The sequence below is a fragment of the Moraxella sp. DOX410 genome (assembly GCF_032248735.1).
Classification (GTDB): domain Bacteria; phylum Pseudomonadota; class Gammaproteobacteria; order Pseudomonadales; family Moraxellaceae; genus Faucicola; species Faucicola tetraodonis.
On sequence record NZ_CP135138.1, the window covers coordinates 747,335 to 862,677 of the forward strand.

The window sequence follows — 115,343 nt, forward strand, 5'->3', positions numbered from 1 at the left end:
TAATATCGGTGAAATTCAGCGTTTAGATATCCGAGCAGGGGACATGGTCAGCGTACACCGTGCCGGTGATGTCATTCCCAAAGTTACGCGCGTTTGGACGGACGAGCGCCCTGCCAATGCCCAAGTGGTGAGCCTGCCGACGCATTGCCCGGTGTGTGATTCACCCGTTATCATGCCAGAAGGTGAAGCGCTGGCACGATGCACCGGCGGGCTATTTTGCCCAGCCCAGCAACAAGAAGCACTGATTCATTTTGTCAGTCGTAAAGCGATGGATATCGATGGGCTCGGTGAACGCTGGTTGATTAACTTTTTTGAGCAAGGTATTGTTAAAAATGTCGCAGATATTTATGCGCTTAACAATCACCGCGATGCGCTCATCAACCTTGAAAAATTGGGGGAAAAATCTGTCGAAAATATGCTGGCTGCCATTGAAAAAAGTAAAGATACGACCTTACCGCGGTTTATCTTTGCCTTGGGTATTGGTGGCGTGGGTGAGAGCACAGCGATGAATTTAGCCATGCAATTTGGCGACTTGCAGCCGCTCATGGCAGCGAGTATCGAAGCCTTACAAAAAACCCCCGATGTCGGTGAAAAAACCGCAGACTCGATTTTTGAGTTTTTTCGTGCCGAGCACAATATCGAAGTCATCAATCGATTATTACAAGCCGGTATTCATTGGCAGCCTGTCAGCCCAGTGCCTGAAGGCAATCAGCCGCTTAAAGGTCAAAGTTGGGTCATTACAGGCACGCTTGAAGGCATGGGACGTGATGAAGCCAAGGCCAAACTGCAATCATTAGGGGCAAAAGTCTCAGGCAGTGTTTCTGCCAAGACCACCGCACTGCTCGCAGGCGAAAAAGCGGGCAGTAAACTTGCCAATGCCGAAAAACTGGGGGTAAAAGTGGTCACTGAAGCGCAATTCACCGATTTATTAAACAGTTATCATGCTTAATATATGCTCGGTATTGTGGAAAAAGTTAACGCAACCTTGAGTAAGCTATTTGTTGTCCAAACTATAGTAAGGTTACTTACAAAATACATATAAATCAGTCTTTATTCATAACAATAGGGTAAAAAATTTACGCTAATATAACTTCCGTAAGTTGCTAAAAGCACCTGACATTTTTGCAAATGGAAACCCTACTGGAGAAAAGTATGAAATCACTTAAAACACTTGCGGTACTTGCGACACTTGTTGGTTCAACAGCATTGACAGCGTGTGCAACCACTGATGCCTATGGCAACCGCGTCACTACCCAAGGCTCTTCTCGCGCGGCGACGCAAGGCGCGGTAGCGGGTGCAGCATTAGGTGCACTGGCAAAATCAGATGGCAACCGTAACGACATCGGTAAAGCTGCGGCAATCGGTGCAGCAGCGGGCGGGGCAACAGGCTATGTATTAAGTACATCACCTAACTACCCATACCAAAAATAAGCTATACTAAAAGTCATAGCCTATCTCGACAGCATCCGACAGCGATGCTGTCAAAAGCCAACCCTTTAATGGTTTGGCTTTTTTCTTTGCTAAACGTTAGGTAAGCTATTTGATACAATCAAAGATAAGTTCAACTAGGTGATTTTTATTTTTCTAACCTAAACTGCTAGCCTAAATCATAGCGTTACAAAATCAAGGGTATAAAAAAGCCCTTATCAATTCGATAAGGGCTTTGGATATGGTGGATCGTCCGCGACTCGAACGCGGGACCAATGGATTAAAAGTCCACTGCTCTACCAACTGAGCTAACGATCCTGAGAAGCGTTAAGAAAACGTCTGGGAGACGTTTTTAGCTTCGCAAGAGCAAATCTATGATTTGCTAAAGCATTAAAAAATTGCAAAGCAATTTTGATTTCACAAGTCAAATTCATAAAATGACATTGTGAAACTTTCAAAATATGGTGGATCGTCCGCGACTCGAACGCGGGACCAATGGATTAAAAGTCCACTGCTCTACCAACTGAGCTAACGATCCAAAACTTTTAAGGCAATACAAAACGATTTTCACGTTTTTATTTTGGCTATTGCCGTTAAGTGAGTGCATATTATACGCATTAAATCTTAGTTTGCAAGCCTTTTTGCACAAATTTTTTAACTAAGGATGTGCATCAAAATACAGGCGTAAATTCATCGATTTATCATACCTTTAACTTATCTAGTCTTGATTAGATAAGTCTAATTAGATAGGTATTGACGAGCTAGATGATGACTAAATAGGTGATAAAAATTTTATTCACCACCTGATTATTCACCACCTGATAAGGCATCAACAGGATTGAGTCTGGCGGCATTGCGCGCCGGAATAAACCCAAAAACCACACCAATGAGAGTGGAACACACCACCGCCGCTACAATAGAGGTGGTTGAATACACCACTTGGAAATTACCCCCAGCAAATTTGTTAATTAAAGCGCCGATGGCAAACGCTAGGCTAATGCCTAGAATCCCGCCTAGAATACACACCAAAATCGCTTCTATCAAAAACTGCTGCATGATATCAGATTGCCTTGCACCCACTGCCATACGCACACCAATTTCACTGGTGCGCTCGGTGACTGAGACGAGCATGATATTCATGACGCCAATCCCCCCCACAATCAAAGAAATAATAGCTATCGACGAAACCAGTAATGTCATCGTGCCTGTGGTGGATTCAATCGTCTGACGGATTGAATCAGAGTTTTGAATACGAAAGTCATCGGTGCCGTGTCGCTGCTCTATCAAATCAGAAACAGCTTGCTCAGCGGCACTCGACGAGATAGTATTTTTTAATAGCACAATAAAACTATCTACATGACTGGTGCCAACCATTCTACGCATCACAGTGGTATAAGGCATATACAGGGTAGGGGTGTCTGAACTTGGACCAAAAGCTTGTTCAGATGGCTGCAATACACCGATGACGCGAGCGGGCACACTACCCACCAACATCACTTCACCAATGGGGTCGCTGACATTGCCAAAAAAGGCGGTTTTTGCATTATTATCAATAATTACATCTTGGGTCATCGAGGTGATACTATTGTCATTAAAGGTTTGCCCAAGCGCCAGTTTTTCGCCTTTCACCGTTAGATAATCTTTGCCCACGCCACTGACATTCACAGAAGCTTCTGTTTCACGGTAACGGGCGGTGGCGGTATTGCTGCTGACTTGTGGACTGACGCTTTGCACATAAGGCTGTTCTGCGACAGCATTGGCATCGGCATCTGTTAAATTATTATCATGGTATTTACGGCGAGGGTCACCAAATTTATAGCCATCTCGTACGGTTAAAGTATTGGTGCCTAAGGAGCTGATATCATTGAGAATTTTTTGTTGAGAGCCTTGCCCTAGACCCACTACCGATACCACAGAGGCAATACCGATAATAATACCTAACATGGTTAACAATGTCCGCATTTTATGCGCTTTCATTGCCAAAACAGACATCTTAAAGGCTTCAGATAAGCGGTCTAAAAACGCGGTCACACCAGATTTTTTGGCAAAATTTAGGTGTTGAACCTCCGTGGTTTTATCAAATCTATTGTCGGTATAATAATCTTTGAGAATCTGTCCGTCTTTGATTTCGATCACGCGTTCGGCTTGGGCAGCGATAGAAGGATCGTGGGTCACCATAATGATGGTATGACCTTGGCTATTTAGATTTCTCAAAATTGCCATCACATCTTTACCCGATTGGCTATCTAATGCCCCAGTCGGTTCATCAGCCAGGATAATGTCGCCACCATTCATTAACGCACGAGCAATAGACACACGCTGTTGCTGACCACCGGAGAGTTGGCTAGGGCGATTTTGGGTTTTTGTCCCAAGCCCTAAGTCGTCTAACAATTGGGTGGCGCGCGCTTCACGTTGCCGCACCGGCATCCCTGCATATACGGCAGGGACGGCGACATTGTCTCGGGCATTGAGGTCACCGAGTAAATGATAGCGCTGAAAAATAAACCCAAAATGTTCACGGCGAAGCTCGGCAAGTTCGTCTGCGCTGAGTTTGTCCACCGCTTTGCCATAGATGTGGTAACTACCTGCGGTCGCCTGATCTAAGCAGCCTAAGATGTTCATTAAGGTGGATTTACCAGAGCCTGATTGACCGATAATTGCGACCATTTCGCCTTCATAAATGGTCAAGTCAATCCCATGTAAAACCCGAATTTTTTCATCACCTGCAGGGAATTCGCGGATTAAATCCTTCACTTCCATAATAGGTTGTTTGGTGTCTTGCGTTATCATCAGCCGTGTATCTCACAGTTAGCATGCGTCATAGGTTACAATCAACGTTTACAATCTAGGGTTCTCATCTACCGATGACTAAATCATCGGTGGACGACCGTTATTTTTAGATGATGAACTTGATTTACTCACCGCTGCTTGACCCACAACCACCTTATCCCCTTGGTTGACGCCGCTAAGAATTTGGGTGGTAATACGATTGGTGACACCTGTTTTGACCGCTTGTTTTTTGGTACTACCATCGGCTTGTACGACTTCAACATAACTGCCTATTCTTGGGTCATTTTTGATTGCTGCAGCCGGTAAGCTAAGCACATTATTGACTTTGTTTTCAACAATATAGACTTGCGCTGTCATATTGATGCGTAGCGCGCCATCGGGATTGGGGACAGTAAAATAACCAATGTAATAAATTGCTGAATCCGTTGACGTCGATGAATCACTGGCGGTAGTGCCATCGGGCGCAGGTCCAATGGTCGACAGTGTGGCTTGGTATTTCTTATCTGGGCGTCCAATGATATTGAAATAAACAGGCAACCCTACTTTAAGGTTGACGACATCGGCTTCTGATATTTTGGCTTTCACGCGCACACTGCTCAAATCTGCCAATGTCACAATGGTGGGGGCTGATTGATTGGCATTTACTGTTTGCCCTTCTTTGGTGGTGATAGAAATCACCGTGCCTGACATCGGGGCAACAATTCGGCTATATCCAAGATTTTTTTCAGCCGTATTGACGTCCGTTTGCGATTTTTTTATGGTTTGTTGTGCACTAACAATATCGGCTTGCGATGAGGCAATATTTGCTTGGGCAGTCGCAATCGCTTCTTTGGCACTGTCTACATTGGCTTGCGCTGTTTTGACAGCGGTACCCGCTTGCTCCAGCTCTTGTTTGGAGATGGCATTCATGGCAAGCAAGGATTTTAGGCGATTGTATTCTGTTTGCGATTGTTGCAAGGTTGCTATTTTACCTTTCAAGTCGGCTCGCGCTGTGGCAAGCGCGGCTTGTTTGGTCTGATAGGCGGACTTGGTACTTTCCAAATTCGCTTTGCTTTGCTGTAAAGTAGCCTGCTGCGTGGTTAAGGTATTTTGCAGGGTAACTGGGTCAATTTGAGCAATAACATCGCCTTTTTTGACCGTATCACCAACCTCGACATACAATTTTGTTACTTCCCCTGACACCTGAGCCCCCACATCCACTTGTTTAATGCCTTCAATTTTGCCCGTCGACATCACACTGTTTTCAATATCGCTACGTTCGACATTGGCGGTGATGTAATTGGGTTTTTGGGGTTTGGGTTTAAAGTACCAATAAGCTAACGCTGCCAGCGAAATAACGATCAAACTTAAGATTGCCCATTTGAGCCATTTTTTTTGGGTAGCGGTCATCGTGCCAAGCCTTATCAAGGGATAAACAATTGAAAAAAATTAAATAAATACAGCTTTTTAACAGGGAGCATTAAAAGCTAAATGAGAATAAATTGCAATAAAAATAGGTAAGTCGCAAGGATTTTTAATTATAACGACATAATCTTACTGGATTATAAAATAAATGTTATGAGTAAGAAAAATGCATTAAAAATTTGGGGATAGTGGATTGTACGGTGACTTGATGGGCGTGCTGTTCGAAAATCTGCAAAGGTTGCGAAGCATTTTTAAAAGCAACTTTAAAAGTAACTTTTAAAGCAACTAATGAAATAATGGTTGACCCGCTAGGCGAAAAGCGAGTTGGTAGAGCAGCTCCCAAGCAGGTTGTTGCACCAGACCTTTGATGGCTTGGTCGGCTTTGTACAGTGCATCCGACCAGTTTCGGGTGGCGTCATGGGAATGACGATGCAGGGCTTTACTATACAGCTGTTGCTTACTTTGCCAAATGCCGAGGCTTTGATAGCTTGCCCCTGATTGCAAGCTTAAAATATTGCGCATGTCTTTGGCTATCATCCATAACACCAAACTCTCTGGTTCTTCACTGGCTTTGAGTTGCTGTAAGATTTTTGCAACCTGCGCGATATCACCTGCCAACATGGCATCCGATAAATCAAAGGTGGTAAACATAGATTGACTCACCAACCCATCAAACAGCTGAGACTCATCGATGGTCACGAAATGGGTAGGAGGATTCGCATCTGTTGTAGCATAAAGATAGGAGAGTCGCCACAGACTTTGGTAAGCTGCCAGCAAATTATGCTGAGTTTGTGCCATCAGCATTTGCCAAGCGGGTTTGGTGAGTTCGAGCCCAAAGTCTTGCGCGTGTTGCTGTAGCAGTTGTTCGCGTTGCTGTTCTTGATAAAGATGACATTCGATGACGTGACCAAATTTATCGCAAAGCGAAAAAAACGCACTGCTTTGGCTTTTCTTATCGTATTTATCACTGATAATGACTAAGCAATTGCTCTGATTACTCGTCGCAAATTGCGCTAATTCTGCTAACGCCTCTTTATCAGGTTTATGATTACTATGAACGACAATGGCTTTGTTGTCGTCAAACAGTGACAGACTGTTCAGCTCTGCCAAAACCGCTTGCCATGATTTGGCGCTGGTAATATCCATGCGCGAAATTGCCATATTATGTTGCCGCCAATTTGGCGACATTTTTTCTATCAGCCACTGTGACAACAACTCTTCATCGCCATGCATTAGCCACACCCCAGTGGCGGGGTCTTGCCTATTTTTGAGATGTTGAAAGGCATTTAAAAAATTGTACTGCATCAGCGTGTTATCAATTAAGTATCAATTAGGTTAGGGGGTGGTGGCGGTCGGCACTTTGGTGATTTTTGGAAGGCTCAGTGCGACATATTGGTCAGCAATACGCTGCGCCAGGTTGTCATACAACCATACTTTAATTTGCTCAGCTTGGGGATTGTCGGTCGCTACCACGCCTTGGTCATACTGATAACTGCGCTGTACTTGAATCGTATTGGTCAGCGTGCGGGGTTGACCATTTTCAATGGCGCGATAGCTCACCTCTGCGCTTAGCACCATGCGAATTTCGGTCAAAATACCGCGTAGCTGGTAGTTTTGCAGGCGAATGTTTTTGACTTCAATACTGGCAGGCAAGGCGTCATTTGATTGGGTGGTTGCATTTTTATCAATCACCCTATCTTGAGTGTTAATGCTTAGTTGGTCGAGTTGTTTTTTTAACGCATTTTTAACCGCATAGGCTTCAGGCGTGTTGTTAAAAATCAGCTCAGTGGTTGGGATATTCTGTGACATAGGCGCATCATACCCGCGTAGATGAAAACCACAGGCAGGTAGCTGCGTCAGTAACACACTGCTTAGGAAGATACGAAGAAATGGCTGATTCATATAGTTACCTGTCTGTTAGTTACCCATCTATGATTGTCGGTATTGCTTGTGATAACACTTTATTATGAAGCTTCAAGTTATTATAAAGCTTCAGGGTAAAAAAGGGCTTAGGTTGCCAATAAGCCCTTATAATCAATTAGGCTTTTACCACAATATTGACCAATTTATTGGGCACCACGATTTCTTTGACGATATCGCCGGTGATAAATTTAGCGACGCTGTCGAGTTGTTTGGCTTCGGCTTTTAACCAATCGCTGTCACTGTTTGGCGCCACCTCCATTTGACCACGGATTTTGCCGTTGACTTGCACCACCATGGTGATAGTGTCTTGTACCAAGGCTGAAGTATCAACGGTTGGATAGGTTAGTGTCATCACATCAATCCCTAAATCCTCAAGTAGGACTTCTGCCATGTGCGGCGCGTACATGGTGAGCAAGGTCAATAATGTTATAAGTGCTTCATTGGCTACCGCCAAATCGCTGTCTGAACGAATGTCAAACGCGGTGAGTTCGTTAGACAGCTCCATTAAAAATGACACAGGCGTATTGAGCGCCAAGTTTTTACCAAAGGCGTCATCTAATTTGCCGATCGTATCATGTGTTTTACGGCGTAGATTTTTAGCGGCTTTACTAAGCGACTGGGCGTCACTCACCGATAGCGTTGCTGCGGTTAAAGATTGTTGTGCCAGTGTGTCACCATGCTCGATGGTATAACGCCATACTTTTTTCAAAAAGTTATACGGACCCTTTAGACCGTCGTCAATCCATTCAAGCGTCTGGTCGACAGGCGCGGTAAACATGGTGTAAAGTCGAACCGTATCTGCGCCATATTGATCAATGGTCGCTTGTGGGTCGACACCATTGTTTTTTGACTTCGACATTTTCTCGATTTTGCCAATTTTGACAGGCTGACCATCGGCTTTTAAGGTCGCTTCGATGGGCTGACCTTTATCGTTGTAGCGGATATCAACTTCTTCTGGAAAGTAATAGGATTTGCTACCATCGGCATTTTCGCGAAGATAAGTACCCGCCAAGACCATGCCTTGGGTGAGTAAATTGGCAAAAGGTTCATCACCTTGCACCAAGCCTTCATCACGCATGAGCTTGTGGAAAAAACGCGCATACAGTAAGTGTAACACGGCGTGCTCAACACCACCTACATATTGATCTACAGGTAGCCATTTATCGGCCGCGACTTTATTAATCATCCCATCGGTATAATTGGGTGATGCAAAACGCGCGTAATACCAGCTTGATTCTACAAAAGTATCAAAGGTATCGGTTTCGCGTTTGGCAGGCTTGCCGCAACATGGGCAGTTGACATCGGTAAATGAAGCAAGATTGTTGAGGGGATTGCCACGCCCATCGGGTACCACATCTAAAGGTAATACCACAGGCAGCTGACTTTCAGGAACAGGTACTGTACCGCAGTCGGCACAGTTGATAACCGGAATTGGGCAACCCCAATAACGCTGACGAGATACTCCCCAATCGCGTAGCCGATAATTGATGGTTTTTTTACCCAAGCCTTTTGGCTCAAGTTGGGTTAAGATTTTGTCAAAGGCTTGTTTAAAATTTAAACCGTCTAACTCACCCGAGTTAATAGCCACGCCATTTTGCTTATCGCCATACCAGTCTTGCCAAGTCGTCGCATCAAACTGTTGACCTTGCTTATGATGTTCGTCTAGGTCAATCACTTGTTTGATAGGTAACTGGTATTTATTGGCAAATTCAAAGTCGCGTTCATCATGCGCAGGGACTGCCATGACAGCGCCAGAACCGTAGCTCATTAATACGTAGTTAGCGACCCAAACAGGCACTTGCTCACCTGTCAACGGATGGGTGACAGTCAGACCCGTATCCATACCCATTTTTTCAGCTTTGGCTAAGTCTGCTTCGGCAACTGAGCCTTTTTTGCAGGCTTCAATAAAGCTTTGTAGGGCAGGATTTGTCGCAGCAGCGTGTTTTGCTAGTGGATGCTCAGCTGCCACCGATACATAAGTCACGCCCATTAAGGTATCTGGGCGGGTAGTAAATACATCTAAGGTTTTTTCTTCACCATTTAAGATATAGGGAAAATGAATTTCCATGCCTTCAGAGCGACCAATCCAGTTGCGCTGCATGGTAATTACTTGCTGCGGCCAATGACCTTCTAGCTTATCCAAATCATTTAACAGCTCGTCTGCATAGGCGGTGATATTAAAGTAGTACATGGGGATTTCGCGTTTTTCAATTAGCGCACCTGAGCGCCAACCGCGACCATCCACCACTTGCTCATTGGCAAGGACGGTATTATCAACAGGGTCCCAATTCACCGTTGAGAGTTTTTTGTAGACCAAGCCTTTTTTGAACAGTTGTACAAATAGCCATTGTTCCCACTTATAGTATTCTGGCGTACAAGTGGCAAATTCACGTGACCAGTCAATCGATAGTCCTAATGATTTAAGCTGCGCGCGCATGTTATCAATGTTTGAAAACGTCCACGCAGCAGGGGCGACAGCGTTGGCAATCGCTGCATTTTCTGCAGGCATACCAAACGCATCCCAGCCCATTGGCTGCAATACTTCATAACCCTTTAACCGATAGTAACGGCTCAACACATCACTAATCGTGTAGTTGCGCACGTGCCCCATATGCAGCTTGCCACTGGGGTAGGGAAACATAGACAGCAAATAACGTGACGGCTTATCAGATGCCGCATTATTTACTTGATAGCGATTTTGCTGTTCCCATTTTTGTTGTTGGGCGGGCTCAATCTCTTGGGGTTGGTATTGACTGGTTAAAGCTGAATTACTCATAATGGTCTGAATTTGCAGTATTTGAATGGGAAGGTATTTTAAGCCCCATAGCATAGCGTAAAACCGTAAAAATTGCGATAAAAAAAGGAGCCAATATGAGCATCACCATCTACGGTATCAAAAATTGTAGCACCATGAAAAAGGCGTTTGATAAATTAACTGCACTGGGTTTGGAGTATGAATTTTTTGACTATAAAAAACAGGCGATAAATAAACCGACATTAGCACATTGGGTCGAAACAGTTGGTATCGACAAAATCATGAATAGCAAAGGCACAACCTACCGCAAACTTAGCGATGCGCAAAAAGCCCAAATAAAGCAAGATGTGGATGCTGCGTTAGATATGATGGTGGCTAAGCCAAGTATGATTAAGCGCCCGATTGTCGTCTCAAACAATGAGTTAATCATTGGTTTTGATGAAACTGCCTTTGAAAAACTAGGCATGTAAAACTAGGCAAGTAAAGAGGGACAAGTCAATCGCCAATAAAAAAGCGAGTAACTAAAACTCGCTTTTTTAAGTGGCGGGTAAAAATTACTTTACCACACTAGCAACCGCAGATTTTACCGCATTTGCAGTTTCAACTGGGGTAGAGGCTGCACCACGTTCCTTATTGACGATAGTTTGTGGCGTCATCACAGAAGCGTCTTGTTTGTGATCGCTTAATGAATAAACATACGCCGCCAATAACATAATACGCTCGTTACCCAATTTGGTATCCCAATGTGGCATCACACCGGCACGGCCGTTACGTAACGTAGTACGAACCGTTTCACGGTCGCCACCATATAACCAAATGTCATCCGTAAGATTCACCGCACCGATATCATGGTTACCTTTACCATCTTTACCGTGACATACCGCACAGTTGGTATCAAAAATAGCCTTACCTTGATTAACCAAAGTTTGGTTCAACTGACCATTTTCTTTTGAACCATGACCGGGTGATAGTGACAAAACGTATTCAGCTGCGGCGCGAACACCATCTTCGCCAATCTGCGCTTTCCAAGCTGGCATACCACCGACGCGACCATGATTAAGGGTTAACAAGATTTTATCGGGTGTACCGCCATAAATCCAGTCATTGTCCGTCAAGTTTGGATAACCGGGTGCACCATGCGCTTGTGAGCCATGACACACTGAACAGTTTTGTAAGAACAAACGCTGACCAATTTTAATCGCTTGAGGATCTTGAGAGAGTTTTAGAACGGCAGGTGCCAGTCCTACAATACCTTTATCAATTTGCGATTTTAATTCGGCATTCGGTTCTGCATTTTTAGCTTGCTGCGCTTGTAATTTAGCAAGGCTGTCAATTTGCGCCGTTACTGCTTTGTCTTTTAAGATTTTATCATTGAACGTGCCAGTAAATACAGCATTATTGCGCTCAAGATCGGATGCTAATTCATTAGCACTGGTCCAAGGAACATCTTGACCATCTACTTTTACCGTAGTAATACCTTTCCATGAGCCTGGCATTACTGATGGGAACAATAGCATGTATAGTAGTGCCCAAGCTAATGAACCCCAAAAGATTACTAACCACCATTTTGGTAATGGACGGTCAAACTCTTGGATACCATCGTATTCATGGCCTGTGGTACCGTCATCCGACATTTTTGGGCGATAACCCAATACACCGACTAACCAGAACAAAATCCAAGCCCAACAAGCGATGGAAAATAGGGTTATCCAAAAACTCCAAAATCCACTCATTTTTTATCCTTATTGCGTTGTGATGCACCTGTTAGGTCTTCGTCATCTAACGCAAGTTTTGCATCTTCTTCAAATCGTTTGCGATTCTTTGGCGAGTAAGCCCACCAAACAATCGCAATAAAAGCGATAAACGCTGCGACCGTTGCGATACTGTGTAATGTGCCCAACATTAACGTTGACCTTTCATTGCAGTGCCCAGTTGTTGTAAATATGCAACAACAGCATCGAGCTCAGTTTTACCTTGTACCGCATCAGGTGCACCTGCAATATCAGCATCGCTATAAGGCACACCAAAATGGTCACGGAATAGACGCATTTTTGCTTGTACTTCTTTAGGGTTAACGTCATTTTTTGCTAACCAAGCAAATGATGGCATCACAGACTCAGGTACCAATGATTGTGGGTTAATCAAGTGTTCACGTTGCCAGTCATCAGAATAGCGTCCGCCCACACGCGCAAGATCAGGTCCAGTACGTTTAGAACCCCATAAGAAGGGATGATCCCAAGCGGATTCAGCTGCGCGCGAGTAAGGTCCATAGCGTTCCACTTCAGCCCGAAGAGGACGAACCATTTGGGTATGACAGACGTGACAGCCTTCACGAATATAAATATCACGACCTTCCATCTCAAGGGCAGTCCATGGCTTCATATTGGGCAAAGGTTGGTTAACTTCTTTGGTATAAATCAATGGCACGATTTCTACCAAAGTCGCAAAACTAATAGCTACAACGATTAGGATAACTAAAAGACCCGTGTTTTTTTCAATAATTTCATGATTGAGTTGCATGAGTCTCTCCTTAAATCTGTTTTACGGTAGCAGTTTCTACTACAGGTGTAGTGGTATCCGCTACTTCAACAGTTTTAGTGCTTGGCATCGTGATAGTTTTGTAGACGTTGTAAGCCATGACGACCATACCTGTGACATACAATAAACCACCAAATGCACGACCAATGTAAGGATAGTGCGAGAACAAGACAGTATCAACGAAACTATATACCAGCGTTCCATCTGGATTTGTAGCACGCCACATCATACCTTGACCAATACCTGAAATCCAAAGCGATACGATGTAGAAAATAGTACCTGCCGTAGCCAGCCAAAAGTGCGTGGTGATTAAATCAGTTGAATACATTTTTTGTTTGTTCCAAATACGTGGAATCAATACATATAATGAACCAACGGTAATCATACCAACCCAGCCTAACGCACCAGAATGCACGTGACCAACGGTCCAGTCAGTATTGTGGGATAACGCATTGACAGTTTTGATTGACATCATCGGACCTTCAAACGTTGACATCGCATAGAAGGACAGTGCAACAATCAAGAAACGAATAATAGGGTCTGTGCGAAGTTTATCCCAGCTGCCAGATAAGGTAAGTACACCATTAATCATACCGCCCCATGAAGGCGCAAATAAAATGATTGAGAATACCATCCCTAAAGACTGTGCCCAGTCAGGGAGTGCTGAATAGTGAAGATGGTGACCACCCGCCCACATATAAGACGCAATTAACGCCCAAAAGTGGATAATAGATAAACGATAAGAGTAAATAGGACGACCGATCTGTACAGGCACAAAGTAATACATCATACCCAAAAACGCGGCTGTTAAGTAAAAACCTACGGCGTTGTGACCATACCACCATTGCACCATAGCGTCAGTTGCACCGCCAAACAAGGAATATGACTTCCAAAAGCTCAGAGGGATTGACATACTATTGACAATATGCAGTAACGCAATGGTCAAAATAAATGCAGCAAAGAACCAGTTAGCAACATAGATATGCGAGGTTTTGCGTTTCAATAACGTACCAAAAAACACAATAGCATAAGATATCCACACCACGGCAATTAAAATATCAATGGGCCATTCAAGCTCAGCATATTCTTTAGTTGAGGTTAAACCCAAGGGTAGGGTAATAATTGCGGCAACAATAACAAGGTTCCATCCCCAAAAGGTGAACCAGGCTAGATAAGGTGCGAATAAACGCGTTTTACACGTTCTTTGAACGATATAATATGAAGTTGCGAATAACGCACAACCACCAAATGCAAAAATCACCGCGTTGGTGTGCAATGGACGCAAGTGGCTAAATGTTAGCCAAGGGATACCAAAATTGAGGGCAGGCCATGCCAATTGTGATGCAATGAACACCCCAATTGCCATACCGATAATACCATATACTACCGCCATGATTGAGAACAACTTAATGATGTCCACTTCATAATCATCGGTAATAGGTATTGCTGTGTTTTGTAAATTCATTCGATGATTTCCTTTACAGCCTATATTATCAACAAGTTTAAGCAGAAATCTCCTTTGTGCCTGTCAATAAAACTATCAGGTCAGATACGTTGGCACTAGTTATTTTTTTATAAGATAGGCTAACTGTTTAGTGGCTAGTTTCACGATGAATTTTAAAGAAATTAGCGGCTAAATCTTGACGCAAAACAGTAAATTTACAAGCAGTAAAATAGGCTCAAACTCACGATTCTCACCAAGTATTGTAACTTAATCTTTGCTAAATATCATCTAATGTAACGTTCATACCGCAAAAAAAAATTACACACCAACTATTATAATATGAAAAATAAAAAAAACCATGTAAATTGTGGGGATTTTTTTTAACATCCCATACACTATCTAGTAACAATGCTAAAAATGGTTAACCGAGCGCCATTATCGTTGTTCTATAAATAGGTTTATTATGGGTTAGAGAATTGTCATTCTTACAAAATCTCGGTAAGATGCACAAGTTCTAATACAACTAACGACAATGAGGATTTAAAATGGCTAAAATTTTAACACAAGAATGGTTTGATAAAGTTGACGAATTAACTAACAAAGCAGGTGACCTAAATCTCCCACCCGCGATTAAAAATATGACGATTAATTTACAAGTCACCGATAGCGACAATCAAGAAGTCAATGCAGCTTTTTACGATGGTACGATTCATCAAGGTTTAAAAGATGGCGCTTTAACCACCTTAAAACTTGATGCCGATACCTTAAAAGCGATATTTTTAGATCGTGATATGAACCGTGCGATGGAAGCCTTTATGTCTGGCAAAATCCGTGTCGAAGGCGATATGGGACAATTAATGTCTATCCAAACTGCAAGCCCAAGCGCTGAGCAAAAACAGCTTTTCAAAGACATCTTAGCCAATACACAAGTGTAATCGGGTTAATAGCATAATAGATGTTATTGCTAGCATCATCCGTGTGTTAAGCGAAATATCACTAACACCCCGAGCACAAAGAAAATCATCGATAATATTCGGTGATTTTTTTTATCGGGCGCTTGGGTAGGATACAGTAGCAAAGCTGTGGTATAAACCATCAGACCATTGACTGGGCTAGTTTGAGTGGCTAAGGTGGTTTGGGGTGCTAAGGTCGTTTGAGTAGATAGTCGGAGTGGGCTGTGATTTACCAATCCAGTCTGGGCTTGGATAGCGTCTGAAGTAGAAACTGCGGATTTAGTCGACTGATTTGGCATGGGTCATCTTCCCAAAATAACTGATAGAACACTCACAAAACGCTAGCGGCTGATATTGGGTAGGCGGTTGAGCCGCTATAGAATTTATGACGTTGATTGATAAAAATTGATTAAAATCAAATTTAAAATAACGATAATATAAAATTATAGTCAATTCAATGAATTAAATAAAATAAAGGGCAAAATTTACATTTATTTACAAAATAATAAAGCCACTGTCATAGTCGGCAGTGGCTTCGAGAAATTTAACCAATGATTTTAGCGGGGAAAGGCTTAAAACGCTCTATAATTGGTGGCTGCTTTTTTCTGATTTTCCATAAAAATAGCGCCCTGTAGCCAGATGTTGGCTTGAATATAGTCATTGACTTGAATGGTTGAGTCGATGTTATCGGCGTTGACCGCTAAACGAATAACAACAGGATTATCAAGGCTTTCACGTAATATCACCACATCAAGCAATACAAATTCAACGCCATTAAAGCTGGCAGTCTGTTTGCCAATAATTTGACCTTGACACCAAGCTTCATCTTGTTGACCGATGGTTTCACCAAATAAATAAGCACACATGTGACCGACGTTGATTTCAATTGGCTCCAGCGGCAAGTCGTTTTCGCTAGGTTGCCAAGCGGCGATTTGGGCTTCAAGGTCTTTTGGCGCAACGTTATTATTTTTGGTCAAAATATCATTAAAAGCGCGGTGATAGCGAATCGCTTCAGGGTCATCAACCACAATGGTTTCTGAGCGGTTACTCAAGCTTACGTTGTAAGCAAATGCACTCAGATTGATTAAGTAGCGGTGATTTTTTTCATAGTTGTGCGCATTGATGGCATAATACTGGTCAAATACATACAGCACGGTATTGTCATCAGTTTTTAAGCGCAAAATTGCCTCTATCTGATTGTCACATTTATAGACACCTTCAATAGTGACCCATTGCCCATAAGGACTATTGACACAAGGAAACGCATTAATCAAACGTTTGGGTGAGCGATTACTATCAATTTCAATCACTTGATTGACATGAATTGGCTGATTACCCGATAGTAAAATATGCGAAGACGTAGCGTTGGTAGTCTTTAGTGGGGTAGGCATGGTGGCAGTATCGATATGCGATTGCAACCAATTTGGGACGTCATCGGGAATATTATTAGTAAAACATGACCAGTGATCTGCATGACCAACCACTTGATCACAGTTTAGACTAATCGTATTGGGGGCATTTGAAGAAGGGGGTTGGTGAGTATTGGTCATAAGACGTCCTTTAAGTAACAACAGGTTTATCAGTAACAACAGGCTTATGTTGCAAACAAACTTAATAAACTAAACAGCTGTCACGATATTTATCAAAATTTTAATGATTACATTATCAGCTATCAATAGGCTAATATGAGCCTTCAAATCATCCCGATTAAATTAACGAGTATCATCTATTAACCTATCTGTTAACAATGGATTAACCCTTGATTAAGCAGGGATGAAATTTAATTCTGCTATGTTAATGGGGACATGCAGAATTTTTTCACCTTATTTTGCTTAAAACATCCACAATTTATTGCGCAGATATGTTTGATTCTGCGAATTTTTAGCAAAATTGCAAAAAAACTTTTGCCAAAATGGTAAAAAAATGTGTCAGACTAACACGCTTTTAGCAGGCTTGAATAATAGTTTTAGACATAAGCTATTTCTTTGCCTGCTTGTATCATCAAAATAGTGATAATTTTTAGGAATGCTATGTTTCGACCGTTGGCTTTGTTTTTAGGATTACGGTATACCCGTGCTGAGCGAAGTAACCGATTTATTTCTTTTATTTCTTTGATTTCAATGGTGGGTTTGACGCTTGGCGTCGCTGTGCTCATTACCGTGTTATCGGTGATGAATGGCTTTGACCGCGAACTCAAGAGTCGTATTTTGGGGATGGTACCGCAAGCCACTGTCACTGCCAGTGAAATTATCCCAAATTGGCAGACGCTAGCGCAAACGATTCAAAAAAACCCCAAAGTTGAAGCCGTCGCACCTTTTATCCAATTACAGGGTATGCTCACCGCAAATGGACAAGTTGCTGGTATCATGGTGACAGGTATTGAGCCAAGCTATGAGAAAAAAGTCTCGATTATTCATCAGCATATGGAAAGTGGTAGTGTCGATAGTCTAAAAGCAGGTCAATTTGACATTGTGATTGGCAAGCAAATGGCGGATTCACTGGGGGTGAAACAAGGCGATATGGTCACTTTGGTGTTGCCAGAAGCTTCGCCATCGCCTGCTGGCGTGATTCCGCGCTTCAAGCGTTTTACCGTCACTGGGGTGTATGACATTAGCCCTGAAGTCAACAATATTATGGCATTCATCCCGATGAATGATGCGGCTACGTTATTGCGTCTGCCTGCGGGGGCGCAAGGTATTCGCATGAAGCTAAAGGATTTGTTTGCCGCACCACAAGTGGCTCAGCAAGCAGCGAGCCTTGCACCCAATATGCTTATGCCTAGTGACTGGACATCGACGCATGGGAATTTATTTGGTGCCATCCAAATGGAAAAAGCCATGGTGGGGTTATTGCTGTTTTTGATTATTTTGGTTGCTGCATTTAACATCGTCTCATCCTTAGTGATGCTGGTGACTGATAAAAAGGCGGACATTGCGATTTTAAAAACCTTTGGTGCGTCGCCTAAGCTCATCACCCAAGTGTTTATGGTGCAAGGATTGTTTATCGGGGTGATTGGTACCGTCGCGGGAACTATTTTGGGCGTGATTTTAGCGTTGACCGTGAGCGATGTGGTAGGCGGTATTAATAGTTTATTTGGGTTACATTTATTTGATGCGTATTTTGTCAACTATTTACCTTCACAACTTGAATGGAAAGACGTAGCCATCATCGTGGCAGCCTCACTGGTAATAAGTTTTGTGGCAACCATTTATCCAGCACGCCGAGCAGCTAGCATCCAACCGGCTCAAACATTGCGTTATGAATAGGAGTGAGCCATGACGGCGATTTTAACAGGAAACAATATTACCAAGACCTATCAAGATGGTAAAACCACCACGAATGTGCTCAATCATTTGGATATCAGTATTAACAGTGGCGAGCGCATTGCCATTGTTGGCACGAGCGGGTCGGGTAAAAGTACCTTGCTACATATCTTGGGTGGCTTAGATGTGCCGACCAGTGGGGAAGTTTGGTTACATGGGCAACGCATCAATGATCTCAATGAAACCCAGCGCGGTGAGCTTCGTAACCAGCATTTGGGCTTTATCTATCAGTTTCACCATTTGTTAGCGGAGTTTACTGCCATTGAAAATGTAGCAATGCCGCTATTGATGCGAAAAGCAGTGCCAATCGCAACGGCGCGTCAACAGTCTATTGAATTATTGGAAAAAGTAGGGTTGGGGCATCGGTTGACGCATCGCCCAGGCGAGCTGTCTGGCGGTGAACGTCAACGGGTGGCGATTGCCAGGGCGCTGGTGACAAAGCCTTCATTGATACTGGCAGATGAACCCACAGGGAACTTAGACTACGCCAATGCGCAGGCGGTGTTTGAAATCCTCTCAGAACTACAAAAAGATTTTAATACCGCGCTGTTGATGGTCACCCATGACCGGCAATTGGCGCAGTTGGCGGATAAGCAATTGGCCTTACAAAATGGCACGTGGGTGGCTTAATACTCATCGAGTAGCCAGCCGCTGATAAAAGCAAAGTATTCGCGAAACCACACATTTGGACGGATATACCAAGGAGTGTCAGACCCGACTACCTGTAAATTGGTATATCCTTGTCGTTTGCCAATAAGGCTTGCGCGCAAGGTGTGAAAATCACTGGTGACTGCGATTATCGGTTGATTTAAGGCAATCCCTTGCTGCGCTAAAATCGTTTTACTATTGACAAAGTTGAGCTCGGTGCTGGTGCTTTGTTCTTCAAGCGCAATATGCGCTAAGCTTATACCATAGGTGTCATGTAAATAGTCCGCCATCGCTTTGGCTTCACTGACATCCTCCCCCGCATCAAAACCACCACTGGTTATCACAACTGCGTTTGCAAAACGCTTGATGACTTCAGATGCTTTATCCAACCGCAGTTTTACCGCATCGGTCGGCTTATTATCTTTTGTTCCGCCACCTAAGACAATAATCGCTTGCGCTGCTTTAGGATGGTTATCGGTATTAAAGTGCTGTTTTAAATAGCTGACAAAGACACAAAAACTTATCAACCATACAAAAAATAATAGCCAAATCAGCTGCCATAGTTTTTTTAATGACGGCTGTGACGCCAAATAAAGTTGGATACGCTCCCAATATACCGCATGGCCTAAAAAAATTAGCCCTATGCCCAATGGCACTAGGGTGCCAATATGAAAAACACGATTGACCAGCAATAGCCCGCAGTCAATAACCAGTATTAATCCTGCAATCCCTAGACTGATTTGAATACTTTTTTTCCCTACGGCTGAGGTATTGTCATTGCCGCTAATCAATTGAGTCAACATCGATTAATAATTTCCAAAAGTTGCTATTTGTTTTACTATATCGTTCATTCGATAATTGTAAGGGAAGTAGCGAGCTATCGCTATCTTTATCAAGGATGAAACATGATTTGGCTCATCACTGTTGCCAGTTTGTTGGGTTTTTTAGTGGTAAATACACTAGCAAATCAACCCTGGATGATAGGTTCTGCGCTAACAAGTTATGAGATAGCCAGTTATGATGCAAAAATTTGGCAGATGTTATCAGTAGCCCTGTTGATAGCGCTGCTAATCAATGTAGGTTTATACCATGGCTGCAACCGTAAACAGCTAAAAAGAGCCTCGCCAAACCCTGCATTCGCCTACCGTTTTGCCTTACCGTTATTATCAAGCTTTATCTTTTTGTTGACGCTCATGTTGAGTGCCAGTTACGGTTTATATCATTACAAGCGGTATGAAAACGCGTTATTGCCCTCAGCGCTCACAGTGAATGCTATCGTTGAATCGCATCAGATCAGCGATACGGTGAGCCAAATAAGCCCATTATCAAATGATAATGCCCTAATTGGCAATGGTTTCATCAAACAAATCCTGCAAGTCCGCGTTGATGAGGGCAGCGATGCTGATGCATCGTCACCAACCCCTCAACCACCATTAACGGCACTCATTAGCGCTAACATCAAAGATAACCCTGATTGGGAATCGACCTTGTCGCAGTTAAGACCTGGCATGCAGCTTAACGTAAAATTACAGCTTGAGCCCATTGCACAGCCTAAGCCTACAAATTTACCCAGCAATGCCAAACCGCTCATGCTAGGGTTTGATGAAGCGCAATGGTTAAGGCAGCGTGGGGTGCAAGCAAAGGGAGTGATCATCAGTATTGAAAAAACGAGCCTACGGGAATTTAACGTAACCCGTGTGAAAGACCGTATGGTTATTGCTATTGAACAATTGCGCTGGCAACTACGCCAAAAAATCCTCGCCAATTTGCATAGAGCCCTGCTGAAACAATCCACCTCTATAGTTAATGCTAAAAATACCGATATTGCCCAACCCGTGCTTAAAAGTTCTGGTCAAAATTCTAGTCAGAGTGCTAGTCAAAGTTCTGGTCAAAGCGCTATCCAAAGCCATGCAATCTTATTGGGGCTGTTAACGGGTGATAAAAGTCTGATGGATAGCGACCTTAAGAACCGCTATCAAGTCACGGGAATTAGCCATTTATTGGCAATTTCAGGCCCGCATGTGCTGATGCTCGCCGCTATCGTATCCATTTTTGTATTATGGCTCGTTAAGTGGCTTGTGCCCCAGCTGTTGGTCAAATTACCGAGTAGTTTATTGGTGCTTTGGGTGAGTGTGGTGATAGCAGGGTTTTATGCGCTGCTGGTGGGTTTTGAAATACCTGCCCAGCGGACATTTTGGATGCTGTTACTGCTTACGCTGTCGAAACAGTTATTGGTTAATTTTTCTGCTTATCGGCTGTTGGCTTGGGTTGCGTTAGGCATGATTTGGCTAGAAACGACGGCAGTCGGGCAAGCAGGGTTTTGGTTGTCCTTTGTGGCGGTGGTTTTACTGTTAAAATTTAGCGAGACAATAGGGACAGTTAGCGCCGTTGAAATTAAGGATGTTAGTCAGTTACTAGCGCCTACTGCACGCAGCGATGTGCTGAGTGGTTTTGTTAAAATCATAAGCCATCAATTCAAGGCGTTATTAAAACTACAAATTTGGCTATTTGTTTGGATGCTGCCCATCGTGGTGTGGTTTTTTGGCAAAGTATCGGTTATTGGCATCTTGGTAAACTTGCTAGCCGTACCATTTTTAGGGTTGGTTGTTGTACCCTTGGATATGTTGGCAGGCGTCGTTAGTTGGCTACCTGTGGTAGGGGATTGGCTGAGCCAAATCATTTGGTCGATGCTAACAACCCTGCTCAATGTATTTCATCTTTTGCTCAACCAACTTATCGACACGGGTATTGCCAAGCAATCATTTTTCGCCTTGTCACAAACCCAGCTTGCACTGTGTTTGTTAATTGCGCTACTGGGATTGTTAAAAGGCTTGTTGCCTAGAATGCTGATGTTGCCACTGGCTATCCTGTTGATATTATTGCCACTACAGCAGCGAAGTTTAAGTAACAACAAACCGACTCTAGCAGTTGGTGATAACCCTAAACTGGTCATCAGTTTATTAAAGAAAGGCGATGATAGCTGGCTTATTTTGTCCGATAACCAAGTCAAAGCCGCGCAGACGGATAAACCCAATTTTTTGAAAACCAAACAAGCTATCAGCAATGTTGCGGCTGATAAAGAAATCAGTTCGCTGTTGAACCGTGATATCTATCCGCTGTTGGCAAATCAGCAGGTTCACCGATTAACTGGGGTGATTAGTCAAACGCCCAGTGTCCGCGTCAATGAGCTGGTGCAACAACTTGCCACCAATCTACCTGTTCAAGCCTACTGGCTGGCAGGGTATGATGTCGAACACAGCAGGCTTGATGTGACAGATAAGGCTGTATCTACAAGTTTTCGCGCGATTACACCTCGCAGTTGCCAAACCGCGCAACGTTGGCAACAAGATGGCTTGGAAGTGACAGCGGTGTCAGGATGGCACTTGGATTTAGCCTTAACCGATGAGCAAAAGCTAGCGACCCAAAGCTGTTATATTCACATCCGTTTTATGCCACCAACTAGAAAGCCCTACGATGTGCTGATGTTGGCAGGTAAGAGCGATATCCCCATGCAAATGACTGAAAAATTATGCACGGTATCGGCGACGCATTTACTCATTCAGCCCTATAATTTATCCATTAAACCATCGTGGCTAGCATTGACGAAACCTTCCTTACTGCATGTGGTGACAGGCGTGTATAAGTCACAAAAACTGGGTGAAGATAGCCAATTATCGCTGACTAGTTGGTCAGTGGATAACCCTGCCGACCACCCGTTCGAAGTCCTGTATGCCGATCAAGTGGGCGCGGTAATGTACGCGCTCGCCCCAGATGATACGGACTGATACTTGACGATTTGGCTACAAGGGAGTGATTGTAATTTTGACCGCTTCCCCCTATCATGGGCGGTAAATTACCTATTGCAAAGGAACTTTTATGTCAGATAATTGGCCACCCGATCCCAACCAACCCTCACAATCAAAGCCACCCGTTCAACCAAACCATGCGCAAAACTTGCCACCCAATGCGCCATACGCAGGCCAAGAATGGCAATTGCTAGAAAAAACCCTGATGGCAAGCCTTGTGGAGCAGCGCCGTGCAAGACGCTGGGGTATTTTCTTTAAGCTCATCACCTTGGGCTATGTGCTACTATTTGGCGCGGCGGTAGCAAAAGGCTGTAGTGGTTCTGCCAAAAGTGGCATGAGTGATATCGATATGAGCAAACCGCATTTAGCCGTCGTCGATGTCAAAGGCGTTATCAGCAGCGACAATGAAGCCAATAGTCAAGCGGTGGGCGAGGCATTGACGGAAGCGTTTAACAACGACCAAGCGCAAGCGGTAGCATTACGCATCAACTCACCGGGTGGCTCGCCTGTACAATCCGATGAAATCTGGCAAACCATGACCGAATTAAGAAAGGCGCATCCTAACAAAAAACTGTATGCCGTTATCGAAGATATGGGTGCTTCAGGCGCGTATTATATCGCATCTGCAGCTGATGAAATTTGGGTCAATCCCTCAAGCTTGGTCGGCTCAATCGGCGTGATTATGCCAAGCTACAATGTCCAAGGTTTGATGGATAAATTTGGCGTGAAAGATGGCACCATGACAGCCGGTGCGCACAAAGATATTTTAAGCATGAGCCGCCCGCTCTCCGAGTTTGAGCGCCAGCATGTACAAGGTGTCCTTGATAACACCCACGCCCATTTTATCAATGCTGTCAAACAAGGTCGTGGCAATCGCCTCAAAAACCCTGACGCCAATCAGCTTTTTTCTGGGTTATTTTGGAGTGGTGAGCAAGCGATTAATCTCGGTTTGGCGGATAAAAAAGGCGGCATCAGCACCCTTGAGTCTCAGCTAAAACTAGATAATGTCGTGGAATATAACCCAGAAGACCCAGTGAAAAAAGTGTTCGGTAAATTTGCTAGCCAAATCGGCTATGGGTTTGGCGAAACGGTCTCCAAAGGCTTTGCTAGCCAATTAACCCACGCGGCTGCAAATGACAAAGGGATGCAATAACCATGTCATCTGAGACGAGCCAGCATCCGTTAGCCAATAGTTTGCCTTCTGCACCAACGCTAGCAACAGGGACAGGGGGCGTAACAGAGATAGGAGAGGCAGGGCAGACAGGAGCGATAGCGCAAAAACCGCTGATACACTTTGCGCATGCCAATGGGATTCCATCACGTAGCTATCAATATCTGTTTGATTTGCTGAGTGATGAATTTGATATTGTCTATATTCCAGCGTTAGGCATTGACCCGCGTTATCCGGTTGATAATCATTGGCAAAAACTGACCCAACAAGTGATTGATAGCATCCAAGCGCACCTAAGCGCGCGCGGGCAAACCAAGGTCATCGGATTAGGGCATTCGCTTGGTGCATTGTGTACGCTGCAAGCCAGCTATCAGGCGCCCGAGCTATTTAGCCAAGTGATTGCCTTAGACCCGCCCCTCATTCATGGCTACTATTCGATGGCACTGCATTGGGCAAAACGCTTTAGCCCACGGTTGGTAGATAGGCTCACACCTGCAGGTCTATCAAGCCATCGCCGTGACACGTGGCCAAGCCGTGAAGTCGCCTACGAGCATCTGCGGCATAAAGCATTCTATCGACACTTCGATGAGCGCTGTTTTAATGATTTTATCCGTGATGGTTTGACTGATACCGCAGATGGACAAGTGACGCTTACCATTCCAAAAGCGGTGGAAGTGGCGGTGTTTCGCACTAATCCCTCGCTTTACTGGCAAAAACCTAATCATCCGCCGGCTGTCCCTGCCAAGCAAATAATTGGTAAAGATAGCCTGTTTCTCAAACGTGGCTTTCCTGCGCTGGTCAAACAGCGTATGGGCATTGATTTTGAAGTGCATGAAGGCGGGCATATGTTTCCGCTAGAATACCCAGCCAGTACGGTTGAACGAATCAAAGCGCTTATTCACTCAGTCAATCATGATATCCAGTAACAACACAAATATCCATTAAAGGGTTTAATGTGCAAAATTTATCGTTACAGCCTAGCACCCCCATCTACGATTTGCCAAAGACCATTGTGCTATCTATGGTGTTATTGGCGGTGTTTTTTGCCAGTCAATTGATTGGCGTGGTGTTATTTGCACCATGGGTGCTACAAGATGCCGCAAATTTGGCTATCGCTGAAAAAGTGTTGCAGGGCAGTGAAAACGGCACCTTAATGAGTCTATCGCTAGGCTTTACCTTAGCCATGGTGCTCGGCTGCGTTTATTTGTTTATTCGATTCAAAAACAGCCGTATCAAAGATTATCTTGCCCTCAAGCCCTTTACTTGGTATCAGTTGTTACAATGTAGCGCGCTACTGATTGTGCTAAATGTTATCATCAATCTAGTTACCGTCTGGCTGGGTCGCGAGCCCATGATGTTTATGGACAATCTTGCCGAGTCCGCGCATCCACGGTGGCTGCTTGTGCTGGCGATGGTGGTATTTGCGCCGATTTATGAAGAAGTGATATTTCGCGGGTTTATGTGGACAGGGCTTGCCAGCTCAAAGCTTGGTATGTGGGGCGCCAGTGTGCTAACCAGTATTGTATTTGCGGTGATTCATATGCAATACGGGGTGGTCGAGTTGTTGGGGATTTTTTGTCTAGCGATGTTATTTAGCTATGGGCGTATCATGTCAGGGTCACTGTTATTGCCTGTGGTGTTGCATATGATGAATAATGGCTTGGCGATGTGGCAGTATTTATACAGTTAGTCTTTTTTAGCTAACTTTTAACCCTCATTTAACGCCAACACCGCCTCACCCGCTTCACGAACTTGGGCGACCGAGAGGGATTTTTGCCCGCTAAGTGCCTGACGCCATTTACGACTGCCTGTCAATCCTTGGAACAAGCCCAAATAATGGCGCATAATGACCGTCAATGGTGTGCCACGCGCGTCACTGGCTGCCAAAAAATCCAGTAATTGATAAAAAATATCCGCTCGGCTAGGTACTGGCTCGTCCCACAGCTGCATGGCTTCGGCTAGAATATAAGGGTTGTGATAAGCTTCACGCCCAATCATCACACCATCGACTTTCGTCAGATGGGTTTTGATTTCATCAATAGTGGTGATACCGCCATTGATTTCCACAAATATATCGGGAAAATCCTGCTTTAAGCGGTACACATCCTCATAGCGAAGGGGCGGAATTTCACGATTTTGTTTAGGGCTTAAGCCTTGTAGCCAAGCGGTGCGCGCATGGACGATGACATGCTGACAACCTGCTTTCACCACATGATCTACAAAATCCGCCATAAACTCATAACTATCAAAATTATCAATGCCAATGCGATGCTTAACAGTGACGGGAATATCCACCGCATCGCGCATTGCAGAGACAATATCTGCCACCAATTTGGGCTCTGCCATCAAGCACGCCCCGATTTTGTAATGTTGTACCCGATCGGACGGGCAGCCGACATTTAGGTTAATTTCATCATAACCGTAGTCTTGCCCGATTTTTGCACAGCGCGCCAATTCGTCAGGATTCGAGCCGCCAAGCTGAAGCACCAAGGGATGTTCATTGGGATAAAATCGCAGCTGATAGTCTGTATCGCCCTGCAATATCGCCGAGGTACTGATCATTTCAGTATAAAGGTAAGTATAAGGATTGAATAATCGAGCAAAGTAACAATAATCGCGGGTACTCCAATCAATCATCGGTGCGGTGGACAATCGTTTATGTTGCATGGTATTCAAAGGCAGGGTCATAGGCAGGGTCATCAGTAAGCATTCAAAAAAAGTGGCTAATCTATAGCTAATCTATCAGCTAATCAATAAAAGCGGGCGCTAAAAAAAGCGATGGTAAAACAACTATCAAGGATGAAAAAGCTTAGGAATTCATCAGCCGCTTATCTTCCATGCGATACAAACCATGCAAATTGGTCAACAACATACCCATGATAATGCCAATCACACAGACAAACACCAGATATAAGGCGCTTGAAAGCATTAATTTACGGGAAAAATAAACCAATAGCACCGGCAATAATGCGCCTGCCAATGCATATGCTAAGTTATAGGTAAAGCTAATAGCACTTAGGCGTACACCAACCGGAAACAGACGCACACAAATACTTGGGACTAAGCCAATCACGCCAGAGAAAAACCCTAAAATCGCATAGTTAATCAGTAGTAACTCACTACTGTTTTTTAGTGAAACAAAGAAAACAACACTGGCAATGCTTAAAAATATACAGCCTAAAGTAAATACACGACCTGGGTTAAAACGATCGGCAAAATAACCATAAGTTAAAGCTCCCAATCCACCAAAGATAATACCTACCCCATTAGATATCATCATCAAACTGGTATCGACATCAAAAAACTGGATACCCAATATCGGCAAAAGCAGATAAATCGTCAAATAAACACTGGCGGTAAACCAGGACAAACCCAGCGTCATCACCGTACCATAACGGTATTTGATAATAGCTCGGCGTATCGGCAGACGTTTAACCAAGCGCTTTTTAGACTTAGCCATCAGCCAAAGCGGGGTTTCTTCAAGCTTGGCTCGTAACAGCACCGCAAATAGCGTACCGATACTGGCGATGACAAAAGGAATACGCCAACCATACGATTGCATCTGGGTGGGGGTAAGCATATTTGATAACGTGGCGCTTAAAATATTGCCCATCAAAGTCGACAAAATCACTCCACTGATGAGGGCGCCACACACTGACCCTAATTGACGACGTGGCATATGCTCAGCAATATAGACCCATGAAGCGGGCACCTCAGCACCATAGCCAAAGCCTTGAATTAAACGCAATAATAGCATGAGAACAATCGCTGCCACACCGATATGATGATAGGTAGGCAAACAGGCAATCATTAAACCAGACGCACCCACCAACAGCAAACTATACAGCAACACATGTTTTCTGCCATAGCGATCGCCGATATCACCCAATATCAAACCGCCTAGCGGTCCTGACATATAACCGGCTAAAATCAGCAGCAAAAAACAAATCGACTTTAACGACTCAGGTATATTTTCTGGGAAAAAAGCTTGATTGATACTATCATTAAAATAAAAATAAATCGTAAAATCAAAGGAAGCAAAAAAAGCCCCAAAAATCGTTAAATACACCACGTTTTTTTCGTAGCGATTTAAATCCCTAATTTCTTCGTTGGCATCATGAAAAAATGGCATAGTTGACAATATTACCTAGAAGCTGGCTAAAGGTTTACAAGCTTTATAATCAATGGACAAATAGGTTACTTAACGCGCTAAAGAATTAAATTCGTCACTATTCACCTGACAAACTAAATCGCTTGACAAATTGAACAATAATTTATCAAAACTGTAATAAATTTAATTATTTAAATAAATATTACAAGCAAACGTCATGATTTAATAGTTGAGATATATTACTTTTTGAAACCGCATACTATAGTGATTTTGGCACTATTTTTACTACCAAAAATGTGTGTTTTTTGTAAGAAGCTGTATTCACAAGCACATATTTCTCAACAATTGAGTGATATGAGCAATTTTAATAAAAGATTCAGCAGATAAAACCGTAATTTCAAAATCTTTAGCGAGACGACGAGCATTATTTAACCAAGCGAAATTACGCTCGACCACCCAACGTTTAGCAATGATTCTCCACTCACCATTGATTTTTGTAGAAATATCAACAGGGATATTATGATTGTTCATAACATCTTGCTCAAAGGTTTTGCGATAACCTGCATCTGCTGAAATAGCTTCAATGGTTGGATAGGTTTTTAATGCCTTATCAACAACCATAATACCCGCTCTAGTGTCATGAATGTTAGCCGCATGAACAACAACGCCTAGTAGATTACCGATAGTATCAACAAGGATATGTCGTTTTCGACCTTTAACCTTTTTACCACCGTCAAAGCCCTTTTGCTCTGATTTACTGGTGGTTTTAACACTTTGAGAGTCAATGATGGCATACGTGGGTGTTGCTTCTTTACCAACGCTCAATCGTTTTTTTTAACCAATGTTTGTAGTATTTCATCCCAAAGCCCTGCTTGATTGGCTCTGCGATAGAAACTCCAGACTGTCGCGTATGGTGGAAAATCATTGGGTAACATTCGCCATTGACAGCCTGTTTTGGTAATATAAAGCACGGCATTGATAAGCTCTCGTTTTTCCCATTTGTAGCGTCTTTGGTTGCTAAAATGTGGTGCGATGAGTTGCCATTGTTCGTCTGTTAGGTCGGTTGGATAGCTCTTATTTGTCATCCGTAGATTTTAACATAACAAGTTAATATATTTAATGAAATATATTATTTTTATTTATGAATACAGGTTCTAATATATCAGCTTACAATAAGCGCTTAAATGGCAAGGCAGAAAAAATCTTTAGCCAAAGTCCATTGACAAACGTCATATGCGGCTCTTTATCCAAAGTGATAAGCTTTTTATTGGTTCTATCATCATGGGTTTGCCACATCAGTTGTTCATTATCCTTAAGATGCACGCGGTAACTGACATTGAGCATGGAGTTATCGAACGTATTATGGAAGGATTTGGCAAGCGCTTTATCTTCAATCAGCACACCAAGCTCGGTATTGATGTTGGCAGAGCGCGGATCCACATTGTAAGAACCGATAAAAGTATATTTGTCATCCACCGCAAAGGCTTTGGTATGCAAACTGGTGCTATACTTACTGCGATATAAGCTACGTTTTTTGCGGCGAAAGTCTGCATCGGCAGAGGATTTTAGCTCATACAGTTCAATTCCCGCTTTGAGCATCGGCACGCGTGCCACGTTATACCCGGAATGCACGATAGGCACATCGGTTGATTCATACGAGTTGGTAAAAATATTGATTTTTACCCCGTTTTCCATGAGTTTGCTTAGTTGCAGCACGCCCAAGTCAGTGGGTACAAAATACGATGAGACAATGGTCAATTGCTGTTTTGGGGTGCCAATACGGGCTCGAAGCTGTGATACCAATCGGCTATCTTTATCATCTTGGTTGAGTAGTTTTTTGACATCATCTGCCAAAAATTCCATTGGTTGCCAACGAAATGGGATTTTTTTGTTATACAGTTGTTTATCGACTATTGCGCCATTTTGTACCCGATAAAGTTGCGAGCTTTTATGCAGATGAGACTGGCTGTTGACCGGTGCAATCGCAGTCAAAGTCCCCAAAAATGGCTCATCGCTTTTATTACGATCGGGGTTTTTTGAGGGTCTGACCAAACGCTCGATATCATACGATAGAGGACTATCCCAATAATCTTCAAAACTATCATTGATTTGGTTGACTACTTTGCCGGCAAGCAAAACATCCAAATCAGCAAACTCAGCAATGCTATCTTTACGCAGATATTCATCGCCAATATTGCGCCCACCAATGATGGATAACTGGCGGTCGAAGGTCATGCTTTTATTGTGCATGCGGCGTTGGTAGCGGGGCAGTGCTACCACAAAATTGGCGGGGGTAAAGCCGCGCACCACTTTGGGGTTAATCAATCGCACTTGGATATTAGCATGCGCAGCAAAGGCAAGCAGCTGTTGGTCAAGTTCCGGATTGGTGTTTAAATCATCGAGTAGTAGTCGTACTTTGACACCACGATTGGCAGCTTGGTACAAGTCTTTGAGCATCAATTGCCCTGCTGCATCGTTGTGCCAAATATAGTATTGGATATCAATGGTTTGCTGAGCCATTTCGGTCAAAATACTGCGTGAGGCGAACGCATCACTGCTATCAATCAGCGGATAATAACCGGAAAATTTGCTCGGTGAAGGGTTTTTGCTAGCACTGATACGGCTGATTAAATACTGGCCTTGTATACGCGATTTTTCGGAAAATTTTTGCGCACCTGTCAGCTGCGTTGACACAGTTGGCGTAGCGGCGATATGAGGGTTGTTCGGCAGCATTTGACAAGCGGTAAGTGGCGTAAGTAGCAGCGTAAATAGCGATGGCAAGCAAAATGTCACAATTTTGGGCGTGAGTTTTTGCGATGCTAGTCTGACAGAGCCAACAGATGATGAATAAAATGCTGCTACCAAAGCCTCAATCCTTTTAAAAAATCACTAATTAACGTGGCACTCACCTAAGAAAAGTTGGTTGTCATGGCGTTTTTGCATAAAATACTGACTTGAAAGCCACTGTCAAATCCAACTTATGCTATCATAATTTATTTGATGCACAAAAGATGTAACATTATGACCCAATTAGACCCCAACTGGCAAAGTGATGCACTTGATTTAAGCCTAGAGTATGCCGACCAAACCATCGCCGTGCGCGGCGGTTACCACCGTACCGATGAAGGCGAACATAACGAAGCGATTTTTACCACTAGCTCCTACGTGTACAAAAATGCCGCCGATGCCGCCGACCATTTTAATGGCAATAAAAAAGGCAATGTTTACTCGCGCCATACCAATCCGACCGTGCGCGCTTTTGAGCGCAGATTGGCAGCTTTAGAGGAAGGCGAGCGCTGCGTGGCAACCGCATCAGGCATGGGCGCGATTTTGACCATGTGTTTGGCGTACCTTCAAGCAGGTGACCATCTGCTAGCAGCCAAGCAATTATTTGGCTCATCCGTCGCCCTGTTTGATACCTACTTTAAAGCGTTTGGGGTTGAGGTGAGTTATGTTGACTGCTTTGACAATGACGCTTGGCAACAGGCGATGCAGCCAAATACCAAGGTGCTGTACTGCGAAAGCCCCTCCAATCCTTTGGCGCAAATTGCCGATTTAAGCTTTTTATCAAGGCTCGCGCATAATCACGATGCGCTATTAATCGTCGATAACTGCTTTGCAACCCCCGCTATTCAAAAACCTTTAATGTTGGGTGCGGATGTGGTATTGCATTCCGCCAGTAAATATATTGACGGTCAAGGTCGTGTGTTAGGCGGTGCGTTGGTCGGTAACAATGACTTGATGGAAAAAGCCTTTGGGGTAGTGCGTACTGGCGGGATTAGTCTATCGCCCTTTAATGCGTGGGTGTTGCTAAAGGGTCTAGAAACCTTGTCACTGCGTATGAAAGCTCACTGTGAAAATGCCAATCAAATCGCTAAATTTTTGCACAATCACCCAAAAGTCAGCAAAGTCCATTTTTCAGGGTTGCCCGATCACCCATCCCATGATATCGCCAAACGCCAACACACCGCGCTCAAAAATGTGCAAGGCGGTGCGTTTGGCGCCATTATTGGCTTTGAGGTGGCTGACCAAGCGGCAGCCTGGCATGTTATCGATAGTACCAACATGATTTCGATTACCAATAACCTAGGCGATGCCAAAAGCACCATTACCCATCCTGCGACGACGACCCATTTTCGCATGACACCTGAGGCAAGAATCGAGGCAGGCGTGAACGAAGGCTTAATTCGTTTCTCAGTGGGGCTTGAAGATGTCGATGATATTATCGCTGATTTAAAACGCGGTTTGGATACACTCGCCTAATATAAAGCCAAAAGTCCCTAGCCAGAACCCAAAAGCTAGTAGCAAAATTTACTGGCTTTTTTATGGCGCTGTTTTATAGCGCTTTTTTATCTGGCTTTTTTATTTCATCGCATTAACCAACAACGGCAATATTTTCCCCGCGTTGTCGGGTAACACGATGTCAACCGCTGCGGTCTGGGTCGGATTGGGATTAATCTCGATGACGGTTGCGCCCTGCTGTTTTGCCAAATCAATCAAGCCCGCCGCAGGATAGACCACGCTTGATGTGCCGATACTCACCAATACATCACAATTGAGCGTTGCCGTTTCTGCCGTTTGCCAAGCGTCCTGGGGTAACATCTCGCCAAACCACACAATATCCGGGCGAATCAAACCGCCGCATTCACAATGCTTTAACTCAGTGTCTGTGATATCAATGGCTTTGGCATACGGCTTGCCGCAATCATGACAGCGATTTTTGGCCAAATCCCCATGCAGTTTTGCCACCGTGGCACCGCCTTGCTCATGCAGATTGTCGACATTTTGACTAAACAGCGTCCAAGTTTTACCTTGCTGCTTTGCCAATGCTTGCCATTCGCCTAAGGCAAAATGGGCAGGATTGGGCTGTTTGTCGGCGATTTGTCCACGCCACCATTGGTGCCATTGCCACACCAAGGCAGGCTCCTTTTCAAACGCTTGAATGCTGACCAAATATTCGGCTTGGTATTGTTGCCACAGTCCGGTAAGTTTATCCCGAAAAGTCGAAATGCCACTTTCAGCCGAGACACCTGCCCCCGTCAGAATGGCAATATTTTGGGCGCATTTAATAACATCAGCGGCTTTAAAGAGAGCGACCTCTAGCGATGCGGGTGTATTTGTTATCATATTCATAGTCATAGTTTTTTGCGGTTAATGGGTTTATGGTAGTGAGGTTATCTTAGCATTTTTATGTGAGTGATTTTAGATTAGTAGTTTTAAGTTAGTAGTTGTATGTTAAAAATTTGGGCTAACGATTAGCAATAGACAGTTTGCGGTCAAATTCGCTACAATGAGCCACCAACATTAGAAACAAACAGGAACACTCATGAACTTACAAGCCCTCATGCAACAAGCGCAAATGATGCAAAAGCAAGTGGAAAAAAACGTTGAAAACGCCAAGAAAAAACTGGCAGAAAAAGAAGTGCATGCCGAAGCGGGTAGTGGCTTGGTCAAAGTCACCATGAATGGTCGCCATGTGGTCAAACGTTTATCAATCGATCCAAGCCTACTGCAAGACGACCCTGATATGATTGAAGATTTGATTGCGGCTGCTATCAATGATGCCGTGCGTCAGGCCGATGAACTACATGAGACTGAAATGGCGAGTGCCACCAACGGCATGGGTTTACCACCAGGGATGAATGGTTTATTTTAAACCCACTAGGGCTATACTAGGCTTATAAAGTAGCGCTATAAAATAGTGGAAAATTGCCTTGCGATTAGGCAGGCAAAACCCCATAAAAAGCTGATAATTGATTGTCAGCTTTTTTTATTTTTTATCATTTTTATAAGAATGCGCCTATGCTTACGCCAAAATTTGATGAACTTGTAAAACAACTCAAAGTACTACCTGGGGTCGGACCCAAATCTGCCCAGCGGATGGCACTGCACTTGCTTAGCTATAAGCGCCCGCAAGGTCAAGCATTGGGCGAAGCCTTGATTGTAGCGATGCATGATATCAAGCAATGCCAAGTATGCCGTGGTTTATCAGATGAAGATATTTGCCCGATATGTAGCGATCCGCGCCGCAATGAGCGCGTGCTTTGTATTGTAGAGACGGCAGCAGACATGATGGCAATCGAGCAAACCGCTGGGTTTAACGGTAAATACTTTGTGCTTGGCGGGCATTTATCACCCATTGATGGTATTGGTGTGGAGCAGCTCGGCATCAATCAGCTAATTGGGCTGTTAAAACAACACCAAGCCGCGCAAACCCCGGTGGAAGAAATTATTTTGGCAACCAGTACTACGGTAGAAGGGCAAACCACCGCGCATTTTATCAGTGAAGCGGTCAAGCCTTACGTTACCCATATCAGCCGGATTGCCCAAGGGATTCCGATGGGCGGCGAGCTTGAATATTTAGATAGTATGACACTGGGTCAAGCCCTGCAAAATCGTGGACGGTTATAAAATCTTTTCATCAGTTTGACAAGACAAAATCCTAGATTCATCATAAAATACGCTTAAATTATCCGTCCACAAGACCCAAGTTATGCTCATCCAAAACCCGTTAAGCCCAGCCCAATTACAACAACTTCATGACTTGCCAATCCATTGGGTGAAAACTCAGGACGCGCTTTTTGCCCTGCTCGATGACCTAGAGCAAGTCGATACCATTGCGTTAGACACTGAGTTTATCAAGCGCGACACCTTTTTTCCCATTCTTGCGCTGATTCAAATCAATACAGGCAAAGCGATTTATTTGATTGACGCGCCAAAGCTGTATTTAGAAGAATTTTGGGAAGTGTTAGCCGATATACCTACCGTGGTGTTACATGCGTGTGGGGAGGATTTGGGGATTTATTACTTACTCTCCAACTTGCCTGCGCTGCGCAATGTGTTTGATACCCAAATTGGGCTAGGTTTTTTAACGGGTGAAAATTCGCTTGGCTATCAAAAATCGCTGCAAGAAACCATTGCTGTGCATGTGGATAAAGGTGAAAGCCAATCAGATTGGTTGCAGCGCCCATTAACGCCTGAGCAAGAAAGCTATGCAGTAGACGATGTGCGTTATTTATTGCCGATGTTTGTTGCCATCAAAACACAGTTGATCGAGCAAGGTTTATGGCAATATGCGGTTGAAGACTGCCAAAGCTATACCCAAGAAATTTTTGCCAACTTTACCACGCCTGATAACGCTTTGTACTTGAGTGTCGCTGATTACCGCGATAATCGCGAGCAACTCGCCATGCTGCAAACTCTGTGCGAATGGCGCGAACAACTTGCCAAATCAATCAATAGACCACGCACTTTTATCCTGCGCCCGCAGGCGCTACGTGAAATCATCGAAAAACCGCCCTTTAGCATGAAGCAGCTAAGTTTTACCAGTATCAAGCCCAATGTGATTCGCATGTATGGGCAAGAGATTTTGACGCTGATTGATAAGGTACGTAAAGAAGATGACGCAGCCTATCCAGCTCTATTGCCTTTACCCTATCGCAGTCTGTCTAGCGATGTGCAAAAACAACTGGATAAAGCCATCAAACAGCATGGGCAAACCTTGTCAATTGATGAGACAGTATTGATGCGAAAAAAATGGCTGTCAGAGCTGTATGCTTATGCTGTCGCAGCAGAAAAACCGGCATTGAGCCCTTGGCTGAGTGGCTGGCGCAAAGCGTGGATTATGGCAGAGATTTTACCCATTTTAGATACGGTGATTGCCAATAACTCGGCATCTAGCGAGCATGAAACGACCACTGAATAAATAAAAAATCCCAACACTGATTGGGATTTTTTACTACTAAATGGCTTAAAAATAAACCGATTAAAAATAAACAGGTTAAAAATAAACCGCTTAAAACGAACCCAGCATGGTACCCAAAGCAATCACCACCGTCACCGCAATCAGCGGAATTGCCATCGTCACTATGGCGACATCTTTATAAGATTGCTTATGGGTCAAATGGCAAATGGCAAATAACGTAATCACCGCACCACTATGGGGTAGCGTGTCTAAGCCACCTGCTGCCATCACCGCGACCCGATGCAATAATTCAGGATCGATGCCATGCGCCACCGCCTGCGCCAAATATTCTTTGCCTAAAATGGGCAGCGCGATACTCAAGCCGCCAGAAGAAGAACCGGTGATGCCCGCTAAGGTGGTCATAGCCACGGCTTCTGAGATTAATGGGTTATTGGGTGATAGATTTAACACGCTATCTCGTAACACCGCAAACCCCGCCAATGTCGCAATCACCGCACCATAACCGACTTCTGAGCCTGTATTAAAAATAGGCAACATAGAGCTATAAGTGCCTTTATTGAGACTGTGTTGCAAGTTCGTCCATTTGCCCAAGCGCAGCACAATCAAAGCAATAATCGCGGTGACTAAAGCGATAATGATTGACCAAAGTCCCAAAGCGCCCTTGATATCCAAGTCTTTAAACTGCGCTTGCAGTGCAGAGAAATCCATACTCGGAAAAACCGCATACGTTAACAAGGCATTTATGCCGATGACCAATACCAAAGGAATCATCGCCACCATAAAAGAGGTGTGATGGGGGTCTAGGTTATCAGCATGCAGCTCATCATCTTCATGAATACCATATCCCTCGCCAGCCGTTTTGGCGCTATGGGCGCGTCGTTGCAGCCACAGCATACCCAAGCCAAACATCACGAGCGAACCAATAATACCCAGTATGGGTGCGGCAAAGGCATTGGTACCGTAATAGGGAATGGGAATCGCGTTTTGGATGGCAGGTGTTCCGGGTAACGCCGTCATGGTAAAGGTAAATGACCCTAACGCAATCGCCCCTGGAATTAGCCTTTTTGGCACCCCTGCTGACTTGAACAAATCTTTAGCAATCGGATAAATGGCAAAAGCCACCACAAACAGCGACACACCGCCATAGGTTAAAATCGCACAGACCAAAACCACAGCCAGTATGGCTTTATTCGCGCCTAATTTGCTAACCACCGTTCTGGCAATCGCTGTGGCAGCCCCAGAATCTGCCATGAGCTGACCAAACACCGCGCCCAGCAAAAATATGGGAAAAAACTTCAATAAAAATCCACTCAACGCTTTCATAAAAACGGTGGTATAGATAGGCAGTGCGCTTAGAATATCGCCTGACAGCGCCACCGCTAAGGTTGCCATCAAGGGTGCTAGAATTAATACAGAATAGCCGCGATAGGCGAAATACATTAATAGAAAGAGCGAAATAATAATCGCAATGGTACTAAACATGATGTCATCCTTGACTTATGATGGGTTTGAAATCACGCGTGGTGATTACAATTTTTTTGAGTCCCCTGCATCATAGCAGAATTGTTTTGACTCGCAATTGGCTTTATAGCAAAAAGCCACACATTTTTGCATGGCTTTTGTAAAAAATACGGTGAGTATTGATTGAAGTTTACTCCGCGATTTCACCATTCTCATAACTTGAGATATCGGGGCAAGAACAGATTAAGTTTTTATCGCCATACACATCATCGATACGGCTCACCGATGGCCAAAACTTATTGTCGCGTACATACGCCAGTGGATAGGCAGCTTCTTCACGGCTGTATGGACGATCCCAGTCACCGGTCACCACCTGTGCGGTATGTGGCGCGTTCACCAGCGGGTTGTTATCTGCTGGCCAGTCGCCGTTTTTAACTTTCATCGCCTCAGCTTTGATTTGAATTAAGGCTGAGATAAAGCGGTCTAGCTCTTCTTTGCTTTCTGACTCAGTGGGCTCAATCATCAAAGTACCTGCCACAGGGAAAGACATGGTAGGCGCATGAAAACCATAATCCATTAAGCGTTTGGCGATATCAACTTCAGTGATACCTGTTTCGGCTTTTAGTGGGCGAATGTCAATGATACATTCATGGGCGACGCGACCATTTTCACCACTATAAAGTACGGGGTAATGGTCTTTTAATTTCATAGCCGTGTAATTGGCATTTAATAGCGCAGCTTCCGTGGCTTGCACCAAGCCATCACGACCCATCATGGTGATATACATCCATGAGATAGGCAAGATGCTGGCTGAACCAAACGGGGCAGCCGATACCGCACTCATGCCATCTTGGGCATTGGGCACCGCAGATACGACGTGGTTGGCAATAAAAGGCGCCAAATGTGATTTCATGCCGATAGGACCCATACCAGGTCCGCCGCCGCCGTGTGGAATACAGAAGGTTTTGTGCAAATTCATGTGTAGGACGTCAGCACCGACATCCGCAGGTTGCATCATACTGACCTGCGCGTTCATGTTAGCGCCATCCATATACACTTGACCGCCGTGTTGATGAATCAAGTCACAGATATCACGGATACCTTCTTCAAACACACCGTGCGTCGAAGGGTAAGTAATCATCAAGGCGCCCAAATTGTCGCTGTATTTTTCCGCTTTTTCAGTCAAGTCGGCAATATCAACGTTACCACGCTCATCGGTGGCTACCACGACGACTTCCATCCCCATCATTTGTGCTGTGGCGGGATTGGTGCCGTGTGCGGAGCGCGGAATCAGACAGATATGACGGTTAGGTTGACCTAAGCTTTCATGATAACGACGAATCGCCAATAGTCCTGCGTACTCGCCTGAAGCGCCTGAGTTTGGCTGCATAGAGATAGCGTCAAACCCTGTGATGGCTTTGAGTTGCTCTTGCAAGCCTTCAATCATTTCAATATAGCCGCCCACTTGTTCGCGTGGCGCAAATGGATGCACATTGGCAAATTCATTCCAAGTAATCGGTAGCATTTCGCTAGTGGCGTTAAGTTTCATGGTACAACTACCCAGCGAAATCATACTGTGATTCATCGCCAAGTCTTTGTTTTCTAGCTTTTTCAAATAACGCAGCATTTCATGTTCGGTGTGATAACGATTAAAGACAGGATGAGTTAAAATCGCATCGGTACGTAGCAATGAAGCTGGCAGAGACAAGCTGATATCATCGAATAATTGAGTCGCTACGCCTGTGAATAATTGTGTGAGTACACCAAAATCTGCTGCATCACTGGTTTCGTTAAAGGCAATGGCGATATGGTTATCGTCTACTTTGCGCAGGTTATAGCCGATATTAAGGGCATTTTGATAGATTTGCTCAGTTTGACCTTCGGTATTGACCAACACCGTATCAAAAAACTGCTCATGCACAATCGACATGCCAGCTTGTTTGATGGCTTGGGCAAAAGCGCTTGCTAACGCATGAATGCGGGTGGCAATACGTTTGACGCCTTCAGGACCATGATACACCGCATACATCCCTGCCAAATTGGCCAGTAACACTTGCGATGTACAAATATTTGAGTTGGCTTTTTCGCGGCGGATATGTTGTTCACGGGTTTGTAGTGCCATACGCAAGGCTTGTTTACCTTGTGCATCCACTGATACGCCAATGATACGACCTGGGGCAGAACGTTTAGCGCTGTCTTTAAACGCAAAATAGGCCGCATGTGGACCACCAAAGCCCATCGGCACGCCAAAACGCTGGGTGTTACCCAGTGCCACATCCGCACCCATGCTACCCGGTGATTTAAGAAGTACTAGACTCATCACATCAGCGGCAACGATTGTTTGCGTGCCTTTGGCTTTCACTGCACTGATGATATCAGTTAAATCAACCACATCGCCTTCGCTACCCACGTACTGGAAAATTGCGCCAAAGAAATCGCCATTCTTGGCAACGTCAAAATCACCGACCACTATCTCCCAACCAAAATATTTGGCACGGGTTTTGATGACATCTAAGGTTTGAGGGTAGATACGGCTATCAACAAAAAATTGGTTAGATTTACTTTTACCCACGCGTTTTGCCATCGCCATCGCTTCAGCCGCCGCCGTCGCTTCGTCAAGCAAACTTGCGCCCGCCAATTCAAGACCTGATAAGTCAATACAAACTTGTTGGAAGTTAAGTAATGCCTCTAAGCGACCTTGGGCAATCTCCGCTTGGTAAGGGGTATAAGCCGTGTACCAGCCTGGGTTTTCAAGCACATTACGTTGAATCACCGCAGGTAAGCGAGTCGGATAATAGCCTAAGCCAATATAGCTTTTATTGACCTTGATTTTATCCGCCAACCCACGCAACTTTGCCAAGGCATCATGCTCAGTCATACTGAGGGGCAAATCTAACTCTTTGCTAAGACGTACAGAAGCTGGCACCGTCTGTTCAATAAAGCTTGCCATGCTGTCAGCGCCGACGGCTTTTAGCATCGCTTCTTTTTCATCTTGGCTAATGCCAACATGACGATGAATAAATTCTGATGATTGGAATAAATCAGCAAATGATTGAAAAGACGGTTGACTCATTCAAGTTTCCTTTAGCGTCTGATAAAACATTGAAAATAAAAATAGCAGGTTTTGTCATGGCTACCATGACAAACATCGGTTGAATGGATAAAAATTACACTTTAACGATATTACACCTTAACGATAAAGCGCTCACGCTCAAAACGGTATTGCTCACTATAGATACCACGCTCGTCGCGTTCACCGGCAGCAATCACCATACAAATATGCTGCTCTTCATTGAGGTCAAGCAATTTTTTGAGTTGCGGCTCATCAAATCCCCCCATCGGGCAACTATCAAAACCGTGGGCACGCAAGGCGAGCATCAAATTCTCGGCAGCCAGTGAGGTGCTAATGAGCGCCCAGTTTTTGAGATCATCAGCATCATAGATGGGGTCAACCATCGCACCTCTGACTTTGCGAGTGGCTTGCGTCAGCGCCCATTTGGCAGGGGTGAACACATTCATCACACCGCGCGTCATGGTCAGCGGAATAAGCTTGCCATAATAATCTTGCACAGGTTTTGGTACGGGTTTGACGGGAAAATACTTGATATTGTCTTTGGCATGTTGACGCCACGTGTCAGTACGAGCGACCACGACAATCAGCTTATTGGCGGTTTTTGCTGCATTTTGGCTCATACAATAGGTCACAGTTTTTTGGCGCTTTTCTTCAGATTCAATCACAAAAAATTGCCAAGGCTGTAAATTACTTGAGCTAGGCGCTAACATCGCCATATCGAGACAAGCATTGAGCACTTCATCACTGATGGGCGTTTTGGTAAAGCGTCGTACCGAACGGCGAGTGCTCACCACATCATAAAAACTGGCTTTTTTTGGGTCAGCAAGCGGGGTAAGTGTTGACATAGCAGCTCTCAAGTTAACAAAATAAAGGATGCATTACAGTTAATTGATAGGATAATAGACTAAGGTAATCAAGCGATTACCTTAGTGCTAGGCTCTATAACGACGATTAGATAAAAGCAATGAGATAAAGATAATTAAATACTATCTTGGTACTCGTCTGCGTCCATCAAGCCTTGGTAATCATCGGCATTGTCTGGTTTGATTTTAAAGAACCAACCTTCACCATAAGGGTCTTCATTAATGGTTTCTGGCGCATCTACCAATGCTTCATTGACTGCTAGGATTTCACCAGCGATGGGCGCGTAAACATCCGAGGCAGCTTTTACAGATTCGACCACGGCAATTTCAGCATCCACGTCAACGTGTTCACCCACTTCAGGCAATTCAACATATACGATGTCACCGAGCAAATCTTGGGCGTGGTGAGTAATACCAACGGTGATAGTACCGTCTTCTTCTTGGCGTAACCATTCATGACTAGCCACATATTTTAAATCTGCTGGAATATTGCTCATAACTATTTTCCTCAAAGCGAAAGTAGGGGTGAAAATAAAAGGCTGTTAGCCAAGCAGTCACACTTGGCGCCTTTTTACTAAACATTTTTAAAAGCCTAGTTTTAAAAGCCTAGTATTTAAAACCTAAGTAATTTAACAAACTGAGTAACAAAAATTTGGTCGATACAATGTATATCGACCAAACTTAAAAACCAACTTAGCGGTTTAACCCATTCAACAAGTGAATCGGATTAAATAGCATTACACACAAAGTTATAATCACGACCTTGTGAGGTCACGGTTAACGCACCTTCTGCACCTTTAACGCCCCAATCATACATGGTAGTTTTGGTGGCATTTGACAAGGTATAGCGGTTACCCGAACCTGATACATCTTGTTTTAACACCATCGCCGCTTGGTTTAGACCGAGCATTGGCGAGGTAATTTTTAAATTAGCGACATTGCTGCCGTTTTCTTCACCATAGAATGCCACAACTTCAGTGTTGTTGTCACACTTAAAGGTTTGTGAATTTGCTTGAACTGCCAACACTTGTGACGGACTAGGCTGTGCCACAGGAGTTGAGGTACAGGCCGCCAAGCTTGCCAAAAACGGTACAACAAACAGTAATTTTTTCATGATTTTACCTTCTAAAGTATGATGAATTTATTATCGGTTTTTCAAAGTACGCTGACTAATCATTTGAATATGGTTCATTAATAAGCGCTAAATCCATCATATCATGATAAAATCTTAGTTGAATTGTTTGTTGCCATTTCTAACAAACGGTAACGAAATGATACGTACTGGCGTCGGTGTACCCCGCAAATCAACGGTGGCTGCTGTATCCGTCGTCTTCGGAATACGGGCAATGGCAATCGATTGTTTGAGGCTTGGGCTAAAGGTACCGCTGGTGATTACGCCAGTTTTGCCATTGTCTAGCTTTACCATCATGCCTTCACGCAGTACCCCACGTGACTCTAGCACTAAACCTACTTGCATGACGTCATTACCCTCAGCAATCGCTTGGTCTTGTTTGGCTTGCATAGCCTCACGACCCACAAAATCCCGATCATCTTTTACCGCTAACGTCCACGCCATACCGCATTCATACGGATTGATGGATTCATCCATCTCATGACCATACAAATTCATGCCCGCTTCAAGACGTAATGTATCACGGGCACCTAATCCTGCTGGGGCGATGCCATGGTCTTTGAGTAAGGTAAAAAATGCTGAGGCTTGTGCTTGTGGCAAAATGACTTCAACGCCGTCTTCACCCGTATAACCGGTACGCGCCACAAACCAATCTACGCCTTCAATGTCGGTCAAATCTTTGCCCACAAAGGGTTTTAAGGTAGTTAGGCTATCTGCCCAATTTGGTTTGGCTTGGCTCAGTTTCTGCAGAGCATTGGGGCCTTGTACCGCAAGCATAGCAAGTTCTGGGCGCTCGGTAATGGTGACAGCAAAGTCTTTGGCGATTTTGTCAAACTGTGCCAAATCTTTATCACGGGTGGCGGCATTTGATACAATACGATACTCGGTCTCTGCATCGTTCATCCGGTAAACGATTAAGTCATCAATCACACCGCCGTTTTCGTTTAGCATGGCAGAATAAAGCGCTTTACCGACAAATTTGAGTTTGGCGACATCATTGGCGAGCAGTTTTTGCAGCCAAGCTTTGGCGTCTTTGCCGGCGATGTCAGTCACGACCATATGTGACACGTCAAACATGCCCGCATCCGTACGCACAACGTCATGCTCTTGAATCTGTGAGCCATAATGGATAGGCAATTGCCAACCAGAGAAGTCAACGATTTTGCCGTTGCTATCGATATGGGATTGATAAAAAGGGGTGCGGTTTAAAGGCTTGTCTGTGGCTGACATGGCAAATCCTTGAGTGGGTAAAATCAAATAACGGTTTGATGTTTGATTTGATGTTTTAATAGCGTGGGATAAAACGCTAAAACCAAACATCGCACATCAATAGAGCACTAAAACTAACCCAACCTGATGTCGGTAGCTATCAGCCCTATCTGTCCTGTTACCTGAGATTTTCAATCGACTTGTCAACTTCTTACTTCTTATAGTATAGACAGACAAGTCAATCTTTTCCCCTTCGGTGGTATTGCAAAGCAACACACTCTCCAGATTTGTTATATTTTGATGCAGTGCATACGCCACTGCCAAAAATTACGATTCCAGTCCTTTTACCTGAGCGATTATAGGGTCTTTACGCCTTCGGTGATGGTTTTGGTATTTCATAATTTGATGAAAAACAAAACAACATTCTCTCCTGAAATCTTCGGTTATTATGCTGGGTTTTTAACTTTTTGACAAGCAAATTTGCACAGATTTTATGACCGCCTGATGTTTTGGCAAGACTGCATTATGAGGATTATTGTGTTATAGCAAATAAAGCCAAAAGCAAGTATGATTAAAGCCACTGATGAACATGAAACTTTAAGTAGTTAAATAAAGTTAAAGTGTTTAAATAAAGTGCTTAAATAATTTTTGTGGTTTTGGGTTAAATTTTTGCGTGCTGACCCCATTAAAAGCAGAATAATTTAGCCTTTAACATTTTGAATATCTTTGAATATTAACCCCAAATACCAAAAGTTGTTACTAAAAGCTATTAAAAGTTACTATAAACGTCGGTGCTAACCTCGCTGAGTGAAAATTGGCTGATTGAGAACTGGTAGATGAGTTGGGTTATTACCTTATAAAGATGGCATGATAAAAGGAATAAAATAACGATGGACTTCATGAATATTTCGTTGATAGGCATTTTAACCAGTTTAGCCATGGGGGGTACGTTGCCCGACGATAGCAAAACCCAACAGCAATTGGCGCAAGTGTCGACTCATATTTTGCCAAATATCGCAGGACAGTGGCAGCTGCGACTTGATAAAACCGACGCTGCGCAGCCAAATTGCCAAGAGCGTTATAATTTTGGGCGCGATCAGCAATTTATCGGTTCAAGCGGTCAGGAATTTACGTATGGTAAATACTTGTACGCTGACACAGGCCATGGCTTACCCGCACTAGCGATTCAAACCCAATATGATAACAATGCAACAGACTGTTCTGGCAATCGCGTTGACCAGACGGGCGATATTTTGGTCGCTTATGTGAAACAGCAAGGCGAGCAGATGCAGTGGTGCAAGGACAGTCAAGGCACCCAATGTGCGATGACATTGTACCGTGTGTTACCCTAAATTTTTCTGCTTTTTCTCTGTACATCCCATAGCACTGGCAAGATTTGCCAGTGCTATTATTCCTGTTAAAACTTGCAACTAGTGTCAAATACTTATGATTCCACCTTTTTCAAGTGCCAATTCGCAGCAACGTCTAATTAGTCCGATGGGGCGCTCAGAAGACCAGAATGACAATAATATCCGTCCAGCCTTACTCGCTGAATATATCGGTCAGCCTGTGGTCAAAGAACAAATGGGCGTGTTTATCAACGCGGCATTATCGAGAAAAGAAGCGCTCGACCATACCTTGATATTTGGACCGCCTGGACTGGGTAAAACTACACTCGCCAACATTATCGCCCGTGAAATGGGCGGTAATCTGCGCTCGACGTCTGGTCCTGTGCTTGAACGCGCGGGTGATTTGGCAGCGATGCTGACCAATCTAGAGCCGGGTGATGTGCTGTTTATTGATGAGATTCACCGGTTAAGTCCGATGATTGAAGAAATCTTGTATCCTGCGATGGAAGATTTTCAGCTTGATATTATGATTGGCGAAGGACCTGCTGCACGCTCCATAAAGCTTGATTTGCCGCCTTTTACTTTGGTGGCTGCGACCACGCGAGCAGGTTTGTTAACCTCGCCACTACGGGATAGATTTGGTATTGTACAGCGATTAGAGTTTTATAATGTGGAGGACTTAACGACCATTGTCACAAGATCGGCTGGATTGCTTAACGTGCCTATGACCAAAGAAGGGGCGGTGGAAGTCGCTAGACGTTCGCGCGGCACCCCGCGTATTGCCAATCGCTTGCTACGCCGCGTACGTGACTATGCCCAAGTTAAAGGCGATGGCACCGTCACTGCTGAAATTGCGCATAGCGCACTCGATATGCTCGCAGTTGATAAACGCGGGCTTGATAATCTTGATAGACGTTATCTTGAGATGCTAGAGGAGCGCTTTAATGGCGGGCCTGCGGGGGTTGAGTCGATTGCGGCGGCTTTGGCAGAAGATAGAGGCACGCTTGAAGATGTGATTGAGCCGTATCTGATTCAGCAAGGCTATATCGTACGCACCGCACGGGGGCGGATGTTGACTTAGTTTTTTGAATGTTGTAGTGACAAACAAAAACCCCTTACATTGTGTAAGGGGTTTTTACTAATTTAATAGGGTTAGTTATTTATAAGGTGTTAAACACACATTATAACCAGAACCACTGTCTATTGGATTGATAACCGCGCCATCAGCAAAGGGACTACGCCAGTTTGGACGAATAGTAAAATCGGTGATATCTGTTACTAGTACTGGGAATTCAAATTTTGAACGCTGCTGTACATATTCAGTCCCATCGACTTTAGTAGTGACACGCACATTTGCGGTAAACCAGTTGGCGGTATCTTTGGCATAGCGTAGTTTGATGTCAAGCTTACCTGTGGCATCGGTGGTTAACGTCGCTGTGCCATCTTGCGTTAGTACGCTACCATCGCCACCTAAAATAGCGACTGGATTAAATGGGTCTAGTTTACCATTGGTGTTAGTATCTTCGCCAACATCCAGAATGTTGTTAAGGTTAAGGTCTTCAGCACGACAGATAATATCTTCAATCTTGGTTGGTATGATGCCAAGAGTTTTGCTAAAGTCTCGGTAAGCACGCATACCCCAAGCGACTGCATTGCCAGAGGCATCTCTGGCGGCATAGAACTCGCCACCACGATAGTAGTCAGGAATCACAGAAACAGAAACAGGTTGATTCACCACAGGTTTACCAGTGCTATTAACCACATAAATAGAGCCATTCATGATGTAGTATACTTCATCATCGCTTGAGGCAACTTTATCAGAGAAGCTCACCCCAATCGATGCGGCTTGATTTTGTACCGTGAGTGTTTTGATAGCAGTTTTTGGTGAGTTAATCAGCATATCAGTATTGCCAACGCGTACGGCTTTGACATCACTCTTGATTTGTACGGCATCGACTGCGGTAGGCACTTTACCTGCATAGTAGCGAATAGTTGCAAGACCCGTTTCATCAGTGAGCACGTAGGCATTACTAATTCTGCCGCCTGAAGCATCTTTGACAAGTGAGAACTCAACAATCGCGTTTTTGATAGGACGATCTAGGCTATCTTTGACGGTTGCTGTAACTTTGGCTTCACCATTGGTATTAACAATCGTGATGTCAGAGTTTAAGAAGAATTTATCTACGTTTCTGGAAATAAAGCTAATATTATCACTGAGTAATGGCTTAGCTTGTTCATCTTCAACTGTCAATACTGCATTACCTGGGACACCTGAGGTAAGGTTGAACACAGCTTTCCCATCACTGACATCCGCTGATATACGCGTACCTGTCTGACTACCAACAGTGAGTTGTCCTTTGGTGGTTGATAAATATACTTTAGTAATGCCAGCAACTTTTGGGGTATTGACAGTAATCGTATAAGGCTGATCAACCAATGCTTCATTATCGACTGTATTAATCCCATTTTGGCTAACAGTGATGGTGGTGGTATTTGGAGTAAGCTTGGTCAAAGTATAAAGATTGCTAAATACTTGATAACTCGCTGGGTTAGCTTGATTACTTACACGAACTGCTAAGTTGATTTTACCACTGGCATCGGCGCCTAACTGCGAAACAGTCTTGGTAACACTATAGGTACCTGCTGCATTGGTAACGGCTGTCTCAATAACAGTCGTTGGGTCATCTTTGTTAAACAATTCGATGGTGGTATTAGCGATGGCTTTTTGGGTGCCATCAAGTAGCGTGCCTGTCAGTGTCACATTGTCAGTTGGCAATACAGAGGTTTGCGAAGCAGTAGCATTTTGAATCACTGTACCTGATACTGCAATATCTAGTGTCTGCTCTTCGGCTTGGTAATTGCCATCATTGACAATTACTTTTACTTTAGCATCATGGTTAAGTCTGGATAACAAGCCTATATCGCTTTGTTTAAGTGTGACAACGACATTGCCGCTGCTATCAGTAGTTAAGGATGACGTTTTATCAAAAGATAAACCATAGCTAACACCGTTATCCAAGATTTGTAGATATACAGGAACATTCGCTTTGATACCACCTTTAGTATCAGTGACATGAATCGTTAGAGTCATTTCATCACTGCCAGTAGTCAAGCTATCTTTTGACTTGTTGACAAAGAATTGATAAGCAGGGGTATTGGCATTGCTTGTTGCGCTGCGGACGGTAGTAGTACCCACAGACACACCAGATTGGGCAGTGACGACTAAACCATTTTGCAAGGCAGTCGTTGCTTTTGCCAAGTCTTTGATTTCAACTTCAATGGTTGCTTCACCATTGGCGTTGGTATTGACAACCGCACCTGTATTATTGACCAAGCCAGAATCCGTTGGGACTTTGAAGCTGACTTGCGCATTTGGCACGATGGCGCCGTTTTTATCTATTGCAAGCGCTGTGACTTTGACTTTTGAGCCAACAGCCAATTGAATTGCTGAATCACTGGTTAATAGCAATGAGTTGACGCTATTGGCAGTAATCGCTTCTTGGGTTCTTAAGGTGACCGTTGAGCTAGTGATAGCACCGGCAGTTGCCTTAAATGATAGACCACTGGTTTGTAGATAATATTTTTGGTCTGGGGTGAGCGCACCGACTTTTAAGGTTAATACCGCTTCACCATTGGCATTGGTGGTTGCCTGAAGTGGGGTAGTATTAGTTATACCCGTCGCAGCTGCCGCATCCAATAGCGTAAAGCTGACAGGCATATTGGCGAGACTTACGTTGTTGGCATCTCTGACTTGTGCAGTTATATTAATGGTGTCACCAGTGTTGGTTGTCAAATCCTTGTTTGTAAAGAAACTGACTTTAGCGATATCTGCAACAGTTGCTACTTTTATAGATTTTAAAGTAACGGCAGTAGCGGTCTTAGCGTTTGAAGAGGCATTTACCGTAAAGCCTTCAGCTAGTTTAGCTTTTTGGGCTGTGGTCAAAGAAGCGTTGACAGCAAAAGTCATCACTGCTTGACCTGAACCATTCGTATTAGGAGAAGAACTGGCTATGGTTAGTCCATAATCAGCGAGTGTGGGATAACTAAATGCGACAGGTGCATTGCTAACAGGTTTGCCATCTTTACCAAGCGTTGTTGCGGTTATACTAAACTGAGCGTTAGGCGTCAAAGAGATTGTATCAACGCTGGGGGTTAAGCTAATTGAGTTTACTAAACTTTCAGCTGTTTCATTTTTAGCGGTCAAGCTCGCTTGGGCAAATTTACCATTAGAAGATGCATTAACGGTGAAGCCTTCGATTAATTTAGCTTTTTGAGCAGTAGTCAGTGAGTTTACTGTGAAAATAACAGTAGCTTGACCAGATCCATTCGTAGTTGCCGAAGAATTTGCTACCGTCAATCCGTATTCTGCAAGTGTTGGATAAGTGAAGGCAATAGGCGCATTACTAATAGGTTTGTTGTCTTTATCATTAGTCGTTACAGTTAATGTGAATGTAGAACCAATAGTTAAGGGAATTGAGTCCACATTAGGGGTTAGAATAATAGAGTTAACTAAGCTTTCTGCTGTAACCGAACCAGTATTGGTATCAAGGTTATCAACACCTTTAAAGGTTGGTCTATTTGACGCTTTTAAATCAATATCTCTATCAATAAAGGCATTAACTTGAAAACCATTTTTTAGATCTTCTCTTTTATCTAAAGACATGACTTGCAAAGTAATTGTAGCAATACCTCTATCATCGGTATTTACAGTAGAGCCAGAAAGATTATAAATACCTAGACTTGGTAAATCTGGTAAATCAAAAGTAACAGGAACATTTTTTAAAGCGCCGCCTTTACTATCAGCGACAAATGCACTTACTGTAATTTGCGTACCTACCTCAAGTTTGAAGTTTGCATTGGAGGGAGAAAGCATAAGTGAACGGGCATCGTTAATAACATTAGTTATTTCAGTAGATGTAGCCGGTGCAGCGCCAGTTAAGCTAATTGTTCCATTCGTAATGGCTTGCTTGCTATTGGTTGGTTTCACACTAATTGAAAGTTTATCACTGTTTGCTTTTAAATAAGCGGTTGCTTTTGCCAAATCTTTAATTTGCAGTTCAATCGCTGCTTCACCATTGGCATTGGTGGTAATAGGTGTTGGTGTAATGACATAGATTCCACTTGTCGCTGGGTCTGGAATGATTGCATCTACAATTACACCTTCTACAGGTTTACCACTTTTTAACGCATTAGCAATAATTGTAAACTTTTCGTCTTGTTTAAGAATGAAAGTATTAAAAGATTTGGTGATAGTCATACTATCAACATCTTTAACATTAGTAGTGGGAGTTGTGGTATCCCCATTACTTTGACCTGGCTTCGAAGGCGGGGGCAATGTATCATTACCGCCACCACCGCCACAACCAGCGAGGGCAAGTGCGGTCGTCAATGCAGAGAGTTGAAAGGACTTGATTAGGTTGGTAGAGATAGCCATAAAGTTATCCTAAAGTGAGTAAGACTGCTAAATAAAGCGATAGAGATAAATAGAATCAGAAAAAATTACCAATTTTTCGATGAGCAGAAAATGTTACGTAATTGATGCTAAAATATAATTTTTGATGTTGTCTACTTTACTAAGTTTGCACAAAAGTTACAACAAATTCTAATCATAATTTGATGAATTTAATCAAATGGAAATTATAAAGTATCAACAAGATTTCTAAATTTAACGCTATTTTTTTAGAGGGCGTATAAAGAAGTTGCCCAGCATCTACGATATTGCTAAAAACTCACTAACCACCCCAACGCCAAAAAATGTAAATTAAGTGACAAAATATGCTGTCAAAAAATCCTTCAACGCCTTGTAATATCATTGACCATATATCGTTATATCATTTTTGGGCAAACACTCTGCCACCATTGCTAGCGATAGTCGCAGATGGGTCACACGTATCAATTTGTTATCTAAAAAAAGTGGTGCCTGAGCTGTTAAAAGTCATGCTGTATCAGTTGTCGGCAAAAGTTCAGCAAAATCCGTCATTAATCCATCAAACTTTGCCGCAGGTAACAGATAAAACTAGTTTTACCCCCGAATTTTTCACTGCTTTCGTTACAAAAAATTTGACTGAAGACGGCATCAACTTTGTAACCTTAAAACAACTGTCTAAAAAAAGCGCATCGATTTTTGAGCAGTGGTTTGATGATGAAACCCAAAAAACGATGATTGCCGGTGTGTTACTGGAAAAAACCCGTCTGCCCTTAGATAACCTGTTAATTATTTGGCAAACCATCACTGCATTGGTGTCGATAAATTTGGCAGATATGATAAGTGAACTACAAAAAACCATGGACTCAGCGCAGATTACTGAGTGGCTTGCGATGCAGCCCGTTTTTTTTATGTCGCCAGAAGATACGGGGCTGATGAATGCAGTGGGTTTTAGGCGCGCTGTCAGTTTTCAAGCAATACAACAACAGCAATTAAAATGGTCAAAAATTCAAAATGTTGCGGACTTGCCTGTCTATCAACAGCATATTGTCCAGCAAATGACTATTTATAAAGCGTCCAATTTTTTCAACATTGCCCCAATAGCCATCCCGCATAGTCACTTAAATCAACATGTGATTTCAAAAGGGAATCGCCAAATGAATAAAGCGGTGACGTCAAACACACAAACAGCCCTTTTAGCCAGCAGTATTTTTGCCAAACCGCAAGTTCGCAAACCCGCTCATTGGATAGATAAGTTACAAAAAAATTGGATTGCGACCGCCACCGTATTATCTGTCGCCGTTTTTGGCGGAATAAGCGCGTTGGTGAGCGCCAAAGATAAGCCTGCCGCCCCCCAACCATCGGCAGAAATATCAGTGGCACACCCAGTTTATCACGATGTGGCGATAGTAAAAGTTGCCTCGGCAGCGGATATAACTAACCCGATAATAATGACTGAGCCTAGCAAAAAAGCAGCTATCTCTGAACTACAAGAGAATAATAAACCACGAGATAATCACAAATCACAAGATAATAAGCATTCAGCGCAAGCTGAAAAAGCGCGAGCTATGAAAAAATCTGATAAAAAGCAGCCTAACAAAGAGCGCAAAAAAACAACCAGCCCGGATTTTGGCAATGACACTAGCCGTGATTCTATCCCTAACTCTAGAAATAATGCTAAAACAGATAACAAAAAAGCTAACTTAGCGACCAAAGGCGACAAGCAACCTTCTGAAAAAACCACTAGCGCTAGCAAAAAATCAGCAGCTAACGATAAAACTGTAAAACAAAAATCGCCACAAAAATCGCAGAAAACCTCATCGTCAACAACGGCTACTGACAAAAAATCCGCTAAAAAGCCTGATAAAAAGGTAAATAACACGACGGATAATAAAGCGAATAGCAAAGCGAATAACAAAGCCAATAAAAAAGTAAACAATAAGGCGAATAATAAACTTAGCAATAAATCCAAAACTCATTAACACCGTTATTAAAACGACATAAACTGACGTATTATTTGTCGGAGTACTGGGTTTGCGAATATTTTCATGTCGTTTTTTGCCTAAAACTGCTATGATGCACAAGTTTTTCAACGCTTCAGTTATCGGTTTTTGACGTTGTTTTTTAAGGCACTCTCAAAACTGTTCGAGGAAATCATGAGCGCAGCGACTGCATCTATCAATACTTTTACTATTACTGCCCCTGATGACTGGCATATTCATTTACGGGACGGGCAGGCGCTTGCCACGACGGTGCCACATGCTGCGGCCAATTTTCGCCGCGCCATTTGTATGCCAAATTTGGTGCCGCCCGTCAAAACAGCCGCTGATGCTATCGCTTATCGTGAGCGTATTTTGGCGCGAGTGCCCAATGACAGTATCTCCCAGCAATTTGAGCCATTGATGACGCTTTACTTGACCGAGTCACTGACGGCAGAAGACATTGAAGCCGCCGTTGATTCAGGTGTAGTAAAAGCAGTCAAGTTATATCCTGCAGGTGCGACCACCAATTCTGCGGATGGGGTGAGCCATATCAATCATTGCACCGATGTATTTGCCAAGATGGAAGCGTTGGGTTTGCCGCTGTTGGTTCATGGTGAAGTGACGCACCATCATATTGATATTTTTGACCGTGAAAAACGCTTTATTGATGAAGTGATGGTCAATCTCATTGATAAATTTCCAAAGCTAAAAATCGTTTTTGAACACATCACCACTAGTGATGCCGCTGACTTTGTGTTGTCACAGGGCAAAAATGTCGCAGCGACGATTACCCCGCAGCATTTACTGTTTAATCGTAATCACCTGCTGGTGGGCGGGATTAAACCGCATTTTTATTGCTTGCCGATTTTAAAACGCCAAAGTCACCAAAAAGTATTACTTGATGTGGCAACCAGTGGTAATCCCAAATTCTTTATTGGTACTGACTCTGCGCCCCATGCGACGCATACCAAAGAAAATGCTTGCGGTTGTGCAGGCTGTTATAGCGCATCGATTGCGCTGCCTTTGTATGCCCAAGCCTTTGAAAGCGTGGGCAAACTTGATAAGTTAGAAGGTTTTACCAGTATTCACGGGGCAAAATTTTATGGCTTACCTATCAATAGTGATAAAGTGACCTTGGTGCGTGAGGCATGGCAAGTCCCCGAGCATTATCCTTATCTTGACGGTAAGGATTTGACCCCGCTGATGGCTGGACAAACGCTGGACTGGAAAGTGATGCCATTTAATTTAGCCGTATGATTGTTCACCCTTTATTTTTTCTGTTTTTTCCGCAAGGTAACGTATGACCGCCACAACTGAATCGATGACTATTGCCAACCGTTTTCGCAATTACTTGCCCGTGGTGGTGGATGTAGAGACAGCAGGGTTCAATCCAAAAACCGATGCCTTGCTTGAGATTGCCTGTATTCCAATTTTGATGGATGATACCGGGCGTTTTTACCCAGGTGAGGCGGTCAATGCCCATATTGAGCCGTTTGAAGGGGCAAATCTTGAAGCGCGCGCCCTGCAATTCACCGGTATCAATCCCCACAGCCCGATGCGAAAAGCCATTGCCGAAGATGAAAAAACCGCCATTCGCCGTATTTTTAAATATTTAAAAACGGTGCGTCAATCGACCCAATGTACCAAATGTATTTTGGTAGGGCATAATGCGCATTTTGACTTGGGCTTTTTAAATGCTTTAATTGAGCGTACCAATAGCAAAAATCAAAGCCAATTTCACCAGTTTTCCGTGTTAGATACCGTCACCTTATCCGCGCTTGCGTTTGGTCAAACGGTACTGGCGAGAGCGTGCAAACTCGCTGGACTAGAATTTGATGGTAATGAAGCGCATTCTGCCTTATATGACACCCAAAAAACGGCTGAATTGTTTTGTTATATCTTAAACAATTATCCGCTGCTGACGCCAAACTTGGCGAGCGATGAGGCTAATGATGAGGAGGGTGATGAGCGTCAGGATAGCGATGACGAGAGCGTACTGGTGCCATCTGATGACCCTACTGATGGCTAAATTTTTTGGTAGGGATTTGGATGTTTAACCTTGTTTAATATCCAAATCACAATTCATCCAAACCTTTAAACTTTAACTGCGACAAATATCAGTATCATGAACATAATCAGCGCCGCAGTCGCAAGCGCCATTTTTTTGCCATAGCTAGTATCTTCGCGTTGGGTTTGCTTGAGTAATGACAGGGTGGCAATACCTTGCGAAATGCGAATAGCGTCAGGGTGACCATGTGCCGCAGCCAGCTCTAGCCAGTATTTGCCCATCTCGTTATCTTGCTCAACCCCATGTCCTGCATAGTAGAGTTTACTGAGTAATTTCTCTGCCCGATTATCATGCTGCGAGGCTGCTTGTTGCAACAGTAGCAAAGCTTGTTGGGAATTTTGAGAAATCTTGAGTAAGTGATTGCCTTCAAATAGCCACAGCGCTTGGCGCAGCAATGCATCAGCAAGACCATTCTTGGCAAATTCATCAATTATTTGTACGGCTTTTGACAAATTATCTGCTGATAGAGTGTTTTCGATTACATTTTCTTCGAGTACATTATTTTCTAATGCATTGATTTCTAATACGTTGCTTTTTAATAAATTGTCCCTTGATTGCGCTGTTTGAATCAGTGCAACCGCTTTTTCATACATTGTTCGGCTTTGTTCTGCCATGTCTGAATCAAGCCATTGAATGGTCTGCAAATCCTGTGTAAGCTCGCCAAAAATCGCATGTTTGTTGACCACTGCCTGTGATTCAGCAATGGATTTGCGCTGATTGAGCAGTCCTTCATGCAGTGTGGGATTGAGTAGCGCGGCTTCAACTTCTGCCTTATAGCGGGCGATTTCATGTGCTTGGCGCTGCTGTTCTTCAAGTTGTTTTTGCTGTTCAATCTGTTTGGCTTGGGCTCTTGCTTGCGCAATGACCTGGCGATTTGAGCGTGTTTTTGATGGGATTTTACTAGTTAGCGATTGAGAAGTAAGGGGGTTGTTGAGCGAAGTGGGCGCCGCCGATGACGCCGTTTGTTGAGCCATGTGCAAAGATTTATCAGTAGCAGGGATGACATTTTCTGATACTGCTTCATGATCATTGGGTATATCAATTGCAGTGGACTTATCCATCACCAGGGTGATTTGCATCACTGTTTGGCTAAAATCTGGCACCTCGGTAAAGTTAAACCGATAAATTTGCGGCAATACCACGCCGTCATCGGCAGCCATCTCATTAGGATACTTACGATCAATCAGCGGATTGTCTTCATCGGTGACAAATTTAGGATGAGAGAAGCGAGATGCAATCATGGTGTTGGATAAATGTTGATAGTAATGTCATTATAGAGGACAAATCACCGAAAGTAAAAAAGCCAAAACCATAAAAAAGGACAGCGTCACTGTCCTTTATTATTGTCTTTTTTACTTTCGTTTTAATGGCAATTTAACGCTGACTTGTGACAGCGCTATTTTACAGTTGTTATCTTGCAGGTGTTATAGTGCAATTATTGGGCAATGGTTACGGGCGTTTTTGATTGTAATTCTTCAAACGTGACGCCGTCTGCTAGCTCAACCAGTTTTAGACCATTATCGGTCACATCCATGATGGCTAAATCAGAGATGATACGATTCACCACTTTTTTGCCTGTCAGGGGTAGCGTACATTCAGCCAATACTTTTGGCTCACCATGTTTGTTGGTATGTTCCATCAATACAATCACGCGTTGAACGCCTGCGACCAAGTCCATCGCGCCGCCCATGCCTTTAACCATCTTGCCAGGAATCATCCAGTTGGCAAGATCGCCACTGTCTGAAACTTCCATCGCCCCTAAGATGGCAAGGTTGACTTTGCCGCCACGAATCATGGCAAATGATTGTGAGCTTGAAAAAAAGCTCGCACCAGTCGCTGTGGTGACGGTTTGTTTACCCGCATTGATTAAATCTGGGTCAACTTTATCGGGTGTTGGGAATTCATCAATCCCAAGCAGCCCATTTTCTGATTGTAGCCAAACGTTGACGCCTTCTGGAATATAGTTCGCCACTAAGGTCGGTAAACCAATACCTAGATTGACATAAAAGCCGTCTTGTAGTTCTCTTGCGGCTCTTTGTGCCATTTGTTCACGAGTCCATGCCATGGTAATCTCCTTATATCCTAGTTTGTCTGTTCTTTGGTCGTCACTTTTTCGATGCGTTTTTCTGGGTTGGCATTGACCACGATGCGATGCACATAAATACCCGGCAAATGAATTTGGTCAGGGTCTAGCTCACCAGTTTCCATCAATTGCTCAACTTCGACAATGGTAACTTTACCTGCCGTGGCGACATCTGGGTTAAAGTTACGCGCCGTTTTGTTGAACATTAAGTTGCCCGCTTTATCCGCTTTTTGGGCTTTGACCAGTGCCACATCAGCGACTAATGAGCGCTCAAGGATATATTGACGACCGTCAAATTCACGTTCTTCTTTACCTTCAGCAATTTGGGTGCCTACGCCAGTGGCGGTAAAGAACGCAGGGATGCCCGCACCCCCGGCACGCAATTTTTCTGCCAGCGTCCCTTGTGGGGTCAATTCCACTTCCAATTCACCCGATAAAAACTGACGTTCGAATTCTTTGTTTTCACCCACATACGACGCAATCATTTTTTTGACTTGGCGAGTCTCTAGCAATAATCCTAAACCAAAACCATCGACACCAGCGTTATTGCTGATACAGGTCAAATCTTTAACGCCGCTATCTCGCAAGGCTTCAATCAAAGCTTCGGGAATACCACACAGACCAAAACCACCCACCGCAATCGTTTGTCCATCTTTGATGACGCCTTCAAGTGCCGCAGCTGCGCTGTCATATACTTTGCTGGTCATACATTCACTCCTTGTCGCTAACCAATGTTGTTAATATCATTTACCAAAAATAAAAATCACGCTCAAACCTAAAAATTCAAAAACGAAACAAATTGTATCATTATAGAATTTATATAACAAATTTTGTCTTAAGTAAATCACATTGCATGAATTTTTGCAAAAAGTAAACCCAGTTTTTCGCAAAAATAGGGCATAAAAAAAGGCATACTAGGGATGCCTTAAATTTATCAATGTTTAACAGTCAATTTTTTATCCATTGTCTAGTCATCATTGGCAGAGCGGGTGATGCGTTTGGCGTTCGAGTTGACCGTTTTGGCTTGTCCGTCAATGGTCGTGCCAAATTTACCGCCATTGTTATTTTTGCTACCAAAGCCCCCAAAAGGATTTTGTCCGCCCATACCACCAAATGGATTTTGACTGCCAAACGGGTTTTGTCCACCCATGCCGCCAAGACCCCCTAAGCCACCCATTTTTGAGGGATCCATACCGCCCATTTTGCTTGCCATCATTTGCATCAATTTTTCTGGGTTTTTAGTGGCATAGTCTTTGGCAAAGGCTTTGAACTTATTTTGTACCGCAGGTAATAACACAATAAGTGCCGCAATATCACTCAAAATACCTGGCAGTACCAATAAGATACCTGCCACCGCAAAAGCAATCGCTTTCACCACGGAATTTTCATTGGGACGCATGGCAGGGTTAAGCATAGCGGCTTGGGCTTGTCCAGCCATCGGTTTTAAAGTGGCTATGCCTTTTTTAATGAGTGCTGCACCCACAAAACCGGCCACCACAAACCACAAAAACACCCACCAGCCACTGACAAATTGTGCGATTAGATACCAAACCAGCATCTCAATAATCAACCAGACAATGGCAATCCCAACTATGTTTCCCATAAAAATACGATTCCTAAATTGTGAATAAACTATAAAGAACAAACGATGAATCATTAACCAATGCAATAATGATGGGGGTAATGAATAAAACTATCAAATAATTTTTTGAAATTCAGCAATTTTTTCGTTAAATTTTTGATAAATGCTATAATTTGACGGCATTTTTAGCTTCGATGTTTTTAGCTTCGACTGCATTTTTAGCAAAATTGTTTTGTGGGTATCTTTTTTTACGAGCATGTTTTACGAGCATCTTTTATGAGCATCTTTATTGGTATTGACCCAGGCTCACGTCTGACAGGCTATGGCATCATTCGGTTGAGTGGAGATAAACTTGAACATTTGGATGCAGGCACGATTCATGCTTACAGCCAAGGGGAAACCATGCCAGAGCGGCTCAAGCGGATATTTGATGGGATTAGCCGTATCGTTGAGCATTATCAAAAATACACCAATGAACCCATGACCGCCGCCATCGAGCAAGTATTTATGGCATCAAACCCCGATACCGCGCTCAAGCTTGGGCAGGCGCGGGGTGCAGCGATTGCCGCCATGGTTGCCAAAGATTTGCAAGTAGCTGAATATACCGCACGGCAAATCAAACAAGCGGTATGTGGCTATGGCGCGGCAGACAAAGAGCAGATTCAGCTTATGGTGATGCGCTTGTTGAGCCTTGAGATACAGCCGCAAGCGGATGCGGCAGATGGCTTGGCGTGTGCGATTTGTCATGCCTATCATAGCCAGACACTGAATAAATTGCTCGGCGGCGCAGCGGTAATCGGTGGTCAAAGCGCAGGTGGACGCTCGAAGAAAAAAGGGCGCTGGCGATTGACCGAAGTTGATTTGGGTAATTTAGGTTAAAATGCAGGTTAAAAGTTAGGTTAAAAAGCAGTGGGGTTCGCCAATCTCAAGAAAATTTTTATATCCAACAAGGCTTTTGACGGGTTTAGACTTCTTTGTCAGCACGAAAATCGCTACAATGGCATCTTTTGAAAATTGAACACAAGAAGTACCTCATGAGCCAACTAGCTACTGCAACCTTATTGATCAAATGCCAAGACCGCGCAGGCATTGTGCAAGCTGTATCCGAATTTTTTTATCGTTATGGCGCCAATATTATCAGCCTTGACCAATACTCGACTGAGCCCGAAGGCGGTCAATATTTTATGCGCCTTGAAATGGCTATCAATGATTTAGACAATATCATCGATAATATGAAAGGCAGTTTTGAGCATACCGTCGCTCGCATCTATCAAATGGAATGGAAACTATTTGACAACAGTAAACGTAAAAAAGTGGCGATTTTGGTGTCCAAATATGACCATGCACTACTTGATTTGCTATGGCGCTGGCAACAAGGGCAACTAGATTGTGAGATTACCTGTGTCGTCAGTAATCACCATGATTTGCGCCAAGCGGTAGAAAATTTTGGTGTGCCATTTCATCAAGTGACTGTGAGCAAAGACAACAAAGTAGAAGCAGAAGCCGAAATTCAAGCGCTGGTAAAAGACTGTGATTTGTTGGTGCTGGCGCGCTATATGCAGATTTTATCGGCTGAATTTACCGCCGCTTGGCACATGAAAATTATCAATATTCACCACTCATTTTTGCCAGCCTTTGTCGGCGCCGATCCATACCGCCAAGCCTATGAAAAAGGCGTCAAACTGATTGGTGCCACCGCGCATTATGTCACAGCCGACCTTGACCAAGGACCGATTATTGAGCAAGACGTGCACCGTGTCAGCCATCGCCACCATGTGGCAGAATTGCGGGCGATTGGCCAAGATGTCGAGCGTAGCGTGCTGACCCGTGCCGTGCGTTGGCATCTACAAAACCGGGTGATTGTCACAGGCAATAAAACGGTGGTATTTAACTAATTTTTCACCCGTTATTTGCTATCATTGCAGCTTATCTTGTTATTAGGGCGTAGGTTTTACGCCCTTCTCATTATTATAAAAATAATCTACCTGTGGTAGTCCTATGCCGTTATCAAAGTCGCCTGCGCCACCATCCCACACTCATTTGACCCACTATAAAACCTTGGGCTTACTGCTCACCTTATATTTGGCTCAAGGCTTGCCCGCAGGATTTATCACCCAAGCCTTGCCAGCGATTTTACGTGAATACAAAGTCTCACTGGTTGCCATTGGTTGGTCGGGGCTGATTTTGGTACCTTGGGGGCTTAAATTCCTGTGGGCTACTGTCGTGGACGGCTATTATTCACAAAAAATCGGACGCGCCAAAAGCTGGATTTTGCCGATGCAAGGGCTGTCGATAGTCATCCTGACTGCGGTGGCATTTTTTGAACCGCATAATTTGGCACAAACCCGTTCGGTGATGACATTGTACGGGATGTTATTTACCTTAAGCCTCATTGGGGCGACACACGATGTGGCGACGGATGGGCTAGCAACCCGTTTGCTTAAAGCGGCTATGGCGCCCAAAGAACCGCTGACCCATGATATGCCTGCGCCTAATCTGGATTCGGTGAATCATACTACCAATCACCATCATCGCCAAAGCCAAGGCAATGCCGTACAAGTCATCGGCTATCGGCTGGGACTTATTGTCGGTGGCGGTGTGTTACTGATGCTGTTAGAACAATGGGGCTGGCGCAACAGTTTTCTTGCCATGGCGGCTTTGGTGGCAATGAATACCGTGCCCATCGTGTTTTTTAAAGAGCACATCCACACTTCGGTTGAGCCCCCCAAAAAACAAGTACAGGCAGCAAAATCTGGCAGTTTTAAGGCGCTAAAAAATTACCTGAGCCACCATTATCAATATTTTTGGTCATCGCGGGAGATGCTGGCTTGGCTAGGGGTGTTATTGACCTATAAAATTGCTGATGGCATTTCAAGCGGTATGGTCAAACCGATGATGGTTGATGTTGGACTCAACTTGCAGCAAATTGGCTTTTGGGCAACTATTTTGGGCTCGGCTGCCTCAGTCGCTGGGGCAGGGGTCGCCACAATTTTGATGAAACGACTCACTCGCTTTACGTCACTGCTATATTTTAATCTTGCTCAAGCGCTGACCACAGGGTTGTATGGGTTGGTAGCTTATGGGTTTTATCATCAGTTACTGACTGATTTTTTGTGGCTCTATGTCGTCAATGCGCTGGAGCATTTTTGTGCATCGTTGGCGCTGATTGCGATGCTCACGACCATTATGCATTATTCACGCCCTGCCAATGCGGGGAGTGATTTTACCGTGCAGGTTTGTCTATTGACGGTGTTGGGCGGCTCAGCGCATTTTGCCAGCGGCTATATGGCGCATTTTTTGGGCTATCAATGGCATTTTTGGGTGAGTATGCTAATTGGTTTTGTTTGTCTTACACCAATAATTTACTGGCATAAATTACAAAGTAATGAGAAATAATTTCATTTTTAATTGATTTTTGATATTTTTGACCATATTATCTATTTATATGATAAATTAGAAAATATAGATAGAGCGGAGGGGATATGGCAAAAACATTTTGGCTGAACCAAAAATTTAATATCAATTTACCCATTTGGACGTTATTGTCGCCAAGTATCGCCGCTTTAGTGCTTGCGGTGCATTTGATTTGGCATCCTTCGGGTATCATCATGAATACCGTGACGGCGATTTTTTTGATGGGGTCAGTTTTTGCTGCTGTGCATCACGCTGAGGTGATTGCTCACAAAGTGGGTGAGCCTTTTGGTACGTTGGTTTTGGCATTGGCGGTCACTGTGATTGAAGTGGCACTTATTTTGGCACTCATGAGTAGTAGCACACCCACCGATGCGGCGGTGCTTGCCCGTGATACGGTATTTGCAGCAGTGATGCTGATTTGTAACGGGATTATTGGTATTTGCCTGTTAATTGGTGGTATCAAAAATTATGTACAGCGTTATAGTTTGCATGGCAGTAAAGCGGCAATTAGTGTGTTATTGGCGATTGCATTAATCGTATTTATTTTACCCAATTTTACCACCTCTGCTGCAGGCGGTTTCATGATTGGCGCTCAGCTGCTGTTTGTAGCGATTTGCTGTTTGATTTTGTATGCCGCATTTATCTTTACCCAAACCATTCGTCACCGTGATTATTTTATTGCCGACGGTGTAGATGATCAGCATCACAGTGATAATACGCTAACCACGGCGATGAGTGTGGGATTTTTGTTTTTCAGTTTGGTGACGGTCGTGGGTCTTGCTAAGATGTTGTCGCCTGCGATGGAAGCGGCGCTGCTGGCGATGGGTATGCCAAAAATCGTGTTAGGGATTATCATTGCTGCCTTGGTACTGTTGCCTGAATCTATTGCCGCGTTAAAAGCTGCCTACAACGACCAGCTGCAAAACAGTTTAAATTTGGCGTTAGGCTCGGCTTTGGCGTCTATTTCGTTGACAATTCCTGTTATCGCGCTTTATTCAATGTTCACAGCAACGCCCGTCATGTTTGGGTTGTCTGCCAAAGAAGGGCTAATGCTGGTTATTACGCTGATGATAACCATCAATACTTTAAGTACCGGGCGCACCACTTTTTTACATGGCATCATCCATTTGGTCATGTTAGCCACTTTTGTGTTTTTCTCAATTATCCCCTAAAGAAATAAAGGGCATAGAAAATTGGCGTAATAAATGACGTAATAAATGAAAGGATACTTGCAATCAGTAACATTCTTTTACTAAATACTTATGCTCATTAATTTAAGTTTTTGATAATCTAGAGGGCAACTAGAATAACGCCATACTTAACACGATTATCGTTGTAGTGATTAGAGGTCATTCTAGTCATTTGAGGTGTTGAAACGATCATTTAAGAGTTTCAACGAACCATACATTAAAAATTGTGCATTAAAATATTACAACATAAGGAAAAACAAATGGGACTATTTAGCTTTGCAAAAGACATCGGTGATAAAATCTTTCATCGTAACAAAGACGCTGCGCCAGCATCGACACCCGCATCAAACGTTGCACCAACCGCAACGCCTGCAGCTTCTACTGAGCCATCTGCACAAGAGATTGCAAACTTATTGATTCAGCGCATCCAACAAAATGCCAAAATTGACAATCTATCAGTCAACTATGACGGTAACACTGACAAAGTAACTATTAATGGTTCTGCTGCTAACCAAGCAGAGCGCGAAAAAGCCATTCTAGCGGCAGGTAATGTACAGTATGTTGCACAAGTGGAAGATAACATCACGGTTGCGACGCAAGAGCCAGAATCTCGTATGTACACAGTGAAATCAGGCGATACGCTGTCAAAAATTTCAAAAGAAGTGTATGGCGATACCAACCAATACAACAAAATCTTTGAAGCCAACAAACCATTACTCTCTGACCCAAACAAAATCTATCCAGGTCAAGTGCTTCGTATCCCAGCTTAATTTTTACCTTAAGCCTTTTAAAAAACCAGTGACTCCTGTCGCTGGTTTTTTTATAAAAAAATTTGCATATCGATAAATAAAGTTTTAAGGATAAACCATGAAAAACCAAAAACAATTAATCAAATTGGGCGAGCGACTGGAGAAAAATCCGTCAATCGTTCAATCCAATTTGGCTGTTAAAACCCGTAATTACTTGGCGTTAAATCCGCTCTTGCAAAAAGGCGGACTGCATGAAAAAGACGATGTCGAAATCGCCCGTAAGAAACAACGCAGACAGACCAAGCAGGATTTGCGAAAACAAGTTTGGCGACAAGAATCGTAATAACCAAACACCCCAGATTTTGGGGTGTTTAGTTGACGCCTATACAATATAAACTTATTCAAATACCACGTCTGCGCCATCGGCTATCGTGCCATACAGACTTAGCGCATCCCAATTGGTCAAACGCACACAACCGTGTGATTTTTGCGCGCTGATTAACTCAGGCTCAGGCGAGCCATGAATACCATAGCTCCGTTTTGATAACCCAATCCAAGCACGCCCCACAGGATTGTTAGGTCCTGGTGGTAGCCACTTTTCTTTGGAAGAAAAATCAGTATTATAGGTGGGGTTTAATACACGGTTTTTAACTTTTAAACTGCCAGACGGTGAAGGGGTGTAGTTGGAACCCACGGTTGTCGGGTAGCTTGCAACAAGCTCACCACTAGCAGCATAGGCGTATAAGATATTTTTCTTTTTATCGCTCACAACCTTGGTCACTTCTGTCATATTGGGCTGATAAGGATTGTAGACGGTGATAACGTTACCCGCTTTGAGTGGCGTGGTGGGGTTTAATCGACTTACCAGTTTTTGGCTCATATGAAATTTTTCAGCCACCGCTTCACGCGCTGATTTGTATTGCATGTCTCTGGGCGCTTTGGTGATAACCAAATCATCGCGCGTTAGCTGATAATTGATAAAAATCGGCTGTTTGTTTAACGTCTCGTTGCTGGTTAACGCTGACCAAGTGGCTTCATCCATCGTGGTGGTTACGGGCAGATTGTGCTTTTGCTGAAAAATCTGCATCGCTTTGATAGTGTTTTTATTCATTATCCCTGTCACTGCACCCACACTATGCCCATGCCAATTAAGCAGTGCTTGGGTCTTAAATACCAGCAGTTCATCAGGCTTAATGAACACTTGTTTTGATGGTAACGCGTCTTTGTTAGCCACGGTTGACGGATTGTCATTAGCAGATTGTTTGAGCGCAGAGTAGTCAATAGTTGATTGAAAACCCGTCACAGATGGGGTCGCTGAGGCAGGCGGGGTTGATGCGGCTTGTGACGCCACCACCGCAGAGGCAGGCATGGTTTTTAATTCAATAGCGCCTTTGGGTGACCAACTCACTTGGTTTACTTGCTGGGCAACCATTGGTAAATTATCAGTGGTATAGGCAATCTCTGGCAAGGCTTGTTTCAGTCGTTGCTGCACCAAGCTTGTGCCAATAAACTGTTGACTGACATTGGCTTTTAGTGTTGGGGCAGGCGAAGAGGCAGCGATACTTGCGGTTGTACTGGCTGCAGTACTAGCTGTAGTACTTGCTGTCGGAACTGTAGGTACATCCATCGCTTGATTGGGTGACTGTTGACAGGCAGATAAACTGATAGCAAGCACGATGCTTGTAAAGCAAGGTAAAATTTTATAATGAGAAAACATAGGCATTGAATTTTGAGAAAAATTTAGCAAAGAAGGATGGAAGGTCATCGAAGTTTTAGGAATGCGATAAGCGCATACTATAGCAAAACTCGTTCGAAGATAAGAGGATTTTACAAATTTTTCAAAAAAATGTTGGTAAAAATGCCATAGAAAAAGGCAGATTAGACCAGCTAACACTGCCTTTCACGCAAGATAAAAATTAGGCTAATCAAAGATTATAAGTTAGCGATGACCGCATCACCCATGTCTGAACAAGAAACCAGCGTGGTGCCTTGTTCAAAGATATCGCCTGTGCGTAACCCTTGCTGTAATACTTTTTGCACTGCTTGCTCAACCTGCGTGGCACGGGCTTCATCATTGAGGCTATAACGTAACAGCATCGCCAATGACAAAATGGTTGCCAACGGGTTGGCTTTATTTTGACCGGCGATATCAGGGGCAGAACCATGCGATGGTTCATATAGCCCTTTGCCTGTGTCATTTAAGCTCGCGGATGGTAGCATACCAATAGAGCCAGTTAGCATTGAGGCTTGATCGGATAAAATATCGCCAAAAATATTGCCAGTGGCAATCACATCAAACTGTTTTGGGGCTTTGACCAGCTGCATCGCTGCATTGTCGACATACATGTGAGTCAATTCAACATCTGGGTATTCGGCAGCGACTTCAGTGAAAATCTGCTTCCAAAACTCTGTGGTCTCAAGTACGTTGGCTTTATCAACTGAGCAGAGTTTTTTACCGCGTTTTTGCGCCGCTTCAAAAGCGACTTTGGCAATACGGCGAATTTCTGATTCGCTGTATTTCATGGTGTTGTAGCCTTCTTTCTCACCGTTTTCAAGTGTGCGAATACCGCGGGGTTCACCAAAATAAATATCGCCGGTGAGCTCACGGACAATCAAAATATCTAAGCCAGATACCACATCAGGTTTTAAAGTTGAGGCATTGGCAAGCTCTGGATAAAGAATCGCTGGGCGAAGATTGGCAAATAAATTTAAGTCTTTACGAATCGCCAGTAATCCACGCTCTGGGCGCACTGAGCGTTCAAGGTTGTCATACTGTGGGCCACCGACAGCACCGAGCAATACCGCATCAGCCTTGCGGCACAGGGTTTGGGTAGCCTCTGGATAGGGTGAGCCATGCGCATCATACGCTGAGCCACCTAACAGCCCATACTCATAGTCGGCGTCTAAGCCTTGCTCGATTAATTTGTCCAATACTTTGACAGCTTGTCCAATGATTTCAGGACCAATACCATCACCTTGTAATACGGCGATCTGTTTTGTCATGTTACTTCCTTCACGTTAATCTACAACTTTGTGCTGACAATTCAGCTTTTAAAATTTTGTTGGTTTCTAAAAAATAATCGAATCAGGCGTTATTGAATGACGCTTTCTTGGATAAAGCTTTTTGTGAGAAAAGCTTTTAGGGGCATCTATAAAGCAATCTTGATAAATTCATTCGATAAAGCGCCTTGCTGATTGGGTTTTTTACACCATCGATTGGTAAGTTTGGCATTTTCATACAAATCGATACACAGGGGCGTTGGGGCAGATTGCGCTAGCAAACTATAATCGGTCTTTTGAATTTGGCGGTAGGCTTTGAGCGCATAGCGTTTACCGCTTTCAAAACGATGGATAAAACTAAAACTTTCAACCGTCGTCAAGTCCTCATCCAAATAAAAACGGGTGGCAACCATGTGCTGACCACTGGGAAAACTTACCAAGTAATTTGGTATAGTAGACTTGCTCTGCGGCTTACTCATCAAAGGTGTGACGGTCACTGGGCTAGTCTCTTGGCTATGGTTGCCAAGTGTAGCGCTCGGGGTATGAGTCGATTGATTGATAACTGACAACGTGCCAATACGATTGATTTCACAGGCATAAATACCCGTACATTTTAGTGTGCTTTTGCCTGCTGCAATCGGTTGCGGCGCTGTTACCACTGAGGCTTTGGCGCGTGCGCTTGGCTGATTTGTCATTGATTGACAGCCAGATAGCGCCACTGCTGAACAAATCGCAATGGCTACAACAGGCAAACAGTCAGGGCGAAAAAAGCGCTTAGTGAACATCATGGTCGTTATTCCCTCAAATCAAAAAAAGCAATTAAAAAATTGCAGTAACAGGGTGCCTGCCATAGTTAAATGATGATAACCAAGGCGGATGATGTCATGATTTAAACACAGTCATAGGCACGCTAAAATGTGACTAACATAACCAATCTGCCAACCTTTGTCAAAAAATGCCTTTTTTATACGCAGCTTGTACGCAGGTTGGGATACATGATGGATAAGCTCTCAATAATAAATTATCAATGATGAAACGCTACTAACAGTAGACATTTACCTAAGCAAGCAGCACTTTAAGCCGCGCCTATACTAAATACCCAAGGGCGTGATTGTTTGGCGTTTTCTTCATACGCTTTGATGCTATCAGCTTGCTGTAATGTCAGACCAATATCGTCTAAACCGTTGAGTAGACAGTGCTTACGGAATTCATCGACGTCAAACGCATAGCTTTTACCTGAGGGGGAAATCACTTGCTGCTTTTCTAAATCCACGGTTAATTGATAGCCATCTTGGGCAAAACATTCGGCAAACAATTCACTGACCGCATCTTCACTTAAAATCACTGGCAACATGCCATTTTTAAAGCAGTTATTGTAGAAAATATCGGCAAAACTTGGCGCAATCACCGTGCGAAAACCGTATTCTTCAAGCGCCCAAGGGGCATGCTCACGGCTTGAACCACAACCAAAGTTTTTACGCGCAAGCAAAATATTAGCACCTTGATAACGGGGCTGATTCAAAATAAAGTCAGGGTTAATGGGGCGTTTGCTATTGTCTTGACCGGGATAGCCTTCGTCCAAATAACGCCATTCATCAAATAGATTAGCGCCAAATCCTGTGCGTTTGATAGATTTCAAAAACTGTTTTGGAATGATTTGATCAGTGTCCACGTTTGAGCGGTCTAGTGGGCAGACAATGCCTTGCTCAAGGGTATATTTTTTCATAGTTCTACCTTAATAATTTCTCACGTCAACAAAATGACCGGCTAATGCAGCGGCAGCTGCCATGGCAGGGCTGACCAAATGGGTGCGTCCGCCATTGCCCTGACGACCTTCAAAATTACGATTGGAGGTACTGGCGCAATGTTCTTTTGGCTGCAATTTATCCGCGTTCATGGCGAGGCACATCGAGCACCCTGGCTCCCGCCATTCAAAACCCGCTGCGGTAAAGATTTTATCCAGCCCTTCGCTTTCTGCTTGTTGTTTAACTAACCCAGAACCGGCTACCACAATCGCTTCTTTGACGCTATCTGCGACTCTGCGACCTTTGATAACCGCCGCCGCCGCGCGAATATCTTCAATACGTGAGTTGGTACAAGAGCCGATAAACACCCGATCGACTTTGATGTCAGTGACAGGTTGGCCTGCGGTCAAACCCATATACTCATAGGCGCGTGTCCAAGCCTCTTTTTGGACGTCATCTTTTGCCGCATCTAGGGTAGGGACGTGTGCGCTGATATCCACCACCATCTCAGGGGATGTGCCCCAAGATACTTGGGGTGCGATGTCCGCGCCTGCCATCTCAATGACGGTATCAAACACGGCATCGGCATCTGAATGTAGGGTTTGCCAGTAAGCCACGGCTTTATCCCACATTTCACCCGTAGGCGCATAGGGACGACCTTTGACGTATTCAATCGTGGTGTCATCAACGGCTACCATACCAACGCGCGCACCGGCTTCAATCGCCATGTTACACACGGTCATACGCCCTTCCATACTCATGTCACGGAACACATCACCTGCAAATTCAATGGCGTAACCTGTGCCACCCGCGGTGCCGATTTTTGCAATAATCGCTAGTACCACGTCTTTGGGGGTGACACCTTCACCTAATTTGCCATCGACTTTGATAAGCATATTTTTCATCTTGGTTTGCACAAGACACTGCGTTGCCAATACATGCTCAACCTCACTGGTACCGATGCCGTGGGCAAGACAGCCTAACGCACCATGGGTTGCGGTATGTGAGTCACCACACACCACTGTCATCCCAGGTAATACCAAACCTTGTTCTGGACCTACCACATGCACAATGCCTTGGCGCACGTCATTGATGGTAAATTCAGTGATGTTAAATTTGGCACAGTTTTCATCGAGTGTGGCTACTTGCAAGCGAGAGACGTCATCTTTAATGCCTGCCACCCCTTCTTTACGTTCGCTCGCCACCGTCGGGACATTATGGTCAGGGGTGGCGACGTTTGCTGACAAACGCCAAGGGTCACGATTTGCCAATGACAAGCCTTCAAATGCTTGTGGGCTCGTGACTTCGTGTAATAAATGACGGTCGATATAGATAAGACTAGAACCGTCGTCTCGTTGATTGACTAAGTGATCTTGCCAAAGTTTATCATAAAGCGTTTGCGCTGCCATGACACATATCCTATGGTTTTTTTATAAAAGGGCGTAGTAATCGGGTAAACAATAACGCCATTATAACAAAGAAAAATGATAATTTTAATTGATGATTTTTATATTTTATAAAAATTTTAGGAATGTATTGAGCGATTAAATAAATTGTATTTGTCTATACGTTGTCTTATAATCTTATTTAATGTATTTTTTAAAGAATGAAACTTTTATTTATATCAAATGGTAGGGTTTTAGTGTTGGGGGAAAAATGAATACCACAAATTTAAATACTTTTTTAGCGGTTATGCAAACAGGTAGTATCTCGCAGGCGGCTGATAAACTATTTATTACGCAGCCTGCGGTAAGTAAACGTATCAAAAACTTAGAAGACGAATTTGATGTCACCCTTTTTGATACTGTGGGTCGTGGTATTATCCCAACCCAAGCGGCGCATGACTTGATACCCCATGCCAAACGCTGGCTAGATGATTACGATAATCTAAAAATTAATCTTAAAAACCGCCAGCAAACGGTATCAGGCAAACTGATTATCGGTACCAGTCATCATATTGGCTTACATCATCTGCCAGCTGTCCTCAAACAATTTATCCAAAGCTATCCTGCAGTACAGCTTGAAGTGCATTTTGTCGATTCTGAGCAAGCGCATAAAGCAGTCCTTGATGGCGACTTGTCATTGGCTTTTTTAACGCTACCCCCTGTGTATGATAAACGTCTAAATTATCATATGCTATGGTCAGATCCGCTGCATTTTGTGACCGGCATTTTATCGCCACTGGCGCATAAAATGAACGTGACGCTTGAGCAATTGGCCAACTATCCAGCGATTTTACCCGCCGCCAATACCTTTACCAGTCAAATCACTTTAGCCGAATTTGCCAAATATAACTTAAAACCGTATGCCACGATGAGTACCAATCCGCTAGAATCGATTCGTATGTTGGTATCGGTTGGGCTAGGCTGGTCGGTGTTACCGCAAACGTTAGTCAATCAAGATTTACAGCCGATTAATATGGATACCCCCGTTGAGTTACAACGCTATTTGGGGTTGGTCACCAACCCCAATATCACGGTATCTGCAAGCATGGCAGCCTTGCTTGATATGTTAGGATTAGAGGTGGATGGTAAACATCGCGATTAATGAATCGACATAAAAAAGCCTATCGATGTGATAGGCTTTTTTTATGAGACTTATTTCTTCTGATAAGTTAAACGCAGCCCGTAAATCCAAGCATCGTTGTCTTGGAAATCACCCACTAAATCGCCATTGGGGATTTTTGATTTGGCATCGCCAAACATCAAATATTTCACGCCTGCTGACACGGCGACTTCGGGTGTAACATTGTACTTGGCGCCTAGACCCACATTCCAATGACCTTCCACAGGTCCTAAGGTGGTGGTGGGATCACCCGCGCCGCTATCCCAACCCACTGAGCCTGATACTGCCCATTGATTACTTAATTTTTTACCCAAGCCCAGTTCTGCTGCCCAGCCATCATCTGAGTAATCAATCAAGTTTAAACCATTGGGATATAGGGGTTTAAAATCCGCGCCGGTGGCTTTTTTGGTCGTTGCATTATACAGAGGCGGTTTGATTGAAAAATCACTCCAAGGTACCCAGCGCAGTTTTGCGGTCAACAGCGTGGTTGGATTAAGACCTGTTTGAAAGTCAACATTCACAGATTTTGGGGTAGTGATGGTCATGTCATAACTGCCTGATTCGCCAGTTGCAGGCATGGACTCATACGCTACGGTGTCATGATCAATGTCAGAGCGATAAGTCAACGCCGCTTTAAGCGCAATTTCAGGTTTGCTATAGGCCAAACCTGCCATCCAACCATAACCATTCGATTGGGCAAAGATACCATCATAACCTTGGGTTGAATTGTAGGCTGTACCGCGTAAATGCACTTCACCTTCTAATTTTTGTAATACCGGCCCGCCATATACTTGCCAGTTATTTTTTTCGCCAAATTTGACCCCCACCAAACCCGTGAAGTTTTTACTATCAACGGAGGCATTGGTACCTTCGTTGGGATGCTGAGCGATATTGCTTGCTAGATTGTAGGCTGCCCCTGCTTGCTGTGCGGTTTTAACCGCGGTAGCCGCGTTATAAGCGAGTGTTTGGTTGGTTGGTTGGATCTGCTTGATAAGCAGCAGCAGCGGTTTTTGCAGCTGTGGCGGCGGCTTGCGCCGCTTGTCCTGCACCAGCAACCTGCTGCGCGCTGACTGTACCATTGACAAAGTTATTATTGCCGGTGAACTCAACATCCGCGCCCCACGGCTGGTCAAAAAACACACCCACACTGACTTTATCGTTGACGTCTGCTTTTGCCCCATAATTGATAAAATCATAGTTTAGCGCCATGTTATTAATATCGCGACCTTCTTCATACGTAGTTGGCGAAGGGGTGGTGGCCGCATTGTCTTTGCCACTAATCGATGGGTCGATGGTGATTCGTTCGATGTACGCAAAAGTGCCATCTTGCGTAAACCCCCAACTTGGCTGAGTTGAGCGGTCAAGCCCTGCGGCTTGGGCAGCGCTAGCAAATGAAATGCTGGCAATAGCGAGTGTTAAGGATTGCAATCTTAATGACATGAAATACTCCCTTTTACATGGATATTGATAAAGTGCGAATTGGAGAGCTTGCTAAAGGTTGCTAAAAGGTATGAGAAACTTAGACAGGATAGTGAGGCCTTCCAATGGACCCACAAAGAATAGTTAAAAACTTACGCCTTGACAACTTATGGCTTACAAAAATAGCGCCAATTTCTGACCTGATAAGTCACTAATAGCGTATTTATAGTGACATAAACATAACAAAACACCGATTAATATAATCGGTGTTTGAGTCAAAGAATAACAAAGTATTAATTTACTCTAGTCAAATTCATTTCCATTTTTTTACCATCATTGTTTTGAACCACTTTGACAGGTAAATAATCAAGTTTTGGGGCTAACCAAAAACTGGTTTGACGGTCTTTGTCATCATGCACGCGATCGATACGCACCACGTCAAAAGTACCGGCCGGCACGGTAATGCGAGTCATGGCAGATTTCTTAAAGGGCACCGCTTCAACGGTATTGCGGTCCGCCATGTAATAGTTACCACGGAATTTGCCTGCTTTTAAATCTTCCCGAATTTGAATTTCCAAACTTAAATCATCATAGGCAGGCTGTGGCAAAGCAATGACTTTGTTTTGACCTTTATAATTGGTAACCAGTTGTTTTTTTGCATTATTAAAGTTCAAGGTGGTAGTTCGACCCGTCCCCAAAATTTTGTATTGTGTTAATGCGCTCACCGGTAAGATAGCGCCATTGGCATTGACAAAATTGGCGGTTTGCTTGGCACTGGCTAATTTACCGACACTTGCATTAACGTTATAAAAATACTGATTGCCAGTTTGGGTCAATACACGGCTTGCGGTACCATTGTATTTGCCTTCAATATTAAAATTATAGGTTGCATTAAAAGGGGCAACTGCTGCATTCGCCATAGAGGTGATAGCCATCGCTGACACGAGTGAAGTACTTACTAACAGTTTTTTTACTAAAGAATTTTTCATGTTTCATCCATCAAATAACGTTCATCAGATAAGGTTAAATCTATTTGGTATGCATACAGTAGTATTGATGGCAAGCAAATACAAGCCAGTTAACAAAAGATTGTGATTGTGCAATAAACGACAGTCTTTATGAGGTATTTGGGTGAAGGGGTTAAAAAATTGACAACAAATTGCAAAATTTCGTAATTTTCTGCTTGAACAAATTGGCATACATCCCCACTGTTAGACAGTGAATTGATAACATGTCATAAGCATATGATTATTTATGCAAACAGATAGTTATCATCTTTTTGTGGTCGGCAAAATAGAGGGGGTCTTTTGAGCCAACCTCTGAGCTGATCACAGCTTTCAAAGCTAACTACGGCTTTCAAACAATAATTTAACAGTTAATTTATGGAGTAGATTATGGCAATTCGTCCTTTACATGATCGTATCGTCGTGCGTCGCAGCGAAGAAGAACAAAAAACAGCTGGCGGTTTATTGCTAGCAGGCGGCGCCCAAGAAAAACCGTCTCAAGGTGAAGTCATTGCAGTAGGTAATGGTCAAATCCGTGAAAACGGTGATGTACGTGCGCTCGATGTCAAAGTCGGCGACAAAGTACTCTTTGGTCAATATGCCGGCTCAACGGTTAAAGTAGATGGTGAAGAATTATTGATTATGAAAGAAAGTGATGTATTGGGTGTGATTGAAGGTTAATCAGTCATTACTTTAAACAATCGTTTTTTACCCAAAAGCTAATTTACTTAGTCTTAATTTACCTGGTCTTAATCTAACTGGTTAAGTACTTGGTAAAGTAATTGATAGCAACCGTGGTAGCAATTTGGACTACCTTATACAAATAAAAATTTATAATTTGGAGAATTTAACATGGCTAAAGATGTAAAATTTGGTATTGATGCCCGTGCAAAAATGATTGACGGCGTCAACGTATTGGCAAATGCGGTTAAAGTAACATTGGGCCCTAAAGGTCGTAACGTGGTTATCGATAAATCTTTTGGCGCACCCACCATCACTAAAGATGGCGTATCAGTGGCTAAAGAAATCGAACTTGATGACAAATTTGAGAACATGGGCGCACAGTTGGTTCGTGAAGTTGCAAGCAAAACTAATGATGTTGCAGGTGACGGCACCACTACAGCGACTGTTTTAGCCCAAGCGATTTTGCAAGAAGGTATGAAATCAGTCGCCGCTGGCATGAACCCAATGGACTTAAAACGTGGTATCGATAAAGGTGTACGTGCCGTTGTTGCACAAATCCATGCGCTTTCAACCCCAGCCAATGACAGCAAAGCCATCGCACAAGTCGGCTCTATCTCAGCTAACTCTGACCAAACTATCGGTGACTTAATCGCTCAGGCGATGGAAAAAGTGGGTAAAGAAGGCGTGATTACGGTTGAAGAAGGTTCAGGCTTTGAAGATACCCTTGAAGTCGTTGAAGGTATGCAGTTTGACCGTGGCTACATCAGCCCATATTTCGCCAATAAAGCAGATACGTTGACCGCTGAACTAGAAAACCCATTAATTTTGTTAGTCGACAAAAAAATCAGCAACATCCGTGAGTTGATTCCACTACTTGAAAACGTGATGAAATCTAGTAAACCCTTACTGATCATTGCTGAAGATGTCGAAAACGAAGCCTTGGCAACTTTGGTTGTGAATAACATGCGTGGCGGTCTAAAAGTCTGTGCCGTCAAAGCCCCTGGTTTTGGTGACCGTCGTAAAGCGATGCTTCAAGATATCGCTATCTTAACGGGCGGTACAGTTGTATCAGAAGAACTGGGCATGAGCTTAGAAACTGCGGATTTATCGGTATTAGGTACTGCCAAAAAAGTGACGGTTGGTAAAGAAAACACTGTGATTGTCGATGGTGCCGGTCAAAAAACTGAAATCGATGATCGTGTTGCCTCTATCCGTCGCCAAGTGGAAGAATCAACCTCTGATTACGACAAAGAAAAGCTACAAGAGCGTATTGCTAAACTCGCAGGCGGTGTGGCAGTTATCAAAGTCGGTGCGGCGACTGAAACTGAAATGAAAGAGAAAAAAGACCGTGTGGATGATGCTTTGCATGCAACTCGTGCTGCCGTTGAAGAGGGTGTTGTAGCAGGTGGTGGTGTGGCATTGGTTCGTGCTATCTCTGCGCTTGATAATGTCAAAGGTGACAATGACGACCAAGCAGCGGGTATCAACATTCTACGCCGTGCGATGGAAGCACCACTTCGTCAAATCGTGACCAACGCAGGTGATGAAGCATCTGTGGTGGTAAACCAAGTCAAAGGCGGTCAAGGTAACTACGGTTACAACGCAGCGACTGGTGAATACGGCGATATGCTAGAAATGGGTATCTTAGACCCAGCCAAAGTCACTCGCTCAGCGCTTGAAAACGCAGCATCTGTGGCAGGCTTGATGCTCACCACAGAAGCAATGATTACTGACCTGCCAAAAGACGACGCTGGCGCCGCTGCTGCCATGGGTGGTATGGGCGGCATGGGTGGTATGGGCGGCATGATGTAATCGAAAGATTATATCCCACTCAAGCCATTTAGCTAAAATCATAACCCTATTAAACTTCAGTTTAATGGGGTTTTTTAATTAGGAGAAATTATTACAACCATGACGATGGAATTACTGGACAATCTGCTACCACAAGCCAAAATCATCGGTTTATTCTGTATATTCAATGAAACTGTGCTAAAAGATAGGGTCAGTGGATTTTATGGGCGGATATTTCGCGTTAAATGGCGGTGCAGTTAAACATTATCCCGTCTAAAAACATACTCGGTCGTGCTTGAGGCATTTTCTATGAACTGATAGCCTTCCAAGTTAAAGTCTTTTAACTGTTGCGCGGTTGTCAGCTGATTTTCAGCGGCAAAACGCACCATCAACCCGCGTGCCTTTTTGGCATAGAAACTTACCACCTTATATACGCCATCTTTTCCGTCTTCAAAGCGAGGCGTGATAATTTCTGCGCTGATTTTTTTGGGATTGACCGCTTTAAAATATTCATTGGAAGCCAAGTTTACCAAAACTTTGTGTTTATTTTCTGTCATACGTTGATTGATTAAATCGGTAATCGTATCGCCCCAAAATTGATACAAATTCTCGCCTCTGGGATTTTTTAGTTTTGTGCCCATTTCCAGGCGATAGGGTAGCATCAAATCAAGCGGTTTTAACAAGCCGTACAACCCAGACAATATTCCTAATCGCTCATTGACATAATGGACTTGTTGTTCAGTCATTTGCTGCGCTGCCAAGCCTGTATAGACATCGCCATCAAATAAATACAGCGCCGCTTTAGCAGGTATGTCAGCATGATCGGTGCTAAATGGCTGGGTAGTATCCCATCGCCAGTTTTGGTTGCGCACGGCATTTAATTGCCCAAGTTTACCTGAGATACTCATCAACGCCGACAAATCGGTTGGCGCTAATGTTTTTAATTCGCCCATCAATTCGCAAGCGTGCGCCATCAAAGCAGGCTGGGTATAATGCTGACTAAAATCAAAAGGTAAATCATTTTTTTCATTCAAATTTTTGGCAGGCGAGAGCACAAAGTACATGGCTATGTTCCGTTTGCTTTATTTTATTGGTTAAGAATTCGAGCGGTTAAGATAATAATAATGGCATAGCAGGGCGCAAAGATAACGCCCAGGCTCAATAGATTAGGCGAGTTTGATTTTATCGGTTAACAAAAATTCCATCAGCGCTTTTTGGGCATGCAGACGATTTTCGGCTTCATCCCATACCACAGCGCGCGGATCCTCAAGCAAATCATAGGAGATTTCTTCGCCGCGGTGGGCAGGCAGACAATGCATAAACAAGACGTCTGGATCGGCTTTATCCAGTAATGAACGGGTCACCATATACTGAGCAAATCGCCGCGCACGAGTATTTTGCTCGCTTTCTTGTCCCATACTTGCCCATACATCGGTGGCAACCAAATGCGAGCCTTTGACCGCCTCATTAACATCTTCGACCAGCTCGACACAGTGCGAATACTGTTTGATGAGGTCGGCATTAGGTTCAAACCCATAAGGGGCGGAAACCCGCAATTGAAAGCCAAATTGATGCGCGGCATGGATAAAAGAAGCGCACATATTATTGCCATCCCCAATCCAAGTCACCGTTTTGCCTTCGATGCTGCCACGGTGCTCCATAAAGGTTTGGATATCGGCTAGTAGCTGACAAGGATGCTGTTCGTCAGTAAGTGCATTGATAACAGGCACTTGCGAATACTGGGCGAATTTTTCAACAATACTGTGTTCAAAGGTGCGAATCATGACGATATCGACCATGCGTGAGATAACACGTGCCGAATCTTCAATCGGTTCGCCACGGCCGAGCTGGGTATCGCGCGGTGATAAAAATATGGCATGGCCGCCAAACTGTCCCATTCCTGTTTCAAATGAAATACGGGTACGGGTACTCGATTTTTCAAAGATCATCCCCAAGGTACGACCGACAAAAGGCTGATAAATAACCCCTTCATGCTGCATCAAACGCAGTTCACTGCCACGTTTAATCACCTGCATTAATTCTTCTTTGCTAAAATCCAATAACGTCAAAAAATGGCGGGTACTCATTGCCTGTCCTACATCCCAATTTTGTCAATAAACATTACAGTAAACTATCAGTATAGCGGATTTATCCAAACTGTCTAGCAAATTGACGCATTTGTGTCACTTTAACATCCGTCACATAGTTAACAGTTAAGACTGATAAATCCACGTTGGGCGTCGGGTGACCACGCTTAACAGCTCATAGCTAATGGTATCATTCCAGCTACCCACTTCATCAATGGTCGGTGCGTTACCCCAAAGCTGGACAGGGCAGTCAAGGTTTACCTCGGTAGTATGGGTTAAATCAACCATCAACATATCCATCGCCACGCGACCGATGACAGGCGCCTGTTGACCTGCGACGACGACATACGCATCATCGCTAATCACCCTTGGATAACCATCAGCATAACCCACACTGACAATACCGATGCGCGCGGGGGTTTGTGCAGTCCAGCGACTACCATAACCCACGCTATCGCCCGCTTTTAGCGTATGAACTGCCATGATGCTGGCATTAAAATGCATGACAGGTTGCAGATTTAGCTGTTTGGCAGTGGCATGATTTACAGGCGTTGCCCCATACAAGATAATGCCTGGGCGCACCCAATCGTAATGGCGGTCTGACCAGTTGACAATCCCTGCTGAATTACACAATGAGCCTTTAATCGCAGGATTTACTTGGTCACGTAATATTTGTAAGGTTGAATCAAATAACTCAAATTGTTGTTGGTTATTGGGATGATCGATGGCATCAGCGTTGGCAAAATGGGTGGTCAAAACAATCTCATAGCCTGAGCTAGTTAATTGCTGAGCAATTTCCTTGATTTCATCCGATGTAAAGCCAAGGCGGTTCATGCCAGTGTTTAGTTTTAGCCAGACGGTTGCGCCGGTTTTTGCAGGCTGCTGCAACGCCCAGTCTAATTGGCGTTGGTGGTGTACCACGCACTCGATTTGATGCGCTATACAATATTGCCATTCGGCTAACGAAAACGCGCCTTCAATCACTACCATTAATTTTTGCCAGCCCGCCTGTTGTAGTTCTATCGCTTCTTGCAAACAAGCGACACCTAGGGCATCGGCTTGTGCTACGGCGGGTAAACAGTTGACGGCGCCATGCCCGTAGGCATTGGCTTTCACCATGGCTAATACCTTGGCGGTAGGGGCATAATCTTTGACGCGTTGTAAGTTATGGGTAAGCGCTGCTAAATCGATGGTGATGCTGGTTTGACGCACAATCTTGACCTTGTTGCAGTAAAATTTTTATTCATCAGGTTCGCTAAAGGAAGCGGTTTGGTAAAATTCAGGGGTTAAGTTACCAAAACGGGTAAATTGCCCTTCAAAGGATAGGCGCACTGTCCCAATAGGTCCATTACGCTGTTTACCGATAATGATTTCAGCTGTGCCTTTAGCATCGCTATTTTCATTATAAACCTCATCACGATAAATGAACATAATCAAATCGGCATCCTGCTCAATTGCACCCGACTCCCGTAAGTCCGACATAATCGGGCGTTTGTTGGGTCGATTCTCCAAACTTCGATTTAGCTGTGATAAAGCCACCACCGGGCAATTCATCTCACGGGCAAGCGCTTTTAAGCTTCGAGAAATCTCCGAAATCTCACCCACGCGGTTGTCGCCTAAGCCTGGCACTTTCATCAGTTGTAGATAGTCGACCATTACCATCCCAAGTTTGCCATCATTGTCTTTGGCAATACGGCGACAGCGTGAACGAACCTCAGATGGGGGTAGCGCGGTACTGTCATCGATATACAGTTTTTTAGCATGCAGATGGGCGATGGCGTTGGAGAGTTTACCCCATTCGTCTTCGTTCATTTGACCTGAGCGCAAATGCGTTTGGTTGATAGCCCCCCAAGAGGACAATAGACGCATCACAATTGACTCGGCAGGCATTTCCATTGAAAACACCACCACCGGTAAATCGGTATGAAATAAAATACTCTCTGCCAAATTCATCGCAAATGTGGTTTTACCCATCGAAGGACGCGCTGCCACGATAATGAGATCGCCCGCTTGTAGCCCTTGGGTTTTGTTATTGAGTTCTTCAAACGGGGTCTTAAGCCCAATCATGCCTTCAGGATGGTCTTTAAGTTCTTGGATATTGTTGACGACATTGGTAATAACATCGCTTAGTTGGGTAGGACCCTTGTGTTTTGACTGGCGGCTATGGGTTTCATTGATGGCAAAAATTTCGCTTTCAACGGTATCTAAAATATCACTGACACTTTGATTTTTTGGGTCAAAGGCAAGCTCTAGCATATGACTGCCGGCTTTGATGATTTGGCGTAAGGTCGAGAATTCTTTTACCCGCTGCGCATAAGCAGTCAAGTTAAACAGCGTCGCTGGGCTTTGTGATAGGATATCGCCTAGATAATCGCTACCACCTGCAGGTTCAAGCAGTTTTTGCATATCGAGCCAGTCCATCACCATGGTGGCATCATACGGCTCATTGGCATTGGCAAGATGAGAGATAGCATCAAAAATATATTGATGGCGCTGTGCATAAAAATCATATTTGGTAATAATATCTGAGATGCGATCAAACGACTCTTCAAGGCTCATCAGCGACGCTAGGACGGACTTTTCTAAATCCATACTGTGCGGTTGGTGCTGCGTCAGCGAAGTATTCTTAAGATCGTTCTCTTTGGTTTTATCGTCTGCCATGATGACCTGTGATAAAGTTATTTTAAATAGTTTGAAAGGGCAAAAGTTTGCTAAAAGTTATCGGTTGCAAATGGTGAGTCTAACACACGCATCAAAATAGAACAGTCAATATACCGAAAAAACCATCCAAATTCTAATGAGAAAAATATAAAAAAACGGCAATTTTTTTGAATGAAATCAGCTTGAATTTTAGGCTTTTTTGTTGAATTTTTACGCCACAAACAATAAAAAAAAGAGACAGCAAAGCCATCTCTTTTTTAAAGTAAACTATCAATTAAGCAGCTGAATCTTCTGCCAAGATAGTGACTTGAATGTTGGTCATTACATCGTGATGTAATTGAATGTCAACATTATATTCGCCAATTTGACGTAATGCACCTTCAGGCAATTTAACTTCTGAACGGTCAACAGGTAAACCAGATTTGGTTAAGGCATCGGCGATATCGCGAGTACCGATAGAGCCAAATAGTTTGCCTTCATCACCTGATTTTGCACGGATGATAACATTGACGTCTTGTAGCGCTTCAGCACGGGCATTAGCAGCGGCTAATTCATCAGCTTCTACTTTTTCAAGTTCTGCACGGCGTGCTTCAAATTTTTCGATGTTAAAAGCAGTAGCTGGTAATGCTTTACCTTGTGGTACAAGGAAGTTACGGCCATAACCTGCTTTTACATTAACAGTATCGCCTAGTTTACCTAGGTTAGCGATACGTTGTAATAAAATAACTTGCATATATCACTCCTCGGTTTATTTTTGGCTGTCAGTGTAAGGAACCAACGCAAGATAACGCGCTTGTTTGATTGCTACAGCCAATTGGCGTTGATATTTGTTTGAAGTACCAGTGATACGGCTTGGTACGATTTTGCCACTTTCAGTGACATACTGTTTTAGGATTTCGATATCTTTATAATCGATATGGGTAATGCCTTCAGCAGTAAAACGGCAAAATTTACGGCGGCGATAAAAACGTGCCATGATTAGTCTCCTTAATTATTCGTCGTTGTTGTCTTCAGCATCAACTTCTGACTCATCATCATTTGATTGATAGTCATCTTGAGCTGTATCGTTACGGCGTGAAGCTTTACGAGCACGTTTTTCTTCAGCACTTTTTGCTAATGGTGATTCTTCAGTAATCGCTTCGTCACGACGGATAACTAAGCTACGGATGATAGCATCGTTATAACGGAATAATTCTTCAAGCTCATCAAGCGTTTGTTGACCCGCTTCAATGTTTAATAGCACATAGTGAGCTTTGTGAACTTTGTTGATTGGGTAAGCTAATTGACGACGACCCCAATCTTCTAGGCGATGGATAGCACCACCTTGTTCTTTTACTAAGTTGATATAACGCTCAACCATGCCAACCACTTGGTCGCTTTGGTCTGGGTGAACCAATAATACCAGTTCATAATGTCTCATAAAGACTCCTCACGGATTAAACAGCCGTTGACCCCGTGTCAACAGCAAGGAGATTGAATGCACCTAAGTTAGAATCATCTAACTATATTGGTATAAACAAGGTGCGCTATTATATAGTAGCACACACTCAGTAGCAAGTTAATATTTACTTAACAAATTCGCCCACGCATTGCTGCAAGGTATTAGATACGGCGCGCGCCACAATGACATTGCGCGCGGTCGGGTCAACTGCTGCTGTGGTCAAATCGACAATGGTGACGGACTGCGGGGCTTTTTCGCTGACGCAGCTACAGACATTGCTCGCTACCTCTGCTTGCTTCTCGGAAGTCATCAATACACTGCCCAAGCGCCAGTATTGGTTATTTTGTAATTGAGCTTGGCATTGTTGATTCACTGCGGCTTTAAATATCGCCATGCCGACATTGTTGGCAGCGCCGATGGTGCTATTAGCATCCATCACACCGGTACCAGTGGTAGCGGCGCAGCCGCCCAAGGCTAGGGCTGAGCCAATCACTGCAGCGGCACTTCCTATGCATTTAGTAGCTTGGCGTTTATTAGCTAGGCGTTTAGTAGATAGCCTAATAGCGGCGAAAAAAGAAAATTGTTGATGCATATCAAATACTCCTGTCCTTTATTGTGTTAAACAATTGATAAACACCGCTAACATAGCAGATTACAGAAGATTTCTTTACCACAATTTTTTAACCAAGTCATGTTATTGGGTCATAGTTATTAAAAATAGTTACTAAAAAATATGCCATCAAACTTAAAAAACTGGGTGGGATTTTTTTTCATCAATGTTTATAAAGCCAATTAAATTCCTCGACCTCAGTGATATTAATCGGAAAAAAACACGGATTTTTTGGATTTTTCGATAGATTTGATTCAAATTAAACCTTACTAAAAATGTGGGATTGATAACCAATTGTTTTAGGTTTTGCATTTGTTTAATCTTTTTTTTCCTTGTTTTGAGTGTGGAATTGGACTATAACTATACCTAACAAATACATCTATTTACACAATAATAAGGAATTGTTATGAACTGGCAATTATTTAGCGTAATTTTTACAATCGCTTCTGGTGTGACTATCGGTGTTTTAATGACCATTGCGCTGGTAACTGGTTTTGACCAAATTCCACACATTATAGCCACAGCGATTGTCGGTTTAATCCTATCTATTCCAATTGCATGGATTGTCGCCAAAAAAATGCAAACACTGAATATTGCCAAAACCCCAGTAACCCCAGTTGCGCGATAACAAAGTACGCTAGATAAATAACTAAAACCGCTAAAACCGCTTAACTAATAATAGCTAAGCGGTTTTTTTATGGCTAATAAGGTTAAAAGTGTATAGCACTCACGCTAGACTACGGTGCTAAACGCTGTAGCTCAACAGCTACTGTAAATCTACCTTGGTACCTGTATCAACATTGGCATACACTTCAAGCACATCCCAGTTGGTTAAGCGAACACAGCCGTGCGAGGCTTGACGGCTAATGCCTTCAGGAACGGGCGAGCCATGAATCCCGTATGAGGGTTTACTCAGTCCCATCCATACCACACCGACTGGACTTTTGGGTCCTGGCGGCAACATAAACACTTTTTTATCTTTGCCTTCACCGCTACTGGCGCGGTACCAAGGGTTTTTAACACGATTGACAATACTAAAGGTACCCGTAGGAGACGGTGTATCACTACTACCGACCGTGGTAGGATAAGTGGCAATTAATCTATCGCCATTATAAGCGTATAAGATATTGTCGGCTTTTTTGGCAACCAAACGGGTGATTTTCTCATTGAGCGGCGCGCCTGGGTTAAAGACGGTGATGGTTTCACCCACGGTGAATTTTTTATCGCTATTAAGCTTTTTAAGATAGCGAATATCCATGTGGAAACGTTCAGCCAACATTTCTTGGACGTCTTGATAGTATAGACCTTTCATTTTAGATTTGGCTTCACTACCACTCGGTGTTGGCTGATACGGACCTTTAATATCTTCTTGCGTCAAGGTATAACCGACCAACACAGGCTGATTGGCAGGAATTTTTTCATTTAACAGTTTCCAAACTTCCGCGCTCATACGACCATCTTGGGGTAGTCCATGCATGGCTTGGAAATTTTTGAGCGCTTTTTTGGCATTCATACCCCAGCCGCCATCAATCGGACCCGGTGAAGCATGATTCCAATCTAACAAGGCTTGAAGTTTTAAGGTCGTTGCTGAGTTAACATTTTGACCAGGTTTCCAGTCGGCGCTATTGACTAGCTGTGCGTAGTCAGACAAATTTAGGGTAGAAAAACTGGCAGGTGTCGTTGCTGTTTTATTGTTACCTACCGTCGTCGGGTCAAAAGTTGGCGCAGCCGTCGTAGTATTGTTGACTTCTTCAGAGCTCGCGCCTGCGACACCTGCACCCGAGGTATAGTCACTGTCGATACCTGTTTGGGTGGCGTCTTCTTTAATGCCTAATGCCGTGGTGGTGGCTGGGATTGGGGTTAAAGGGATATCGGTTGATACTGGCGTTGGTTTTGCTGCCGTCATTGCAGTAGCCGAGGCGACTTTCGGTGTAGCGGTAGATTGTGTGACGCTAGCTGCGGGCTTGGCTGTTTGCGGTTTTTTAGCAGTAGTGGTTGCGGCTTTGCTTTGCGATTTTTTAGCCGTTTTACTATCGGTAGTGGTTTTTATAGCAGTCGCGGCTGCGGTAGAGGTGCTGGCCGCTTTGGTTGTGGCAGTTTTAGTCGTGGTCGTTGTTTTGGTCACAGCTTTGGTGGCGGGTGCCGTTTTGGCGGTAGTGGTGTCTGAGACCGTGTTGGTGGCTGCAAATGCTTGATTGGCAATCAGACAAGCTAGGGTAGATAGTACAAATTTTTTCATAGATTGACTCAATAATCGGCAATAACAAATAAAAATAAGGGACAATATAAATAACGTACAATAAAAGCCTAAATTGGCTGCAATTATACTATAAAAACCAACTTTTCGGACAATGGCTCATTTGTTGGTGGCACGGCAATCTAAGTAGCGTTTGCCAAAGCGTTTAACAACCTTGCGCCATGAAACCTTGCTGCATAGTTAAATTTTTCCACAGCTAAACAGTTAAATTGTCGTATGAATAAATTGTCCCATAGGGGAATTTACATGCTTTAAGTCTAACATTAACAAATCGCAGGATAGACAATGGTAAAATTTTTTAACCAAGCGGTATTTTTATAGCAAGGTTAAGTTAAAAAAGTGTTTAAAATGTTTTGCACTGTTGGCAATAGGCATGCTTGCAATGTTTATTGGATAACTCAATGATTAAACATTCAACGGTACAAATCTGCGAAGCTTTAGGTTGTTAAATAACTTTAGCTCGTTAAATAATTTGTAAAAAAATCAAAGTATATTATAATTTTAATTCAAAATTTTTTAGGTTAACCACTATGTCATCATCGCCATTTGCATCAGCCAATGTTTCTCACACGCCATCTTTTGACCAAAATCAAGATTCACAAAATTTTGATGACTTGCAAATCGATTTGCAAGCACTTGATATGGATGAAGAAAGCGAATCAGATGACATCTTTGACACCATGCAACAAGAGTTTGCTGAAGCCCACCAAAGCCTAAAAACGATTCGCGATTTTATCCGTTTTGGGGTCAGTAAATTACGGGAGCACGATGTAGTAGTCGCGCAAGGTACCACAGATGAGTTTGCTGAAGCTTCTGCTATTGTGCTACAAACCTTATCGCTTGATTGGTCTGCCGATGAGCAAATCTTAGATTGTCGCCTGACCAATAGCGAAAAATCAGAAGTATTGACATTGTTGCAGCGCCGTATCGTTGAACGTAAACCTTTGAGTTATTTAATTAATTTATCTTATTTTTGCGATTTGCCATTTTACGTGGATGAGCGGGTATTGATTCCGCGCTCGCCAATTGCTGAGCTGATTCGCCAGCAGTTTTATCCGTATTTTGAGCCGAATGATTTGGTTGAAAAAATCAGTGGCACTACTAATGACAAAAAATTTCATGACCACGGATTGTATGATAAACAGTTAGCACAACCAGAGCGTATGCTAGATTTGTGTACAGGGTCAGGCTGTATTGCCATTGCCTTGGCAAGCCGTTTCCCTGATGCAATGGTCGATGCCAGTGATATCGACAAGAACGCGCTAGAAGTGGCAGCGGTCAATGTGGAACATCACCACATGAACCATCAGGTCAACTTGATTGAGTCAAACTTATTTGAAAAAGTGCCTGCAGAAAATCAATATGATTTGATTGTCACCAACCCGCCGTATGTCGATGCGGCAACGATGGCAGATTTACCACCCGAGTTCTTGCATGAGCCAGACCACGCGTTGGCAGCGGGACAAGATGGCTTGGATTTGGTGCATCATATCTTATACAACGCCCCAGATTATCTAACTCGTGACGGCTTGCTGGTGTGCGAGGTGGGGGATAGTGAATGGGCACTGCGCCAAGCCTATCCTGAAATTCAGTTTGATTGGTTAACCTTTGCGCATGGCGGGCATGGGATTTTTGCCATGGATTATGATGAATTGATGGAAAATCGGGCATATTTTGAGCAGTATGTGAGTGTATCTCAATAGGCAGTCGTTTAGGGTTGCTATCTTTAACTGGTTGATTAGGCTTGAGGATTTAACGAGTTAGATAATGGCTAAAAAAACAATATATGAACAGGGTGCAACAAACCTATTATTTGATTTGTAAGTATTGATGAAAAATTAAGCGGAGCGTAAATGGCAGGCAACACCATCGGGCAAGTTTTTACCGTCACCACCTGTGGCGAATCACATGGCGCAGGACTTATGGCAATCGTTGACGGTGTGCCACCAGGGTTGCCTTTAACCGAAGCAGATCTGCAAATTGACCTGGATCGTCGTAAGCCGGGCACGTCAAAATTTGCGACCCAGCGCCGTGAAGACGATACAGTTGAAATTATTTCTGGCGTGTTTGAGGGTAAAACGACAGGTACGTCTATCGGGCTGTTGATTCGCAATACCAACCAAAAATCCAAAGATTATAGCGATATTAAAGACACCTTTCGTCCCAACCATGCCGATTATACTTATAGCATGAAATATGGGTTTCGCGATTATCGTGGCGGTGGTCGTTCATCAGCGCGCGAAACGGCAATGCGAGTGGCAGCAGGCGCGATTGCCAAGAAATATTTGAAACAACGGCTAGGGGTAGAAGTTCGCGGTTATGTCACCCAGATTGGTGATGTGGTTGCCAAACAGATACCTGAAAATACGATTGATTGGGAATTTGTCAACAGCAACCCATTTTTTTGTGCGGATATAGACGCCTTGCCAAAGTTTGAGCAGCTGATTACCCAATGCCGTGAGCAAGGGACAAGTTGTGGCGCAAAGCTTACCATATTGGCATCGGGTGTGCCTGTGGGATTGGGGGAGCCTGTGTTTGACAGGCTTGATGCGGATATTGCCCATGCGATGATGAGCATCAATGCAGTCAAAGGCGTTGAAATTGGCGATGGCATGGCAGTGGCGGGACAGTTTGGGCATGAGTCTCGCGACGAGTTAACCTTGCACGGCTTTAATGCCAACCATGCCGGGGGAATTTTAGGGGGGATTTCATCGGGTCAGACGATAGTAGTGAGTATTGCGCTAAAACCTACTGCCAGTATCACTACGCCGGGTCAAAGTATTGATATTCACGGCAATGCAGTAGAGATGCTAACCAAAGGGCGGCATGATCCTTGTGTCGGTGTACGTGCTACGCCGATAGCAGAAGCCATGCTTGCCATTGTGCTGTTAGACCATTATCTGCGTCATCGTGGGCAAAATGCAGATGTCACTGTGCCGCTCACCCCGATTGTATAATTTTTTAATAGGGGTATTTGGTTGCTATAAGGTTGCCACAATGCGTTGCCCCATTCAACTTGAGTTAACATTGGTATGACTGTGCCTGACCTTACCCTTGATGAGCAGCAGTACCATGCCTGGCAAAGCGAAATACTGGCGCAGATGGGTATTACACGTTGGGTGCGCCAAGATTGCCCTGTCAAAACGTTTGCTAATCTAGAAGATTTTGAGGTTGTTTCTTCCTATCAAGCGGTTGAGACCCTTGCTGCCATGCCACCGCAGTTACAACCCGCTCAAACTGGGTTAACGAGCGAACTTGCGCCTATTGATACAACGCCAGACTTCAATCATCCTGTTATTGCGGATGATGCCATTGAGAGCGCAGTAAAATTACCGCCAGCGAGTCTGGCAGATTTTCACCCGCATGATGTACCTTTACCCAACGATTCATCTTTACCCCATTATTCACCTTTAAAAAGCGACCTTGCGCCAAATAATGATGGGTACAGTGATGCTGGGCACAGTGATGAACGGTTCAATAATGAACAGCTCAGTGATGAATTACTCACTGCCAGTTTTGATGTGCAGGCGATAGTCGTGGGTGAGTGGACACTGGTGGTTGACAGTCATTTTTTGCAGACAGACAGTCGCCAACACCAGTTATGGCAACAAATCATTAGTGGATTAAAAGCGTCAGTGCATTTTTTTAATTTTCCCTTGCTCACCGATAGCCAGCATTTACCCAAAGCCACGGTGCAATTAATGAGCAGCTACCCGATGGCAGTTGCAGGGTTTTCGGGATTTTTATACCGTATCAATCAAGGCAATCCCAAGGTGGGGGCATTAACGCCATTACCTGACTGTTTGGATGAACAACCGATACAGCGTCTGCCTTATCTGCTAGATATGCTCGATGATTATCGCCTAAAACGCCAACTTTGGCAGTTGCTAGCCAGTTAAACCCAATGAGCTGCCGATTAATGACGCATCTTTATGATTCATCGACTAGCCATATTGTGGTAAAGTATTTTTTTATGTCATTTCACACGATAACATTTCACACGATAAAAAGGAACGTGCTATGAGTGTCAGCTTTGATCAACGTGTTGCTAACTTTTGTGCAGGACCAGCGTCTATGCCGACTGCAGTGCTGCAAAAAGCGCAAGCCGAATTGTTAAATTGGCATGGCTCAGGCATGTCGGTGATGGAGATGAGCCACCGTAGCAGTGAATTTGTGGGCATTGCCTCAAAAGCCGAGCAGGATTTGCGAAAGCTGATGAACATTCCTGACAATTATAAAGTGCTATTTTTGCAAGGTGGCGCAAGCTTGCAGTTTTCAGCCATTCCTTTGAATTTACTCAAAGGGGAAGCTGATTATTTAGACACCGGCATTTGGTCTAAAAAAGCCATCAGCGAAGCCAAACGCTATGAGCAAGCAGGGCTAGGCAAAATCAACGTCGTTGCTTCTGCCAAAGACAGCAACTATACCACTGTGCCTCCACGTGATAGCTGGCAACTTAATGACAACGCCGATTATTTCCATTATTGCCCCAATGAGACCATCAATGGCTTGGCGATGTTTGATGTGCCAGCGGTCGATGTGCCCATCGTGGCGGATATGTCATCTTGCATCCTCTCTAGCCCAATAGAGGTATCAAAATTTGGACTGATTTATGCAGGTGCGCAAAAAAATATCGGTCCTGCGGGTTTGACGCTTGTGATTGTCCGTGATGATTTGATCGGTCATGCCAACTTAGTTTGCCCAAGTATCTTGGACTATAAAAACCAAGCCGACAATGATTCGATGGTCAATACGCCAGCAACTTTTTCTTGGTATTTGGCAGGTTTGGTGTTTGAGTGGTTACTTGAGCAAGGGGGTGTCGAGGAAATTTATCAACAAAATTTGTTAAAAGCGCAAAAGCTGTATGAATTTATCGACCAAAGCGATTTTTACCAAAACCCTGTCAACAAAGACAACCGCTCAATCATGAATGTACCCTTCACCTTGGCAGATAGTCAACTTGATAAAACCTTCTTAGCAAAAGCCGACGAAGCAGGGTTTTTGAATCTTAAAGGGCACCGTACAGTGGGCGGCATGCGCGCCAGTATTTATAACGCGATTGATTTGGCGACCATTGAAAAGTTAATCAGATTTATGCAAGAGTTTGAACAAACTAGCGTATAAAAAGATTTAACAATCATGCTACATTAAGACTTAACAGCTAAAATGCTTGTTAAGTCTTTTTTATAGTTAGCGGGTGTGGGGCATATGAGGGATAACACCTAGCAATACCAAGGTTTTTTGAAAAATAGTTGAAGGGGTCAGGCGGATGCAAGTGAAAAAAGACAGGATGATAAAACCAGCCCACTGGATGAGGACAATCACTAGCCTGACATTTGGCAAAAAATGCTGGGTGCTGGGCTTATTAGTGGTCGCGTCCGCTGCCAATACTGCTATCATCACTGGCACATCTATCGCTCACAACAGCACCGCACAATTTGCCCATGTCTCTCATTTACCGTATGCCAATCCCAACGCCCCCAAAGGCGGTGTGTTGAGCCTATCTGCCATCGGCACCTTTGACAGCATTAATAAATGGATTGATGTCGGTACGCCTGTGACCGGCACCGATTATTTGTTTGAAAGTTTGATGACAGGCTCGCTTTCTGAAGCGTTTGTGCAGTACCCACTACTGGCGGATAAAGTCACTTATGACCCAGATGACCCAAGCTGGGTTATCTATCACATCAACCCCAAAGCCTATTTTTGGGATGGCACGCCTGTGACGGCGCAAGATGTCAAAGCCAGTATGGATGCGCTGCTCACAAAAGGCGTGATGAGTATGCGTAGCTACTTATCGGATGTCAAAGAAACGCAAGTGATAGATCGACAAACCGTCAAATTTATTTTTAAATCCAAAGACAACCAAGAAATCAAACTGACCGTCGCGCAAATGCCGATTTGGTCAAAAAAATCGATTGATGGCTATTTTGATAAAGTCGGACTGACGCCACTGATGGGCAGTGGCGCATATAAAGTCGGCACAATCGATGCAGGACGCGCCATTACCTATGTGCGTGACCCCAATTATTGGGGCACCAAACCTGACGCAGGCGTGGTGGTAAATGTCGGTCGTTATAATTTTGACCAAATTAAGTATGTGTATTATCAAAACCCCGAAGTGGCATTTGAAGGCTTTAAATCAGGCGAATATTTTTTCCGTGTCGAAAACAAAGCGCGGACATGGGCAACGGGTTATAACTTTCCTGCCGTCAAAGCAGGCATGATCATAAAAGCGCAAATCGCCAATAACAATCCCGTACCGATGCAAGCGATTGTGATGAATTTGCGCCGACCGATTTTTCAAGACATTCGGGTGCGCCAAGCGATGACACTGGCGTATGATTTTGAATGGCTCAATAAAACCATGTTTTATGGGCAGTATGAACGCTTGCAAAGTTTTTTTCATGGCTCAGAACTTGCCGCAACCGGCACGCCAACGCCCCAAGAACTGGCGGTTATCAATCCGCTATTACCTGACCTTGAGCCCATTCAAAGACAGGCTGTTTTAAGCGATTGGCAAGCCCCAAAATCAACTGGCGATGGCTTTAATCGAGACAATTTATTAAAAGCACGTGAATTGCTGCTACAAGCGGGTTTTAAATACCAAAATATGAAGCTATATCAGCCAGATGGACAGCCCGCCAAAATCGAATTTTTATCCGCTGACGAAAAAAACGCGCGAATCGTGTTGCCTTTTTTACGTAACCTGCAACGACTCGGGTTTGAGACAAGCTTTCGCCAAGCCGATGTCCCTCAGTACCTAGAGCGCACTCGCAGATACGACTATGACATGATTATCGATATGTTTGCCCAAAGTTTGTCACCTGGCGCAGAGCAAACCTATATGTGGGGTTCACAAGCCGCAGACGAAAAAGGCAACCAAAACTCGGCGGGTATCAAAAACAAAGCCATTGATGCGGTGATTGCCAAACTCATAGTGTCGAAGAATCGTGACGATATTGTGCTATACAGCAAAGTATTAGACCGTCTGCTACGGGCGGGCTATTATGTCGTGCCGACTTATGGCAAACATACTGACAATGTGGCGTATTGGAAATTTTATGAACATGGGCCGCTGCCAAGCAATGCCATCGGTATCGATTATTGGTGGGCGAACAAAGACAAACAAGCACAAGTCATGCAGTATTTAGGAAAATAATAAGGAATAAAACAATGCTAAAAATCCACCCAATCCCAGCCTTCACTGACAACTACATTTGGGCGATTATCAATGATGAAACACAAGAAGTGATTATTGTTGATGCTGGCGATGACAAGCCTGTACTCGATTTTGTCAAAAATCAAAACCTCACAATTAGCCAAATCTGGGTGACCCATCATCACAGCGACCACATCGGCGGCGTCACAGCATTGGCAAATGCGTTTCCAAACGCACAGATTTTTGCACACGCCAATATTCACCCGTTAATCAACGCCACGCATTTAATCCCCGTCGCTGAAGGGCGCGAATTAACCGCTTGGGGCAGTCCTGTGCAGGTGTGGCAGGTGGCAGGGCATACCGAAAATCATTTAGCGTATTTAGTGACGCTTGATAACCGTCTGCATATTTTTTGTGGGGATACGCTATTTCGCGCAGGTTGTGGCCGTGTTTTTACCGGCACGATTGAGACGTTGTTTGAAAGCTTTGAGCGTTTTGCGCAGTTACATGATGATGAAACGCTATTTTATCCTGCCCATGAGTATACTTTGTCAAATCTTAACTTTGCCCAGTTTATCGAGCCCAATAACCCAGCCATTGCACAGGCAATAGCGCATGACAGTGAGTTACGCCAGCAAAATACGCCAACCTTGCCGACCACGCTTGCCGATGAAAAAGCCATCAATCCGTTTATGCGTGCAGTGATTGCACCCAGTGATGAGATGATAACAACCGTACAAACGCAGACAGGCATTGAAGATGGCAGCCCGTTTGAGATATTTAAAGCCTTACGTCAACTAAAAAATAACTTTTAAGGCTAACAGTTAAGGCTAATAATGAGGGAAAACAATGAGGGATAACCATGGGCAAATATATTGTTAAACGGCTGTTATTAATCATCCCCACCTTGTTTTTGATTCTGCTCACCAATTTTGCCATTGTCCAATCGGCGCCTGGCGGTCCTGTCGAGCAAAAAATATCCCAAATTGAAGCAGAACAAAAACAGGGCGCCACCCAAACCCAGCTGTCAACGACCACTTATCAAGGCAGTCGGGGTTTATCGCCAGACATGGTCGAGGCTATCAAAAAACAATATGGCTTTGATAAACCCGCGCTCGAGCGGTTTTGGCTCATGCTGACAAGCTATGCCAAGGGCGATTTTGGTACCTCATTTTTTAAAGGCAAACCGGTGGGCGAGCTGATTTTGGATAAAATGCCCGTGTCGATTTCGCTAGGGCTTTGGAGTACGCTACTGATTTATCTAATCGCTGTGCCGCTTGGGATTGCCAAAGCCAGACGCCATAATTCACTGATGGATAAAACCACCGCGTTGCTGCTTGCGGTGAGTTATGCCGTGCCTGTGTTTGTGCTTGCGGTGGTGTTACTGGTGATGTTGGCAGGGGGAAGTTATTGGCAGATTTTTCCGCTACAAGGCTTGGTGAGTGAGAATTTTGATAAGCTGTCCACGTTTGGCAAAATCAAAGATTATTTTTGGCATTTGGCATTGCCCATCACGGCAAGCACGATAGGCGGGTTTGCGGGACTCGCATATTTGACCAAGTTTAGTTTTATGGAAGAGTTGAACAAACAATACGTGCTGACGGCTCGCAGTAAAGGGTTAAGCGAAAAAAAAGTGCTATACGGTCATGTATTTCGCAATGCGATGATGATTATTATTGCAGGCTTGCCGTCGGCGATTGTGGGAATATTTTTTACCGGCAATTTTTTGATTGAAGTAATTTTTAACTTGGATGGTTTGGGACGACTGGGGTTTGAAGCGATTGGGCAGCGCGATTATCCGGTGATTTTTGGCACGTTGTTTATTTTTACCTTGATGGGGCTGATTTTGCAGTTGATAAGTGATGTGACTTATCATCTGATTGATCCCCGTATTGATTTTGAGGGTCGCTAATGCTGATAAGACATCCTGTTTGGCAAGCCCGCATTCACCGCTTTCGGTGTAACCGGTTGGGATTTTTTTCGCTCATCATGTTTAGCCTGATTTTCCTTGCCTGCATGGGGGCAAACCTTATCGCCAATGACAAGCCGATACTGGTTAATTATCAAAATCACTGGTATTTTCCCATCGTCAAGTCTTACCCCGAAACCACCTTTGGCGGTGTGTTCGAAACCGAAACCAACTACCAAGACCCTGTAGTCAAAGACCTAATCAACCAACATGGCTATATGATTGAGCCTATGATACCGTTTGCCGACCAAACGCCAAGTGTCATGCGCTCGGTGCCGTTTCCTGCCCCACCCAATGCCCAAAACTGGTTCGGTACCGATGACCAAGGTCGAGATGTGCTGGCAAGGGTATTGTATGGTTTGCGTGTATCGCTATTATTTGGGTTGGCGTTGACGGTGGCAGGGTCAATTATTGGCATTGCGGTGGGGGCGGTGCAAGGGTATTTTGGCGGCTGGACAGATTTGGTGGGTCAGCGGTTGATGGAAGTGTGGGGCGGTTTACCACAGCTGTTTATGATTATTATTTTGGTCAGTCTGTTTAGCCCCAGTGTGTTTGTGTTGTTTGGCTTAATGCTGCTCTTTGGCTGGATGGGGCTCGTTGGTCTGGTGCGTGCTGAGTTTTTGCGAGCGAGAAATTTTGATTATGTGCGGGCTGCCAAGGCGATGGGCGTGAGTGATGGCAAGATTATGTTTCGCCATATTTTGCCCAATGCGATGTCGTCGAGTCTGTCACAGTTGCCGTTTATTTTGACCGCGAATATCACGGCACTCACCACGCTCGATTATTTGGGCTATGGCTTGCCTGCAGGGTCGCCGTCTTTGGGGGAGCTAATTTCGCAGGGAAAAGATAATTTGGATTCACCGTGGCTCGCTTTGGCTGGGTTTTTTAGTTTAACGATTGTGTTGTCGCTGCTGATTTTTATTGGGGAAGCGCTGCGAGATGCGTTTGACCCACGGCAGTCTTGAATTAACTAAAATTCAATGCAGAAATCAACCCAAAATGCTGAGTAAACGGAATAAAATCCCTATCGCAAAATAACAGGGGTAATTGATGTTCAACGCAAAAACTAGCAATCATCACATCATTGGCTTTACGAATGGTAATGCCTTGTTTGCGTAATTGGCGGTAATAATCAGCGTATTTAATCGCATTTTGTTGGTTTAAAATATCGTAACATAATAAACTATCAAGGGCATTTTTGGCTTGATTGTAGTCTGTATCAAGGCGAAAACCTTGCAAAATTTCCATCAAAATCACGTCAAAAATCGCCACATTACTTGCCTCAAGCTGCGTGTCCAAAAAATCGGTGTGAGGTGTTGAATGACCGTTAAAATAGTCTATCCAAACGCTAGTATCAGCGATGATAGGCAAGTTCACGCTTCGACACCTGTTTTACGTATTTCGGATAAGTCGCCTTCCCAATGCAGTTTGCCCCGTAAGTCACGGATTTTTTGTTGTTGGCTTTTTTGCAAGAGTAGCTTTAGCCCTTGTTCGACGGCTTCTTTTTTAGTTTTAATGCCTGTGGCTTGTAGGGTCTGTTGCATTAGATTGTCATCTATTATGATGTTAGTTCGCATATCATTTCGCCTTTGTGTATGATTCTTTGATATTATACACATTTTAATAAATAGTTAAAAGGATAAAAATATGAGTTCAGGTTTTGTGGCGGGGACGCTCGTGCATACGGATAAAAGTTCGATCATTCAAGGAAATGATAAATGAACGAGTTACTCAAAGTCAAAAATCTAACCATTAAATCCGCCACCCAAACGCTGGTCGATAACCTATCCTACACCCTGCACACAGGCAAAACCCTTGCCATTGTGGGTGAAAGTGGCTCTGGTAAATCCATCTCAAGCCTTGCTTTACTCGGACTGCTACCAAATAGCCTAAGTATCACAGGACAAGCCACTTTAACTGATGTTAGCGATACGCAAAACCCCAAACCAATCATTTTACCGATTGAAAAAAATAGCCTAAGCAAAGATAACCAAAACGTCTTTCGCCAAATCCGTGGCAAACGTATCGGCATGATTTTTCAAGAGCCGATGACTGCCTTAAACCCCTTGCACACGGTGAGCAAACAAATCGCCGAATCGCTTGCTATGGCTGGCGTGGCAAAAAAACACTGGCGACAGCGTACCCTAGAGCTGCTTTCCCAAGTCAATATTGCTGACCCTGAAAGCAAACTTGCCCGCTATCCGCACGAGCTCTCGGGTGGGCAACGACAGCGTATCATGATAGCGATGGCACTGGCGCAAGACCCTGACATTATTATCGCAGACGAGCCAACCACCGCCCTAGATGTCACGCTTCGCCATGAGATTTTGCGGTTACTGCATGGGCTAAAAAACGAGCGGGGCATGGCGATGATTTTGATTAGCCATGATTTAAACCTTGTCAAACGCTACAGCGACAATCTCATCGTCATGCAACAAGGCAAAGTCATGGAGCAGGGGGCAACCCAAGCGATTTTTGACCATCCGCAGCAGAGTTATACTCGCTCATTGATTTATCAAGATTTTGGACAAAGTTTGCCCATCATTGACAATTCACCCAGTGTTTTGGAAGTTAAAGCGTTAACCATTGCTTTCCCCCAAAAAAATAATATATTGGGTCAAACCACCCAATGGTTTGAGGCGGTCAAAGGGTTAAATTTGACCCTTACTCAAGGGCAATCCTTGGGTATAGTGGGCGAGTCGGGGTCTGGCAAAACCACCACGGCTTTGGCACTCATCAAATTATTGGCTAATGCTATCAAGGTGCAAGGTCAGATTTTGCTGTCAGCCAATGCTCACATGACGGACGTTTTAGCGTTGTCGAATAAAGCCTTTTTGCCGTATCGCTCGGATATGCAAATGGTATTTCAAGATCCATATGCCAGTATCAACCCACGATTTAGTGTGTTTGAGATAATTGAAGAAGGGCTAACCATCCAAGGTATGGCAAAAACGGAGCGTGAAAAAGCGGTATTAGCGGCCTTAGACACGGTGCGGTTGCCACGAGATTTTATCAGTCGTTATCCGCATGAACTTTCAGGCGGTCAGCGTCAGCGGGTGGCACTCGCGCGGGCATTGGTGATGAAGCCCAAAATTTTGTTACTCGATGAACCCACATCGGCGCTTGATAGCAGCACCCAAGTGGCAATGGTGAAGTTATTGCGAGATATTCAAGCAAACTTTGGCTTAAGCTATATTTTTATCAGCCATGATTTGCAGGTGGTTAAGGCATTGTGCCAAACGATACTAGTATTGAAAAATGGCGAAACACAAGCGTATGATACGACAGACAATATCTTCAGCCAACCACAAAATCAGTATGTGACTGCCCTAATTGCGCACAGCAGTGAAAACTAGCGGGTTTGCTGTCAAAACATTAGAAATTTAACAATTATCGTGAACCATGTTGTTACGTAAGTTTGTTTGAGTATAGCCAATTTATCCTAGTCATTTAACCCTAGTGATTTTATTACAAGCACTTATACAGCGACTTGATTACATGCACTTCACTACAGCCCCTTTAGCAATTGTTAAAAGTTAACCATGCCAAATTCCATCATTACCGAAGACAAAAAGCCACAGCATGACGTATTTGCTATAGCTGCCTTGACCCCCGCGCAAACCAAATATTTGCCAATCGTGGTGGCAATCGCCTTGTTTATGCAAATTTTAGACTCAACGGTGCTCAATACCGCTTTGCCTGCGATGGCGCATGATTTGAGTCAGCCTGCGTTATCAATGCAGTGGACGGTGATTAGCTATGCGCTCACTTTGGCAATTTTTACCCCGATTAGTGGTTTTATTGCTGATAAATATGGCACTAAGACCACCTTTATGGTGGCAATTGGCGTGTTTACCGCAGGCTCGATGATGTGTGCGGTGTCACCAACGCTCAATAGCCTAATTTTTTCTCGCGTGGTGCAAGGATTGGGCGGTGCGATGCTCATGCCTGTGGGCAAGTTAACGCTGATTAAAAGCTATCCGCGAGAACGTATGCTGTCGGTGATGAATTATGCGGTGATGCCTGCGATGATTGCGCCCGTGATTGGGCCTTTGGTCGGGGGATATTTGGTGGAGCTTGCAAGCTGGCATTGGATTTTTTTGATTAATATTCCCATGGGCGCATTGGGGATGTGGGCAGGGTGGAAACTGATGCCCAACTATCTACAGCGTAATCCTAGCATGGATTTGCTTGGATTTTTGCTGTTTGGTGGCGCGATGGCAAGCTTTACTTTTGCGCTCGAGTTTGCCAATAACATTCATGCCGATAATCTGGCTTCAGCGGTTTTTCCCGTGATGGTTGCTTTATTGGCGATTATGCTGCTCATTGGCTATTATTATCACGCCAAATACTCAGAATCGCGTAATGGACAACAACCGCTATTTGGCTTGGATTTATTTCAAGTGCGTACCTTTCGGGTGGGAATCGTTGGCAATTTGCTGACCCGTTTGGGGATGAGTGCGATTCCTTTTCTACTGCCGCTACTACTGCAAGTGGTGCAGGGCTATTCGCCGTCACAAGCGGGCTGGATGTTGGCACCGATTGCGGTGGGCGCACTGTTGACCAAGCCGCTGGTCACGCGTATTGTGAAACAATTTGGCTATCGTAGAACATTGGCGGGCAATACCTTGTTGATTGGGGTTAATATCATGCTGCTATCACAACTCAATCAAACCACGCCGATTTGGCTAAGTGTGCCATTTTTGACTTTTATGGGGGCGTGTAATTCGCTACAATTTAGCACGATGAACACCATCAGTATCGCACGGCTTCGCCCAAGTCAAACCAGCAGTGGCAATAGTTTATTGTCCGTCAACCAACAGTTGGCGATTAGTTTTGGGATTGGCTTTGGGGCGATGCTGTTACATTTACTGACGCCCGCTCGCGCCTCGCTGGCACAGACGCAAACCGCGTTTTCATACAGTTTTATCATATTGGGTATCATGACGATTTTATCTGGGCTGTATTTTTTGCGATTGCACCGATTTGATGGCAAAGGACTATACCAGTAGTCGGCCTTATATTTCACTCATTTTTATGATAATTTTAATCCTTTAACCCGATTGTCCCTAATTGACCCTAATTGCTATTCTATTGGCGCAATCGTTTTGGAAACCCTATGCTATCCCATGCTTTTTCAATGATAATTGATACCCGTTGGTGTCTTAATGAACTGCTAAAAGATGGCGTCATTGACCAACGTGATTATAATTTGGTGATGACCCATAACCGCAAAACCTTGCATCCCCTGCAAGTGATTGCAGGCTTTCATCTGGTCGATAAAACCACGCACATGGCGCTCACTCTTGACCAACTCAATCGCTGGTTGGCACAAAAAGCAGGCGTTGATTATGTACGTATTGACCCGCTGAAAACCGATGTGCCCTCAGTGACATCGATTATGTCATTTGAATATGCGCGCTCGCAGCACATTTTGCCAGTCGCCGTCACCCAAGATACGGTGGAAATCGGTACTGACCAGCCATTTTATCAAGATTGGCAGCTCAATATTGCGCATATCGTGTCGCCCAAAAAAATCAAAACCGTATTAATCAGTTCTGAGCAAATCAACCGCTATCGCCAAGAATTTTATCAAGTCACCAAAGCCATCGCGGGGGCAAACCATCAGCAAAAACGCGCGGATGCCGATATCACCAATGTCGAAGCGTTATTACAACTGGGCAATGCCGCCAATATTGAAAACCCCGATGCCAATGACCAACACATCGTCAAAATTGTCGATTGGTTATTACAGTACGCTTTTGACCAACGTGCCAGTGACATTCACTTAGAGCCGCGCCGAGATAAAAGCAACGTGCGTTTTCGTATCGATGGTATTTTGCATACGGTTTATCAAATGCCGACTGGGATTATGACCGCGGTGGTGGCTCGGATAAAAATTTTAGCAAGACTCAATGTCGCTGAAAAACGTAAACCGCAAGACGGACGGCTCAAAACCCGTACCCCTAAAGGTCAAGAAACCGAGCTACGGTTATCGACGCTCCCCACTGCGTTTGGCGAAAAATTGGTGATGCGGGTATTTGACCCAGAAGTACTGGTGCGCTCTTTTGAACAGTTGGGGCTGACAGGGCGAGATTTGCAAAAATGGGATGACATGACCCGTAAAGCTAATGGCATTATTTTGGTCACAGGTCCGACAGGCTCGGGTAAAACCACGACGCTGTACAGTACCCTCAAAAAACTGGCGACAGAAGAAGTCAATGTCTGTACCATCGAAGACCCCATTGAGATGGTGGAGCCGTCGTTTAACCAAATGCAAATTCAAAACAATATTGATTTGACCTTTGCTGACGGTATTCGCTCGTTGATGCGTCAAGACCCCGATATCATCATGATTGGCGAGATTCGCGATACCGAAACCGCAGAAATGGCGGTACAAGCCTCGCTGACTGGACACTTGGTGTTATCGACCTTACATACTAATGATGCACCCAGTTCGTTGACGAGGCTGCATGATTTGGGCGTGGCGCCGTTTTTAACCTCAGCGACTATCTTGGGCATCATGGCACAGCGTTTGGTGCGTACCCTTTGCCCGCATTGTAAATCCAATAAGCCCATGAATGACATTGAGCAGCAGACTTGGCAAGCGTTAGTCAGTCCTTGGAAAGCCGCAGCCCCAGATAGCATCAATCATGCCGTTGGCTGTGAACATTGCCGTAATACCGGGTATCTTGGGCGAGTAGGGGTGTATGAAATCATGGTGCTTAGTAATGCGCTTAAAAAATTGATTAGCGAAGGCGCTGACTTGTCGCAAATCGCGCAAAAAGCCTACCAAGATGGATTGCAGCCGTTAAGACTGGCAGGTGCAAAAAAGATTGCCGAAGGTATTACCACGTTTGAAGAAGTGATGAGAGTGGTGCCGTTAACTTAGGCGGCTACCCATTATTTGAAAGACAAAAAGTAAAAGTTAAAAAATAACCGGCAACAAAAAAGCCTAAACGTAAAAGTTTAGGCTTAATCAATGGTGCCCGGGGCCGGACTTGAACCGGCACGCTCGTAAGAGCGAGGGATTTTAAATCCCTTGTGTCTACCAATTTCACCACCCGGGCAGGGTAGTCACAGCACTGACGCTTGGCGTCGTGTGGTGTCTGTGTCAGAAGTGGGTGCTATTATAATCAGTTTTGTTAACTTTGCAAGCAATTTTTTACGATATTTTTCGCGTTTATTGCTGACTCATAATAACAAAACACCCATAATAATAAAACAATAGTACCGCAAAATGAAAATGGAGGCTGAGGCCGGAATCGAACCGGCGTCCGCGGATTTGCAATCCGATGCATGGCCACTGTGCTACCCAGCCATTTCATTTAGGTTTGCTATGATAGCAAAAATTTTTAAAAGTGCAAGGACTTTTTTAGCCATTTGAGCAATGTAATGAAGGATTGTGAAGGGTATTTGAGCGCTAATTTAGCGGTTAAACATTTTCAATGGATGTTATCACACCGCAAAATCGGTTAAAATAACGCAAATTTTTTGCTAACCGACTTTTTGTTGACCGATTCGTTATTGATTGAGGAACCACCATGACTGCGACAGTGTTAGATGGCAAAGCGTATGCCAAACAAATGGAAGCTGAACTTGCCGAGCGGGTTGCCAAGTTAAAACAAGACTCTGGACGCACGCCGATTTTGGCAACGATTTTGGTGGGTGATGATCCTGCCTCTGCAACTTATGTCAAAATGAAAGGCAATGCCTGTCAACGTGTGGGTATGGATTCCTTAAAAGTTGCAATGCCACAAGCCACCACCACCGAGCAACTATTGGCAAAAATTGCCGAGCTTAACAACAATCCAGACGTACATGGGATTTTGCTACAACACCCTGTGCCCAGCCAAATTGATGAGCGTGCCTGTTTTGATGCCATTGCACTGGCAAAAGATGTGGATGGCGTGACTTGTTTAGGCTTTGGCAATATGGCAATGGGCGAGCCTGCGTATGGTTCTTGCACCCCGCAAGGCATTATGTATTTATTAGAAAAAAACGGCGTTGAGCTTGCGGGTAAGCATGCGGTGGTCGTGGGTCGTAGCGCGATTTTGGGTAAACCGATGGCGATGATGCTATTAAATGCCAACTGTACTGTGACCATTTGCCACTCACGTACCCAAAACTTGGCAGAATTGGTCAAACAAGCGGATATCGTGGTGGGTGCTGTCGGCAAACCAGAACTTATCAAAAAAGATTGGATTAAATCGGGCGCCGTGGTGGTCGATGCAGGGTTTCATCCGCGCACCCATGCGGATGGCACGAGCGGTGGCGTGGGTGATATTGAGCTGACAGGTATCGAAGCTATTGCCTCAAGTTATACCCCAGTGCCAGGTGGCGTAGGTCCAATGACCATCAATACACTCATCCGTCAAACGGTAGAAGCGGCAGAAAAAGCAGCAGCAAAATAATGGATTTGAATTAAAAAAGGAAGTGTTTGAAGCTTCCTTTTTTTGTACATTTTTTTTGTATTCATTTTTTTACCATGACTTATGACTGGAAATCTTTACGTGACTGTTGTTAAAACTTCCGCTTATAAAAATTCGCCCTATAAAACTTCAATGCCATCAAATACTTCTGACCCATCAACCGTTTTTCACCAACTGATTACCGCATTGCAGCAAGTGTTGCCTAGCGCTAATCTTGCCAAGACATACGTGCCATTATTATCTAAGCCGAATCAACCTTTTTATTTATGGCTTATTGATCCAGATTTTTGTCATGAAGATTTGACGCTAGCGGTGATAGAAAATCTGTGGAAGAATTGTCCATATTGGGTGTTTGCATGGGCGTCCGGGCAAGTATTGGCGCAGTATATTTTGCAGCAGCCACAGATGGTGCGCAATAAAGTGGTGATGGATTTTGGCGCAGGGTCGGGGATTGTCGGTATTGCCGCAAAAATGGCGGGTGCAAAACGGGTCATTTGCTGTGATATTGATAGCGTGAGCCTGACTAGTTGCCGAGCTAATGCGCAATTAAATGGGATAACGGTTGAACTGCTAGATAATTTATTTGAGTTAAAACAGCAATTGGGCATGGATAAAGTCGATGTGCTGTTGGTCGCGGATGTGCTGTATGACAAAGCCAACTTGCCGTTATTAGATGTGTTCTTACAATACGCGCATGAGGTTTGGGTGGCTGATAGCCGCGTCAAAAACTTTGCTCACCCGCGCTACCACAAGGTAACGACGTTGGATAACACAACCACCTTGCCCGATATGGATGAAGCCAAGCAGTTTAACCAAGTGGTAATTTATCGCGGCACCGATTGACTGAGAAAGTAGCAGGGGAACAGCAGTATAGGTAGTATATGCTCGCAAAAAACCCTCACCTTTGTTTTCTGTATTTTTAAGCCTATGAAATAATTTGTAACATAGTTATCGCATTATCGCTATTTTCAAGGCATAATAAGCCACACCCCTATTTTTAATCATCTGTTTGTTCAATACCATCCCCGATGGCATGCATCGCGGTATTATTATTGATGACAACAGCTAGATGATTACCCTCCCGTTTTACGTTTAGAAAAGGAATCCTAATATGAGTATTTGTATCACTGCCACAGGATTATATACCCCGCCTTATAGCATCAGTAACGAAGAGTTGGTCGCTACTTTTAACCAATATGTTGATAACTATAATGCCAAAAATGCCGATGCCATCGCCCGTGGTGAGAAGACGGCACTTGTGCACTCGACGGCTGAATTTATCGAAAAAGCCTCAGGTATCAAATCCCGCTATGTGATGGAAAAAGACGGAATTTTGAACCCAGATATCATGGCGCCTGTGATTCCTTATCGCAAGCTTGGCGAAGAGATGTCTATCATGGCAGAAATGGGTCTAGATGCACTGAAACAAGCACTGGACAATGCAGGTCTACAAGGTAAAGACTTAGACGGTATTATTGTTGCTTGTTCAAACTTCCAACGCGTGTATCCTGCCATCGCCATCGAAATTCAGCAATATATTGGCATGCAAGGCGGTTTTGGCTTTGATATGAATGTCGCCTGTAGCGCAGCAACCTTTGGTATCGCCCAAGCGGTCGGTCTGATCAAATCTGGCACCGCCAAACGTGTCGCCATGGTCAATATCGAAATTACCTCAGCGCACCTTAACTGGCGCAACCGTGACAGCCACTTTATCTTTGGCGATGTGGCAACGGCGACAATTATCGAAGAGCTCGCTACACCCAAAGGCTATGAAATTTTAGATAGTCATTTGTTTACCCAGTTTTCAACCAATATTAAAAATGAATACGGCTTTTTGGATCGCAGTGAATTCTTAGCCGCTGGCACACCGATGTATCCTGATATCGACGCACCTGTGACTGACAAATTGTTCTTGCAAGAAGGTCGCAAAGTATTTCGTGAAGTGTGCCCTGCCGTGTCCAATTTAATCCTTGAGCTGCTCCATAAAAACCACGTTGAGCCACAACAGCTCAAAAAAATGTGGCTACACCAAGCCAATGCCAACATGATTGATTTGATTTTACGCACCGTGTTGGGCAAAGAAGCGGATAAATCAATCGCGCCTATGGTACTGGCAGAATATGCCAATACCAGCTCCGCCAGTCCCATGATTGTGTTTCATAAACACCAAGAAAATATGCAATCGGGTGATTTGGGTGTGATTTGCTCGTTTGGCGCAGGTTACTCAATTGGAGGTGTGTTGGTCAAAAAAGTCTAAGCTTTTTATTGCCTCTCACGAAACTCATGCAAATCCCCCCAAAATGTGGCAAAATATCCGATTATTTTGCCATTTTTATTTTTAAGCGCACATTGCGCCAAAACTTTTAAGCCCTAAATTAAGCCAAAACTTTTAAGCCATCATTATGAAAGAATCTTTACGTTTTCGCCTTGACCAAATGTCTGACCGTTTCGAAGAAGTCACCGCCATGCTGTCTGAGCCAGAAACTATGAATGACAACAAAAAATTCCGTGAATTATCGGTTGAGCACAGTGATTTATCCGCATTGGTCGATGTCTGGGGCAAATACCGCCAAGCGGAAGAAGATTTGGCAACCGCTGAAGAAATGCTGTCAGATTCAACTGGCGATGGCGACATGAAAGAAATGGCGCAAGAAGAAATCCAAGCCGCCAAAGACACCATCAATGAGCTTGAAGACGTGCTCAATGTGATGATGCTGCCTAAAGACCCGAATGATAAAGTGCCTGCCTTCTTAGAGATTCGAGCAGGGACGGGCGGCGATGAAGCGGCAATTTTTAGCGGCGATTTGTTCCGTATGTACGAGCGTTATGCGGCAACCCAAGGTTGGACAGTGGAAGTATTGTCCGAGAACGAAGGTGAGCATGGCGGCTATAAAGAAATCATCAGCCGCGTATCGGGTACGGGTGTGTATGGCCGCTTAAAATTTGAGTCGGGCGCACACCGAGTGCAACGGGTGCCAGAGACTGAAAGCCAAGGACGGGTACATACTTCGGCTTGCACGGTCGCGGTGATGCCAGAGGTTGAGATTGATGATACCGTCGATATCAACCCTGCCGACTTGCGTATCGATACTTATCGTGCCAGTGGGGCAGGTGGTCAGCACATCAATAAAACCGACTCTGCGGTGCGTATTACCCATATTCCAACAGGCACGGTGGTCGAGTGTCAGCAAGAGCGTAGCCAACACGCCAACCGCGATAAAGCCATGAAAATGTTGGTATCCAAAATTCAGCAAGAAAAAGTACAAAAACAAATCGATGCGTCAAGTGATATGCGTCGCAATTTGGTCGGTAGTGGTGACCGCTCGGAGCGCATTCGCACTTATAATTTTCCCCAAGGGCGGATGACCGACCACCGTATTAATTTAACCTTGTACAAACTCGATGCCATTATGCAAGGCGATTTGGATGAACTTTTAGATAGCTTACTGCGTGAACATCAGGCGGATTTGATGGCATCGGTGAGTGGGGAAGAATAACGAGTATGTTGGATTAATAGGATAAAACTTTATTTTTACCATTTGGCATAAAAATTTTAACTTTTGATAGTGTAACTAAAATTGTGGGAAAACATCATGTCACAGCAAAACCAAACTGAAAATGCAGCAACCGAAGCGCATGTGGAAGACAGCCAAGACGTCAACGAACTTATCAAACAACGTCACAGCAAACTTGATTTAATCAAACAATCAGGCAAAAATCCTTACCCAAACCAATTCAAACGCAAAGAATATGCCCAAGACTTGCAGCAGCAATTTGCCGATAAAGACAAAGAAACATTGGCAAACAGCGATAAAGTCATGGTGACAGTCGCCGGTCGTATCATGCTCAAACGGGTGATGGGTAAAGCCAGCTTTGTGACCATTGCCGACATGACAGGGCGTATCCAAGCCTATGTCAGCAAAAACGACTTGGGCGAAGAGATTTATAATGACTTTAAAACATGGGATATCGGTGACATTATTGGTGTGACAGGTTATGTATTTCGTACCAACACCGGTGAATTATCTGTGCATGCCACCGAAGTACAGTTATTGACCAAATCACTACGCCCACTGCCAGACAAATTTCATGGGTTAAGCGACACTGAGGCTCGCTATCGTAGCCGTCATCTTGATCTGATGACCAATGAAGACAGCCGTAACGCCTTTATTATCCGTAGTAAAGTCATTGCTGGTATTCGTGAGTATATGCTAAATGAGCGTTACATGGAAGTCGAAACCCCGATGATGCACGTCATTCCAGGCGGTGCGGTGGCTCGTCCATTTGTCACCCATCATAATGCGCTTGATATGCCGCTTTTTTTACGCATTGCGCCAGAGTTATACTTAAAACGTCTAGTCGTCGGTGGTTTTGAGCGTGTGTTTGAGATTAACCGTAATTTTCGTAACGAAGGGGTATCGGCGCGTCACAACCCAGAATTTACCATGATTGAGTTTTATCAAGCCTATGCCGATTACGAAGATTTGATGAAACTGACCGAAAATATGTTTGAAAAACTGGCAAACGATATTTTAGGTACCACGGAGATTGATTATCAAGGTGAAGCAATTAGTTTTAAAGCACCATTTGAACGCTTGCCAATGACCAAAGCGATTGAAAAATACGCGGATAATTTTGACATGAGCAAAATTGCAGACCGTGATTATCTAGCGGATTATGCCAAAAACGTACTCAGACAAGACGTTAAAGACATCTTTGGGATTGGTAAACTGCAAACCATCATCTTTGAAGAAACTGCAGAAACCAAACTGCGTCAACCAACCTTTATTACAGAATATCCTGCCGAAACTTCACCACTAGCACGCCGTAACGATGACAATAGCGAGATTACTGACCGTTTTGAACTATTTATCGGCGGGCGTGAAATTGCCAACGGCTTTAGCGAACTCAATGACCCAATCGACCAAGCTGAGCGCTTTAAACAACAAGTGGCTGAGAAAGACGCAGGCGATGATGAAGCGATGCATTATGATGCAGAGTTTATCGAAGCCTTGTCCTATGGCTTGCCACCGACTGCAGGCGAGGGCATCGGTATTGACCGTTTGGTGATGTTATTTACCAATGCACCGAGTATTCGTGATGTGATTTTGTTTCCGCATATGCGCCGCAAAGACGTTTAAAAAATGCCAATATAGCATTAATATAGCGTTAGCTTTCAAAACCGCAGTCATTATTGTGACTGCGGTTTTTTATGATAATCCAGTCATCATTGAATACAATAATGAAGCCCGTAATATCAAAGATATCTTTTGAAACAAAACTAATAAAAAATCGGCTCAACTCACTAAATAATCAATGTTAGACTAAACTGTATTTTTCGCTCAAACCCGTCTATTTTCTGACCTATCGTTGAGAAACGTTGACTATGACAGACCCCCGTTCAGACAAGCCTTTGGAAACCCCACCTGTTTTGCCGCCTACTTATCGTAAACCTAACAAATTTACTCTAATACTACCCTGGATTTTGTTACTGCTAGTGCTGTTGGCGGGTTTGTGGATGATGACCAAGCCACAGCTGCCTTGGCAAAAAAATCAAGCAGTGGTAGCCAGTCAGCCCGGTTGGCAGCCGCCGAAATCTGAGCCTGTCGATACCAAAAAACTCGGTGACAATCCAAATGCTGCGGTGGCATCTTATCACAATGCTGTCGCAGTCGCTGCCCAGTCAGTCGTCAATATCTATACCACGCAAAAAATCGAGGAGCATCCCTATATGAATGACCCGATGATGCGCCGCTACTTTGAATATCACGGTATCCCCAATGGTGAAAGCGATAATACCAATTTAGGCTCGGGTGTCATTATTTCGCAAGATGGCTATATCGTCACCAACTCGCATGTGATTTCCAAAGCCGATAACATTATCGTGATGCTCAATGATGGTCGCAAGGCAACCGCAAAAGTCATCGGCAACGATGTGGAAAGTGATTTGGCGGTGATTAAGGTTGATTTGACAGGGCTAAAACCCTTAGGATTTCGTGAACAGTCGACCCAAGTGGGCGATGTGGTGTTGGCGATTGGCAACCCGTTTGGGGTCGGTCAAACTGTCACCCAAGGTATTATCTCGGCAACAGGTCGCACGGGACTGGGTATTAACACGGTGGAAGATTTTATCCAAACCGATGCCGCTATCAATCCCGGCAACTCAGGGGGTGCGCTGGTCGATGCTTATGGTCAGCTGGTTGGTATCAACACCGCGATTTTTTCACGCTCGGGCGGTTCGATGGGGATTGGATTTGCGATTCCTACCGAGATTGTTAAGCTTGTGATGAATGGTATTATTAAAGATGGTAAAGTGCGCCGCGGCTGGCTTGGGATTGAATTACAAAGTTCGATGAAAGACCCAACCAAGCTAGGTGATGACACTCAGGGCGTTGAAGTGATGAACGTGATGCCCAATGGTCCTGCCGCAAAAGCGGGCTTGCAAAAAGGCGATATCATCACCGCAATGGATAATAAACCTGTCGATGATGCCAATACACTGATTCAAATGGTCGCACGTAAAGCACCCAACAGTGTGGTCAATCTACAAGTGATGCGTAATAAAGCGCAAAGCAGCGTCAATGTGACCCTAGGTGAAAGACAACCCCAAGAGGCTTTGACCGAGCTACCCACCTCACAAAACTTTGACCAAAATAATGACAGCGCTAATCAAAATGGCACCAGCAATGAGGATGACATTCGAGCAGAATTAATGGAATTACTCAAAAAACATCATTAAACGTTATTCAAAACTTCAAAAGTTTGCTGCGCTGCGGTTAGTCGGGTGCTTTACCTGCTTTCATTACCCGCTAAGGTCAAACCACGCCCGCCATCCACTGCAATAATCTGCCCTGTGATATACGGGGCAGCTGCCAAAAATACCGCCACTTGCGCGATATCTTGCGGTGTGCCAATTCTTTTTAACGGTACGGCGCGGCAGATTTTGTCAATCGTTTCAGCGGTGAGCGCTTGCTCAGAGCCCTCTATGGGTAAAATGTTAATACCCGGCGCGATACCATTGACGCGGATATCGGGCGCTAGTTCGATTGCTAGCGACTGCACCATCATTTGGTGCGCGGCTTTTGCCATGTTATAGACCGTATAACCCCCAAATGGCTTGCCATTGGCGTGAATGTCCAAAATGCTGATAATGCAGCCTTGCGATTTTTTTAGATAAGGGTATAAATATTGGCTGATAAATAACGGGGTTTGCGCATTGGTCAAAAATAAATTTTGCCAGTCTTGCTGAGAGATTTGACCAAAGGGCGTCGGGTAAAAGCGTGAGGCATTATGAACCAAACAATCCAATCGACCAAAACTGTTGATTATGCGCCAAGTCAATTGTGGCAAAGTTTCAAAGTTCTCTAAATCCCCTTGCACGCTTTTTGCTGACTGTGGGCGAATGGCATTACAGTAATTAACAAGTTCAATGGCTTCTGATTCACTGGTATGGTAATGGATAATGATATTATAATTGGCTTGGTGCAGTGCCAGCACAAGTGCCCGACCAATTCGTTTGGCCCCACCTGTGACACACGCCACACGGCACGGATTGGATACTTCGCTCATCGCTGCTTGATTCAACATCATTTGCTACCTATGGCTATTTGATTAAGCGGTTTGTCGTTTTAATCATTCATGCTTTAATCCATATGAGCCCAATTGGTTGGGATTGGAATACCCCATGATTATCACACACCTTAAACGAGCGACACAACTTTATCAAGCGCTGCAGGATTATCAGCAAAGCACCCATGCTTTTAGCCAAAGCATCACCAAATGGCGCACCAAGTCCTAACGATTTACCTTAAATTTACATAAAAAAAGAGCAGGGCTTATCCTGCTCTTAATTTTTGACACTTAAAAATTAGTTGGCTTTCAAATAATTAGTTGCCTTTAAAATCAGCTAACTTAAAAAAATTAGTTACCTTGCTCAAGCGTTTGTTGATAGGCTTGGTCAAAATTGACTGGCGCAAGTAACAATTGTGGGAAGCTACCACGGGTCACAATGTCACTGACCACTTCACGGGCATAAGGGAACAATACGTTTGGACAATACGCACCTAAAATTGCGCCCAATTGTTCTTCTGGGATATTTTGCAACATAAAGATGCCCGCTTGGTGTACCTCTGCGATAAACGCGGTTTCACCACCGTTATTGGCAGTCACATTAACGGTTAATATTACTTGGTAGTGGTCATCGTCCAATTTTTCAGCGGCACTTGATAGGTTGATATCAAGCTCTGGTTGCCACTCACGGGTGAATACATCTGCGCCCGGTACTTCTAATGACATATCTTTAACATAGATACGTTCTAGCGCCAGTTGTGGTAAGTTTTGTTCGTCTGCCATGGTAGTGTCCTCAATTAACTTTTCTTACGTGGATTATAACAATATGACAGCTTTAACTTTTTCTAAAAACTAGTCTAAAAACTATCAACTGTATTTATAATGGGGGTTACTTATCTAAAAAGTTCTAGTAAAGTTTTTTACTCTGTTAACGGTTAATCCGCTAATAAACCATCAAGTTTGCCTTGACGCTCAAGACTGGCAAGTTGGTCATAACCACCAATAAAATTATCGCCAATAAAAATTTGCGGTACAGTGCGGTAATTATTGGTTTTTTGCGCCAATGCCTGACGTTCCTCTGTGGTCACATCATACATGTTAACTTCTTCAAAAGCTTGACCTTTGTTTTTTAATAGCATTTTAGCTTGCATACAGTAGGGGCACGTTGGTGTGGTATAAATTTTCACCATAGCCATAACAATCTCCTTATTTCTGGATTTTTTAAAATGGGTTAAAAGCTTATTATCAGATACCGATGAGATAATAAAGCGTTATTGATGGTTATGGGGCTTGGCGATTTAAATTTCAAATTGTGAACAGCCAACCAATCTTATTTGGTTTTGCCGGGCACGGTTTTTTCTACCACTAAAGGTAAACCTGCGGCTTGCCAATTGGTAATACCACCATCAAGACGATAAACGTTGTCGTTACCAATCATTGCCACTGCAGTACCCGCCGTCATACCCATTTGGCAAACGATGATAATAGGATGGTCAGCACTGCGAAGTGCGTCAACGTGATCTTTTAGCTCAGTAAACGGGATATTGCGGCTGCCTTTGATATAGCCTTTTTCAAAATCTTTTCGTGGGCGGATATCAATCAGCTGAGCGTTTTGGTTGTTGACCATCAAGCCCACTGCATTTGGATTGATTTTTTTGCCGCCGCGTTTGTTCTCAAGCATAAAAAATAGCACAATTAGCACAAACATGGTGCCAAATAAAAATGGGTGATGACCCATAAACTCAAACCAACGTTCCAAGATATCCTCCACAGGGGCATTTCGTCAAAATTATCGTTTGATTGCCCATAAAAAATTGACTGTATTATAACGGTAGTTGTCAATTTTAAGAAACTTTTATTTAGTCTAATATTTAGTCTAAAATCGCAAGTTTAAAAATCCTGCGAAGCCGCTTCTTGTTGCAGAAGCACCAAATTATCCACCCGCCTTGCTAGTACCTGTCCGTCTGTCACCGCCTGCCACATCGCACAATTGGGTGTGGACTCGGTATGTTTGCAATCGCGAAAACGGCAGTAGGGGGCAAGCGGCGCAAGCTCGATAAAGCCTTGCAAAATATCATCAGGGGTCAAATGCCAAAGCCCATATTCGCGAATACCGGGCGTATCAATAATGGCACCTTTGCTGAGCGCCATCGGGTCAAACGCTAAAAATCGGCTGGTGGTAGTGGTATGTTGACCCAACTGTGAAATGGTTGAAATTTCATTGACCGATTGTCCTGCAGCAGGCAATAACTGATTGACCAAGCTGCTTTTGCCAACCCCTGATTGACCGGCAAAAATCACGTTCTTGCCGGCAACGGTGTTTTTTAGTTGGGTTAAATCACCATTAGATTGGGTCACCAAGGTGGCATAGCCAAGCTGTTGATAGGCTGACAGTAGCTCTACAACCTCGCTATGACTACCATCTGCCAACAAATCGGCTTTATTTAAAATCAGCAATGGCGTAATGTCTGAGTGATGGCAAGCCACCAAATACCGATCAATCAGCTGGGCAGACGGTAGCGGTAGTGGCGCAAATACGACTGCTAAAATATCGACATTGGCGGCGATGGGCTTGAGCTTGTGGTAACGGTCAGGGCGGTTGATGATGCTTTGTCTATCATAAATCGCTTCAATGCGTCCAAGCCCTGTATTTGGGTCAGCGACAAAGCGGACTTTATCCCCAGTGGCAATCAGTGGCAAGTTGGTACGGGTGTGACAACGCCAAACACTGTGCAGGGTGATGGGTTGCCAAAACGGTTCTGGCTCGTCAGCGGCGACAATCGGTTTTTCAGGCAGGGTTTGCGGTAGGCTAGTGGCTTGGACTTCGAGCTGCTTGCCGAAGTTTGCGACAACAATGCCATCCATCAGCTGGGCATCGTCCAGCATTTGCTGGAATTTTTGTTGTTTTTGGATGCGACGCGTTTGTTGGTCAGTGAGTTTACGTTTACGGATTAACGCCATACGCTATCCACTACATCAGCCACTAGGGGATTTTTTACCATACTAACACCTTATAAAATTTTGCAATACTTTTGGACTCGCTACATGAATACGAATGGCTACATGAGCACGCATGAGCAATCGCCAACAAAACCGATATTTTACCTGTAAAATCTGCTAAGATGGCGGATTATTTGTTAAAGAGTATGAAAAGGCAACAGTATGGCGGTTGATAAAAAACATCTGATTTGGATTGACCTTGAGATGACAGGTCTAGATACCCTCAACGATACCATCATCGAGATAGCGACGATAGTGACTGACAGTGAACTCAATATCTTAGCCGAAGGTCCTGTGTTTGCCATCCATACGCCTGACATTGTGCTCAACAGCATGGATGATTGGAACACGCGCCAACATGGGCAATCAGGACTGATTGACCGTATTCGCCGTAGTAACGTGACGATGGCTCAAGCAGAAAGCGAAACCATTGCATTTTTGAGTAAGTATGTCGAATCAGGACGCTCACCGATGTGTGGCAATTCGATTTGCCAAGACAGACGGTTTTTAGCACGTCAAATGCCAACGCTTGAGCGGTTTTTTCATTACCGCAATTTAGATGTGTCAACTGTCAAAGAGCTGGCTTATCGCTGGCGCCCCGATATTTTGTCAAGCTTTGAGAAAAAAGGAAATCATTTGGCACTTGATGATATTCGTGATTCGATTCGTGAACTGCGCCACTATAAAGAGCACTTTTTTAAGTTTATTGGGTAACAGTAGAATTTTTAAAACGATACAATTCATATCATAATACTTGAAATTATCCAAAATTTTAGGCATTATAAGCTGACAAAAGGAATTTGTTAGCTTGACTTGAGACAAGTAAATCGAAATACAAGTGAATCAGCGTGAGTGTAAATCAGCAATAGTTGCGAGCCCATCGTCAAAAAACTGGTTGTATTAACTCAGATTTATTTCAAGTCAGCGCTATTTCAAGTTAGCGTTATTTTAAGCCAGTGGGTAACCGTTGACACTGGCACTTATTCCTATCTCATGGACGACATTAGGAGCCTGTCATGGACAATCTTGACACCCAAACCCTGCAATCTACCCATCACGATTATCAAAACTACCGCTATCAAAGCTACATTGACCAATTCAATATCGACGAACTTGAACAGCAAATCCTGCAAGGTTGCCGCATCAATGGTATCAACGCCTATGTAGAATGTGTCGGTCGTCATGCCCAGTCTGATAAGGCAAATAAAGTCGCGCTAGTGCATGAAGATACCCAAGGTAATATCCATAAAATCACTTACGCACAGCTCGATAAACTAAGCGGTAAAATGGCAAATCTGCTCAATTCTTTGGGGGTGAAAAAAGGCGATCGGGTATCAACCATGCTGCCCCGTACACCGACTTTGTTAGCAGTGATTGTGGGAGCATGGCGCATTGGTGCGGTATATCAGCCATTGTTTACCGCATTTGGTGTCGAAGCGATTGAATACCGCCTTGAAAAAGCCGCTACCAAAGTGGTTTTCACCGACAGCCATAACCGTGAAAAATTCAATGACATAAACCCACTACCAAACATGGTGATGGTGGGCAGCGAGCAAGCCGCCAAACAATATGGCGATTGGCATTTTGATAGCTTAATGGCAGCGCAAAGGGAAGACTTTGAACCTGTGATGCTAACAGGGGAAGATCCTTTTTTGCAAATGTTTACTTCAGGTACCGTGGGCAAATCAAAAGGCGTGGCAGTACCAGTTAAAGCGCTAACCGCATTTTATTTGTATATGGTACACGCAGTGGGTCTAAGCGATGATGACCAGTTTTGGAACATGGCTGACCCAGGTTGGGCCTATGGCTTGTATTATGCGATTACAGGACCTTTGCTAGTCGGTGCTACCACCCACTTTAATGAGTCAGGGTTTGATGCCAAACATACATTAGATTTTATCAAAAACCATAAAATCACTAATTTAGCCTCATCACCCACTGCATTTCGTATGATGAAATCAAGCGGTGTTTTTGACAACAAAGCTGATGAGTTACCGCTATTGACGCGTATTAGCTCAGCGGGTGAGACGTTAAATACTGAAGTGGTGACGTGGATCACTGACCATCTTGGTGCATCTATTCTTGACCATTATGGACAAACCGAATTGGGGATGGCGTGCTGCTGTCATCATAAGTTAACCCATGATCAGCCAATTGGTTCAATGGGTATGCCATTGCCAGGTTATCGCTTGGCGGTACTCGATGAAAACTTTAATGAACTAGGCGCAGGCGTCCAAGGTCAACTAGCCGTTGATGTGGCGAATTCGCCATCCTTATTTTTCCAAGGCTATACGTGGAACGAAAAAAATCCGTTTGAAAATGGTTATTATCTAACGGGCGATATGGTTGAACAGCATGATGATGGCAC

General features: G+C 44.0%; 101 protein-coding genes, 4 tRNA genes and 2 riboswitches (2 of these 107 running past the window's edge). Of the genes, 48 read left to right on the top strand and 57 right to left on the bottom strand.

All coding sequences use genetic code 11. The features are described 5' to 3' along the window. Both ligA and RNZ41_RS03425 read left to right on the top strand, forming a co-directional pair. A protein-coding gene (ligA, locus tag RNZ41_RS03420; RefSeq protein ID WP_314027586.1) for an NAD-dependent DNA ligase LigA crosses the window boundary here: on the top strand, positions 1–949 show its 3' portion. It extends 1,073 nt beyond the left edge of the window; only the last 949 of its 2,022 coding nucleotides appear in the window; its start codon lies beyond the left edge, outside the window; the stop codon is at positions 947–949. 203 nt (positions 950–1,152) lie between these two features. Further along, complete coding sequence (locus RNZ41_RS03425; protein ID WP_007115896.1) at positions 1,153–1,431, top strand: lipoprotein; 279 nt, start codon at positions 1,153–1,155, stop codon at positions 1,429–1,431. Between the two features lie 239 nt (positions 1,432–1,670). Here the strand turns inward: RNZ41_RS03425 and RNZ41_RS03430 are convergent. The 7 genes from RNZ41_RS03430 to leuS all read right to left on the bottom strand — a co-directional run bounded on the left by RNZ41_RS03430 (position 1,671) and on the right by leuS (position 10,321). Then, positions 1,671–1,746 (bottom strand) — tRNA-Lys (locus tag RNZ41_RS03430). A gap of 144 nt (positions 1,747–1,890) precedes the next feature. After that, positions 1,891–1,966, bottom strand: a tRNA-Lys gene (locus RNZ41_RS03435). A gap of 269 nt (positions 1,967–2,235) precedes the next feature. Beyond that, positions 2,236–4,218, bottom strand: coding sequence for a MacB family efflux pump subunit (locus RNZ41_RS03440; RefSeq protein WP_065252998.1), 1,983 nt, complete (start codon positions 4,216–4,218; stop codon positions 2,236–2,238). Positions 4,219–4,296: 78 nt separating this feature from the next. After that, positions 4,297–5,607 (bottom strand): efflux RND transporter periplasmic adaptor subunit, encoded by a 1,311-nt coding sequence (locus tag RNZ41_RS03445; protein ID WP_314027587.1) that lies wholly within the window; start codon positions 5,605–5,607, stop codon positions 4,297–4,299. Positions 5,608–5,907: 300 nt separating this feature from the next. After that, entirely contained in the window at positions 5,908–6,927 is a 1,020-nt protein-coding gene (gene holA / locus RNZ41_RS03450) for a DNA polymerase III subunit delta (protein ID WP_314027588.1), read from the bottom strand. A gap of 30 nt (positions 6,928–6,957) precedes the next feature. After that, positions 6,958–7,524 (bottom strand): LPS-assembly lipoprotein LptE, encoded by a 567-nt coding sequence (locus RNZ41_RS03455; protein ID WP_312116410.1) that lies wholly within the window; start codon positions 7,522–7,524, stop codon positions 6,958–6,960. 136 nt (positions 7,525–7,660) lie between these two features. Continuing rightward, complete coding sequence (leuS, locus tag RNZ41_RS03460; RefSeq protein WP_314027589.1) at positions 7,661–10,321, bottom strand: leucine--tRNA ligase; 2,661 nt, start codon at positions 10,319–10,321, stop codon at positions 7,661–7,663. Between the two features lie 95 nt (positions 10,322–10,416). Between leuS and RNZ41_RS03465 the strand changes: the two genes are divergently transcribed. After that, positions 10,417–10,770 carry a Spx/MgsR family RNA polymerase-binding regulatory protein gene (locus tag RNZ41_RS03465; protein WP_201666031.1) on the top strand — a complete coding sequence of 118 codons (354 nt, stop codon included), beginning with the start codon at positions 10,417–10,419 and terminating at the stop codon, positions 10,768–10,770. A gap of 84 nt (positions 10,771–10,854) precedes the next feature. On the opposite strand, the gene ccoP is transcribed toward RNZ41_RS03465, so the two are convergent. The 4 genes from ccoP to ccoN are packed head-to-tail and all read right to left on the bottom strand — an operon-like array spanning position 10,855 to position 14,303. Further along, a complete protein-coding gene (gene ccoP / locus RNZ41_RS03470; protein ID WP_312384236.1) occupies positions 10,855–12,033 on the bottom strand; it encodes a cytochrome-c oxidase, cbb3-type subunit III in 1,179 nt (392 codons plus the stop codon). Further along, complete coding sequence (locus RNZ41_RS03475) at positions 12,030–12,203, bottom strand: cbb3-type cytochrome oxidase subunit 3 (RefSeq protein ID WP_050325699.1); 174 nt, start codon at positions 12,201–12,203, stop codon at positions 12,030–12,032. Before RNZ41_RS03475 ends, ccoP begins: the two co-directional genes overlap by 4 nt. Continuing rightward, positions 12,203–12,820: a cytochrome-c oxidase, cbb3-type subunit II gene (gene ccoO / locus RNZ41_RS03480; protein ID WP_060994339.1), complete on the bottom strand. Its 618-nt coding sequence runs from the start codon at positions 12,818–12,820 to the stop codon at positions 12,203–12,205. Before ccoO ends, RNZ41_RS03475 begins: the two co-directional genes overlap by 1 nt. Positions 12,821–12,830: 10 nt before the next feature. Further along, complete coding sequence (gene ccoN / locus RNZ41_RS03485; RefSeq protein ID WP_314027590.1) at positions 12,831–14,303, bottom strand: cytochrome-c oxidase, cbb3-type subunit I; 1,473 nt, start codon at positions 14,301–14,303, stop codon at positions 12,831–12,833. A gap of 524 nt (positions 14,304–14,827) precedes the next feature. Here ccoN and RNZ41_RS03490 point away from each other — a divergent pair. Further along, the gene (locus tag RNZ41_RS03490; RefSeq protein WP_076773938.1) at positions 14,828–15,217 is read left to right on the top strand and encodes an SCP2 sterol-binding domain-containing protein; all 390 of its coding nucleotides are present in this window, start codon (positions 14,828–14,830) and stop codon (positions 15,215–15,217) included. 35 nt (positions 15,218–15,252) lie between these two features. Here the strand turns inward: RNZ41_RS03490 and RNZ41_RS03495 are convergent, their stop codons facing one another. Together RNZ41_RS03495 and RNZ41_RS03500 are read right to left on the bottom strand one after the other, a co-directional pair. Continuing rightward, positions 15,253–15,534 (bottom strand): hypothetical protein, encoded by a 282-nt coding sequence (locus RNZ41_RS03495; RefSeq protein ID WP_076773939.1) that lies wholly within the window; start codon positions 15,532–15,534, stop codon positions 15,253–15,255. A gap of 273 nt (positions 15,535–15,807) precedes the next feature. Further along, positions 15,808–16,785, bottom strand: a complete 978-nt coding sequence (locus RNZ41_RS03500; protein WP_076773940.1) for a hypothetical protein — start codon at positions 16,783–16,785, stop codon at positions 15,808–15,810. Between the two features lie 480 nt (positions 16,786–17,265). Here RNZ41_RS03500 and RNZ41_RS03505 point away from each other — a divergent pair, with 480 nt between their 5' ends. Together RNZ41_RS03505 and lolD are read left to right on the top strand one after the other, a co-directional pair. Beyond that, positions 17,266–18,501, top strand: a complete 1,236-nt coding sequence (locus RNZ41_RS03505; protein WP_060994343.1) for a lipoprotein-releasing ABC transporter permease subunit — start codon at positions 17,266–17,268, stop codon at positions 18,499–18,501. 9 nt (positions 18,502–18,510) lie between these two features. Then, on the top strand, positions 18,511–19,188 hold the full coding sequence (gene lolD, locus RNZ41_RS03510) for a lipoprotein-releasing ABC transporter ATP-binding protein LolD (RefSeq protein WP_065252985.1): 678 nt from the start codon (positions 18,511–18,513) through the stop codon (positions 19,186–19,188). On the opposite strand, the gene RNZ41_RS03515 is transcribed toward lolD, so the two are convergent. Continuing rightward, positions 19,185–20,009 (bottom strand): YdcF family protein, encoded by an 825-nt coding sequence (locus RNZ41_RS03515; RefSeq protein ID WP_083710687.1) that lies wholly within the window; start codon positions 20,007–20,009, stop codon positions 19,185–19,187. The two genes, lolD and RNZ41_RS03515, sit on opposite strands and share 4 nt — an antisense overlap. Positions 20,010–20,111: 102 nt before the next feature. Here RNZ41_RS03515 and RNZ41_RS03520 point away from each other — a divergent pair, with 102 nt between their 5' ends. The 4 genes from RNZ41_RS03520 to RNZ41_RS03535 all read left to right on the top strand — a co-directional run bounded on the left by RNZ41_RS03520 (position 20,112) and on the right by RNZ41_RS03535 (position 25,873). Next, the gene (locus RNZ41_RS03520; RefSeq protein ID WP_314027591.1) at positions 20,112–22,991 is read left to right on the top strand and encodes a ComEC/Rec2 family competence protein; all 2,880 of its coding nucleotides are present in this window, start codon (positions 20,112–20,114) and stop codon (positions 22,989–22,991) included. A 91-nt stretch (positions 22,992–23,082) separates the two neighbouring features. Beyond that, positions 23,083–24,165 carry a signal peptide peptidase SppA gene (gene sppA, locus RNZ41_RS03525; RefSeq protein WP_309596878.1) on the top strand — a complete coding sequence of 361 codons (1,083 nt, stop codon included), beginning with the start codon at positions 23,083–23,085 and terminating at the stop codon, positions 24,163–24,165. Between the two features lie 116 nt (positions 24,166–24,281). Beyond that, positions 24,282–25,109, top strand: coding sequence for an alpha/beta hydrolase (locus RNZ41_RS03530; RefSeq protein ID WP_314027809.1), 828 nt, complete (start codon positions 24,282–24,284; stop codon positions 25,107–25,109). Between the two features lie 29 nt (positions 25,110–25,138). Beyond that, a complete protein-coding gene (locus tag RNZ41_RS03535; protein WP_076773943.1) occupies positions 25,139–25,873 on the top strand; it encodes a CPBP family intramembrane glutamic endopeptidase in 735 nt (244 codons plus the stop codon). A 17-nt stretch (positions 25,874–25,890) separates the two neighbouring features. Here RNZ41_RS03535 and dusA read toward each other — a convergent pair whose 3' ends face one another. The 5 genes from dusA to RNZ41_RS03560 all read right to left on the bottom strand — a co-directional run bounded on the left by dusA (position 25,891) and on the right by RNZ41_RS03560 (position 31,159). Continuing rightward, entirely contained in the window at positions 25,891–26,883 is a 993-nt protein-coding gene (dusA, locus tag RNZ41_RS03540; RefSeq protein ID WP_314027592.1) for a tRNA dihydrouridine(20/20a) synthase DusA, read from the bottom strand. A 109-nt stretch (positions 26,884–26,992) separates the two neighbouring features. Continuing rightward, positions 26,993–28,315 carry an MFS transporter gene (locus tag RNZ41_RS03545; RefSeq protein WP_314027593.1) on the bottom strand — a complete coding sequence of 441 codons (1,323 nt, stop codon included), beginning with the start codon at positions 28,313–28,315 and terminating at the stop codon, positions 26,993–26,995. A 300-nt stretch (positions 28,316–28,615) separates the two neighbouring features. Then, the gene (locus RNZ41_RS03550; protein ID WP_050325023.1) at positions 28,616–29,119 is read right to left on the bottom strand and encodes an IS5 family transposase; all 504 of its coding nucleotides are present in this window, start codon (positions 29,117–29,119) and stop codon (positions 28,616–28,618) included. After that, a complete protein-coding gene (locus RNZ41_RS03555) occupies positions 29,116–29,379 on the bottom strand; it encodes a transposase (protein WP_050325022.1) in 264 nt (87 codons plus the stop codon). The genes RNZ41_RS03550 and RNZ41_RS03555 overlap by 4 nt, the downstream gene beginning before the upstream one ends. 82 nt (positions 29,380–29,461) lie before the next feature. Then, on the bottom strand, positions 29,462–31,159 hold the full coding sequence (locus tag RNZ41_RS03560; protein WP_314027594.1) for a phospholipase D family protein: 1,698 nt from the start codon (positions 31,157–31,159) through the stop codon (positions 29,462–29,464). A 156-nt stretch (positions 31,160–31,315) separates the two neighbouring features. Between RNZ41_RS03560 and RNZ41_RS03565 the strand changes: the two genes are divergently transcribed. Then, on the top strand, positions 31,316–32,557 hold the full coding sequence (locus tag RNZ41_RS03565) for an O-succinylhomoserine sulfhydrylase (RefSeq protein WP_076773946.1): 1,242 nt from the start codon (positions 31,316–31,318) through the stop codon (positions 32,555–32,557). A 99-nt stretch (positions 32,558–32,656) separates the two neighbouring features. Here the strand turns inward: RNZ41_RS03565 and RNZ41_RS03570 are convergent, their stop codons facing one another. After that, positions 32,657–33,421: an NAD-dependent deacylase gene (locus RNZ41_RS03570; RefSeq protein WP_314027595.1), complete on the bottom strand. Its 765-nt coding sequence runs from the start codon at positions 33,419–33,421 to the stop codon at positions 32,657–32,659. A gap of 199 nt (positions 33,422–33,620) precedes the next feature. On the opposite strand from RNZ41_RS03570, the gene RNZ41_RS03575 reads away from it, so the two are divergent. From RNZ41_RS03575 to RNZ41_RS03585, 3 genes are all read left to right on the top strand, one after another. Beyond that, positions 33,621–33,950: a YbaB/EbfC family nucleoid-associated protein gene (locus RNZ41_RS03575; protein ID WP_007115923.1), complete on the top strand. Its 330-nt coding sequence runs from the start codon at positions 33,621–33,623 to the stop codon at positions 33,948–33,950. A 146-nt stretch (positions 33,951–34,096) separates the two neighbouring features. Continuing rightward, positions 34,097–34,705: a recombination mediator RecR gene (gene recR / locus RNZ41_RS03580; protein ID WP_007115924.1), complete on the top strand. Its 609-nt coding sequence runs from the start codon at positions 34,097–34,099 to the stop codon at positions 34,703–34,705. Positions 34,706–34,787: 82 nt separating this feature from the next. Beyond that, complete coding sequence (locus tag RNZ41_RS03585; protein WP_007115925.1) at positions 34,788–35,999, top strand: ribonuclease D; 1,212 nt, start codon at positions 34,788–34,790, stop codon at positions 35,997–35,999. 90 nt (positions 36,000–36,089) lie between these two features. Here RNZ41_RS03585 and RNZ41_RS03590 read toward each other — a convergent pair whose 3' ends face one another. From RNZ41_RS03590 to gcvT, 6 genes are all read right to left on the bottom strand, one after another. Continuing rightward, positions 36,090–37,481 carry a GntP family permease gene (locus tag RNZ41_RS03590; protein WP_314027596.1) on the bottom strand — a complete coding sequence of 464 codons (1,392 nt, stop codon included), beginning with the start codon at positions 37,479–37,481 and terminating at the stop codon, positions 36,090–36,092. Between the two features lie 169 nt (positions 37,482–37,650). Further along, the gene (gene gcvP / locus RNZ41_RS03595) at positions 37,651–40,533 is read right to left on the bottom strand and encodes an aminomethyl-transferring glycine dehydrogenase (RefSeq protein WP_060994353.1); all 2,883 of its coding nucleotides are present in this window, start codon (positions 40,531–40,533) and stop codon (positions 37,651–37,653) included. Positions 40,534–40,643: 110 nt separating this feature from the next. Beyond that, complete coding sequence (locus RNZ41_RS03600; protein WP_282841943.1) at positions 40,644–41,378, bottom strand: nitroreductase family protein; 735 nt, start codon at positions 41,376–41,378, stop codon at positions 40,644–40,646. 134 nt (positions 41,379–41,512) lie between these two features. Then, a complete protein-coding gene (gcvH, locus tag RNZ41_RS03605) occupies positions 41,513–41,893 on the bottom strand; it encodes a glycine cleavage system protein GcvH (protein ID WP_007115930.1) in 381 nt (126 codons plus the stop codon). A 230-nt stretch (positions 41,894–42,123) separates the two neighbouring features. Next, on the bottom strand, positions 42,124–42,510 hold the full coding sequence (locus RNZ41_RS03610; RefSeq protein ID WP_314027597.1) for an MliC family protein: 387 nt from the start codon (positions 42,508–42,510) through the stop codon (positions 42,124–42,126). A 114-nt stretch (positions 42,511–42,624) separates the two neighbouring features. Continuing rightward, complete coding sequence (gcvT, locus tag RNZ41_RS03615; RefSeq protein ID WP_159676504.1) at positions 42,625–43,758, bottom strand: glycine cleavage system aminomethyltransferase GcvT; 1,134 nt, start codon at positions 43,756–43,758, stop codon at positions 42,625–42,627. Positions 43,759–43,897: 139 nt separating this feature from the next. Then, positions 43,898–44,032: riboswitch (glycine riboswitch) on the bottom strand. 31 nt (positions 44,033–44,063) lie between these two features. Continuing rightward, positions 44,064–44,180: riboswitch (glycine riboswitch) on the bottom strand. Positions 44,181–44,636: 456 nt separating this feature from the next. Between gcvT and RNZ41_RS03620 the strand changes: the two genes are divergently transcribed. Together RNZ41_RS03620 and ruvB are read left to right on the top strand one after the other, a co-directional pair. Beyond that, positions 44,637–45,089 carry a hypothetical protein gene (locus tag RNZ41_RS03620; RefSeq protein ID WP_314027598.1) on the top strand — a complete coding sequence of 151 codons (453 nt, stop codon included), beginning with the start codon at positions 44,637–44,639 and terminating at the stop codon, positions 45,087–45,089. 94 nt (positions 45,090–45,183) lie between these two features. Continuing rightward, a complete protein-coding gene (gene ruvB, locus RNZ41_RS03625) occupies positions 45,184–46,167 on the top strand; it encodes a Holliday junction branch migration DNA helicase RuvB (RefSeq protein ID WP_062331309.1) in 984 nt (327 codons plus the stop codon). A 75-nt stretch (positions 46,168–46,242) separates the two neighbouring features. On the opposite strand, the gene RNZ41_RS03630 is transcribed toward ruvB, so the two are convergent. Then, entirely contained in the window at positions 46,243–50,520 is a 4,278-nt protein-coding gene (locus RNZ41_RS03630) for a hypothetical protein (RefSeq protein WP_314027599.1), read from the bottom strand. Positions 50,521–50,861: 341 nt separating this feature from the next. Here RNZ41_RS03630 and RNZ41_RS03635 point away from each other — a divergent pair, with 341 nt between their 5' ends. From RNZ41_RS03635 to rnt, 3 genes are all read left to right on the top strand, one after another. Beyond that, on the top strand, positions 50,862–52,493 hold the full coding sequence (locus tag RNZ41_RS03635) for a hypothetical protein (protein ID WP_314027600.1): 1,632 nt from the start codon (positions 50,862–50,864) through the stop codon (positions 52,491–52,493). Between the two features lie 174 nt (positions 52,494–52,667). After that, positions 52,668–53,750 carry a dihydroorotase gene (pyrC, locus tag RNZ41_RS03640; RefSeq protein WP_313078003.1) on the top strand — a complete coding sequence of 361 codons (1,083 nt, stop codon included), beginning with the start codon at positions 52,668–52,670 and terminating at the stop codon, positions 53,748–53,750. Between the two features lie 43 nt (positions 53,751–53,793). Further along, positions 53,794–54,522, top strand: a complete 729-nt coding sequence (gene rnt / locus RNZ41_RS03645; protein WP_314027601.1) for a ribonuclease T — start codon at positions 53,794–53,796, stop codon at positions 54,520–54,522. A gap of 65 nt (positions 54,523–54,587) precedes the next feature. Here rnt and RNZ41_RS03650 read toward each other — a convergent pair whose 3' ends face one another. The 4 genes from RNZ41_RS03650 to RNZ41_RS03665 all read right to left on the bottom strand — a co-directional run bounded on the left by RNZ41_RS03650 (position 54,588) and on the right by RNZ41_RS03665 (position 58,247). Further along, positions 54,588–55,802: an SEL1-like repeat protein gene (locus tag RNZ41_RS03650; protein WP_314027602.1), complete on the bottom strand. Its 1,215-nt coding sequence runs from the start codon at positions 55,800–55,802 to the stop codon at positions 54,588–54,590. 194 nt (positions 55,803–55,996) lie between these two features. Continuing rightward, complete coding sequence (locus RNZ41_RS03655; RefSeq protein ID WP_314027603.1) at positions 55,997–56,626, bottom strand: 3-oxoacid CoA-transferase subunit B; 630 nt, start codon at positions 56,624–56,626, stop codon at positions 55,997–55,999. A gap of 17 nt (positions 56,627–56,643) precedes the next feature. Beyond that, a complete protein-coding gene (locus RNZ41_RS03660) occupies positions 56,644–57,351 on the bottom strand; it encodes a CoA transferase subunit A (RefSeq protein ID WP_314027604.1) in 708 nt (235 codons plus the stop codon). A 260-nt stretch (positions 57,352–57,611) separates the two neighbouring features. Beyond that, positions 57,612–58,247 (bottom strand): FxsA family protein, encoded by a 636-nt coding sequence (locus RNZ41_RS03665; protein ID WP_060994365.1) that lies wholly within the window; start codon positions 58,245–58,247, stop codon positions 57,612–57,614. A gap of 255 nt (positions 58,248–58,502) precedes the next feature. Here RNZ41_RS03665 and ruvC point away from each other — a divergent pair, with 255 nt between their 5' ends. The 6 genes from ruvC (at position 58,503) to RNZ41_RS03695 (ending at position 63,922) form a co-directional block, all read left to right on the top strand. Beyond that, on the top strand, positions 58,503–59,105 hold the full coding sequence (ruvC, locus tag RNZ41_RS03670; protein WP_007114903.1) for a crossover junction endodeoxyribonuclease RuvC: 603 nt from the start codon (positions 58,503–58,505) through the stop codon (positions 59,103–59,105). Positions 59,106–59,260: 155 nt separating this feature from the next. After that, positions 59,261–60,121: a formyltetrahydrofolate deformylase gene (gene purU, locus RNZ41_RS03675; RefSeq protein ID WP_007114904.1), complete on the top strand. Its 861-nt coding sequence runs from the start codon at positions 59,261–59,263 to the stop codon at positions 60,119–60,121. Between the two features lie 103 nt (positions 60,122–60,224). Then, positions 60,225–61,622, top strand: a complete 1,398-nt coding sequence (locus RNZ41_RS03680; protein ID WP_314027605.1) for an MFS transporter — start codon at positions 60,225–60,227, stop codon at positions 61,620–61,622. An 86-nt stretch (positions 61,623–61,708) separates the two neighbouring features. Continuing rightward, positions 61,709–62,812, top strand: a complete 1,104-nt coding sequence (locus RNZ41_RS03685; protein WP_096489145.1) for a calcium:cation antiporter — start codon at positions 61,709–61,711, stop codon at positions 62,810–62,812. A gap of 278 nt (positions 62,813–63,090) precedes the next feature. Further along, entirely contained in the window at positions 63,091–63,600 is a 510-nt protein-coding gene (gene lysM / locus RNZ41_RS03690) for a peptidoglycan-binding protein LysM (protein ID WP_050325039.1), read from the top strand. Positions 63,601–63,697: 97 nt separating this feature from the next. Next, positions 63,698–63,922, top strand: a complete 225-nt coding sequence (locus tag RNZ41_RS03695; RefSeq protein WP_128679860.1) for a hypothetical protein — start codon at positions 63,698–63,700, stop codon at positions 63,920–63,922. A gap of 54 nt (positions 63,923–63,976) precedes the next feature. On the opposite strand, the gene RNZ41_RS03700 is transcribed toward RNZ41_RS03695, so the two are convergent. The 5 genes from RNZ41_RS03700 to leuC all read right to left on the bottom strand — a co-directional run bounded on the left by RNZ41_RS03700 (position 63,977) and on the right by leuC (position 69,733). Continuing rightward, complete coding sequence (locus RNZ41_RS03700; protein ID WP_314027606.1) at positions 63,977–65,254, bottom strand: L,D-transpeptidase family protein; 1,278 nt, start codon at positions 65,252–65,254, stop codon at positions 63,977–63,979. A 257-nt stretch (positions 65,255–65,511) separates the two neighbouring features. Further along, positions 65,512–66,582 carry a 3-isopropylmalate dehydrogenase gene (gene leuB / locus RNZ41_RS03705; protein ID WP_314027607.1) on the bottom strand — a complete coding sequence of 357 codons (1,071 nt, stop codon included), beginning with the start codon at positions 66,580–66,582 and terminating at the stop codon, positions 65,512–65,514. 146 nt (positions 66,583–66,728) lie between these two features. Next, complete coding sequence (locus RNZ41_RS03710; protein WP_314027608.1) at positions 66,729–67,367, bottom strand: hypothetical protein; 639 nt, start codon at positions 67,365–67,367, stop codon at positions 66,729–66,731. A gap of 287 nt (positions 67,368–67,654) precedes the next feature. After that, on the bottom strand, positions 67,655–68,305 hold the full coding sequence (gene leuD, locus RNZ41_RS03715) for a 3-isopropylmalate dehydratase small subunit (RefSeq protein ID WP_036602357.1): 651 nt from the start codon (positions 68,303–68,305) through the stop codon (positions 67,655–67,657). Between the two features lie 9 nt (positions 68,306–68,314). After that, positions 68,315–69,733, bottom strand: coding sequence for a 3-isopropylmalate dehydratase large subunit (gene leuC, locus RNZ41_RS03720; RefSeq protein WP_099808268.1), 1,419 nt, complete (start codon positions 69,731–69,733; stop codon positions 68,315–68,317). Between the two features lie 247 nt (positions 69,734–69,980). On the opposite strand from leuC, the gene RNZ41_RS03725 reads away from it, so the two are divergent. Next, positions 69,981–70,871, top strand: a complete 891-nt coding sequence (locus RNZ41_RS03725) for a LysR family transcriptional regulator (RefSeq protein ID WP_065252955.1) — start codon at positions 69,981–69,983, stop codon at positions 70,869–70,871. 50 nt (positions 70,872–70,921) lie between these two features. Here the strand turns inward: RNZ41_RS03725 and RNZ41_RS03730 are convergent, their stop codons facing one another. From RNZ41_RS03730 to RNZ41_RS03740, 3 genes are all read right to left on the bottom strand, one after another. Continuing rightward, the gene (locus RNZ41_RS03730; protein ID WP_314027609.1) at positions 70,922–71,938 is read right to left on the bottom strand and encodes an outer membrane protein transport protein; all 1,017 of its coding nucleotides are present in this window, start codon (positions 71,936–71,938) and stop codon (positions 70,922–70,924) included. After that, the gene (locus RNZ41_RS03735) at positions 71,841–72,329 is read right to left on the bottom strand and encodes a hypothetical protein (protein ID WP_314027610.1); all 489 of its coding nucleotides are present in this window, start codon (positions 72,327–72,329) and stop codon (positions 71,841–71,843) included. The genes RNZ41_RS03730 and RNZ41_RS03735 overlap by 98 nt, the downstream gene beginning before the upstream one ends. Positions 72,330–72,601: 272 nt before the next feature. Continuing rightward, positions 72,602–73,297: a DUF3108 domain-containing protein gene (locus tag RNZ41_RS03740; RefSeq protein WP_099834206.1), complete on the bottom strand. Its 696-nt coding sequence runs from the start codon at positions 73,295–73,297 to the stop codon at positions 72,602–72,604. A gap of 402 nt (positions 73,298–73,699) precedes the next feature. Between RNZ41_RS03740 and RNZ41_RS03745 the strand changes: the two genes are divergently transcribed. Continuing rightward, a complete protein-coding gene (locus RNZ41_RS03745) occupies positions 73,700–73,993 on the top strand; it encodes a co-chaperone GroES (protein WP_197931485.1) in 294 nt (97 codons plus the stop codon). A 171-nt stretch (positions 73,994–74,164) separates the two neighbouring features. After that, positions 74,165–75,808 carry a chaperonin GroEL gene (gene groL / locus RNZ41_RS03750; protein ID WP_314027611.1) on the top strand — a complete coding sequence of 548 codons (1,644 nt, stop codon included), beginning with the start codon at positions 74,165–74,167 and terminating at the stop codon, positions 75,806–75,808. 236 nt (positions 75,809–76,044) lie between these two features. On the opposite strand, the gene yaaA is transcribed toward groL, so the two are convergent. From yaaA to RNZ41_RS03790, 8 genes are all read right to left on the bottom strand, one after another. Beyond that, the gene (yaaA, locus tag RNZ41_RS03755; RefSeq protein ID WP_314027612.1) at positions 76,045–76,851 is read right to left on the bottom strand and encodes a peroxide stress protein YaaA; all 807 of its coding nucleotides are present in this window, start codon (positions 76,849–76,851) and stop codon (positions 76,045–76,047) included. A 102-nt stretch (positions 76,852–76,953) separates the two neighbouring features. After that, positions 76,954–77,874 carry an ornithine carbamoyltransferase gene (argF, locus tag RNZ41_RS03760; RefSeq protein ID WP_007114922.1) on the bottom strand — a complete coding sequence of 307 codons (921 nt, stop codon included), beginning with the start codon at positions 77,872–77,874 and terminating at the stop codon, positions 76,954–76,956. Between the two features lie 126 nt (positions 77,875–78,000). Continuing rightward, on the bottom strand, positions 78,001–79,086 hold the full coding sequence (gene alr / locus RNZ41_RS03765; RefSeq protein WP_096489137.1) for an alanine racemase: 1,086 nt from the start codon (positions 79,084–79,086) through the stop codon (positions 78,001–78,003). A 27-nt stretch (positions 79,087–79,113) separates the two neighbouring features. Continuing rightward, positions 79,114–80,535 carry a replicative DNA helicase gene (dnaB, locus tag RNZ41_RS03770; protein WP_314027613.1) on the bottom strand — a complete coding sequence of 474 codons (1,422 nt, stop codon included), beginning with the start codon at positions 80,533–80,535 and terminating at the stop codon, positions 79,114–79,116. Positions 80,536–80,809: 274 nt separating this feature from the next. Further along, positions 80,810–81,268, bottom strand: a complete 459-nt coding sequence (gene rplI, locus RNZ41_RS03775; RefSeq protein ID WP_060994380.1) for a 50S ribosomal protein L9 — start codon at positions 81,266–81,268, stop codon at positions 80,810–80,812. Positions 81,269–81,283: 15 nt separating this feature from the next. Beyond that, positions 81,284–81,511: a 30S ribosomal protein S18 gene (rpsR, locus tag RNZ41_RS03780; protein ID WP_036594162.1), complete on the bottom strand. Its 228-nt coding sequence runs from the start codon at positions 81,509–81,511 to the stop codon at positions 81,284–81,286. A 15-nt stretch (positions 81,512–81,526) separates the two neighbouring features. Beyond that, positions 81,527–81,955, bottom strand: a complete 429-nt coding sequence (gene rpsF / locus RNZ41_RS03785; protein WP_007114929.1) for a 30S ribosomal protein S6 — start codon at positions 81,953–81,955, stop codon at positions 81,527–81,529. Between the two features lie 145 nt (positions 81,956–82,100). Then, on the bottom strand, positions 82,101–82,568 hold the full coding sequence (locus RNZ41_RS03790) for a hypothetical protein (protein WP_314027614.1): 468 nt from the start codon (positions 82,566–82,568) through the stop codon (positions 82,101–82,103). Positions 82,569–82,992: 424 nt separating this feature from the next. On the opposite strand from RNZ41_RS03790, the gene RNZ41_RS03795 reads away from it, so the two are divergent. Next, positions 82,993–83,214: a hypothetical protein gene (locus tag RNZ41_RS03795; RefSeq protein ID WP_138017971.1), complete on the top strand. Its 222-nt coding sequence runs from the start codon at positions 82,993–82,995 to the stop codon at positions 83,212–83,214. Between the two features lie 138 nt (positions 83,215–83,352). Here the strand turns inward: RNZ41_RS03795 and RNZ41_RS03800 are convergent, their stop codons facing one another. Next, positions 83,353–84,825: a L,D-transpeptidase family protein gene (locus RNZ41_RS03800; protein WP_314027615.1), complete on the bottom strand. Its 1,473-nt coding sequence runs from the start codon at positions 84,823–84,825 to the stop codon at positions 83,353–83,355. Positions 84,826–85,484: 659 nt separating this feature from the next. Here RNZ41_RS03800 and prmB point away from each other — a divergent pair. From prmB to RNZ41_RS03840, 8 genes are all read left to right on the top strand, one after another. Next, positions 85,485–86,546: a 50S ribosomal protein L3 N(5)-glutamine methyltransferase gene (gene prmB / locus RNZ41_RS03805; protein ID WP_409950724.1), complete on the top strand. Its 1,062-nt coding sequence runs from the start codon at positions 85,485–85,487 to the stop codon at positions 86,544–86,546. Between the two features lie 150 nt (positions 86,547–86,696). Continuing rightward, entirely contained in the window at positions 86,697–87,800 is a 1,104-nt protein-coding gene (aroC, locus tag RNZ41_RS03810) for a chorismate synthase (RefSeq protein WP_159374982.1), read from the top strand. 75 nt (positions 87,801–87,875) lie between these two features. After that, positions 87,876–88,742, top strand: a complete 867-nt coding sequence (locus RNZ41_RS03815; protein WP_096489131.1) for a hypothetical protein — start codon at positions 87,876–87,878, stop codon at positions 88,740–88,742. Between the two features lie 121 nt (positions 88,743–88,863). Further along, positions 88,864–89,967 (top strand): 3-phosphoserine/phosphohydroxythreonine transaminase, encoded by a 1,104-nt coding sequence (gene serC / locus RNZ41_RS03820; RefSeq protein WP_314027616.1) that lies wholly within the window; start codon positions 88,864–88,866, stop codon positions 89,965–89,967. 166 nt (positions 89,968–90,133) lie between these two features. Next, positions 90,134–92,005: an extracellular solute-binding protein gene (locus RNZ41_RS03825; protein ID WP_314027617.1), complete on the top strand. Its 1,872-nt coding sequence runs from the start codon at positions 90,134–90,136 to the stop codon at positions 92,003–92,005. Between the two features lie 14 nt (positions 92,006–92,019). Beyond that, positions 92,020–92,820, top strand: coding sequence for a hydroxyacylglutathione hydrolase (gloB, locus tag RNZ41_RS03830; protein WP_314027618.1), 801 nt, complete (start codon positions 92,020–92,022; stop codon positions 92,818–92,820). Between the two features lie 47 nt (positions 92,821–92,867). Then, positions 92,868–93,917 carry a microcin C ABC transporter permease YejB gene (gene yejB / locus RNZ41_RS03835; RefSeq protein ID WP_314027619.1) on the top strand — a complete coding sequence of 350 codons (1,050 nt, stop codon included), beginning with the start codon at positions 92,868–92,870 and terminating at the stop codon, positions 93,915–93,917. Beyond that, a complete protein-coding gene (locus RNZ41_RS03840; protein ID WP_096489126.1) occupies positions 93,917–94,939 on the top strand; it encodes an ABC transporter permease in 1,023 nt (340 codons plus the stop codon). The genes yejB and RNZ41_RS03840 overlap by 1 nt, the downstream gene beginning before the upstream one ends. A 1-nt stretch (position 94,940) precedes the next feature. On the opposite strand, the gene vapC is transcribed toward RNZ41_RS03840, so the two are convergent. Continuing rightward, a complete protein-coding gene (gene vapC / locus RNZ41_RS03845) occupies positions 94,941–95,351 on the bottom strand; it encodes a type II toxin-antitoxin system VapC family toxin (RefSeq protein ID WP_173846724.1) in 411 nt (136 codons plus the stop codon). Continuing rightward, complete coding sequence (locus RNZ41_RS03850) at positions 95,348–95,551, bottom strand: type II toxin-antitoxin system VapB family antitoxin (protein ID WP_060994389.1); 204 nt, start codon at positions 95,549–95,551, stop codon at positions 95,348–95,350. The genes vapC and RNZ41_RS03850 overlap by 4 nt, the downstream gene beginning before the upstream one ends. Before the next feature lie 141 nt (positions 95,552–95,692). Between RNZ41_RS03850 and RNZ41_RS03855 the strand changes: the two genes are divergently transcribed. The 3 genes from RNZ41_RS03855 (at position 95,693) to tfpB (ending at position 100,866) form a co-directional block, all read left to right on the top strand. Next, on the top strand, positions 95,693–97,330 hold the full coding sequence (locus RNZ41_RS03855) for an ATP-binding cassette domain-containing protein (RefSeq protein ID WP_096489125.1): 1,638 nt from the start codon (positions 95,693–95,695) through the stop codon (positions 97,328–97,330). 186 nt (positions 97,331–97,516) lie between these two features. Then, positions 97,517–98,986: a DHA2 family efflux MFS transporter permease subunit gene (locus RNZ41_RS03860; RefSeq protein WP_173846723.1), complete on the top strand. Its 1,470-nt coding sequence runs from the start codon at positions 97,517–97,519 to the stop codon at positions 98,984–98,986. 107 nt (positions 98,987–99,093) lie between these two features. After that, positions 99,094–100,866, top strand: a complete 1,773-nt coding sequence (gene tfpB / locus RNZ41_RS03865) for a type IV pilus assembly ATPase TfpB (RefSeq protein ID WP_314027620.1) — start codon at positions 99,094–99,096, stop codon at positions 100,864–100,866. 91 nt (positions 100,867–100,957) lie between these two features. On the opposite strand, the gene RNZ41_RS03870 is transcribed toward tfpB, so the two are convergent. Together RNZ41_RS03870 and RNZ41_RS03875 are read right to left on the bottom strand one after the other, a co-directional pair. Then, positions 100,958–101,044: transfer RNA gene (locus RNZ41_RS03870), tRNA-Leu, on the bottom strand. A gap of 177 nt (positions 101,045–101,221) precedes the next feature. Continuing rightward, positions 101,222–101,295, bottom strand: a tRNA-Cys gene (locus tag RNZ41_RS03875). A gap of 223 nt (positions 101,296–101,518) precedes the next feature. On the opposite strand from RNZ41_RS03875, the gene folD reads away from it, so the two are divergent. The 6 genes from folD to RNZ41_RS03905 all read left to right on the top strand — a co-directional run bounded on the left by folD (position 101,519) and on the right by RNZ41_RS03905 (position 109,145). Beyond that, positions 101,519–102,388 carry a bifunctional methylenetetrahydrofolate dehydrogenase/methenyltetrahydrofolate cyclohydrolase FolD gene (folD, locus tag RNZ41_RS03880; RefSeq protein ID WP_036589930.1) on the top strand — a complete coding sequence of 290 codons (870 nt, stop codon included), beginning with the start codon at positions 101,519–101,521 and terminating at the stop codon, positions 102,386–102,388. A 150-nt stretch (positions 102,389–102,538) separates the two neighbouring features. Then, positions 102,539–103,249, top strand: a complete 711-nt coding sequence (locus tag RNZ41_RS03885) for a class I SAM-dependent methyltransferase (protein ID WP_314027621.1) — start codon at positions 102,539–102,541, stop codon at positions 103,247–103,249. A gap of 268 nt (positions 103,250–103,517) precedes the next feature. After that, on the top strand, positions 103,518–104,663 hold the full coding sequence (locus tag RNZ41_RS03890) for a beta-ketoacyl-ACP synthase III (protein WP_099834189.1): 1,146 nt from the start codon (positions 103,518–103,520) through the stop codon (positions 104,661–104,663). A gap of 145 nt (positions 104,664–104,808) precedes the next feature. Further along, complete coding sequence (gene prfA / locus RNZ41_RS03895; protein WP_060994394.1) at positions 104,809–105,903, top strand: peptide chain release factor 1; 1,095 nt, start codon at positions 104,809–104,811, stop codon at positions 105,901–105,903. Positions 105,904–105,999: 96 nt separating this feature from the next. Continuing rightward, positions 106,000–107,547 carry a lysine--tRNA ligase gene (gene lysS, locus RNZ41_RS03900; RefSeq protein WP_050325068.1) on the top strand — a complete coding sequence of 516 codons (1,548 nt, stop codon included), beginning with the start codon at positions 106,000–106,002 and terminating at the stop codon, positions 107,545–107,547. Positions 107,548–107,792: 245 nt separating this feature from the next. Next, positions 107,793–109,145: a S1C family serine protease gene (locus RNZ41_RS03905; RefSeq protein ID WP_314027622.1), complete on the top strand. Its 1,353-nt coding sequence runs from the start codon at positions 107,793–107,795 to the stop codon at positions 109,143–109,145. A 50-nt stretch (positions 109,146–109,195) separates the two neighbouring features. Here RNZ41_RS03905 and RNZ41_RS03910 read toward each other — a convergent pair whose 3' ends face one another. The 5 genes from RNZ41_RS03910 to rsgA form a co-directional block, all read right to left on the bottom strand. Beyond that, positions 109,196–109,996 (bottom strand): pteridine reductase, encoded by an 801-nt coding sequence (locus RNZ41_RS03910; protein WP_314027623.1) that lies wholly within the window; start codon positions 109,994–109,996, stop codon positions 109,196–109,198. A 330-nt stretch (positions 109,997–110,326) separates the two neighbouring features. Continuing rightward, on the bottom strand, positions 110,327–110,758 hold the full coding sequence (secB, locus tag RNZ41_RS03915; protein WP_007114956.1) for a protein-export chaperone SecB: 432 nt from the start codon (positions 110,756–110,758) through the stop codon (positions 110,327–110,329). Between the two features lie 152 nt (positions 110,759–110,910). Then, entirely contained in the window at positions 110,911–111,171 is a 261-nt protein-coding gene (gene grxC, locus RNZ41_RS03920; protein WP_100270201.1) for a glutaredoxin 3, read from the bottom strand. Positions 111,172–111,305: 134 nt separating this feature from the next. After that, positions 111,306–111,734 carry a rhodanese-like domain-containing protein gene (locus RNZ41_RS03925; protein WP_076774070.1) on the bottom strand — a complete coding sequence of 143 codons (429 nt, stop codon included), beginning with the start codon at positions 111,732–111,734 and terminating at the stop codon, positions 111,306–111,308. Positions 111,735–111,865: 131 nt separating this feature from the next. After that, on the bottom strand, positions 111,866–112,936 hold the full coding sequence (rsgA, locus tag RNZ41_RS03930; protein WP_314027624.1) for a ribosome small subunit-dependent GTPase A: 1,071 nt from the start codon (positions 112,934–112,936) through the stop codon (positions 111,866–111,868). Between the two features lie 201 nt (positions 112,937–113,137). Between rsgA and orn the strand changes: the two genes are divergently transcribed. Continuing rightward, positions 113,138–113,689, top strand: a complete 552-nt coding sequence (gene orn / locus RNZ41_RS03935) for an oligoribonuclease (RefSeq protein WP_099808247.1) — start codon at positions 113,138–113,140, stop codon at positions 113,687–113,689. 302 nt (positions 113,690–113,991) lie between these two features. Beyond that, a protein-coding gene (locus tag RNZ41_RS03940; RefSeq protein WP_314027625.1) for an AMP-binding protein crosses the window boundary here: on the top strand, positions 113,992–115,343 show its 5' portion. It continues 343 nt past the right edge of the window; 1,352 of the gene's 1,695 nt are visible here — the first part of the coding sequence; it begins with the start codon at positions 113,992–113,994; its stop codon lies beyond the right edge, outside the window.

Bases quoted from the DNA above. Each gene is read 5' to 3' on its own strand.
- RNZ41_RS03425 (WP_007115896.1), top strand. From the start codon at position 1,153: ATGAAATCACTTAAAACACTTGCGGTACTTGCGACACTTGTTGGTTCA.
- rpsR (WP_036594162.1), bottom strand. From the start codon at position 81,511: ATGGCACGTTTTTATCGCCGCCGTAAATTTTGCCGTTTTACTGCTGAA.
- RNZ41_RS03680 (WP_314027605.1), top strand. From the start codon at position 60,225: ATGCCGTTATCAAAGTCGCCTGCGCCACCATCCCACACTCATTTGACC.
- RNZ41_RS03565 (WP_076773946.1), top strand. From the start codon at position 31,316: ATGACCCAATTAGACCCCAACTGGCAAAGTGATGCACTTGATTTAAGC.
- RNZ41_RS03520 (WP_314027591.1), top strand. From the start codon at position 20,112: ATGATTTGGCTCATCACTGTTGCCAGTTTGTTGGGTTTTTTAGTGGTA.
- gloB (WP_314027618.1), top strand. From the start codon at position 92,020: ATGCTAAAAATCCACCCAATCCCAGCCTTCACTGACAACTACATTTGG.
- RNZ41_RS03575 (WP_007115923.1), top strand. From the start codon at position 33,621: ATGAACTTACAAGCCCTCATGCAACAAGCGCAAATGATGCAAAAGCAA.
- lolD (WP_065252985.1), top strand. From the start codon at position 18,511: ATGACGGCGATTTTAACAGGAAACAATATTACCAAGACCTATCAAGAT.
- dnaB (WP_314027613.1), bottom strand. From the start codon at position 80,535: ATGGCAGACGATAAAACCAAAGAGAACGATCTTAAGAATACTTCGCTG.
- rpsF (WP_007114929.1), bottom strand. From the start codon at position 81,955: ATGAGACATTATGAACTGGTATTATTGGTTCACCCAGACCAAAGCGAC.
- prfA (WP_060994394.1), top strand. From the start codon at position 104,809: ATGAAAGAATCTTTACGTTTTCGCCTTGACCAAATGTCTGACCGTTTC.
- ccoO (WP_060994339.1), bottom strand. From the start codon at position 12,820: ATGCAACTCAATCATGAAATTATTGAAAAAAACACGGGTCTTTTAGTT.
- gcvT (WP_159676504.1), bottom strand. From the start codon at position 43,758: ATGTCAGCCACAGACAAGCCTTTAAACCGCACCCCTTTTTATCAATCC.
- gcvP (WP_060994353.1), bottom strand. From the start codon at position 40,533: ATGAGTCAACCGTCTTTTCAATCATTTGCTGATTTATTCCAATCATCA.
- RNZ41_RS03855 (WP_096489125.1), top strand. From the start codon at position 95,693: ATGAACGAGTTACTCAAAGTCAAAAATCTAACCATTAAATCCGCCACC.
- RNZ41_RS03650 (WP_314027602.1), bottom strand. From the start codon at position 55,802: ATGATTGCATCTCGCTTCTCTCATCCTAAATTTGTCACCGATGAAGAC.
- RNZ41_RS03635 (WP_314027600.1), top strand. From the start codon at position 50,862: ATGCTGTCAAAAAATCCTTCAACGCCTTGTAATATCATTGACCATATA.
- RNZ41_RS03590 (WP_314027596.1), bottom strand. From the start codon at position 37,481: ATGTTTAGTACCATTGCGATTATTATTTCGCTCTTTCTATTAATGTAT.
- secB (WP_007114956.1), bottom strand. From the start codon at position 110,758: ATGGCAGACGAACAAAACTTACCACAACTGGCGCTAGAACGTATCTAT.
- RNZ41_RS03465 (WP_201666031.1), top strand. From the start codon at position 10,417: ATGAGCATCACCATCTACGGTATCAAAAATTGTAGCACCATGAAAAAG.
- dusA (WP_314027592.1), bottom strand. From the start codon at position 26,883: ATGACCCTGCCTATGACCCTGCCTTTGAATACCATGCAACATAAACGA.
- ccoN (WP_314027590.1), bottom strand. From the start codon at position 14,303: ATGAATTTACAAAACACAGCAATACCTATTACCGATGATTATGAAGTG.
- serC (WP_314027616.1), top strand. From the start codon at position 88,864: ATGAGTGTCAGCTTTGATCAACGTGTTGCTAACTTTTGTGCAGGACCA.
- holA (WP_314027588.1), bottom strand. From the start codon at position 6,927: ATGCAGTACAATTTTTTAAATGCCTTTCAACATCTCAAAAATAGGCAA.
- pyrC (WP_313078003.1), top strand. From the start codon at position 52,668: ATGAGCGCAGCGACTGCATCTATCAATACTTTTACTATTACTGCCCCT.
- leuS (WP_314027589.1), bottom strand. From the start codon at position 10,321: ATGAGTAATTCAGCTTTAACCAGTCAATACCAACCCCAAGAGATTGAG.
- lysM (WP_050325039.1), top strand. From the start codon at position 63,091: ATGGGACTATTTAGCTTTGCAAAAGACATCGGTGATAAAATCTTTCAT.
- RNZ41_RS03655 (WP_314027603.1), bottom strand. From the start codon at position 56,626: ATGGCATGGACTCGTGAACAAATGGCACAAAGAGCCGCAAGAGAACTA.
- tfpB (WP_314027620.1), top strand. From the start codon at position 99,094: ATGCTATCCCATGCTTTTTCAATGATAATTGATACCCGTTGGTGTCTT.
- RNZ41_RS03515 (WP_083710687.1), bottom strand. From the start codon at position 20,009: ATGTTGACTCAATTGATTAGCGGCAATGACAATACCTCAGCCGTAGGG.
- RNZ41_RS03860 (WP_173846723.1), top strand. From the start codon at position 97,517: ATGCCAAATTCCATCATTACCGAAGACAAAAAGCCACAGCATGACGTA.
- rnt (WP_314027601.1), top strand. From the start codon at position 53,794: ATGACCGCCACAACTGAATCGATGACTATTGCCAACCGTTTTCGCAAT.
- RNZ41_RS03585 (WP_007115925.1), top strand. From the start codon at position 34,788: ATGCTCATCCAAAACCCGTTAAGCCCAGCCCAATTACAACAACTTCAT.
- RNZ41_RS03890 (WP_099834189.1), top strand. From the start codon at position 103,518: ATGAGTATTTGTATCACTGCCACAGGATTATATACCCCGCCTTATAGC.
- ccoP (WP_312384236.1), bottom strand. From the start codon at position 12,033: ATGAGTGGATTTTGGAGTTTTTGGATAACCCTATTTTCCATCGCTTGT.
- RNZ41_RS03500 (WP_076773940.1), bottom strand. From the start codon at position 16,785: ATGACCAATACTCACCAACCCCCTTCTTCAAATGCCCCCAATACGATT.
- aroC (WP_159374982.1), top strand. From the start codon at position 86,697: ATGGCAGGCAACACCATCGGGCAAGTTTTTACCGTCACCACCTGTGGC.
- RNZ41_RS03695 (WP_128679860.1), top strand. From the start codon at position 63,698: ATGAAAAACCAAAAACAATTAATCAAATTGGGCGAGCGACTGGAGAAA.
- RNZ41_RS03740 (WP_099834206.1), bottom strand. From the start codon at position 73,297: ATGAAAAATTCTTTAGTAAAAAAACTGTTAGTAAGTACTTCACTCGTG.
- recR (WP_007115924.1), top strand. From the start codon at position 34,097: ATGCTTACGCCAAAATTTGATGAACTTGTAAAACAACTCAAAGTACTA.
- RNZ41_RS03725 (WP_065252955.1), top strand. From the start codon at position 69,981: ATGAATACCACAAATTTAAATACTTTTTTAGCGGTTATGCAAACAGGT.
- folD (WP_036589930.1), top strand. From the start codon at position 101,519: ATGACTGCGACAGTGTTAGATGGCAAAGCGTATGCCAAACAAATGGAA.
- leuC (WP_099808268.1), bottom strand. From the start codon at position 69,733: ATGGCAGCGCAAACGCTTTATGATAAACTTTGGCAAGATCACTTAGTC.
- RNZ41_RS03600 (WP_282841943.1), bottom strand. From the start codon at position 41,378: ATGTCAACACTTACCCCGCTTGCTGACCCAAAAAAAGCCAGTTTTTAT.
- lysS (WP_050325068.1), top strand. From the start codon at position 106,000: ATGTCACAGCAAAACCAAACTGAAAATGCAGCAACCGAAGCGCATGTG.
- RNZ41_RS03910 (WP_314027623.1), bottom strand. From the start codon at position 109,996: ATGATGTTGAATCAAGCAGCGATGAGCGAAGTATCCAATCCGTGCCGT.
- sppA (WP_309596878.1), top strand. From the start codon at position 23,083: ATGTCAGATAATTGGCCACCCGATCCCAACCAACCCTCACAATCAAAG.
- RNZ41_RS03735 (WP_314027610.1), bottom strand. From the start codon at position 72,329: ATGTCATTAAGATTGCAATCCTTAACACTCGCTATTGCCAGCATTTCA.
- gcvH (WP_007115930.1), bottom strand. From the start codon at position 41,893: ATGAGCAATATTCCAGCAGATTTAAAATATGTGGCTAGTCATGAATGG.
- argF (WP_007114922.1), bottom strand. From the start codon at position 77,874: ATGAGTACCCGCCATTTTTTGACGTTATTGGATTTTAGCAAAGAAGAA.
- orn (WP_099808247.1), top strand. From the start codon at position 113,138: ATGGCGGTTGATAAAAAACATCTGATTTGGATTGACCTTGAGATGACA.
- RNZ41_RS03455 (WP_312116410.1), bottom strand. From the start codon at position 7,524: ATGAATCAGCCATTTCTTCGTATCTTCCTAAGCAGTGTGTTACTGACG.
- RNZ41_RS03555 (WP_050325022.1), bottom strand. From the start codon at position 29,379: ATGACAAATAAGAGCTATCCAACCGACCTAACAGACGAACAATGGCAA.
- yaaA (WP_314027612.1), bottom strand. From the start codon at position 76,851: ATGTACTTTGTGCTCTCGCCTGCCAAAAATTTGAATGAAAAAAATGAT.
- RNZ41_RS03665 (WP_060994365.1), bottom strand. From the start codon at position 58,247: ATGGGAAACATAGTTGGGATTGCCATTGTCTGGTTGATTATTGAGATG.
- ruvB (WP_062331309.1), top strand. From the start codon at position 45,184: ATGATTCCACCTTTTTCAAGTGCCAATTCGCAGCAACGTCTAATTAGT.
- RNZ41_RS03850 (WP_060994389.1), bottom strand. From the start codon at position 95,551: ATGCGAACTAACATCATAATAGATGACAATCTAATGCAACAGACCCTA.
- ruvC (WP_007114903.1), top strand. From the start codon at position 58,503: ATGAGCATCTTTATTGGTATTGACCCAGGCTCACGTCTGACAGGCTAT.
- RNZ41_RS03795 (WP_138017971.1), top strand. From the start codon at position 82,993: ATGAACTGGCAATTATTTAGCGTAATTTTTACAATCGCTTCTGGTGTG.
- RNZ41_RS03800 (WP_314027615.1), bottom strand. From the start codon at position 84,825: ATGAAAAAATTTGTACTATCTACCCTAGCTTGTCTGATTGCCAATCAA.
- RNZ41_RS03660 (WP_314027604.1), bottom strand. From the start codon at position 57,351: ATGACCAGCAAAGTATATGACAGCGCAGCTGCGGCACTTGAAGGCGTC.
- groL (WP_314027611.1), top strand. From the start codon at position 74,165: ATGGCTAAAGATGTAAAATTTGGTATTGATGCCCGTGCAAAAATGATT.
- yejB (WP_314027619.1), top strand. From the start codon at position 92,868: ATGGGCAAATATATTGTTAAACGGCTGTTATTAATCATCCCCACCTTG.
- RNZ41_RS03445 (WP_314027587.1), bottom strand. From the start codon at position 5,607: ATGACCGCTACCCAAAAAAAATGGCTCAAATGGGCAATCTTAAGTTTG.
- RNZ41_RS03570 (WP_314027595.1), bottom strand. From the start codon at position 33,421: ATGATAACAAATACACCCGCATCGCTAGAGGTCGCTCTCTTTAAAGCC.
- RNZ41_RS03440 (WP_065252998.1), bottom strand. From the start codon at position 4,218: ATGATAACGCAAGACACCAAACAACCTATTATGGAAGTGAAGGATTTA.
- prmB (WP_409950724.1), top strand. From the start codon at position 85,485: ATGGATGAAGAAAGCGAATCAGATGACATCTTTGACACCATGCAACAA.
- rsgA (WP_314027624.1), bottom strand. From the start codon at position 112,936: ATGGCGTTAATCCGTAAACGTAAACTCACTGACCAACAAACGCGTCGC.
- purU (WP_007114904.1), top strand. From the start codon at position 59,261: ATGAGCCAACTAGCTACTGCAACCTTATTGATCAAATGCCAAGACCGC.
- RNZ41_RS03825 (WP_314027617.1), top strand. From the start codon at position 90,134: ATGATAAAACCAGCCCACTGGATGAGGACAATCACTAGCCTGACATTT.
- RNZ41_RS03610 (WP_314027597.1), bottom strand. From the start codon at position 42,510: ATGAAAAAATTACTGTTTGTTGTACCGTTTTTGGCAAGCTTGGCGGCC.
- RNZ41_RS03905 (WP_314027622.1), top strand. From the start codon at position 107,793: ATGACAGACCCCCGTTCAGACAAGCCTTTGGAAACCCCACCTGTTTTG.
- RNZ41_RS03840 (WP_096489126.1), top strand. From the start codon at position 93,917: ATGCTGATAAGACATCCTGTTTGGCAAGCCCGCATTCACCGCTTTCGG.
- grxC (WP_100270201.1), bottom strand. From the start codon at position 111,171: ATGGCTATGGTGAAAATTTATACCACACCAACGTGCCCCTACTGTATG.
- RNZ41_RS03885 (WP_314027621.1), top strand. From the start codon at position 102,539: ATGCCATCAAATACTTCTGACCCATCAACCGTTTTTCACCAACTGATT.
- RNZ41_RS03620 (WP_314027598.1), top strand. From the start codon at position 44,637: ATGAATATTTCGTTGATAGGCATTTTAACCAGTTTAGCCATGGGGGGT.
- RNZ41_RS03545 (WP_314027593.1), bottom strand. From the start codon at position 28,315: ATGCCATTTTTTCATGATGCCAACGAAGAAATTAGGGATTTAAATCGC.
- RNZ41_RS03710 (WP_314027608.1), bottom strand. From the start codon at position 67,367: ATGATGTTCACTAAGCGCTTTTTTCGCCCTGACTGTTTGCCTGTTGTA.
- RNZ41_RS03490 (WP_076773938.1), top strand. From the start codon at position 14,828: ATGGCTAAAATTTTAACACAAGAATGGTTTGATAAAGTTGACGAATTA.
- rplI (WP_060994380.1), bottom strand. From the start codon at position 81,268: ATGCAAGTTATTTTATTACAACGTATCGCTAACCTAGGTAAACTAGGC.
- RNZ41_RS03505 (WP_060994343.1), top strand. From the start codon at position 17,266: ATGTTTCGACCGTTGGCTTTGTTTTTAGGATTACGGTATACCCGTGCT.
- RNZ41_RS03685 (WP_096489145.1), top strand. From the start codon at position 61,709: ATGGCAAAAACATTTTGGCTGAACCAAAAATTTAATATCAATTTACCC.
- RNZ41_RS03475 (WP_050325699.1), bottom strand. From the start codon at position 12,203: ATGTTGGGCACATTACACAGTATCGCAACGGTCGCAGCGTTTATCGCT.
- RNZ41_RS03495 (WP_076773939.1), bottom strand. From the start codon at position 15,534: ATGCCAAATCAGTCGACTAAATCCGCAGTTTCTACTTCAGACGCTATC.
- RNZ41_RS03630 (WP_314027599.1), bottom strand. From the start codon at position 50,520: ATGGCTATCTCTACCAACCTAATCAAGTCCTTTCAACTCTCTGCATTG.
- RNZ41_RS03815 (WP_096489131.1), top strand. From the start codon at position 87,876: ATGACTGTGCCTGACCTTACCCTTGATGAGCAGCAGTACCATGCCTGG.
- leuD (WP_036602357.1), bottom strand. From the start codon at position 68,305: ATGAAAAAATATACCCTTGAGCAAGGCATTGTCTGCCCACTAGACCGC.
- leuB (WP_314027607.1), bottom strand. From the start codon at position 66,582: ATGACAAAACAGATCGCCGTATTACAAGGTGATGGTATTGGTCCTGAA.
- RNZ41_RS03790 (WP_314027614.1), bottom strand. From the start codon at position 82,568: ATGCATCAACAATTTTCTTTTTTCGCCGCTATTAGGCTATCTACTAAA.